This window comes from Rossellomorea oryzaecorticis, assembly GCF_045897515.1.
GTDB classification, from domain to species: Bacteria; Bacillota; Bacilli; order Bacillales; family Bacillaceae_B; genus Rossellomorea; species Rossellomorea enclensis.
Genome location: NZ_JBJOSA010000002.1, coordinates 346,029 through 430,391, shown reverse-complemented (window position 1 = coordinate 430,391; position 84,363 = coordinate 346,029). Strand labels below are relative to the sequence as shown.

Here is an 84,363-nt window from a genome sequence, read left to right as displayed (position 1 = left end):
GTCATCAGCTAACCGCTACTACTACCTTCACGGCTCGGGACTTCAACCCTATAGAGTGTGTGCATGCCTGGCACACCAAAAAAACGAACCCCGATGCCGGGATTCGTTTCCGTTTGTTTTTAAAAATTGAATATTAACCGTTTAAGTCGTTCACCAGGCTTGAGCTTACCAACCCGGCTTTATCAAGGATTGCTTTGATTTGGTTTTCAGCTTGGATCATTTTTTCATCTGCTTCTGTAAGGTCTGCTTCACCTTCTGCTTTAAGGGCTTCAGCTTTCATCTTGTAAGACTCTGCCAATGTAGACTTGAACTCTTCAATGTCTTTTTTATAGTCATCAAGCCCTGATGGAATCTCCGTATTCTCTACGGCTTTAGCAGATTCTTCTGCAGATGCCGCCGCTGCATCTTCTAATTTTGCAAGCTCGTCACCTGTTGGAGGTTCTTCTCCGCCAACTGCTGCTTCATAACCGTTCAAATCAATATCAGTACCATTTATTGTGGTTGTTAAATTAAGATAAAAATCCATTAACTCCCCAGCTGCGTCAGTATTCTCGCTGCTTGTATCTGCAGATTCCTCTTTCTTGCCTTCTTCGGACCCAGCATCTGAGCACCCAACTAATAATAAAGATAAACCTAAACCTAAGAACCATAATTTTTTCATAGTTCAAATCCCCTTTCTGTCTCTCTTGCATGAATTGTGCGGGAGATCAAGCGTAGAAATCGCTTACTTCTTCCATTTTTTAGCCGGCAAAATGTATCTTATCATGTGGATAATCAGTTGGTAAAGAAATAGTTTCTACTTTCGCTAAAGTTCTAATTTTAAAAATAGTTGGAATAAACAGCCGATTTATACCTGGCTTTTTGTTCTTCTGTACTTTTCCATGTACGTGGGTATATTGATTGAACCGAAGGCGGGAACATGATATAACTAATTAAGTATACTACGGGGCTGATTGTAGAGCTGGTGCTTGCCTAGGTCTTCAAAACCTCCTGGGAGGCGCGTGCCGTCTCCGCTGGGTTCGATTCCCAGGCAGTCCCGCCATTCTCCATTTCTTCTGCTCCATTAAAAAAGAAGCTTCAGGATCCCCCTAAAACTTCTTCATCTCTTATGTATGTATTTGCTCCCTCTTTTTCCTTCCTTGCTGCTGTACCGCTTCAAAGATAATCGAAAACGTCGTGCCCTCTCCCTGTTCACTCTGTACATTAATATCTGCTGAATGATCTCTCAAGATTCGCAGACAGATGGTCAGCCCAAGACCGGTTCCTTTTGTTTTAGTGGTAAAGAACGGTTCTCCAAGCTTATCCAGTACTTGTTTTTTCATTCCGACTCCTTCGTCTTTAAAGCTGATTTCGACTTTATTATAATCATTCATGCCTGCATGGATTCTTATACTTCCTCCGTGGGGCATAGCCTCAATTGCATTTTTTACGAGATTGATAAAAACCTGTTTAAGCTGGTTTTCGTCTCCCCTGATGAATAATTCTTCCTGCTTAAAAGCAGTTTGAATTTCAATATTGTAAAGAATCGCATTCGTATTCAGAAGTTTTGCCACGTGATCCAGTGTTTCTACGATATTGATACGTTTATATGTCACGGATTGTGGTTTTGCCAAGATTAACAATTCACTGAGTACAAGCTCGATTCTCTTAATTTCAGAGAATACGATCTCCAGGTATTCCTTGGTCTTGATGTCAGCATCATCTCTTAACAATTGTAGAAAGCCATTAATGGAGGTCAACGGATTTCTCACTTCATGTGCAATACCCGCTGCCAGCTGACCTGCTACCGAGAGTTTCTGTGATTCAATCGCAAGTGTTTCGTTCATTTCGAGTAATTCTTCTTCATTATGTACTCGTTCGGTAATATCAGATATCGTTCCGACTGTACCCGCGAGCTTTCCATCATCATCGTAATTCAGCTTAATATTCACTTCACCCCACCGATATCGTCCATCCCTCATCTGAAAAGAAAAATCGATTTTCGTCTTCTCCTTTTTCTCACTTATACTCCTTCTGAGCACACGCAGAAATTCATGCCGTTCATTAAGTGAAATGAAGTGCATTGCATTCTTATGCAGGCTTTCTTTCAGGCTGTAACCCGTGAAGTCTTCCCAGGATTGATTCAAAAATTGAAATTCCCCCTTGGAGTTGGTGTGGAATACAACCTCTGTAATATTCTGCAGCACCAGTTGGAGCTCTTCATTCAGCCTTTTTATTTTTTCTTCACTCTTGCTGAGTGCCGAAACTGTTTCATTGCTATCATCGTAGTTTTTTCCAGTATAGTAGCCAATGAACAAGATGAGAGTGGTGAAAAGCAGATCAATTTGCATGTTGAAGGAGTAGTGAAGAACAAAATAGTAAATGAAATCCCAGATAATGATCAATAGAGCACCTGCGGCAATAAACAAGATTCTGCCCTTATATTTCGTCATGTGACTTCCCCGTCCTTCCAAAACAGCTAGAAATAGATGATTATCGAAAAAGAATGAATTTTCACGATATTTGTTATTTATTAGTATATCATTTCTTATTAAGAACAGTATAGATATCTTTTATATTTATTATGATATTCTTGTCACATCGATTGACGTTGTCTATAATGAAAGACGATACATATTCGTTTATCGAAATACTTAGAGGTGATAGCATGCAGCTAGACGGATGGTTTTTATATTTTATCCTTTTTTGGGTTGTTTTCTTAATGGCTTCCTTTGCCATCGGCGGCTTCTTTATGTTTCGGAAATTCCTGAAAAGGTTTCCGAAAGAAGATGGGAAATCAGATATGGACTGGGAAGAGTATTATGTAAATGAAACGCTTCATCTTTGGCATGATCCTGAGAAGAAAATGCTGAATGAATTGGTCACTCCCGTTCCAGAGTTATTCAGGGATGTGGCAAAGCAAAAAATTGCCGGGAAAATCGGTGAGTTGGCATTAAAAGAGAAAGCCCCTTCCATTTCTGAGGAATTGGTGATAAGAGGGTATATTATGGCTACCCCTAAGCGCGACCATAAATTTCTCCGTAAAAAGCTGGATGATATGAAGATCGATGCGGCTCCATATGAGCATTTATTCTAAAAGAGAAATGGGTTAAAAAAATGGGATCGATCCTGGTAATTCCAATTATTCTATACATTATCTTTACAGCAGCTGCTGTGTTCCTGTTCATGAAATGGAAAAAGACCAAAAAAAGGTAGACGATTCACATCGTTTACCTTTTTTGATTACGATTGGATCAATCTATGGGATCTTCTGCCTTTCCGTATTTGATTACATCATAAATGGCTTGTCCATCACTTGGCTTCCCTTCACCGTTACGATATGGAAAAAGGGAAAAAAAGATAAAATAGACCGAAAAATAAACAAATTGATAGAAAAAGATATGAACCGGAAATACTCCTTGATAGATAAGAAAATTCATTAGTAAAATCACAATCAGATTAAACAGGCTGCCGGATAAATAAATCAAAACATGTGACCATACTGTATTATATTTTAGTTCGGTGTATTGACACCATCCCTCCATGAAATACATCCTGTTGACTTCAAGGGGTCCTATATTGAATAATGTCTTTCCAGTTCCAATCGCAAATTTTATCTTTGCTCCAAAAATTCTGGCCACCAGTACATGCCCTGCTTCGTGAACAATTGTCACAAGTGGCAGCGTTAAGAAAAATGCCAGAAAAAACGTCCAGATATCATGGAGAGTGAACAACGTGAAAACCCCTTTATAGTATATTTGTTTCTCTCCGTGTTTCCCCTGACAAGTAATCGTTACTCTTTTTTTTATGATTTGTAAGAAAACCGTAACAAGCATCTTATCTTTTGAACCTTTTAAGGTTACTTCTTTAAATAAAAACAAAAAAAAAGCGGAATAATTGTTTATCAATTGTCCCGCTTTTTTGCTCATTCTGTTTATATGGAATTTGTGGTAAGGTCGCTGTTTTCTTGATGAAGTCTGCGATACTGAATATACATGGTGATTCTCCAAGGTACGATCATACCAAATGCAAGGATCCAGAACATCCCGCTAAGGGCACCATAATCGATCGTGGCACTCAGTATGGATTTAGCAACTATCCTGACTATCAAAAGCCCAATAAGGATAAATGCAAATGCTTTAGATCGTTTTAAATAAATGTCATGATCCCTTACTTCGAATTTAGACGTTTTTATGAGTAATATGGAAAACAACATTCCCACAGTAAGTGCTTCCAACAGCTCGCCGAGCGTCACCCGAAAGAAAGGGAATAAAAACATCAGCGCACCGGTACTCATAAAGATTGGCGGTAAAATGATTTTCTTACCGCTTACCGGCTTTTTCTGTGCCTTCATTCGGATAAACAAAACAAAAAATCCCATACATATTGCTACGATGGATGAAGCAATCATCATAAACGATCATCCTTTAACTCTCTACTTATTTTCATTACTATTATAGCCTATTTCACATGAAAACGAAAACAGGCAAAAAAAATGAGGCTGCAGGCAGCCCCTTCATTTAAGAACCCAGTACTCTCTTAATTGCATCGACAACCCGAACTTCATCAAATGGTTTCACGATAAAATCCTTTGCACCGCTTTCAATCGCCTCTACTACGATTCTCTGCTGTCCCATGGCCGAGCACATTATCACTTTAGCTGTCGGATAATCAGATAGAATGGTCTTCACAGCTTCTATGCCATCCATCACAGGCATCGTAATATCCATCGTAACGAGATCAGGCTGAAGCTCACCATATTTCCTTACGGCTTCTTCCCCATTTTCCGCTTCACCTACTACAGTGTGTCCGCTGGATGTCAGCATGTTGCCAAGTGTCAATCTCATAAATTTTGCATCATCCACTACAAGTATTGTTGCCACAGGTGTTCCTCCTTGTAAAAGCTATTGCTGCATCCACTTCATCATACTTTAGTCCTATTTATATTCTTACTATAACATTAATTGTAAGATTTTTTCAATTTATAATATTCTCTCATGCATTCCTAGAACCCTTGGAATCCCCCGAAGATAGAAGTGAAATAGGAAAGGATGACGGTCATCCAATCAAAGAACAGCATGATTCCGACAACAATCATAATGTATCCGCCGATTTTGACGATTTTTGCACTGTTTTTCCTGATCCACTGCATTTTCCCGATAAAGAACGACAGTATAAAGAAAGGAATGGCAAACCCAAGGACATAGGCGGTCATATACAATACACCCGAACCCGGATTCGTGGCTGCAAGTGCAAGTACTGAAGCGAGGATCGGTCCGGTACAGGGTGTCCATCCTGCAGCAAATGCCATCCCGATCAAGACTGAACCTATGAATCCAGATGGTTTGTTCTTAAATTCAATACGGCGCTCCTTCATCAGCATTTCCGGAGTGAAAATCCCTATTACCACTAATCCGAATATAACGATAAAGATCGCTCCAAGCTGACGGATTAAATCCTTATAGTCAAGAAAGAACTCTCCGATAAACGAAGTACCGAACCCAATGGCAATGAAAATGGCTGAGAAGCCCAAGAGAAAGAATAAAGTATGTAAAAGGCTCCTTCTTTGCAGCATAGCGTTATCCGATTTTAACTCACTTACACTCATCCCCGTTATATAGGACAAGAATGCCGGATATAAAGGAAGGCAGCATGGAGAAATAAAACTTAAAAAACCCGCTCCAAAAGCAAGAAATAGATTAATATCTGCCATAATTTCAACTCCTGTATAGTGTTTATTATTATCTATTCTATCAAACATTTGAACAAACTATGAGAACCTATTCTGTGAACGATTTGTGACCATTCATTTACAATACGATTTGGTTCATTCCAATCTTGTGTCAAAGCTTTTAAAAAAGTATTTTTGTTTTGAAAAACGCCCACATTTTCGTTATACTAATAAAAAGTTACAGTTATTACTAGTTTTGTATTCCTTCTGTAAGGAACTACAAAAGAAAGGAAACAGCCGTGTCTAAACAAGAGCTTCTGGACCGCATTGAAAAAAAACGCGCTCAACTGATTGATATCGTTGCGAAAAATGGATTAACCTCTCCACAAGCCATTCAATACAGTCAAGAATTGGACTTATTATTAAACAGTTATAATTCGGACTACATAAAAAATTTCACGTCCCAAGTAAGCTGATACTCGAATGAACTACATAATGAAAGCAGACCTTTGTCCGGTCTGCTTTCTGTTGATACTCCCTCTTTTCACCCAGTATCATACACCTTTTGATACTACATCCTCCATGCCTTCGACAAGTCCATTCTGCAATAAGAACATCTTATGATAAATACCTTTTTTTGCAAGTAATTCCTGATGTGTCCCCTCTTCCGCAATCTCACCCTTGTGCAATACCAGAATAAGCTCTGCATCCTGAATGGTTGATAACCTGTGAGCGATTGCAATGGTGGTCCTGCCTTTTCTCATCTTAGCTAAAGCAGTCTGGATCGCTTCTTCTGTCTCAGTATCGATATTCGCTGTTGCTTCATCCAAGATGAGGATTTTTGGTTTAGCTGCAATCGTCCGGGCGAAAGCGATCAGCTGACGCTGCCCCGACGACAAAGTTGCTCCCCTTTCAACCACTTTGCTGGAATAACCATCTTCCAGCTTTTCTATAAACATGTCCGCTTGAACAAACCTTGCCGCCTCCATGATTTCTTCATCACTCATTGTATCGTTATGAAGTTTAATATTATCTTTAATCGTTCCGTAAAATAGAAATGGATCCTGAAGTACAAGCCCCATCTTGGACCTTAGCTCATTCAAGGGGAAGGATTTAAGGGATTTCCCATCAATTAAAATCTCCCCTGCCGAGTAATCATAGAAGCGCATCAAAAGGTTGATAATCGAACTCTTACCGCTTCCGGTATGCCCTACCAGTGCTACAGTCCCCCCCGGCCTGGCCGTAAATGAGATATTTCTCAGAACATCCTTTTGACCATCGTAGGAAAAAGTAACATCCTTAAATGTAATTTCCCCTTTTTGAATCTGTTGATTTTCTTCTTTACAGTCCGTTTGACCCGGCGATACTTCCTTTTCATCCAATAATGTAAATACCCTTGATGAAGCAACGATTGCCTGCTGAAACATCGAGAGGCGCATCATGATCTGATTGACAGGTTCAAAAAAACGGTCCAGATAATTAACAAAAGCATACAGTACACCTATCTCTACCGGTTCACTGAAAGATGTAATGCCAAAGAAACTCAGAACGACAATCAATGCGGCTGCATAAACAAGGTCAATTGCCGGCCTCAACAGCAGTCCGTCCACTTTAATATTTTTCATTCCGGCCATGTAATGCTTCTCATTGATTTCTCCAAATTCTTTTTGCAGTCTTTGCTCCTGCCTGAACACTTGAATGATTGACATTCCCTGCAGTGATTCACTCAATTTTGCATTCAATTGACTAAGTCGTTCCCTCATATCCTGATAAAATACCGAGCTGTACTTACGATAAAGAACCATGATATAAAGAATGAGAGGGACGATGAACAAACAAAAAAGCGCCAGCTTCGGATCAAGGAGAAACATCGCGATAAATATACCCGACAGCAAAAAGGCTCCCTGTATAAAGGATACCATTACGCTTACAAACATATCCTTGATTGCTTCAGTGTCATTTGTCACCCGTGAGACGATGCTGCCCGCAGGGGTCTGATCAAAATATTTCATTCCAAGGCTCTGCACCTTTGAAAAGACATCCACCCTGAGCTGCTGAATGATATTTAATGCAATCTCCTGGAACTTCAATAATTGAAAATAAGAAATCAACACATTTCCGATTTGAATAAGTAGATAGGCTGACCCCAACGCAGCAAGCGGCCCATAAGGAAAATCCCTGGGCGTCAAGTAATCATCAATGAAGACTTTTATGATGATCGGTCCGAGTACATCTCCGATCGTCGTTAATAATAACAGTAAAAAAGCAACGATGATTTTCTTTTTATGGGGTTTTGCATATCCCATTAATCGCAAAAATACTTTTCGCTGTCCGGCTTTCGTCATGGTTGGATCTTTTTCCATTCCCTTCACCCCCCGTGCTCCACTAGTTCTTCTAACTGCTGTCTGATATACATTTCCCTATACTTTCCTTTATTGGCCATCAGCTCTGCATGTGTGCCCCGTTCAACGATCTTTCCTTCATCAAGGACAACAATGAGATCAGCATGCTGGATTGCACTCAGCCTGTGAGCTGTAATAATGGTCGTCTTTCCATTTCTATTTTTTCTGAGTGAAGATAAAATGGCTTCTTCCGTTTTCGCATCCACTGCAGACAGCGAATCGTCAAGAAGCAGTACTTCCGGATCCATCAAGAGTGCCCTGGCGATTGAAATCCTCTGTTTCTGACCTCCCGACAAGGATACACCCCTTTCCCCCACTATTGTCTCATACCCAAATGTGAAGTCTTTGATATCATCATGGATATGGGCAAGCCTTGCAGCCTCTTCCACCCGGCAGCGGTCAATCTGTGGGTTCGCAAAGGCGATATTGTCAAAAATGGTTGTTGAAAACAAAAAATGATCTTGAGGTACGTATCCGAATGCTTCACGCAAAGCCGAGAGTTTATATTCCTTAATTGAATGGCCTGCCATCAAAATTTCTCCTTCATACCCTTCAAATTCCCTTAAGAGCAGACGGAGCAGAGTAGTTTTACCCGAACCGGTTTTTCCGACTATCCCAACCGTACTGCCTTTTTCAATCATTATGTGGATGTTTTTCAACGAACTTTTTTCTTCAGCAGGGTAGTTGAACATATTCACTCTGTACTCAATATCCCCTGCAGGAATGGCAGGAATGGCGTCTTCTTCCTCTTTGATTTCTACCTCTTCACTTAATAAGCTGGCTACACGATCATAGGAAGCCCTGCCCCGTTCAACGATATTAAAGAGCCAGCCGAATGCAAGCATCGGCCATATCAATAACCCAAGATAGGTAGTGAAGGAGATCAATTGCCCTATTGTTAATTCTCCATTCACAACCAGACGGGAACCAAAAATGATGGATAATAAGAAGGATAGGCCCACAATGATGGAAATGGTTGGATCGAACAGTGAGTCCACTCTTGCCACCGCCATATTTTTTTCCACAACATCACTTGATTCTTTTTTGAATGATTCAATATCCTCTTTTTCCTGGCCAAAAGTCTTCACAACCTTTATTCCTGAAACACTCTCCTGGGTTTTGTCATTAAGGCTGGAAAAGGCCTCTTGCGCTTTATGGAAACGTTTATGAAGAAGCGTACCGTAATAATTTGTCAACAGCGCCATAAAAGGCATAGGAATAAGTGCAATCAATGTGAGCTTCCAGCTAATCGTAAAAGCCATGGCGATTATGACAAATCCCCCCGTTGCAAGGGAGTCAACCAGAGTCAGAACACCGGAACCTGCCGTCTGCTGAATGGCCTGTAAATCATTGGTCGCATGAGCCATTAGATCACCGACTCTCTTTTTTTGATAAAATGACGGTGACATTTTAGTAAAATGACGATACAGCCGATTTCTGAGCAGTCTGGATAACTTGGTAGCCGAACCAAAAATCATGATGCGCCATACGTATCGCAGTCCATACATGGAGATTGCCGAACCCATGAGGATAACCATCCATTTTATCAATTGGTCCGCAGTCAGATTATTGTTTTTCACATTATCCACGACAATTCCCACGATTTTTGGGGGAATCAGCTGAAGCAAGGCAACAAATAAGAGGATAACAATCCCCGTTAAGTAAGACTTCCTTTCTTGAATAAAGAACCATTTTAAATCCAAAAAGACCCTCATACGAAATCCTCCGAAGTAAAAGTAAATGACTCTTTATTTTACCAAATTTACTAATATTGAGAAATCTTTTTTTCATTTCCAACACAAAACCATGGGGGAGACAAGACTTTATAGCCAAGGTCTAAATCTTTACATTTTAGTGGAGACTTTATACAACGCTAATGATTTCCGCGCAAGACTTCGCTTTCCGCGGGCAGCCCGTGAGCCTCCTTGGCAAGCCTGCGGGAAGAAAAGCGGAAGGGCTTTGAAGAGAGGCGGGTGGCATAAGACGAATCGACCACGAAGGCGTTCTTTGCCTTCTTGGGCGGTTTGACTTATGACATGTGCCTCTAAGCCCTGGAGCTAGACAAGTCTCACATAAGCTACTCTTCCCGCAGGAGTCTTCCTCTTGCACTCCAATCAAACGCTGTAAATAGCTAAACTCCTAAAAGTACAATTAAAAACTCGAACAAATTTGCCTAGTCACAGGCAAATTTGTTCGAGTTTTACTTAGAATAAATCAATATTGTCTCAACTTCGTTCTCTATTAATCAAAATATCATTCATGAATTTCTACAAAAGGTTCTTGGTCTACTTCTTTTACAATGGTTGCTTTCAGCCCTTTCGGCGTTTTCACGTATAAATACACGGGCATATGAGGGAAGTAGTCGACAATCTCCGGTCCGATTGCCTGGGCAAACCCAATAAGTTCGGTATCTTTGACCATACCGGTATGAACATCGATGACCAGTTGGTTCACATTTTCTTTTTTGTATAACGCTTTACCTACAAATTCAATATCCTGATGGGAGAAGTATTGTGCAACATAATCCTCAAGATCCCTGATCCGGTTATAGAGGTCGCGGTCCTTTTCTTCCCCTTCCTTGCTTGGAAAGTAATAATACTTTTCTTTTATGTCTTCCCACTTTTTTATCCCGTTTTCATTATCATCAACGAATGTACTGGTGAAATAATTACCCGGCACCACACTGTTCAAGGGCTGCAGTTTATAAAGTGAAATGAAGATCGGTACATTTTTCAATTCTTTCGTGGAACGTATTCTGCTCACTACCTTTTTGGCAGCTTCTTTACCGTATTTCTCCAAGGTTTTGTCATCAATGACACTTTCATCAAAATGCATCAGCCCCTTGGAATCTTTTACACGTATGTAGTCTATCTTATTCATTGCGAATCCGAGAGAGATTCCCTGGATTTTCCCTTTTGAATCAACATAGTTCTGCTCATGTATATAAGCAAGGTACATTGGGTCTTTCTTCTCTCTTTCGATTCTTTCTTCCCAGCCCATTCCTTCTGTAATTTTTATGGACGGATTCAAACCCTCTTTGTTATCTTTCGATTCTCTTCCTAACCAAGAGTTGATTTTTGTCAGATACTGTCCCTCTTGGTATACATAGTCATCGGGTGAAAAGTGGTCGGTTGATAATGACATTAGGCCCGTCTCAATTTCATCCATATCACTCCGGTTATTAATCATCATCGTTATCAAACCACGGTTGACTGATTTTTTCTGCTTATCGACCTTATAGGTTAAATATTCCCGTGCATCACTTGCAGCACTGTCTTGTATTTCGAGCGTATCTTCATCAATCACTTCTTGTGGATCTTTATTACATCCGGCTAAAAAGACGAAAAGTGAAAGAGAAGCAATCATCCATTTTTTCATTTGACTCCCTCCGCACCTTATTCTATCATAATTTTATTTTTATACTGAATAAAATGTTGAAGTTTTTCTCTTAAATAGAAAAAGCACTCAGCTCGGTGAGTGCTCTGTTCTATTACTTCATATTTTTGTTCATTGCATTCATCATTTGATTGATTTTCTTTTGTGATGGTTTCTGTCCCATCTGCATCATCATCATGCGAAGCATTTGTTCATTAATAGGCGGGTTTTTCTTTAGGTAGCTCATCATGTATTTGCGAGCAATGAAAAATCCTAGTGCAATTCCTGCAAGTAATGCTATAACTGCCACTAGAACAACTAGCCAAGTTGACATGTTCTTACTTCCTCCTTCATGTTGTCCTTATAAAAGTGTACTAAACCAAAGAACATTATACAATATTTCTGTCATAATTTCTTATTAATATATAAATTTTCTTTGTTTTATAGGCTTCAGCCAGCCGTATCTCTCGTTATCCAGGTCGATGGCAAGCAGATGCCCCATGTTCCTTCTTAGGATTTCGAAAAATAAATACTCGCAGTCATTGGGGCCCCATGCCTCTATCGAAATGCTTCTTTCATTCATCGACAGATTTGCGCCTGAATCTTCTCCCTCGATGATTGCAGTAGTATCAATCCACTTCGCTCCCTCAACCTTAACCAGTTCATGCTGCAGGATTCTTTGTGTAGGAAGGTAAGGAATGGGTTTAGTGATGAATTCCACTTGCTTGGATATGATTTGATTCAGATCACCTGAGCTTCTTTCCCAATCAGAGAAAAGTCCAAAAAACATTCTTTCACGTCCATAGTAGTGGTTGGCAAACGATTTTTCAATCCAATAGATTTGATAATTTCTCACCTTATGATCCCCCCTACATTTCCTTCTATTAAGTATAAAGGAAGATAGAAGAGCACAATGTCATAAATTGTTGAGAATTTGCTCTAGTTTTGTCGAAGTGGAGTTCCATGAAGAAAAGTAAAAAAGGCTGACTCCCGTAAAAGGAGTCAGCCAGTGTGAGCCTCAAACCTTATTGAAGTAAAGCTTTGATTCTTGAAACCACATTATCAGTGGTAAAACCATATTCCTCAAGAACTTTTTCACCAGGAGCTGAAGCACCGTATCCATTGATGGCCAGGATATCTCCGTCCGGACCAGTATAACGGTCCCATCCAAGAGGTGAACCCATTTCAATGGCAAGACGTTTCGTTACTCCCTTAGGCAGGATTGAATCCTTATATTCTTTAGACTGCTTTTCGAAACGGTCCCATGATGGCATACTTACAACAGAAACACTGATACCATCTTTCTCTAAGGCATTTTGTGCTTCTACTGCCAGGCTCACTTCAGAACCTGTAGCAAGCAGCAATGCATCCGGCTGCTCTTTACCAGCAGGTGAAACTACGTATGCACCTTTAGCCACTCCATTATAAGCCTTGTCTGCAGTTCCCTTTAAAGTAGGGAGATTTTGACGTGATAATACAAGCATCGTCGGCTGCTCAGTATTTTCCATGGAAAGCTTCCATGCAGCCGCTACTTCGTTACCGTCAGCAGGTCGGATTACACATAAGTTAGGCATTGCACGCAGGGACGCAAGTTGTTCAACAGGCTCATGAGTCGGGCCGTCTTCCCCTACTGCAATACTGTCATGAGTGAATACATAAGTCACAGGAAGACCCATAAGCGCTGCAAGACGGATAGCAGGTCTTAAATAATCGCTGAATACGAAGAATGTTCCACCGAATACTTTAAGCCCGCCATGTAAAGCCATCCCGTTCATTGCTGCACCCATACCGAATTCACGGACACCGAACCAGATGTTCTTCCCCTCGTAGGACTCAGGAGTGAAATCTGAAGCTCCCTTGATCATCGTTTTATTCGAACCGGCTAAATCAGCAGATCCACCGATGAAGGAAGGAAGATTTTTCGCAATGGCATTCAATACTTCACCAGAAGAGGCACGGCTGGCAAGTGACTTGCCTTCTTCATATACAGGAATTTCACTGTCCCAGCCCTCAGGAAGCTCACCTTTGATAGCAGCTTCCAATTGAACTGCTAATTCAGGATATTCTTCTTTATATTTTATAAATTGACTTGCCCATTCTTCTTCCTTCTGAGAGCCAGTTTGCTGAATCTTCTCTTCAAAACGGCTGTACACTTCATCCGGAACATGGAAATCCTGGTCAAATGTCCACTTGTAAGCTTCTTTCGTAAGCTTCATTTCCTCTTCACCAAGAGGTGCACCGTGAACATCCGACTTTCCTGATTTATTTGGAGCACCGTAACCGATGACTGTTTTCACTTCAATCATTGTAGGACGTGAAGTATCGGCTTTAGCCTCTTCGATCGCCTTGGAGATCTCGTCGAGATCATTTCCATCTTCAACCCTGATATACTGCCAGCCATATGATTCAAAACGGCCTTTCACACTTTCAGAGAATGATTTATCCAACTCACCATCAAGTGAGATATCGTTGGAATCGTATAAAACGACCAGGCGGCCAAGTTTAAGGTGAGCGGCCAATGAAGCTGCCTCGGAAGATACACCCTCCATCAAGTCACCATCACCACAGATCGAGTATGTATAATGGTCCACTAAGTTATAGTTGTCTTTGTTGTATGTTGCAGCTAAATGTCGTTCTGCCAGTGCCATACCTACTGACATTGCAATCCCCTGACCAAGTGGTCCGGTTGTCGCTTCTACCCCTGGAGTGTGGCCGTACTCAGGGTGTCCCGGAGTTTTGCTTCCCCATTGACGGAATCCTTTAAGATCATCCATGGAAACATCATATCCAGATAAGTGAAGCATGCTGTATAAAAGCATTGAACCGTGTCCAGCAGAAAGAACAAAGCGGTCCCTGTTAAACCATTCAGGGTTTTTAGGGTTATGGTTCATAAAGCGTGTCCATAGTGCATACGCCATTGGAGCTGCACCCATAGGCATACCCGGGTGACCCGAATTTGCTTTTTCGATTGCATCGATTGATAAAGTTCGAATTGTATTAATTGCTAATTGATCTGTATTATCAAACATTGGTCAGACATCCTTCCTTTTCATACTTGCTTATTATTAATATTAATCTTCTTGGGTAGTTTATACAACTAACTTGAATGATAACATGACTTTGTTTTGTTGGAAAATAAAAACCTTTGATGTTTGGGATTTTTGTTGAGTTGTCAGCGTTTTCTGACGAATGATGACTCTCATTACCGCTTTTGATTTCCGTACAAGACTACGCTTTCCGCGGGTAGCAGGTGAGCCTCCTGATATGAACGAAACCGTCAATAAATTGACCTACACAGATTTTGGTTATGTTTTTAGGCAACCTTAATTAGAGAAGCTCTTTTTGACTTCTCAACTTATTTGTTTCCCTTCATCACCGCTAATGATTTCCGTGCAAAACTCCGCTTTCCGCGGGCGGTTGGTGAGCCTCCTCGGCTTTGCCTGCGGGGTCTCACCTAACACGCTTTCCCGCAGGAGTCTACGTTTTGCACTCCAATCAATCGCTGGAACCGGCATTTAATATGGATAAGTTTACTCATTTCCATCCTGAATAAATGGATTGAAACTTATTATAGGTCGGCTTGATCCTCCTTTTTGTTTGATGGAATAGAAGGTAAGAATACGGCACGAAGGCAAAAATCTCTACTGCGGTTAGCACTCTGATATTAGTGGGTTTTCACATTTTATCTTTCCGTATAAAGGCCTGGTCCACTAACTCGGCGCGTGAGTTAATCTATTTAGAATTATCACATAGGAGGCACGTGGATTTTCCTTTCCGGTTTTACTCTCTGCCTTCGAGCCCTATTCTCAGGCTCCTATTTTATTTTATTTTTCATTTCAAAATAATATCGCAAATAACCACTCAATCATTAAGCATTTGGAGCACTTTCAACTTCCTGCATTATAGCCCAAATAAAACCGGCTAACTCTCTCGCTACCGCCGTAATAGCTTTACCAGGGTTTTTGCCTCGTGCAAGTAGACGGTAATACTTTTGATGGAGACGATTTTGAGCTTTCCAGGAAATTGCTTGTATCGTAGGTGATTGACCATGTATCCGTTTTTTGAGTTCTCCTTTTACGGCAGGTTAAAAACGATAGCTCCAAGCAGCTTCCACCAACATATGTCGTACATGACGGTTACCTGTTTTGGTGATGTTTCCCTGCTTTCTGCTTTCTCCACTCGAATATTCACACGGTATCAATCCAACATAAGCCATGAATTGTCGAGGGGTGGAGAAACGTTTGAAAGAACCAATCTCCGCTACAACACTAGTCGCAGTGATAAGAGCGACGCCTCTTAATGCTTGTAAAGCTTGAATTTTTGGGGCTTGTACACCTTCGGTGGATTGTAGTCTAATTTCTTTTTCCAATCTAAGAAGGCGTTGTTTTATTTCTTTTAACTGATGATAATATTCTTGATAGACAATTCTTAAATGGGAGTTTTCAAATTTAAGTGTATCCAACCAATTAAAATATTTTACCGTCCATTTGTTTACTCCAGAAGGCGGCTTAATGTTATTTCGTAGAAGAAACTTACTTAAACGATGCTTGATTCTCAGCTCATCTTCTTTGGCATCTTCCCGACATCTGACAAGATCCCGCAACGCTTCATCTTCTTCAGTTGGGACATAAATCGAAGTCAATTCACCGGCACGATATAACTGTGCCAGTCGAAGGGAATCTCTACGATCTGTTTTTATGCGCTCTCCTGGTCTCTGAGGTATTAAAGATGGGGCAATCACTTCACAATGAATTCCTAAGGCCAAAAATAGTCTATATAACGGATAACCTGTAGGTCCTGCTTCGTAACAAACTCGAAGATTTTCTGGACTGCCCAGCTTCTTCATTAATTTCTTAACAGCACCAGAAGTATGAGGAATCATTCCCCAGTATCTTGGTTCCTGCCGACCTTCTTCCGCAATAGCGACGGCAATTTTTTCTTTTGATACGTCTAAACCTACATATTTTATGGTATCCTTCATAATAACTAGCTCCTTCCGTAATGTAGCTCTGATTTGGTATGTGGTTTTCCTAAAAACATTTTTACCAAATTAACCTACGATGTTACGTGTAAGGAGCTAGTTTCGTTCATGATAACTCGTCACTTCGTTCCTGCGGGGTCTCACATTAGCTACTCTTTCCGCAGGAGTCTCCGTCTTGTACTCCAATCAACCGCGGGAACAAGCTAAAAACTGTGAGTATAAATAAAAAACAAACTAACCTAAATCCCGAGGGAAAAGATTAGTTTGAATATTTACTTAGACAACTCACATTTGTTATAATCCTTGTTTCAGATTAATGCATTTTGCGTTTGTTTTGGATGTCTTTAATTTTTTTTGGGGTGACTTCATTGCCGTCGGTGTCGAAAATGCGTGTGTTCTCGATGGTGCCTTTCATTGACTGACGGAATGTTTCAAGATATTCTTTTCTTAATTTTGTTTGTTCTTTCGCTTCACTGTCAGTCAGTCCGCTCTCTTTTGACTTCTTGGCAAGTTCATTTATCCTGTTCATCTTTTTCTTAGATAGCATCTATGAAAACTCCTTTACAGCTTTTATCCAGTACATTGCTTCAATAAATATACCGATATGTTACTAGATAAGAGCTTCATTGACAAGGGTTATGTTTCCTTGACGGAGTCCATATACTCTTTATATCTCCTATGTACCGTGGCCTTTGATATATTATATCCGAACCCTCTCAGGGTAGCTGCAATTTCTGCAAATGTCAGTTCATTACTTCTTAATCGCACAATTTCCTCCACGGGAACTTCTATTCTTTCCCTTCCCTCCAGATTTCCTCTGTTTTTCAAATTTTTCTGGGGGCGGAAACCATTTTCAACCGCTCTTCTCATCCCTCTTTTTATTTTCAGATTATGAAGCTTCCTTTGATATTCTTCCACCATGCTTACTATGTTGATGACCATCGAGTCTGACTCTGATAAATGCAGTTCGCCGCTGTGAGTCTGACTGATAATCTTGATATCTTCTTTCAGTATGCAATGTATCAGGGCTATTTTAGCATTCCCCCTGCCAATTCTCGTTTCATCCTGGATCAGAACTGCATCAATCGAACCATCCTTTATCAAGTCCAGAAGGGTAAGTACACCCGGTCGATCCAGTTCAAACCCACTGGCCTGATCCTTTATCACTGCCTCCACATCAAAGTGATGTTCTTCTGCAAGCTTTAACAATTCTGCTTCCTGTCTTTCCAGTGAAGTCTCCTGCGTATCTTTTTTTGTGCTCACTCTGCAGTAAATTGCTGCTTTCATATAGACATTCACCCTCTACTTATTATTCATCGCAAGCTGTATATCGGATTGGGTGGAATATGAAGATGCTTCGACCGGCAAAATCAATGACATCCCAGGCTCTATCGCGAAGGAGATTAAATCATTTTCATGTCCCACCCATTCGATGAACTCTTCCCTCGTCATATTGTATTCCCCTTCAAACTTCTCAGCAATCGTCCAGAGAGTATCCCCCTTATTGACGGTGACCGTCTCATATGAAGGATCGCTCCCCCCCGATACCACTAAGTAACCCGCTGATAAAAAAGATAATACAAAAAGAATGATTATATAAGAAAAACGATTCCAAATTTGTGTTAACATATAAATGACCTCCATACGAATGTTTGTTCTGTTTGTTTGTAACTAGATTGTAATACGAACATCCGTTTGGTGTCAACCGAAAAATTCGAACTTATGTTTGTATCAGTTGGAAAGACATGCTATAATGGGAACATAAGATCGATAATAGAGGTGCGTGTACATGACTAAATTGTCTAAACGACAGCAAGACATACTTCAATACATTAAAGTATCTGTTAAAGAAAAAGGTTATCCGCCATCAGTCCGGGAAATAGGTGAAGCTGTCGGTTTGGCTTCAAGTTCAACGGTCCACGGTCATCTTGCAAGGCTCGAGAGCAAAGGGCTTATCCGGCGTGATCCCACCAAGCCAAGGGCAATAGAGATACTTGATCTGGAAGAAGATACAATTCCACGCCAGAAAGTTGTAAACGTGCCCTTGATCGGTAAGGTAACTGCCGGACAGCCGATTACGGCTGTCGAAAACGTTGAGGAATTCTTTCCTCTTCCCGAACGTCTGGCTCCTTCAGATGAGCAGGTTTTCATGCTCGAAATCATGGGGGACAGTATGATAGAAGCCGGAATTCTCGACGGGGACTTCGTCATTGTAAGACAACAGCAGACGGCCAACAACGGAGATATCGTCGTCGCCATGACGGAAGAAGACGAAGCGACAGTAAAACGCTTCTTCAAAGAAAAGGATTATGTCAGACTCCAGCCGGAAAACTCGACAATGGGTCCAATCATATTACGAAATGTTTCTATCCTCGGTAAAGTTATTGGTGTTTATCGCCAGGTTCATTAATTATCAAAAAAAAACGCTGGAATCAGCGTTTTTTTGTTTTGTCCGCCATACGCAAAAAAAAGCCAGCGCTGAAGAATGCGCTGGCTTTAATGCTATAAAAGTCCATCTTAGTACATTTGGATATACTGTTCTCTTTCCCAAGGGTGAACTTGAGTACGGAACATATCCCATTCGATCTCCTTCGCTTCCACAAAGTGTTCGAAGATGTGCCCCCCAAGGGATTTGATGATTACTTCGTCTTTTTTCAGTTCTTCCAATGCTGCATATAAAGTAGCAGGTAGATCAATGATACCCGCTTCTTCACGTTCCTTTTTATCCATTACATAGATATTGCGGTCAATCGGAGCCGGTGCATCAAGATTATTTTTGATTCCATCCAGACCAGCCGCAAGAAGGACAGACATAGCCAGATATGGGTTAGCTGCCGGATCGACACTTCTGACTTCAACACGTGTACTGATTCCGCGGGAAGCCGGGATACGGATTAAAGGACTTCTATTTTGAGCAGACCACGCTACGTAACATGGAGCTTCGTATCCAGGAACCAATCGTTTATAGGAGTTTACCGTCGGATTCGTGATCGCCGTAAATGCAGTGGCATGCTTGATTGTACCTGCAAGGAATTGACGAGCTGTCTCACTTAATTGAAGGTCTCCTTTTTCATCAAAGAATGCATTTTTGCCATCCTTAAATAACGACATATTACAGTGCATCCCGGAACCATTCACACCGAATAAAGGTTTCGGCATAAACGTTGCATGAAGTCCGTGTTTACGTGCAATTGTTTTTACAACCAATTTAAATGTCTGGATATCATCACAAGCTTTAAGGGCACTTGCATATTTAAAGTCGATTTCATGCTGCCCAGGCGCTACCTCATGGTGGGAAGCTTCGATTTCAAAGCCCATTTCTTCTAACTCAAGTGCGATATCACGGCGGCAGTTTTCACCCAGGTCTGTAGGTGCAAGGTCGAAATAACCGCCATTATCATTCAGCTCAAGTGTAGGTTCACCATTTACATCCAGCTTGAAAAGGAAGAATTCCGGTTCAGGCCCAAGATTGAAATCAGAGAATCCAAGCTCTTCCATTTCTTTCAATACTCGCTTCAGGTTGTTACGCGGATCACCTTCGAAAGGTGTCCCATCCGGATTGTAAATATCACAGATCAAACGTGCAACTTTCCCTTTTTCTGCAGTCCATGGGAATACAAGCCATGTGTCCAGGTCAGGGAATAGATACATATCTGATTCTTCGATTCGTACGAAGCCTTCAATTGAAGATCCGTCAAACATCATTTTATTATCCAATGCTTTCTCAAGCTGACTGAAAGGGATCTCAACATTTTTGATTGTCCCTAAAATGTCTGTGAATTGCAGACGGATGAATTTAACACCCTCCTCATTCGCTAATCTGATCACATCGTCACGAGTATACTTTGCCATTTGTTGTAATTCCTCCTCAGATTCATTTAAGGTTATTTATTAATGAAAAAAGCGGGACATATCTCCCTGACGCAAGGAAGCCCGGTTAAATTTCCCTGAATGCATCAATTCATTCCGGAGTAATTTACGAAGCTGTTCGTCAGATAGATCCTGCCTTGCTTTTCCTTCCTCCTGCTTGCTTGTTTCAGATACTACTTTCTTTTCGTCCACGGCATTAACCGAGAAAATTTTCTTGATTCCCGCCATGTTCACCCCTTGATCTAACAAATCCTTAACTTCCAACAGTTTATCAATGTCATTCAAGGAAAAGAGTCTGCGATTCCCCTCTGTTCGCGCGGGGGTTATCAACCCGTGCTCTTCGTAGTATCGGATTTGACGAGCCGTTAAGTCCGTGAGCTGCATGACAATACTGATAGGAAACAATGCCATCGTTCGACGAATTTCACTTCCACTCATCTGCGATACCCTCCTTTTCTTTTCCTTCATGGTATCATTATATGTAATGTTAAGTATTCTGTCAATCAAATGTTAGAAAAACTTACATGAAGTTTCAAAAGGAAAGGATAGTCGATTTTAGACTATCCAATTACCTTTCTATTATCCCTTTTTAACGTTTAGTAAACCTTTTTCAATTAAATGATTCAGTGCCGTGCATACTGCAATTTTGACATGAGAATATGTCAGGCCACCCTGTACAAAAGCTGTATAAGGAGGTCTGATCGGGCCATCTGCAGATAATTCAATACTTGAACCCTGGATAAAAGTACCTGCCGCCATGATGACATCATCCTCATAGCCGGGCATGTAATTTGGGTACGGCGTAAAATGAGAATTAATTGGAGAAGCAAATTGAATGGCCTGACAAAAAGCGATCATCTTTTCCTTATCATTAAATTGCACTGATTGAATTAGATCTGTTCGCTTTTCAAGAGGACCAGGGTTTGTATTCATTCCCATCTCGGTCAGCATGGCAGAAGTGAATACAGCTCCTTTCAAAGATTGCGCCACTACGTGGGGAGCAAGGAAGAAGCCCTGGTACATCTCCTGTAAGCTATAAAGTGAGGCACCCGCTTCTGCCCCTATCCCCGGAGAGGTCATTCTATAGGAACAGCTATCAACCAGTTCCTTTTTCCCTACTATGTAACCGCCTGTCTTGGCAAGGCCTCCGCCCGGATTCTTGATAAGTGAACCAGCCATCAGATCAGCTCCGGCATGGCAAGGTTCTATATCCTCAACGAATTCACCGTAGCAATTATCTACAAATACAACAATATGAGGATTGATTTCCTTAACAAAAGCAATCATATCCCGGATTTCTTCTATAGTAAAAGAAGGCCGGTTTGCATATCCTTTCGACCGCTGGATACCGATCATTTTTGTTTTAGGGGAGATGGCCTTTTGGACGTTTGTAAAATCCACCTTGCCGGTTTCATCCAGATCAACACATTTATATGAAATGTTGAAATCTTTGAGCGATCCGTTCCCTTCGCCTCTTATCCCTACGATTTCTTCCAGGGTATCATATGGTCTACCAGTGATATACACAAGTTCATCACCGGGTCTTAATATACCGAATAAAGCGATTGAGATCGCATGGGTGCCTGAGATGATCTGCGGCCTGACCAACCCTGCTTCACCGCCAAATACATCTGCATATATTTTTTCGAGTGTGTCCCTGCCTGCATCGTCATAACCGTATCCTGTGGACGGGATGAAGTGGGAGTCACTGACTTTGTGGTTTTGAAAAGATTGAAGAACTTTAAACTGGTTCTTCTCTGATCTTTCATCGATTTCCCTATGAGTTGATTGAATTAAGTTTTCTACTTTATTAACGACAGGTTTTAAAATCTGCCCATGATTGAGTTGTTCTAACATTACTTGCTTCCCTTCTGCTTTTGAAATTTCTTGATGCTTCCGCTTATCTGATGGTCTTTCAAATGATATCCTTCCGCTTCATACAATTGGGTATCATCATCGAAGTACAGATTCAATAAAATGGTATCATTCTTGAGCTGGGAAAGAACCTTCCCTTCATTTGAAGGTACCTGTACTTGATATTTATCCATTTGTTTTTTTACCATATCCTCTATCCTCAATAAAAGCTGCCTTCGTTCTTCGCTGTCAATCGCACTGATCAAAATCTGATCTGCCCCGCTAACAGGCACAAACTCCGGATGGATGATATCACGCTTGTTGTACACGGTCAGCATCGGCATCCCATCCATCCCCAGCTCTTCAAGCAGTGACTGAACGGTTTCTTCATGCTGATGATAATCTGGATTAGAACTATCCACAACATGTAATAGAAGATCCGCTTCTTTTACTTCTTCAAGGGTAGAGCGAAAGGCTGCTATCAGAGAGGTGGGAAGATCTTGTATAAAGCCGACAGTATCAGTCAGTAAAGTGAAGTAACCACTCGGCAGAGCCATTTTCCGTGTCATCGGATCCAATGTGGCAAACAGTTGATTTTCTTCGTATGATTCTGCGGTGGAAAGCCGGTTGAATAATGTAGATTTCCCTGCGTTCGTGTAACCCACCAGGGCTGCCTGGAAGGTATTATTTTTCTTCCGTCTTTCACGATACCTTTCTCGATGCTCCACGATAGTCTGAAGCTGCTTCTTAATATCATCGATTCTGCGATGAATATGCCTTCTGTCGCTTTCAAGCTTTGTTTCTCCCGGTCCCCTGGTCCCGATTCCGCCGCCAAGCCTTGAAAGTGAAGTGCCTTTTCCGATCAAACGGGGAAGCAGATACTGAAGCTGGGCAAGTTCCACCTGAAGTTTTCCTTCCCGGGATCTTGCACGCTGAGCAAAAATATCCAAGATTAACTGTGTTCTGTCGATTACCCTGGCGTCAAGTATTTTTGAGAGATTCCTTACCTGACTTGGCGAAAGCTCATCGTTAAAGATAATGATGTCTGGGTCGAATTGTTCTTCCAACGCCTTTAACTCGTCGACCTTCCCTTTCCCTATGTATGTACCGGGATCGATCCGGTCCCGTTTTTGAGACAGCACCGCCATTACTTCACCCTGTGCTGTCTTTGCCAATTCTTCAAGTTCCTTCATACTATATTGAAAACGGAGATCATCTTCATCCAGCTGACAACCGGTCAATAGGATTTTTTCTTTCACATCTCGTTGCAATAAGCGCCCTTCTTTCTTCTGAATTAGTTGTATAAATTCCATCTTATCAAAAGTGATATACAAACTCTATTTTTAAAGTAACCAAAAATGATTGCAAATGTATTTTTTCGTGTTAAAATCAGTATGTTTGAATAAACGAACTCTTATTAATTACATAGGATGACAGACCTGGCAAGGAGGGGATAACATGACCTGGGAAGTACTAAGCATCATCGGCACGGTTGCATTTGCAGTATCCGGGGCGATCATTGCAATGGAAGAAGAATATGATATATTGGGAGTTTACATTTTAGGCATCGTCACTGCCTTTGGCGGAGGGGCCATCAGGAACCTGCTTATCGGGGTTCCTGTTTCGGCCTTATGGGAACAGGGAATGTTGTTTCAAATTGCTCTCTTGGCCATTACTGCCGTTTTTATTTTCCCTAATAATCTATTAAAACATTGGCGCCGGTGGGGGAACTTCTTTGACGCAGTAGGTCTTTCTGCCTTTGCGATACAGGGAGCCCTGTACGCATATGAGATGAATCATCCTCTTTCAGCCGTCATCGTGGCAGCCGTATTGACCGGAAGCGGCGGGGGGATCATCCGTGATCTGTTAGCCGGAAGAAAGCCCCTAGTACTGCGCTCTGAAATTTATGCTGTCTGGGCAGTCATGTGCGGTGTGGCAGTTGGTCTGGGTATTACAAGTTCTCCGTTTGAACTCTATACTTTATTTATCCTGACCACCTCCCTGCGTGTCCTGTCATACTTGTACAAATGGCGGCTGCCCAATAGAAGCCTCAGGGCACATGGTTGAAACCACAAAAAACCAGCATTCTCATAGAATGCTGGTTTTACTGTTCATCCGTCATAATGATTCGATATTCCCTTTTGAAAAGATTAGGTCATTACTTCTGATGGTAATTAAATCATTCTTGCTGTAACAATTCTCAAGCAGCAGTCTCATCGCTTGCGTCCTGATTGATTTTTCCAGTATATTCCTCACGTATCTCCCATTGGAAAATGCCATGGGCGATAAAGAATTTTTAGCAGAGTGTAAGTGATCCCTGATTTTTCTCTCAGCATCTGAACTCAATACATATTGTTTTTCGTCCAGCATTCTTTTTCCTATTTCCATCAGTTGATCCACCGAATAATCCGGAAAATGAAAGACCAGAGGAAATCTGGATTGAAGACCGGGATTCAACGTTAGAAAATGATCCATTTCCTTTGAATAACCCGCAAGTATCAATATAAACTCATGCTGTTTATCTTCCATATGTTTGACCAGGGTATCGATTGCTTCTTTACCAAAGTCTTTTTCCCCGCCCCTGCCGAGCGAATACGCTTCATCGATGAATAATATTCCTCCAAGGGATTTTTTGATTAAATCCCTCGTCTTTTGGGCGGTATGTCCAATGTACTCACCGACCAGATCCGCTCTTTCCGCTTCGATCAGATGGCCCTTCGACAAAACATTCATCTTTAAAAATAATTTCCCGATAATTCTTGCAACAGTGGTCTTCCCGGTGCCAGGATTACCTTTGAACATCATATGAAGAGCTTGTTTTCCAGCTTTTAACCCCATGGCTTCCCGTTTTTTATTTACATAAATCCATGCATAAATTTCTTTGACCATCTTCTTCATTTCTTCCATCCCGACAAGAGCCCCTAACTCTTCTTCAATCTCCTTTAGAGCCACATGCTCTTGAGGGAGTGGTTGTGATTGAGGCAGGCTATCGGGCTTCAGGGTATCCCTCACCGAATTGCGTTTTTGGGAATTCAGGACAATACTGATTTGCCCGTTATTTTTCATTCTCATTGGTTGCTGTTCCACTTATTTCACCTCACCATTCTGCAGACAGTTAATACATAGAGGCCTTTTTGGGAGACAAATGCCTATAAAGAATAAATGAAAAAAACGCAGAATCCTGTCATATCAAGCGCTTTCCCGAGAAATATACAGAATCATTGACGTTCAGACTGTTGAAATGCATCCCGGCTTCATCCTTATTAGATTTCAAGTTAAGGATTCAAATTGATTCTCATATCATTCTATTCAACCTTTTCATTTTTCATTATCAAAAGTATCAAGAATATGGGTGAGCATATAAAAAAGCTGCCTGAAAATAAATCTGGCAGCTTTGTCAATTTCAATTCATTAGTACTGGAACTAAACGATTAATTGCTCTCTTCAAAATTTATTTGCACATTCCGCTGAGGAGCGAATGTAGAAATTGCATGCTTATAAACCAACTGCTGTTTCCCTTCACATTCAAACAGGACGGTGAAATTATCAAATCCCTTTACATGGCCGCGGATTTGGAAGCCATTCAATAGGAATACCGTACATAGTGAATTATCTTTACGCAACTGGTTGAGAAATTGATCTTGAATATTAATGGATTGTTTCATGTTTAGTCCTCCTCCTCTATCTCTACTTACTAATTCGACTTTAGTTCAAGCTTTCCTGCAATAAATTCAGAAATCCCGCTGATTATTTTATCGTGGTCCTCTTCTGGTGTCATATCAAACCAGGTTACATCCATTTTATTACGGAACCAGGTCAGCTGTCTCTTTGCATATCTGCGGGAATTCTGTTTCAGGGTCTCAATCGCCCGGTCAAAGCTTATTCTCCCCTCCAGGTACTCATAGATTTCTTTATAACCGATGGCCTGTACAGATTGGACATTATGAACGCCTTGATTATACAGCGTTTTAACTTCTTCGATGAGACCTTCTTCCACCATGATATCCACCCTCTTATTTATGCGGTCATAGAGCTTATCCCTATCCATGGTAAGACCAAGCAGAGCTGTTTCATACAGGGGATCATCTATCTGACTTGATTGATAATCGGTCATCGTTTCACCTGTACAGTGAAAAATCTCCAGCGCCCGGATCACCCTCCTTGTGTTATTTGGGTGAATATTTTTTGCTGCTGAGGGATCAATACGCTGCAGTTCGTCATAAAGGGGACCGATTCCTTCATCCTTCACCCTCTCTTCGAGTGTACACCTATATTCAGCATCTCCAGGTGAATCGGTAAATTGATAATCATAAATGACGGATTGAATATACAATCCCGTCCCGCCAACAATCATCGGTATTTTCCCGCGCGAGTGAATTTCTGAAATTTTTTCCCTTACCAGCTGTTGAAACTCGGCAGCAGAAAACGATTCCTTCGGGTCTTTAATATCAATTAAATGATGAGGCACCCCTTCCATTTCTTCAATGGTGATTTTCGCTGTGCCTATGTCCATTCCTTTATAAATCTGCATGGAATCCCCGCTGATGATCTCTGCGTTAAATGACTTGGCCAGATGGATACTGGTTTTGGTTTTTCCGACAGCTGTCGGACCGATCAGCACAATCAGCTTTTCTTTTGTAGTATGAGCCATACTTTCACTGCTTTCTATGTAATTCTCCTTTACATATTATCGTACCATAATAGTTTATAAAATCACATCTTGATAGTATACCCCATTTCGGTTTTTTTACACAGTTTTTGAAGGCAGATTTAAAAAACGCCTTATATCCTCACTGCATCCAAGGAAGATATAAGACGCTGGTTATCATTCAGCTTTCAATACTAATTTATTCATGCCTTCCATCTCATCATTTAAATGAGTCGAGTGGTACTCTCCTTTTACCCATGCTTCGATTTGATTGTCATACCATTCACTCTTGAAGTGACCTGCCTGGCCTGGACCGACAATATGGTATCCTTCATTCATATCGGCAGCATCAATTACAAACCTCCATGAACCGCCATGGTTGACAATTCCTTCATTATTATAGCTGGCTGCCTGAACAGTCACCCTGCTCCCCCCTACAGGAATGGGATCTTTTCTGTTGAAAAACCATTTTAACAACGGCGACGCACTTGAAACGGGATGCTCAAAGTACACTTTGTGGTATTCGCCCCACTTCCAATCATTCATGGAAGTCCCATAAGATTCCTCTAATTCTTTTAAGGCTTTTTTCAAAGTACCATTTAAATATGCTTTATATCCCCCAAAAGGTTCAAACCAATTCGATTCTTCCCCTTTATGCGCATTACGGAGCATTTCATCCACAATACCCTGCCGCCCTTCAAAAAGGTCCATCATGGTGTCCGGAATCTCTTTCTTGAACATAACTTTCGATAAGGTATCCATCCAGGAGTGAAACAATAAAGGTGCCGCACGTGATTTATCATCTTCGTAGTCCCACTCCTCAAGCAGTTTGACAGCTTCCTTTTGTTCTGCTGTCAACTCCAGTCCTTTTAGATCTTCTAAAAGAAAGGGCAGAAATTCGGCAGCATGTAGATTGACCTTGTCCATCTGAAGAGTTTTCATATCACCAATTGTCAAGTTATCCTGCTGCTCAAGATATTGAGCGATTCTCATATACCTGTACGGCTGGGCCCAGTGGTTGCTGATATGATAAGGATAACTATCATCGATCACTTTATTATTTGCTGTGGCGATGAATCCGCTGGCAGGGTTTACAGTCACAGGCAGTTCGTCAAAAGGAATGAACCCCTGCCATTCGTATTCCGGGTCCCATCCCGGAACAGGAAGAAGTCCGTCTCCTTTATTCCGTACAGGTATCTTTCCATTTGCTTTATATGCGATTGTTCCGTCATTAGATGCAAATACAAAATTTTGGGTCGGCGTATGAAAATCCTCCAGGGCAGTCTCGAATTCTTCCCAATTACCTGCTTTATTCATATTCAGGATTGCTTGCAGCTCAAGGCTCGGATCTAAGGCTGTCCACCTGAGTGAAAGTACCTGACCATCATTATCTGATTGAGAGGCAAATTCGGAAATGACTGGTCCATGTCTTGTAATGGTGACTTGATAAGGAATATCTTCCCCACCCTTGACAGCAATCGGTTCCTTAATGATAGTCGCTTCTTCCCAATTATTATCGTAAAGAAATAATGATGGGTCCTTACGGTTCCTTTTCTCCACATACAAATCCTGGACATCCGGGCCGGTGTTTGTCACACCCCAGGCGATTTCTTCGTTATGACCGAGGATAATACCCGGAATACCCGCAAATATAACTCCGCTCACATTCAAATCCGGTGCATTTAAATGCATTTGATACCAAATCGAAGGTGTGCCCAGCGACAAATGGGGATCATCCGCAAGAAGCGGTTTTCCGTTTGCCGTTTTCTCCCCGCTCACGACCCAGTTATTGCTGCCGTTATATTCAGGGGGTATTACCGAAGATGCAAAAGAGGCTTCAATGTCTAAACCAGAATCACCTACTGATGCAAGAATCTCAGGGGCATCTTCAGGATATGAGGGGAACAGATCGTATGCCTTTTCCTCGGGAAGATTCTTCATTGCCCAGTATCTGAAGGCCTGGCCCTGCCAGTGCCCCCCCAGATCAAATGCCATATACTTTCCAATGGTCAATGAATCAACTGGTGTCCACTCTTCCGGTTTGTATCCCAAAAGGGTGAATTCTACAGGCAGTCTTCCTTTCTCCTTTGCTTGATCCATGTATGCATTGACCCCTTCTGCATACCATTCAAGTATCTGCTTGGTTTCATCAGGATAAGCTGTATACGAGACTTCTGCAGCCCTTCTCAGGCCGAGCGTCCGGAAAAACTTATCCCTTTCTACGGTTTTTTCCCCGATGACTTCACTTAACCGGCCGGATGCCTGTCTTCTGCTTAAGTCCATCTGGAATAGACGATCCTGGGCCTGAACATATCCTTGGGCAATGAATAAGTCCTTTTCCGATTTCGCCGATAGATGCGGAACGCCCTGATCATCCCTCGTCACTTCCACATCATGAGACAATCCATTCAAAGAGATCGTTCCGGAAATCACGGGTAATGACCTTTCTACATAAAAATCCGCCGCGATTAGCCCCCCGACGAGCAGGAACCCAAGCACTCCAAGCGACCACAGTAAAACGATTGTCCGTTTCTTTCTCTTTATCTTCAACGGTTGTAGATCGGTTCCTCCATTCATCTGAATCCCCCTGTAATTTATTATTGAAAATTCCGAAAAATACTTCTTTATTAGTATTAGATGATTTGGTTAAATAATCCTTCTTCATTTCAATAAATGGAAGAATAAGAGAGAGAAAGCGCTCAAGTCCTGCTCATAAACAATACGATGCCGCTTACAAGAAAGAATATGGAGCAGCCATAGAAAATATAGCTTATGGCAAAATAATTCAACAACAATCCCGTTCCCATGACGGCGAGACTGGAACATAAAGAAGTCCAGAAATGATAGTTTCCTATCATCTTACCTCTTCTTCCCTTATAAGGCATTTCGCTGAGTACGAGCTTTTCGCTGGTCTTTTGTATTGCACCCAGGATGCCGAGGAACACTTGAATGAAATAGACTATCTCAATAGTGTTGACAGATGGTATGAGAAGGAAGATAAAACTCATTCCGACAGCATAAAAGATCAGGAGATTCACCCCGCCTGATCGATCAGCCCACTTCCCTATCAGGCGCTGGCTGAGCGCCGCACTCAGTGTGAATAACCCATACGCAAAGCCAAATGAAGAAAACGAACGGCCGATATTCTGAATGAAGAGCAAATAAAAAGGAAACGAAACACTGGCGGCAGTCAAAGCAAAACTTTGCGAAAAAATGAACCACTTCATAAGCCGTACTCCTCATAAAATTGATTGATGAATCTTTCGTCGGGATCAAGTCTTCTTTTCTCTTTAAAAAACATTTCACTTGCAGGATAGGCCTCTTTTAACTGTTCTTTTGTCGGATACTCGAAATAAGGCAGATAATAACTGCCTCTGTGATCCAGCGTAATGTCGATCATCCCCCTGACCGTTTCACCAGTTGCTGATATATCTTCTTCATCCATCCCCTGATTGATGAGAAGTACCAGTGCAAACATATCTTCTTTCGCAAAAGACATCAGTGCATCATTGTTTCGACCCACGTACCTGACTGTAATGTTGATCAAGTTCAAATCCCGGTCCTCAAGATACACCCTCAAATCATCTATATACGCTTCATACTCATCTACAGGCACAAAATATTCCTGTAAGATATCGGTGTCGTTTTTCGCCTCATATTCCAGAAACTCAGATTCTGAGCGCATGACATTGTTCCTCGTCACGGTATTACCGCTCCTGTGCAGGAAAAATGACTTCTGCATTTTCCAGAACGCATTTTTTCCCCAATCGAAATCACGAGATAATCCGAGAAGGAACTTTGTTAAAAATGTGAACCTTTCTTCTTTAAGTTTACTGTGAGAACTGTAATCTTCACGGGTCTCACTAAGCATATAATCTGTAACATACATTTCCTTCAAAAATGAATCCGGGGCGGTCGATATCCTGGCAAGATGCATCTTTACCCCCTCATCTGCCAATACATGATTATTGAAGTATCCTGTATACTCTTTGAAAGACATTTCTTTTGTTCTTGTCTTGTACAATTCATCTTCTGCCAATTGAAGTTCCACATCCAGTATGACACCGAACAAGCCGTATCCTCCGATCACCAGGGGGAAATATTCGCTGTTTTCTGTTCTTGACACCTTTACCACTGTACCGTCAGGCTTCAATAACCTGAACCAGTTCACGGTTTCAATCAACGACCCGTGGCGTATATCCCTGCCGTGGACATTAACGGACAGAGAACCTCCTATAGTGAATATATTTTGTGACTGCATGACTTTTACCGCCAGTCCATAGGGGTTAACAGCCCGCTGAACATCATCCCATGTTGCTCCGCTTTGAACATGAATGGTCATTCTTTCAGGGTCGACATGAAGAATTTTATTATAATCAGTCATATCCAATACAACTCCATCAGGGTAGTAAGTATGTCCACCCTGGCTGTGGCGCTTGCCGGCGATCGACAGCTTCAAATCCTGTTCATTCGCATCCATGACGGTATCAATCAAACTATTTTCTTCCTGCCCTTTCACTACTTGTTTGATTTTAGTCGGCATCAACCGTCCTACGTCTGTCATGATATTGTCTTCATTTTTCTCAGTTGTGAGATAGATAAATAATGAAGAGTATGCGAGTAAGAGAACAAGAACGATTAGTATGCTCTTTTTCGTTACTGTTTTAACAATCATTTACATCTCCCCCAATTCAATCCTTTTAGTGTAATTTTACACTAAAGATGAAATATTTCAATTGATCTTTTGAAATTTGTTTTAAACGAGCATTAGGTTAACATAATAATATTCTTGTAATCTTATATAAATAAAAAAGAAGCCTGGGTATGCCAGACTTCTTTTTTATTGGTTACATTATCCGTTTAAACATTTTTTCCATCTCATAGGTAGAGTAATGGATGATGATCGGACGGCCGTGCGGACAAGTGAAAGGGTCGTTGGTCCTTCTCAATTCATCCAGCAGTGCAAGGATCTCGTCATTCCTTAAATGGTGGTTTGCCTTGATGGATCCCTTGCAGCTCATCATGATTGCTGCTTCCTCGCGTAGCTTTCGTATGTCCACACGGTTCATTTTAAGAACTTGTTGGATCATATCTTCTATCGTTTCCTTTTCTTCACCTGGGGGAAACCATTGAGGATGCGAACGGACAATGAAACTGTTCTGTCCGAACTCTTCCAGAAAAACCCCGACTTCTTCAAGTGCAGACCGGTTTTCATTAATTTTGATATATTCATCCATCGAATATTCCAGTGTCAGCGGCACCAGCAGTTCTTGCAGCTCTTTCGCAACCTGTCCCACTTTTTCTTTGAAGAATTCATATTTGATGCGTTCCTGTGCAGCGTGCTGATCAATGATGTACAGCCCTTGGTCATTTTGAGCAAAAAGGTATGTTCCGTGCATTTGCCCCACCGGATAAAGCGGAGGCACCCTGAGTGCTTCTGTTTCTTTGTCCGGGTCTTCAGCTATTACTCTATGATCAATCGCAGCATCTTCAGCTTGCTCAACGGGCATTTCTTCTTCATGATAACTATCGTCTGATGGAGTTTCAGCCTGAAAAGGCCTTCTCTCTTCCGCTGCCATTTGCGGAAACTCTCTGGCCGCATTCTCCCTGGCCTTCTCTTTGGGAAGTGCTTCTTCGGGCATTGTCGTCCATGAGCCTGGACTTATATTTGTTGGAGCAGGGCTGTGATCCAGGCTCATGTACGTTTGCTCAGACTTAGGTTTGACAGGTCTTGCTGCAGATGTTCCTGAAGGAATAAGCTCTTTTTGTTTAAAGACTGCCTTGATACCCTCGGTCACAAGTGAATTCAATTCATTTTCTTTACTTATACGAACTTCCATTTTGGAAGGGTGAACATTCACATCAATGAGGACAGGATCCATATCAATGTTCAATAATACAATTGGATGCCTTCCTATCGGCAGGAGGGTATGGTATCCCTCCCCTATCGCTTTAGCAAGCGCATAATTTTTTATGAATCTTCCATTGATCATCGTCGATATATAATTCCTCGATGCCCGGGTGATCTCAGGAAGGGAAACATATCCGCTGACCCGGAAATCCAGCGTACTCACTTCGATGGGAACCATTTTCTTTGCAATACCTATACCATAGATAGCAGCGAGGACTTGACGGACATCACCGCTTCCATTTGTATGAAGGAGCGGCTTCCCATTATGCAGGAGCCTGATTGATACTTCCGGATGAGCAAGTGCGATTCGATTCACCACATCACTGATGTTTCCGAGCTCTGTATGGATGGTCTTCAAGTACTTTAAACGGGCGGGAGTGTTATAGAAAATTTGTGAAACCGTTATATCCGTTCCTTTTCTTGAAGAAGTCTTTTCGAGCTTTTTGATCACACCGCCATGAAGTTCGATAAATGTGCCTGGTCCCTCGCCTGTACTTGTGCTCATGGTAAAGTACGAAACAGACGCGATACTCGGCAGTGCCTCCCCCCTGAATCCCAGGGTACGGATCCTGAAAAGATCATTCTCATCTTTAATCTTACTTGTTGCATGCCTCCTGAAAGCCGTCTTAACATCTTCCTCTTCGATACCGTCCCCATTATCGATGATGCGGATCGAATTAAGGCCCGCTTCTTCTATGTGAATTTCGATCACATCACCGTTGGCATCGATACTATTTTCCAAGAGCTCTTTTACGACTGAAGCTGGCCTTTCAACAACCTCGCCCGCTGCTATTTTGTTGGAAAGCGAGTCATCAAGCTGAAAGATCTTTGCCACGATTACACCGCCTTTATTTTTTTAGCTTTTTTTGTATTCCGTATAAAGTATTCATCGCATCAAGTGGTGTCATTTCAAGGATATCGAGTTTCTTCAATTCATCCAGCAGTTTCTTTTCCTTTGATGTGGGTGTTGACTCTTTGGCTGCAGTTTCCTCTGTCTGGAAAAAGGAAAGCTGTGCGAGTTCCTCATTGAGCTCATCATTTGTCTTCTCTTTCGTCTTCTCTTTCGTACCTGCAGCTTCTGCCTTCGACCGGGATACTGAAGACTCATTTTCCTCTCTTTCAAGATGCGTTAATATTTCGTTCGCCCGCCGGATCAGCTCCTGAGGTAGATCTGCCAGTTCAGCCACATGAATACCGTAACTCTTATCTGCAGCCCCTTCTTTGATCTTGTGAAGAAAGACAAGTTTTCCATTTTGCTCCATTGCGCTGACATGTACATTTTTGACCTTGATTAATTCTTCTTCAAGAGTTGTCAGTTCATGATAATGGGTGGAGAACAGGGTTTTTGCCCCGATATTTTCATGGATGTATTCAATGATCGCCTGGGCGAGGGCCATTCCGTCATATGTGGATGTACCCCGTCCGATTTCATCGAAAAGGATCAAGCTCTGCTGTGTCGCATTGACGATTGCATTCTTCGCCTCGAGCATTTCGACCATGAATGTACTCTGTCCGGAAATCAAGTCATCAGCCGCTCCTATACGTGTAAATACTTGATCGAACACAGGGAGGTCCGCCCTGCTTGCAGGTACATAACAACCGATCTGGGCCAGGATGGACGTAAGTGCTATCTGCCTCATATAGGTACTCTTACCGGACATATTTGGCCCTGTAATAAGGAGCATTTCCCGTTCTGCATCCATGAAACAGTCATTTGGCACATACTCCTGGGCACCCATTACCTTCTCAACCACTGGATGGCGTCCATCATGCAGGATGATCCGGCGTTCCTCATTGAATGCTGGCTTCGTATAATGCCTTTTTTCGCTTACAGTAGCAAAACATTGAAGTACGTCCAGCTCACTCACGAGCCTTGCCAACTTTTGGAGACGCGGAATGAACTCTTTTACAGTTTCCCTGATTCCGATGAAAAGTTCATACTCCAATTCAACAGATTTTTCATTAGCCTGAAGAATGATGGATTCTTTCTCCTTTAATTCAGGGGTGATGAAACGCTCAGCATTCGTCAACGTTTGTTTTCTTTCGTATCTGCCTTCTTCCAGATGATGAAGATTCGCTTTGGTTACTTCGATATAATAACCGAATACCCGGTTGAATCCGACCTTCAATGAGCGTATTCCGGTACGCTCCCGTTCTTTCCGTTCAAGCTCTGCAATCCAGCTCTTCCCGTTCTTGCTTGCATCACGGTACTGATCCAGTTCTTCATGGTAGCCGTCCCTTAAGAGGCTGCCTTCTTTAATGGAAAGAGGCGGATTTTCGACCAATGCCTGCTCCAGTAAATCTGTCAGATCCTCACAAGGATCCAGGTCCGACACGAGTGCATCAGTAGCTTCATTGCCCATTGTCTCCACCAGATGTTTTAAAACAGGGACTTGCTGCAGCGATTTTTTCAGTTGAATCAGATCACGTGCATTTACATTACCGAAGGCTACCCTTCCCGCCAATCGTTCTAAATCGTACACTTCTTTAAGTCGTTCCCTTAAATCCTGCCTTTCGAAAAATCTCTCCAAGAGGACTTCCACTACTGTCTGACGTTTCTGTATTTCTTTCACTTGAATAAGCGGACGGTCGATCCATTGTTTAAGGAGGCGTGCCCCCATTGCCGTCATGGTTTCATCCAGCAGCCATAGGAGTGACCCTTTTTTCCCTTTGGAGCGGATCGTCTCTGTCAATTCGAGATTCCTTTTAGAATAATAATCCATTTTCATATATTGGTAGATATGATACGTCTCTGCTTCTTGCAAGTGATCGAGACTTCTTTTCTGGGTTCGGAATAGATATTGAAACAGCCTCGCTGTACTTACCTTCAATTTTTCCTGGTCGAGAGCTTCTACAAGATGTGAGAATGAAGGATCCAGACTTGTCTCATTTTCATATGAAAGTGTAAGGTCACTTCTCTCGTTGATTCTTCTTTGGGTTTCTTTATCTACATCCGGGGGAAGCACCACTTCTTTTGCCCCGATTGTCGCCAGTTCATTCAGTAAGTTTTGAAGGCCGCCTGTTACAAGGGTGACTTTGGATTCACCAGTGGTAAGGTCACTGTATGCGAGCCCGAACGTTTCATCGTCAAACGGAGTCACGGATGCAATATAATTGTTTTCTTTATCATTCAAACCCTTCCCGTCCATTACAGTTCCAGGAGTGATCAGCTGAACAACTTCCCTCTTAACGACCCCCTTTGCCTGCTTCGGGTCTTCAGTCTGTTCACAAATGGCCACTTTGAATCCTTTGTCGATCAGCTGTTCTATGTAATTGGAAGCGGAGTGATAAGGGACCCCGCACATAGGGATTCTTTCCTCTCCCCCTCCATCACGGCTTGTTAATGTTATTTCAAGTTCCTGTGAGGCCGTAATTGCATCATCAAAGAACATTTCATAAAAATCACCTAAACGAAAAAATAAAAAGGCATCCTGATAATCTGCCTTTACTTGTAAATATTGCCTGATCATCGGCGTATATTGAGTCATGGTTCGAATCAAACCTTTCATGCTAATTCTACTAATTTCGACTCCTCATTATATCATATCGACTCAAAAAGAAGCACATAGAAGAAAATAGTAAAACGCAGGCAAAAAAACGCCGCTCATGAAAGGAGCAGCGTTTTGCAATTATGAATCACCTTGTTTAGCCACTTTAGGTGATTCATTGTTAGAAGAATCCTTGTTCTTTTTCTTTCCGGCGGTATAGAAAAATTTATACGCAATATAAATGATGAGCACGGCGGCCCCTCCAATAAAGATATAGTTCTGAACATTGCTCATCAATGCCTGTACCGACTTCAAATTTCCATTTTTCCCTACAATGAGCATGATGAAGGTGACTGGGAAAATCCCGATGAATGTAAGCATACCAAACTTTATCTTATTTACTTTACTGATCCCGGATGCATATGAGATATAGTTCCCGATTCCAAGAGGGCGCGAGAGGGCGATGCTCCATATCCCGTATTTCCTGAACCACTTTTGAGCTTTTTCAACTTTTCTTGTATTTTTGCTGTTTGTCTTTTCCTTGATCGTATGTTTAATCTTAAACCCGATTCCATATGGGATATAGCTGAACACCGTATAAATCACGCTGCTAATAACAGCCAGGCCGATCAGCTTCCCCCAGGACGGGTCAAGAAGGTATCCATATGTGAGTGTGACAAGCACTCCAGGAAAAGGTAAAGATGATGCTTCTATTGCATTTCCTGCAAATAGCCCCCACATCCCTATTTCTTTAATAACATTTATTATGAACTCCAGCATGAGTTTTTACCCTCCACAATTTGTTTAAAGCACCTTTTCCCTCTTTATGAATGAAAAAAACTCAGCTGCATCATTTTTTACATACATTTTCCGCAGTATTTTCCAAGGGTTAATGATCACTCCAGCAGTGCAGCCAGTACCTTGGCATCAAGTGTCCACTGATCTTCAGGACTGTTTCTGCGAATGATCATTTCACCCTTTTTCACATTTTGTTCCTGTTCTCCCGTGATCCATTTCAACCTTGCATGTACAACCAGGCCAAAGATCGGGTGTATGTCTTCTGATGGCAGCAATGATAAATCCGAAATGTCTATGTGTTTAACGTGATGGATCATTTTTTTTGCAATACCCCTCTCTCCGCCTGAAAGAATCAATGCAAGTAAATCTTCGTCATGTTGATTGATTGCCACCTCCAGGATGTGGAGGCTTTCATATGGATCCATATGGTATACATACCTTTTCAGTTCTCCCCCGGCCCTTAAAATCATCAATTTATGTGCGAAATCAGGTGTAGGGGTTTTATGGGTGGTACTGCCATAAAAATGTACACAAAAGTGTCCGGGAAATCCATTCTTAAGTGCTCCTGCACCATGAGGCATTCCATTCATAGAGCCTGGTATTAAACGATCATCATACTGAACCAGTATCGCTCTTCTGTCCCAGCTCCATGCCCCTCCATAAATTTTTTTCATTACTTTTGTATCTTTATTTGTAAGCGGCTGTACATCCGCATGTTTGCTTCCTGCACGCCTCTGCACTTGAAAACTCAGACCGGTTTGGACGTCAATGATCGTAAAATAAGATTTATTCGGGATCAATTCTTTTACTGTTTCCCACGGAAGAATTTCGACTGAAAAAGAAGGACGCGGCGCATCTATCGTTTGTTCATCTCCCCCAACCGTCTCGGCTTCAACTCTGCCGCTAAGTAACAAAAGCAAAAGAATAATGATGAAGATTTTCATTTGAATATGCATCAAAAACCATACCTTTTTTTAAATAGTTTCTGATTGAACGGAAAATGAATAAGCTGAAATTATTGGTAACTGTAAACTCGTTCATGAGTTACATGAAAGTTCATTTCATACCTATACTATTTTAAGAAGGGAATGATGAACGATGCAGTTATTATCAAAACTAACTCTTATTAGTCTTCTTGCATTACCCGGCCTGAAAGCTGGACATGCGGATCAAATAGAAATCTTCTTCCAGGATAGCCATCTTTCCTCTTATTCAAAAACAGATCTTACCTATAATGTGATTGATGAGCCACTATTAAACCCGGCCATAACTGAAAACCTCATGGAAGACATTCAAAAGAAAGTGTCGGTCCCTCCTCAAGATGCGTACCTTGATGAGCACAACCATATAGTCGAACATGAAAATGGCTATACGTTGCACCGGAGGAAATTCCAGAAACAGCTTATAGAAGCTTTATTCTCTAAAGGTACAGCTTCCATCGATGTTCCATTACAAGTCATCTATCCCCGTGTGGACAGCGAGTTACTATCTTCAATCCGAGACAAGAAAATAGGACAATATGTCACTTATTTCAATCAACGCAATGTTGAACGCTCCCATAATATCAGCCTTGCTGTCAAAGAGGTCGACAATACGGTTGTTTTTCCTGGTGAAACATTCTCATTTAATAAAGTGGTCGGTAAAAGAACCAGGGAGAAAGGATATAAAAAGGCTCCAGTCATTGTGAGAGGGGAACTTTCCGAAGATATCGGCGGGGGGATTTGTCAGGTCTCTTCGACTCTGTTCAATGCAGTGGACCTTGCGGGGGTAGAAATTATGGAACGGTATCATCACAGTAAAAGAGTCCCATATGTACCCAAGGGAAGGGATGCAACTGTAAGTTGGTACGGCCCGGATTTCATTTTTCGGAACATCTATAACCAGCCCCTTTTGATTCGAGCAAAAATATATGGCGGCCAGTTGATTGTCTCGATATATTCTTCCGAATCCATCCTTGTCAAAAAAAGAGATGTGCCCCCTGCATCCAATGATTTACCACAAGAAATACGGCAACGCTAATAGAGGCATCTCACCGGAGCGGGATGCCTTCTATTTCAGTAATCAATTGTATTCAAGAAACTCAATCCGATTTCCAAAGGGATCGGATACAAAGAATCGGCACCTGCCGTTTATAGGTGTATCTTCTTTGATTTCAATTCCTTTTTCAATCAAAGAACTGCGGAATTCTTCTAATCCTTCTACAAGCAATCCGGGATGAGCTTTAGTCGCCGGTACAAAAGCCTGCTGTACGCCAATATGAACTTCCTGGGAACCAAATTGAAACCAGCAGCCCCCTCTCCCCTGGAGGTTTTCCGGCTTGGGGATTTCCTTTAATCCTATCATTTCGCCATAGAACCTTCTTGCTTCTTTTTCACAGTCTTCAGGTGCGGCCAATTGAATGTGATCAATTCCTTTAAATGTTACAGTCATTCGTCCCTCTCCTATCCTTTGTGCGATAAATTAATTTTACCATTATTTTTTAATAAAGGTGAATAATGAAATAAATCAACGGGTTACTTGAGAGGAGCAAACTTTCAAAAGATAGATTTAAATATATAAGTGGACTCTCAACACCGCTAATGATTTCCGTGCAAGACTACGCTTTCCGCGGGTAGCCCGTGAGCCTCCTCGGCAAGCCTGCGGGAAGAAAAGCGGAGGGGCATTGAAAAGAGGCGGTTGGCATAAGGCGAATCGGCCACGAAGGCGTACTTTGCCTTCTTGGCCGATTTGACTTATAACATGTGCCTCTAAGCCCCGCAGCTAGACAAGTCTCACATAAGCTACTCTTCCCGCAGGAGTCTTCGTCTTGCACTCCAATCAACCGCTGAAGAGAGCTAAATCTAAATGAACATTTAAACAAATTAAAGCCCGAACTAATTTTCCTCTTAATACGAAAATTATCGGACCTTGCATAGACTAAAACCTTTTAATCCCAGCCTCAGTTATTAAACGCTTTGGTTACCGCGTCAATAAAAAATCAAGAGAAAGCCCAAGAAGTTATTAGCTAAAACTTAACACTTAACTGTTTCTTCGTCAGTCAGGTTTTTAAGCATATTAACTACCACTAATTCCAAAAGTTATTTATATAGTAGTGGAATGTGCACCCCCATAAGATTCATCAACCAAAACGTTTATAACACCTTAATAACAATAAAAAACACACAGTGATTCCATTGTGAAATACAGTGCGTTTTTGATTTGATATTCACTTGTTTGTTCTTCCGAAGTTAACCAGTTATGAATCAACGAGCAGCTTCTATGATTGAAGCTGCTCATCTTTCATTACGCTTGTTTTATTCCTTCAATGACAGTTGAGAGTAAAAGTTCAAGATCCTCGACATCGATCGTAAGCGGAGGGGAAAGTGTCAAGACATTGTTGTATCCGGCGACAGTGGCTCCGTTTTTTCCGATGATGACGCCGTTTTGCTTGCAATAGGAAATGACTTTATTCACTACATCCACTTCCAATGGTTTTTTCGATTGCCTATCCTTTACCATTTCTATTCCTATTAGTAGTCCTTTCCCTCTTACGTCACCGACCAATGGATGATCCTGCAGTTGGTTTTTCAATGTATTGATCGCTGTTTCACCGAGTTCAGCCGACCTTGCGAAGAGATCTTCATTCTCCATGATTTCAATGTTCTTGACAGCCAGTGCACAAGCTGCCGGATTCCCTCCAAACGTATTGATATGCCGGAAGTAATCATATTCTTCAGAGCCTTTGAAAGCCTCATAGATCTCACGTTTCACTGCTGTTGCTGATAACGGCAGGTACGCAGATGTAATTCCTTTTGCCATTGTGATGATGTCCGGTTTCACATCATAATTCATGAAACCGAATGGCTTGCCTGTTCGCCCGAAACCACATATCACCTCATCGACGATCAACAGGGCACCATGATTCTCGCACACTTCCTTGGCTGCTTTCATATATCCCTCTTGCGGTACCAAAATTCCTCCGCCGGTGATGATTGGTTCCATAATGACAGCGGCCACCGTTTCACTGAGCTCCCAGGTCATTGCTTGATCGATGGCCTTGACCCCGGGCAGTTCATGAGGGGATTTCCCATTCGCGTCATCCCGGTAGGAGTCCGGAGGGGCAACATGGATGAAGCCGGGAGCAAGTGGTTCGTACTTGTATTTCCTTTGCGCCTGCCCCGTTGCAGCCAGTGCTCCCATTGAGTTTCCATGATAAGCGCGATATCTGGAAACAATCTTATAACGTTCCCCTTCACCTTTTTGCTGATGATATTGACGGGCGATTTTAAATGCCGTCTCATTTGCTTCAGAACCGCTGTTTGAGAAAAAGATGACATAATCATCCCCCAGAAGCCCGTTCAGTTTTTCAGCAAGCTGAATCGCCGGCTGATGACTCTGTGTCAACGGGAAGTAAGCCATTTTTTTAAGCTGTTCATATGCAGCTTCAGCAAGCTCCTGTCTCCCATAACCGACGTTCACGCACCATAAACCGGCCATACCGTCCAAATATTTCTTCCCCTCATGATCGGTCACCCATGATCCGTTGGATTCCGTTACTACCATCGTCCCAGCGGGATTATACGGCTTCATCGAATGCCAGACAAATTGTTCATCCTGTTTTAGCCACGTATCCTGACCAGTTTTCACCATGTGCAATCCCTCCTTACTCTTTTTTAGAAATCGAACCTTGAGGTGATCATTTTCTTCCTAGTATAGAAATTTACTCCGTCTTTCCCGTTAACATGCATGTCTCCGTAGAAAGAATCCTTCCATCCCGAAAATGGGAAGAAAGCCATTGTGGCAGGTACTCCGACATTGATCCCCAACATCCCTGCATCCGCTTCTTCTCTGAACTGCCTGACTGCTTTCGCATCCTTTGTATATAGAGTAGCCCCATTCCCAAAACGGGATTTACGTATATATTCTAGTCCCTCATCTAAGTCTTTTGCACGCAGCAGGCTCAAAACAGGTGCAAACATCTCTTCTCTTGCGATCGTCATATCAGGTGTGACATAATCAAATATCGTCGCTCCCAAAAAGTTCCCTTCGTTGAATTCATCCATTTCCTTTCTTCCGTCCCGGATCAAGGAAGCACCTTCCTCGAGGCCTTTTTCAATATATTTGAGGGTACGGTCAAGGTGTTCGTTTCTGATTACCGGGGTCAGCAGCACTTCATCTTCCATTCCGCTGCCGATAAAAAGTTCATCCGCTTTCTTTTTTAATGCATTGACAAACGGCTCATTATCCCCGACTACGACTACTGCACTGCACGCCATGCACCGCTGGCCGGCACTTCCGAATGCCGAACTGATGATGTGGTCAGCTGCCTTGTCCATATCCGCATCCGGCATGACCACATGATGATTCTTGGCACCTGAAAGAGCCTGGACACGCTTCCCGTTTGAAGCTGATTTTTCATACACATACTTTGCAACTGGCTGGGATCCCACAAAAGAGATGGCTGCAATATCTTTGTGTTCAATCAGTCCGTTAACCACGTCATGTGCCCCGTGCACCACGTTAAGGACTCCCTGGGGTATGCCGGCTTCTGTGAATAGTTCAGCAAGCCGGTTGGCAAGAAGCGGTGTTCTCTCGGATGGCTTAAGAACAAATGTATTCCCGCAGGCAACGGCGAGAGGGAACATCCAGAGCGGAACCATCATCGGAAAATTGAAAGGTGTAATCCCTCCAACCACCCCTAGAGGGTAGCGGAACATTTCGGAATCAATCCCTTCTGCAATTCCGCTGAGGGTCTCCCCCATCATCAGTGTCGGTGCCCCGCAGGCAAATTCCACACACTCAAGTCCCCTTTGAACCTCTCCATACGCTTCCTTAAAAGCTTTTCCATTCTCTTGTACGACAAGTTTTGCAAGCTCTTCATGATTGTCAGATAAGAGAGTATGATATTTATAAAGGATCCTTGCCCTCTTTGGAACAGGAGTTTTCTTCCAGGTTTTCAATGCTTCCTTGGCTGATTGGACTGCCCGGTCTACATCTTCTTTGGTAGAGATAGGGACTCTGGCCAGCTCTTCATTAGTAGCAGGATTTAATACTTGCATGGTTTGTGAACTGAGTGAATCCACCCAGCTCCCGCCAATGTAATTTTTTAATACAGCTGCTTCATTTTTTATAACCGACAATTTTAACTCCTCCTTGTACCCAATTGAGTTGGGCTGATTTTCTCCTGGAAGTAAGTAAGCGTCATGAAGTATTTACATTCATTATGAGAGTTGTGGTAAGGGCTTTCATTAGACATAATGTAAAGCAACTGTGCAGGTGCATTTGACATTTCGTTTTTTTATAATCAGCAGAGTTATTTATTTGACAGCCGATTGCTTCATTCCGTTCTTCACCGGGTTCAGATAATCATGGGCTGCAAGCAAAAACTCTATAGCCAGCCTTTTCTCGGGGTTCATGTAGTCTTCACCTAACAATTCCTCAATTTTCTTGAGGCGATGATAAAGTGTTTGCCTGACAATATACAATTTTTTTGCTGTTTCCTGCTTGGAACCTTGGCAGCCTAGAAATACTTTCAGTGTCAGCATAAGACTGCCATCATGTTTTTCATCATACGTAATCAGTGGTTTCAGATATTCTTCTATCATCCCGTTGAGATTCACATTATTGTTCACGATGGAAATCAACCGGTATAGATGTAAATCATCGAAGAAATAGTATCGTTGATCATCCATGACCTTCGCACGCAGCAACATGCTTTCCACAGCAGATTTATAACTCAAATGGATATTCATCATCTCATTTTGGTAATTACCTATAGAAACGGCCGAATCTATATCTCTCCTATTAAAATTGGATTCATGTATCTTATCCAGGGCCCTTTTTATCCGATATTTCCAGTCTGTTTGTTTCCTTGTATCAAGCAGGATGAATAGAAGGTCATTTCCATCTTTTTCAGGTAATGCATGGAATCCCTGCTGTTCAAAGATACTTCTTGCCACCAGATTAAAGTATGTAACATCTTGCGTTTCCTGCTGAGTCATATCTCCAAACACACATACGACCCCTCCGTGAAAATTCATTCTTAAGCTCCTTAAATAAGCCGACAATCTTTCACTCGTCTGCTCCCCTTTGAGCCAGGACATGATCCACTTGGATTCTTCAATACGCTTTTTTTCATTAAAGTAAAGTTCCCTCATTAAAAACTGTGCAAGCGCTGTAGCCGTCCTGTCCAGGAGCAGCATTTCATATTCACTGAATGGATGGTCACCCCTGAATAGGAACAGCTCTGCATACTCCTGATCAAAGAGAAGGACCTTTGCTGATACGAAATCATTACTTGTATCCTTTAAATGTTCAATGTATCTGTTCTTTATATTCACTTCTTCAGAACGCCGCATAGAAGGATAGAAATGCGGCTCTTGTTCTTTTATCTGAAAAATGACTGGTACGTCCAATTCTTTTTGCAGAACATTCAAAATTTCTCCGGAATGATTCACTGTAAGTAACTTTCTGTTAAGCACTTGGGCAAAATCATCTAATTTCTTCATTATTTCATATTGCTGATTGATAAGGATTGAATGAATATCTTGTGTAATTCTGACAAATGGGACCTCTTTTTCAAAGACAATTATCGGAAAGTCACATTCATCAGCTATTCGGGTGATCGAGTGGGGTATGGTTGAAATGTTTGTATCCAGTTCGATACAAAGGGCAGCAGTTTCGCTTTGGATGAGCTGATTGAGTAAGCTGATGAACGCAGCTTCTTCCTTCAAAGCCAGTCCTGTAGTAAGAATCATTTCATTGCCGTTCAGCAGATTCTTAATGGCGGTGACTTCCACTACATGGACCCACTTCACTTGCCGATGCAAACCTTTGTGTCCTGCAATTACACGTGAATGTGCGAAGGAAGGTCTTGTTAGGATCGATTCAACTGAAAGGTAGTAAAGACTTGTCATCTGTTTCTCCTTCTCTTCAAGTATTGTGGATTCAAGATCAAAAGATAAAAAGGATTGGCTGAACCAACCCTTTACTCATTTCCTGGGATCAAAATGTGAACCTCTGAGTGGCAGATCCGCTCCCATTCATCAACCGGCTTATCGGTTGAAGTCAAAAAAGATAACATCCATTCCACCTGGTCTTCCGGCGTGTGCATGATTGCAGGAAGTTTCATCAGACCATCATTGTCTGCTTCATGTTCAGGCAGGTTCTCCATTCAAATCCCCCTTTCGAAATTATGATTGAATTAATAGATTGGAAAAGTACTTCCTGGCATTCGCTGTCTTGATATGAAGTGTCGCACTTCGCTTATTCTCTTTATGTTTAAATACGACAAATGCCCCGCTCAGATTTTCGGTCACTTTTTCTATCCTGAACCCTTTTTGTAATAGAAAGTCTATTTTATCCCGTTCATTTAAGAATTCCTGGTATTCCGACATAGGCGAACCCCCCAGCTATATTATTATTCGTCATCCTGCTTCTTCAACGGACTTGTCACTCTCACTATCAATCTCCCAATCTCTCCCTGCAGAGATGCCTAAATACTTATCATCATCCGGGTCAAGCAGTTCAGCCTGTTCGTACTTTTTGAACCACCAATACTTTGCCAGGACATAGTAGAAGATTGCCCCTGCACCAAAACCAACCAGAAATGAAAAGCTTGGAACAAAATAAGAGGCGACTGCTCCGATAATCCAGGCAATAAAGCCAGCCAGGTTTACCCCGTTCATATATTTATATTGACCATGATCTTCATATAAAGCAGGGACATTCACCCGTCGCTTCCTGATTAAATAATAGTCAGCGACAAGTATCCCCACAATCGCTGATAAAATCCCCCCTATGAAAAGCAGGACCGGAATGATGACTCCAAATAGATTCCAAGGCTGTACTAGCGTACCGACAACTCCCGCAGTAAACACACCTGCCCAGAATGGAAACTTAGGTCCTCCTACGTTTGAAAAAATGGTCGCAGCAGGAACAACATTTGCAGCAATATTAGTTGACCATTGTGCCAGCACAATCATAAGCAGCAGGATGCCCAGAACCAATCCGCCGGCTGCTTCCTGAAGGGCTATGACAGGGTCATAATTCAGGACTGCGATATATGATACAGCTCCAATCAATACCATGAATGTCTGCGTAATCGGCAAAGTGATCAGATTTCCAATCAATGGATTCTTATTTCGCTTAAACCAGTTTTTCTCATTTCGAGGTGCTTTCATAAACCTTGAAATCGAGGGAATATCCGCTGCCAAAGTCGCCCAGAAACCCATATTGCTGAAAATGACTACAAGAAATGCAGTAACAGCTGCTCCTCCTGTTACAGGACTCTCCACCCATCCCCAGATATCCCTCCCTTGCACTGCTGCTGTATCTGATAAAGAAGAATACATCCATACAGAAATCAGAATGATGACCGGAGCTGCAAGATCTGCAAACCTTTCGACCGCTTTGATTCCAAGTGCGGTATTGACGAGCTGCAATAATGCAAAAATAAGGAAACATACAAACCAGTTATCGAATCCGTATAGGAGATTCAAAATGCCATTCATCGCGGTTGCACCGAAATAGGTATTGATCCCAAACCACATGGATGCAGCAACACCTCTGACTAATGAAGGAATATGAGTGCCAATCGTTCCAAAAGGAGCCCGCATGTATACAGGAAATGACAATCCATGTTCAACACCTATGTCCCCTGTAAGGGTGATGAACAGCCCAATGGCCAGAGAGCCGATCAAAGTAGCCAGCAGGACAAGGGGGAGGGGTAAAGACATGACTCCTGCGCCCCCGATGGCAAAGGTTGCGAGCACTACGACCATGCCGACCCACATGAATGAATAGCCCAGTCCCGTGATTTTTCTTTCATTTTCTTTTACCGGCAGTAGATCAGGTGACTTTAAATAGCTTGTTTTCAAATTGAACACTCCTTTTTGTTTGCTTCAAATGGCAAAACCAAACGCATTAAGAGAGGCATGGGACACGGGAGGAATTTCTCCTCCCCTTCTCATGCAGGAGCTGTTCTGCGATTAAGCAAAATTCAATAGTAGAGTGCTGCTAGGATTTAGAAGGCTGCAAGTTTTCTCTCTCTTCCCTTGAAAGCTGAGTACCGTATCTGGCTCTCTTGATATACTTTCCTTTCCCCAATTTGCCCACAAACTCTTTATCTTTGATGACGAATTCACCTCTGGATAGAACAGAGACAGCTTCACCTTTGACCTTCATCCCTTCAAACGGGTTATAGTCTGCTGCCATATGGTGGTTCTCAGCAGAAATGACACGCTCCGCATCCGGATCGAAAATCACCACATCAGCATCTGATCCTGCAGCAATGGTTCCTTTCTGCGGATAAAGTCCAAATAGCTTCGCACTCCTCGTGGACATGATATCTACGAACTGATTTAATGTGATTCTCCCTTTTTCCACTCCTTCCGAAAATAAGATGGATACACGGTCCTCGATGATTGGCCCGCCATTTGGTATTTTCGTAAAATCCCCGAGTCCCAATTCTTTTTGGCCTTTGAAGTCGAAAGAACATTGATCTGACCCCAGAGTCTGGAGCTCGCCGCTTTTCAGGGCGTTCCATAATACTTCCTGGTTCCACTTTTCACGGAGCGGAGGAGACCATACATACTTCGCACCTTCGAAATTAGGACGTTCCAAGTAAGATTGATCGAGCACCAGATATTGAGGGCAGGTTTCTCCCCATACGTTCAACCCCTTGCTTCTGGCTTCGGCGATTTGCTTTACCGCTTCCGAACAGGATACATGTACTACATACAGTTGTGAATCAGCAAGCCCTGTCAGCTTGGCTGCTCTCCCCGTAGCTTCCCCTTCCAGCTCAGGCGGCCTTGTCAAAGCATGATAAATTGGGTCTGTTTTTCCTTCTGCAAGTGCTTTTTCAGTTAAATACTCGATGACGTCCCCGTTTTCCGCATGCACCATTACAAGGGCACCAAGTTCTTTTGCCGCCACGAGTGTACGGAACAATGTCTCATCATCAGCCTGGAACACATTTTTATATGCCATGAACACTTTAAAGGAAGTAATTCCCTCATTTTCAATCACCTGCGGAAGCTGGCTTAATACTTCCTCATTGATTTCTCCGATCATCAAGTGAAAGCTGTAATCAATCACTGCCTTATCTTTTGACTTTGCGTGCCAGGTGTCGATCGCATTTTGAAGCGGCTTTCCTTTATCAGTCAGACAGAAATCAATGAGGGTCGTCGTCCCGCCGAAGGCAGCAGCAATCGTTCCTGTTTCAAAATCATCTTTAGAGACGGTTCCGCCGAACGGCATTTCCAAATGGGTATGCGGGTCAATTCCACCGGGGAAGATATACTTCCCTTCTGCATCAATGATTTCTGCCTCATTCTCATCGAAATCTTTTCCTATACTAATGATTTTTTCTCCTTTTATAAGGACATCTGCCTTATACATATCTGCTGCTGTGACGATTGTTCCGTTTTTAATGATTTTTTTCATCATTCACCCTCCCGATTATTTCACTGCATTCGTTTCACACTGCGTTAACTTCCCGACGGCAGCCTGGCGTTCATTCCATGTCATCGGCATATGTCCGCTCGGTACTTCGATCATATCGATCGCTCCATCAACCGGACAGACGATCGAGCATAAATTACATCCGACACAATCTTCTTCGCGTACTTTTAAATAACTGTTTCCATGAGGATCTTTAAGCATGTCGATGCATTGATGCGAGGTATCTTCGCAGGCGATATGGCATTTATTGCAATTGATGCATACATCATTGTTGATTTTTGCCACGATGCTGTAGTTAAGGTCTAAATTCCCCCAATCAGAATATTTCGGAACTGATTTCCCTACCAGCTCCTGAACGGATGCTATACCTTTTTCGTCAAGATAATTATTCAATCCATCAAGCATGTCCTCAACTATTCTGAAACCATGATGCATGGCTGCAGTACAAACCTGCACTCCCGTCGCTCCCATCAGCATATATTCAACGGCGTCCTGCCAATTTGAAACGCCTCCCATTCCTGAAATGGGTACATTAATGCGGGGATTCCGAGCGCATTCTGCCACCATATTCAGGGCAATCGGCTTGACAGCAGGACCGCAGTAGCCACCGTGAGCGCCTTTTCCGGCAACATGAGGAATGGTATTCCAGCTGTCAAGGTCGACCCCGGCCAGGCTGTTGATCGTATTGATCATGCTCACAGCATCAGCGCCGCCTTTCACCGCTGATTCTGCCGTAACGGTTATATCTGTGATATTCGGAGTCAATTTAACAATGACAGGCGTTTTGGCAACCTCTTTTACCCAATACGTCTGTTTTTCGACCAGCTCTGGCACCTGTCCTGACGCAGCGCCCATTCCTCTCTCAGCCATTCCGTGCGGACAGCCGAAGTTAAGCTCTAATCCGTCTACCCCGATGTCCTCCACTTTTTTTACGATTTCATGCCATTTCTCCTGCTTTGGCTCGACCATAAGGGAAGCGATGATGGCATGATTCGGAAAACGCTTTTTTGTTTCGTATATTTCCTTTAGATTCACTTCCAACGGCCGGTCCGTAATGAGCTCGATGTTGTTGAAGCCCGCAACACGCTGACCGTTAAAACCTACTGCGGCAAACCTTGACGAGACGTTGATGATCGGTTCCCCGAGCGTTTTCCATACTGCCCCTCCCCATCCGGCTTCAAACGCCCGCTGCACCTGATAGCCCGAGTTTGTCGGTGGTGCCGAGGCCAGCCAAAAAGGATTGGGTGATTTAATCCCTGCTAAGTCAATACTTAAATTTGCCATGTGTTTCCCCCCTGTAACAAATCTTAATTCACCTGAAGAGACGTCAGTTTACTGTGCAGATGATAAGCAGCCCGCTTTCCTTGTTCCGCGGCTGTAACGACCATCGCTTCCCCTATGCCTTTACCGAATATCACATCTCCACAGGCAAGCACCTTCGGATTGGACGTTTGAAGTGTCTCTTTATCGACTTTCACAACGCCGTCCTTATGCTCTAATTTAAATTGTTGGATTAAGGAATTATGCCTTGTCTGCCCGATCGCCTTAATGACAGCATCTACCGGCAATGTGAACTCCGACCCTTCTACCTGGACAGGACGCCGTCGTCCATCTTCTCCCGGCTCACCAAGTTTCATTTTCAAGCATTCGATTCCGATGACCCTGCCTTCTTCGTTTCCGATTATTCTCTTAGGGGCCGTCAGCCAGCGGAATTCAACCCCGTCCTGTTTGGCAAACTCATACTCGAAATCATAAGCAGTCATCTCTTCAAGCGTACGGCGGTACAGAATTTTTACATTTTCCGCTCCGAGCCGGACTGAGCATGTCGCGCCGTCTATAGCTGTATTTCCTGCCCCTATGACAACAACTTTCTTCCCTACATACTCTTTTGAAATCTCACCGCTTTTTGTTGATTTCACAAATTCGATCGCATCGTACACCCCATCAAGGTGTTCCCCTTCAATACCAAGCGGCGGAACATGGGACATGCCTGCCGCGAGGATGACATAGTCATGACTGTCGAGTATTTCTTCTGCAGAAATATCTTTCCCGACCTTTGTATTTGTCCGTATTTCCACATTTAACTTTCGGACTTGATCTACTTCCCAGAACGAGATGCTTTGAGGCAGCCGGAAAGAAACAATGCCATAAGTATTCAATCCCCCGGCTTCTTCCGCAGCTTCGTAGATCGTCACTCCATAACCAAAGCGCGCCAATTCCCTTGCTGCCGAAAGACCTGCCGGGCCCCCGCCGACAATTCCGACCTTCTTGCCGTTCGGCTCCCCAGCTTCAAATAAGACAGCTTCATTATGCCGGGCCCAGTCGGTGGCGTACCGCTGCAGATCACCGATCATGATCGGTTTTGTGGAGTGATTGAGAACACATGAGCCTTCGCATAATTCTTCAGTCGGGCACACCCTTGAACAACTTGCTCCGACTGGATTCGAACTCATGATCGTTCTTGCAGAACCTTTCAGGTTCCCCGATGCTATCTTCTTTATGAAAGAAGGAATATCAATTCCGGTGGGACATGCTTGTATACAAGGTGCATCATAGCAGTACAAACATCGATTCGCTTCTTCCAAGGCATCCCTTTTGGATAAACCTTCATGGGCCTCCTGGAAATTCTCTTCAAGATTCAACAGTGATAATGCTTTGGACAAAATAGTTTCCCCCTATTCACCCTGTAATGAATTCACTGAACAAATAAATGCAGGCCGACAAAGAATACATGCTAAGAGCGTGTCGATGTCAGCCTTATTTTCAAAAGAAGCAGCAGTACTTAAGGCAGCAATGCTGTCATTTCGTTGTATGTCTCAGGTCTTCTGTCCCGGTAAAACTGCCAGGTATCCCTTACCTCCCGGATCATTTTCTTGTCCATTTCCCCGATTATCACTTCGTCCTTATCCCTGCTCCCGATTGAGACAAATCCTCCGCGGGGATCTACCAGATAGGACTGTCCATAAAATTCACCCATATTCCATGGCCCCTCATAACCTACACGGTTGATTGCCCCAAGATAATAACCGTTCGCAACCGCATGTGCGGGCTGCTCCAGCTTCCATAAATATTCAGAAAGCCCCGCCACTGTCGCAGACGGATTAAAAACGACTTCGGCTCCCTTTAACCCTAATAATCTGGCACCTTCAGGGAAGTGGCGGTCATAACAGATGTAAACACCCACTTTGGCATAAGCCGTATCAAATACCGGATAGCCAAGATTTCCCGGCTTAAAATAGTATTTCTCCCAGAAGCCATACCCTTCACTGCCGACTGCAACGTGCGGGATATGCTGTTTCCGGTATTTGCCCAGATATGATCCGTCTGCATCGATCACGGCAGCTGTATTGTAATAGGTAGCTATACCTTCTCTTTCATAGATTGGCAGGACGATGACGACATTCAGTTCCTTTGCAAGATCCTGAAAGCGTTTCGTAGTAGGGCCATTTGGAATTTCCTCTGCAGAATCATACCATTTGGGATTTTGTTCCGAGCAAAAATACGGTCCGTAGAAAATCTCCTGCAGACAAATGATTTGAGCACCTTTTTTTGCTGCGTCCCTTACCAACTGAATGTGTTTTTTAATTGATTCTTCTTTATGGACCTCTACCGGTTCGCTTCCGTCCACATCATGAGAAGCTTGAATAAGACCAATTTTCACTTTGTCTGACATCCCTATTCCTCCTAGACTGATAGATTAAATAAAATAGTAAGCGCTTACAGGTTTGTTGATTATAGAAGCACGCTTACTGATTTTCACGGATTTAGTAATGTCTGAATATTTTGTCTTTTCAACTCATTTTAACTTGTACAAAAAGTAATTGCACTATACACTATGTAAAATCAGCTCCTTTGACTATTGGTCATTATGTATATTCTAAAAATAGAATAAACTATTTATAGGAGTTGATATAACGTTAGCATAAGCGTTCTGCGAATTTTGTAAAATAATCAGGGTTTCTCTTTGGAAAACTTCGTTAATTATCGACAAAATATTCAGAAATTATTAGAAACAAAAATGAGACTGGGACAGATTTAAATGCTACCCTATAAAGACTGACAATATTAGTATAGGTTCTTTATTCCGCTAATGATTTCCCTGCAAAACTTCGCTTTCCGCGGGCGGTTGGTGAGCCTCCTCTTAATTTACAATGGGGAACTGTCCAGCTGCAGGGCTTGGAGGCACATGACATAAGTCATATTCTTAGGCTTCTATTTTTTTTCGTATCTTATATCTTAAACCACAAGTTAATAAATCTCGGGCTCACATCAATATTCTTCCCTCAGGAGTCTTCGCCTTGCATTCCAATCAACCTCTGGAAAGAGCTGAGACTAGTAAATATCATATGTGAACATCATAAAAAACCGAACGAGTTGCATCCCAGGCAAATTCGTTCGGTTTTTAATTATACTAAAATACTTTTGTTCCAGCCTCAATAAGTTATGAGTTTACTGATTTTAAGTTTAACGACTTCTGTCCGATTGGACGATATTTCAGGAGCTGGCGGATGAACCAGATGAGGACGGCTGTCCAGATGACGGCTCCTATGATCATGGATTCTTTGTAAGGAAGGTGGAAACCTTCCGGTGCGTAAAAGATATATGAGCTTACCACAGCTGTCATGAACAGAGCCGGGAGACTGCAGATCCAATGAAACTTCTGATTTTGAAGCAGATAAACAGCTGCCGTCCATAACATGACAGTCGCCACTACTTGGTTCGACCAGCCGACATATCTCCAAAGGAATGTATAATCAATCTGAGTCAGCAGGAAAGTGGGAAGTGCTACAGGGATAACGAGCAGCCCCGGCAGCCATTTCCCTTTCAATTCTTCCTTTCTCCAATCAAATAATAGATCTGCAAGCATCATTCTCGAGGAACGCAGTGCAGTATCTCCGGTTGTGATCGGGAGGATGATGACACCCAGTACCGCAAGAATGCCGCCCAATGTTCCAAGAGTCGTTTTGCTGATTTCATTTACAACTCCTGCAGGGCCCCCTGCAGCAAGTGCTTCCTGAAGTCCTCCCGTCCCATTGAAGAAAGCCATCCCGGCAGCAGCCCAGATTAATGCGATGATCCCCTCTGCAACCATTGCTCCATAGAATACTTTTCGCCCTTCGCTTTCCTTCTTAAGCGTCCTTGCCAGGATCGGACTTTGTGTGGAGTGAAAACCTGAAATCGCACCGCACGAAACAGTTACCATCAACAATGGCCATAATGGAAGCTCCTGAGGATGCAAGTTGGCAAATGTAAGGTTGGGAACGGGGTGTTCAAAGAAGAACAATCCTATCCCGATTGCCAAGGCCATGAATACCAGGACTGCACCGAAAATCGGGTAAATCTTTCCGATAATTTTGTTGATTGGCAGCACTGTGGCAAGAATGAAATATGTAAAAATGATTATTAATGATGCCATGAATGATAAAGGTGTCACTTCGGCCATCAATTGAGCAGGCCCTGAAGTAAATGCTGCTGCAACCAATATCATCAAGATGATTGAAAGAATATTCATTACTGACCGAACATGTCTCCCCAAGTATCTGCCTACTAATGAAGGAAATTGAGCTCCATTATGACGCAGTGACAACATGCCGGAGAAATAATCATGGACTGCTCCTGCAAAAAGTGTACCGATAACGATCCAAATGAATGCAACCGGTCCATACAAAGCACCGAGTATGGCACCAAAAATCGGACCAAGCCCCGCGATATTCAGTAATTGGACCAGGCTTGCCTTCCACCAGCTCATCGGCATGTAATCAAATCCGTCTTTACTTGCATAGGCAGGTGTGACATTCCCGTCATCAATACCGAAAATCTTTTCTACCACCTTTGAATAAATAAAATAACCAGCTACTAAAATACAGACTGATGCAAGAAATGTCAGCATCTAGATGTCCTCCCCTCGATGAAATTAAGATTCATTGTAATACGTCAGACGACAAATAACAACAGAATTTTCTAAAAAGATTATTTTTTCAGATAATATATACTAATTAAGTGTTCTTAAATTTCCCTATGCACCAATGATGTAAGGGATTACATTGATCGGAAAAATTTTTTCGATTTTACCCCTATAAAAACTTGGATCCTGGGTGCTTTTTCACAATAAAAAAAGAAGCCGGCTGGCTTCATGGGTAAACGGGCTAAATTAAATTTGATTTGAGTAGCTCTCACATGCGTTTATGAAACCGCTGTTCCCTCTATCATGTGCGATTTCATAAGGTGATTTCTGACTGACTGCATTCCTGCTCTCTGGGTCACCCTTGAATTTCAGAAGCAGCAAGACTAAGTCTTCATCCCCGTCAAAAGCTGCGATATGCATAGGAGAATAACCAGCTGAGTCAATGCTGTTGATATCTGCGCCTTCGAGCAGCAGGAACTCTATCATTTCATTAGGGGCTTTCCCAGCTATTGCTGCGTGCAGGGCACTATTGGAAGGAATATATGAAACTTTTGAATTTGAAGCAGAATTAATATCGGCCCCGTAATTCATTAATAGCCGGACAATCTCCAGCTGTCCATAGTGTGCTGCAACCCCGAGTGCAATCAACCCGTTTTCGTCCTCTGCATTACATAGATTAGTATCTGCTTGTAATGACTTTTCTACAACTTCAGCGTTACCTTCTTGTATGGCTGTGAAGAAACCTTTTACAGTAACAGGCGTCATCATGCTCACCTCAATCTTTATATTATTATGAATATTCTATCAATATAATCATAAAAAAGATAGGGACTTTATCAGTGGTCCCTATCTTTTCCATTTACTATTGATCAAGTTTTAATTTTGCGAGAGCATCGGCGAGGGCCGTGTTCACCGGTTCATCTTTTTGCTGCGTCTTTAAGTATTGATTCACATCCCGCTTACTTGCCTTATTGTGCTTCTCTTTCTTTCTCCGCTCATTGAAGGTTGAAAGTTTTTCTTTATGGCCGCATACGCACACGAACAGCTGGCCGTCTCCTTCTCCGCGAAGTTCTAAACGTTTATGACAATTCGGGCAACGGGCATTTGTTTTCTTGCTGATATTTTTACGATGACCGCATTCCCGGTCCTGGCAAACCAATTTCTTTCCGTTTTTATTTTTAATCTCAAGCATGAGGTTTCCGCAATCAGGACATTTTGTTCCGGTCAGGTTATCATGTGAGAATTTTTTATTGGAATTTTTAATTTCATGAACGGACTTTTTCGTATATGTTTTTATTTCTTCAATAAATTCTCGTTTTTTCATGGACCCTTTCGCGATTTTATCCAGTTTCAGCTCCCACTCGGCTGTGAGGGAAGGTGAACGCAGCTCTTCAGGCGCCAGGTCCAGTAATTGCTTTCCTTTGGAAGTAAGGTGGATTTCTTTCCCTCTTTGTTCCATCGATCTTGAGTTAAAGAGCTTATCAATGATGTCGGCGCGGGTTGCAACCGTTCCAAGGCCGCCTGTCTCCCCTATCGTTTCCAAAAGCTCCTTGTTGCTTTCTTTCATGAATCCTGTTGGATTTTCCATCGCGGCAAGCAGCGTCCCCTCATTAAAACGGCCAGGAGGAGTGGTCTGCCCTTCCGTTTCGCTTATAGAAAGCAGTCTGAGTTCAGTCCCTTTTTCCATTTTCCCCAGTAACTGATCTTCATCCGTTTCAAATCCATATACATCTTTCCAGCCTTTTTCTTTTACCCTTTTGCCTTTTGTATGGAAATGCACCTTGCCGACAGTCATTTCAACTCTCGTCTGTTCATATTGATATGGAGGCAGGAATATCGCGAGAAAACGTTTCACGATCAAGTCATAAATTTTTGATTCCCTGTCAGAAAGCTTTCCAAAGAAAGCCGTCTCCTCAGTGGGGATGATCGCATGGTGATCACTTACTTTCCGGTCATCTACATATGCGTTAGACAGCTTCATGGAGCTTTGCAGAGCTTTATTTACAGCAGGGCGGTAAGGCTGGACGTTGACTGCCTTCAGACGGTCCTTTAGTGTATCCGTAATATCAGATGACAGATGCTTACTGTCGGTACGCGGATAGGTTACGAGTTTATGCTGTTCATAAAGCTTTTGCATGATCGACAGTGTTTCTTTGGCACCGAACCCATAGATCTTATAGGCATCTTTTTGTAATTCCGTCAAGTCATAGAGCGACGGTGCATATTGTTTTTTCAACGTCGTTTTCACTGAATGGACAGTGCCGCTTTTCACATTTTTCAGTGACGTCAGGATACTATTGATTTCATCTTGGGAGAACGTTTTTGTATCCCCTTTTGAGTTAGTCCATAGAAAGGTGCCTTTATCCGTAACCGCTTTAATGCCGTAATACGTCTTAGGATTGAACTTCTTGATTTCCTCTTCCCTCTGTTCGATTATACTCAATGTGGGGGTCTGCACCCGCCCGCAGGAAAGCTGAGCATTATACTTGGTCGTCAATGCCCTTGTTGCGTTCATGCCTACATACCAGTCTGCTTCTGACCTTGCCTGGGCAGCCTGATATAAATTTTCATAACCTTTTGCGTCCTTGAGCTTATTGAATCCTTCTTTAATCGCTTTATCCGTCACGGAAGAGATCCAAAGCCGTTTAAGAGGTTTTTGCACTCTCGCTTTTTCGATGATCCAGCGTGCAACGAGTTCCCCTTCCCGTCCCGCATCCGTGGCAATGACAATTTCACCGACATCCTGACGGTTCATCTGCGATTTTACTGCATTGAACTGCTTTCCGGTTTTCTTGATCACCACAAGTTTCAATGCTGCAGGCATCATAGGCAGATCTTCCAGATTCCATGATTTGTATTTGTCATCATAAGTCTCTGGATCTGCGAGTGTGACAAGATGCCCCAGTGCCCAGGTCACGATATATTTATTTCCTTCAATAAATCCATTACCCTTTTTCGTGCAATTCAGCACCCTTGCAATATCTCTGCCCACAGAAGGTTTTTCTGCAAGCACTAATGTCTTTTTCATAATAAAATCCTTTCAACAAAAAACTTTGAGTATCTTTCTATAGTAACATAAAAAGTCTACGGTTTTGGTTCCCCTTTACTCTCATAATATATTATACTTAGAAAATGGATTTTTAAAGAAGGAGCTGCAACAGTGCATAAACAATTAAAGAAATTCCTCCCTAAGGAAACGATCGGGATTGTTTTCATTTTAATAATCAGTATGATTTCAAAAGTATTAGGCTCGTGGTTTCCACTGGCCGGAAGCCTTTTATTCGCCATTATCATCGGAATGATTCTGCGGAATGCAATCAATCTTCCAAGCTCGTGGGACCCCGGCATACAATTCACGTTAAAGAAGCTGTTAAAAGTGGCCATTGTATTCCTTGGAGTGGGGTTGAGCCTCTTGGAAATTATGAAAATCGGACAATCGGCATTATGGATCATTTTTATTTCAGTCACCGTTGGCATCAGTGTCACCTATGCAGTGGGCAGGTTACTGGGCATCAACACCAGGCTGAGTCTATTGATCGGGATAGGAACGAGCATCTGCGGAGCCACTGCTATTTCTGCTGTAAAGGGAATCATCGGGGCAAAAGAGAATGAAACAGCATACGCATTGTCCACTATCGTTTTCTTCAATATAATTGCATTCATTTTTTATCCGATTATCGGACATCTGCTGGGATTATCCCAGCAAGCATTCGGGATATGGGCTGGGACTGCCGTTCATGATACATCCTCCGCCGTAGCTGTCGGTTACAGTTATGGTGATATTTCGGGTGAGGTTGCCACTACTGTGAAACTGGCCCGTACCCTCTTTTTGATCCCTGTCATGTTTCTCCTCCCATTTATGTTAAGGGACGAGGCTTCTGCTGGTGCAGTATCATTAAAGAAAGCTTTTCCGTGGTTCATCTTCCTTTTTCTCGGAGTATCGATACTTCATACCATTGGAGTCATACCAGTATTTGTAGAAGAAACCCTTAATTCACTTTCGAAGTTCATGATCATCATGGTGATGGCTGCGGTCGGACTTGGGGTCAGGCTGAAAGATTTATCTCAGCTTGGTTTTAAACCATTGCTGACTGGATTGATTGCCTCTGTTACCTGTGCTGTGATCAGTCTTTTTTTTATTTTTTAAATCACCAGATTGGCAGCTTGCAAACAGCTGCCTTTTAGTTTTATAAAGCTCTTTTCGCATACTTTGTTGCTTTACACGCAAGAAAATACCGGAACTTGGGTATTTTCGAGTTGTACGCCTGTTTTTTGTTTAAGCTTGAGTTCGAAAAGAGCACGTTCACAAGCTGCATCCCAACTACTGACCAATGTACGAAAAGCAACAAACTTTTAGAAAACAGCCTTTTAAAAAAATAAAAAAGAGCATCCATGAGACGCTCTTGTAAGATATTCATCATTATTCCTTCATGTATGGTTAAAAGTTTGGAAATGAGCCATCTCTTTATTGAGTATTGCAGAAGAAAAACTAGGAAGAGGCCGTCTTCCTAGCACATGCTATTCTTCTACTCCCTCTAAGAAGTCTGGGTCTAGCTCTTCGAATTCTTCATCATCTAGATCGCAATCCCAGTCATCATCATCGCAGCCTTCAGGATTAACAAGCACACAGACCTTGGTTTCCCCGATAACTTCTACCAGGATCTCCCGTTCAACATGAACAATGATTTTATTACCGTTTGGTGAAATCACCGCTTCGCAGCAATTCGGCTGTTGAAGTACGCGCGCACAAACTTCGATATCATCGAGGACATCCGGATCACGGTATTTGAGTTTGATTTCATCACAGTAATCGACTCTTTCAGTTACTACGGATGTTTTCGTATTGTCACTGTGAGAGTACCATACGTTTACTTCAAATGAACCGTGTATTTCCACCTTCTTGCCTACTTTGTGTGCTTCATACTTGTGATTGATGATCCAGCAGCCTAAAATGCTCGATGGATTATGCGGCGGGCTAATCGTATGATGGGATTGTGTGAATTTACGTCCCTTCGCTACGACCGCTTTTGTAATAATCTCTCTATATTCTGCCATTCGAGCGAACCTCCTCATTCATTTTCAATTCATCTTATGCGACTGTCTAGGTGTTTGTGCGAGAAAATTTTATTGCATAATGGGATTGTTGCGAGATAATGTATTGTATGCGAATACCTATTGAATGTTCCCTAAAAGGTATAGGGGCAATAATAATGTCGCCTATGTTACTTAAACCAACTTTTTAACACCGCTACTGATTTCAGTGCAAGACTTAGCTTTCGGCGGGTAGCCCGTGAGCCTCCTCGTCACATTCTCGCGACAGATCCTGTCCAGCTCCGGCGGGTAGCCCGTGAGCCTCCTCGTCACATTCTCGCGACAGATCCTGTCCAGCTCCGGCGGCTAGCCCCTCGAGGTCATAAGCTAAATGGACCAAAAAGGCAAAAAACGCCTTTCCGGCCCATTCATCTTATGCTTGTCGGGGCTGAGCAAGCCGCCTCCGCTTTTCTTTTGTCTAGCTGCATGGGTTAGAGGCACATGTCATAAGCCAAACCGACCAAGAAGGCAATGAGGGCTTTCCAGGTCCATTTGCCTTAAGCCACACGCCTCTAAGCCCTTCCGCTTTAATGTCGGGAGGTTTCGTCCTGCACTCCAATTTACCGCTAGAAAGTCCTTTTTATTAAGAAAGACCAATGCCATGAAGAGAATTCTCTTCATGGCATTGTTCTTGTTTAATATACAATTATATTTCCTTAATGTTTATGAGCAGCTTCCGGGAGTTGAATTTTTAACCTGGGAGCCGGTTTCACCGCGGAGAATGTCTCCGCCTGTTGATTCGATAATGTGATCCGTTACGTTGTTGGAAATAACGGAAGCCACGATTTGAAGCAGATCATTGACGTCTGTCTGCGATTCCTTGAATTGCTGCACGACTGGAATCTCATCGATTTCTTTTTCAAGGTTTTCGATTTTTGCTTCCACCATTTTCAATGCTTCTATTTTACCGTAGTGTTGGAAGTTTACAGCTTGCTTTTGCAGACTTTTGATGCTTGCGATCATTTCACGAACTTTTTGATTTTCATGGATCTGTGATTCAGCACGCTTGAAGAAATCCACTTCTTCTGTTTCAGCGATCATTTCCGCCAGCTCTTCTGCTCTTTTCATGATATCGTCTTTTGTGTATTTTGCCATCTTACTTCACCTCTGCCGCTTCTTGAAATTCTGAACCTATCTGGCCAACCTCTACCATTTCACCATCTAATGACCAGGACTTTGTATCTGTGATTTTAACTTTTACAATCTTTCCGATTGCTGTTTTCGGTGCTTTAAAGTTCACCAGCTTGTTTCTTCTTGTATATCCTGCTAGTATATCGGGGTTTTTCTTGCTTTCCCCATCAACCAGGACTTCAACCGTTGTACCCTCATATTTCTTCAGTGCTTTTGCCGAATATTCCTGGACGACTGCATTCAGTCTTCTTAACCTGTCTTTCTTGACATCCATCGGTACATTGTCTTTCATCTTGGCTGCCGGCGTACCTTCACGAGGAGAGTAAATATATGTGTAAGCCGCTTCGAATTCCACTTCCCTGTAAAGTGAAAGTGTTTCTTCAAATTGCTCTTCCGTTTCATTCGGGTAACCGACAATGATGTCTGTTGTCAATGCAACATCAGGCATGGCCAATTTAATTTTCCTGACCAGTTCAAGGAACTGCTCACGATTGTACTTACGTGCCATAATTTTCAGGACAGGTGTCGAGCCTGATTGAACCGGCAAGTGTATATGTTCCACCAGGTTCCCTTTCTTAGCAAGGATTTCAATCAAATGATCATCAAAATCCCTCGGGTGGCTGGTTGTGAAACGGATGCGCGGGATATCGATCTTACGCAGTTCATCCATCAAGTCACCCAGTCCATAATGATCAAGGTCTTCGATATCTTTACCGTACGCATTTACATTCTGACCAAGAAGTGTGATCTCCTGGTAACCCTGTGCTGCCAGGTGCCGAACTTCGGCAATGATTTCTTCTGGACGTCTGCTCCGTTCTTTTCCGCGCGTATAAGGAACGATACAGTATGTACAGAATTTATCGCACCCGTACATAATGTTCACCCACGCTTTGATGTTGCCGCGGCGGACCTTGGGAAGGTTTTCGATAACATCCCCTTCTTTGGACCAGACCTCTACGACCATGGCTTTAGACATGTATGCATCTGATAAGATCTGTGGAAGACGGTGGATATTGTGGGTCCCGAAAATCATATCCACTTGTTGATATGTCTTCAAAATTTTATTTACTACCGCTTCTTCTTGGGACATACAGCCGCAAACCCCGATCAAAAGGTCAGGCTTTTCCCGCTTTAAGTGCTTTAAATGTCCGAGTTCCCCGAACACCTTGTTCTCAGCATTCTCCCGGATTGCACATGTATTCAAAAGGATGACATCTGCATCTTCTGTCGTGTATGTCGCTTCATAGCCGAGGGCCATGAAAATCCCTGCCATGACTTCTGTGTCATGTTCATTCATCTGGCAGCCATAAGTACGGATGTAGAACTTCTTGCCTTCGCCCAATCCTCTATACTGATCATCAATGGCAAAATCATTATGATATTTCACTTCTTCTTTTCCGCGTTTTTTCGCATCTTTCAATGATGGCGGAATGTAGACACTTTGGAAGTACTTACTGTAATCCTTTTCGGATTTTTGGTCCGTTGGAATATCTGACTTCGCCTGCTGCCCGTGTTTGCGTTGCTCTTCGTTCATGAAAAACTCCCCTTTCTAACTCTATAACAAACGAAAATAGACCGGTTTCTTCTATTATAAAATCCGTATTAGTAAAGCATACAAATATACTTTCACATTATAACAGTATAAAGGTTTTTAGGGGCTTTCACAATAGAGAGCACCAACTGTCGAAATTTGTTCTCAACTAATTTTCCGAATCAAAATTGCAGGAGCAGCAAGCCGGGCCTCTGGTGAGACCCAATTTTAAAAATGGGCTCCAGTTTAGGAACTGCAAGCAAATTAAACGCATAACGTAAAGTAAGACAAATACCCAAGGAGGAGATTGAAATAGAAGAAAGAGTAACGCCTCCCATGTACAACATCGAGAAACAGGAAACCCTATACCTTCAATCTGAAATTCAACAATTAAAAAAGACCCTTCAAAGGGTAAAGGAAAGCTATTCATATGCGGAGGCCAAACATTATAAAGATATTCTCAACGACAAGGAAGAAGAAATTAAGGAACTATACTCTCAAATAAATACACATAAAACGACAGAACATGAACTGATCCGTGATCGAAGCAGATTTCAAGAAGCCAAAGAAAGATTGGAAGAAGAGATCCTGGAGCTGCACATGCTTCTGCGCAAAAAAGAAGCCATAATCGATGAGCAGGGAGAAGCACTGAATAAATTGGGTAAAGAGCTCCTTCAATATGAATTGAGTCAAAAAAACCTTTCAGCATCCTTGACCAGGGTTGAAGATCTCAATCATAAGCTGTCTTCACATAACGAACAGCTTTTGAATGATAATAAAAACCTAGTAAGCAAATCCGATGCGATGAAAGCACAAATTAAGAGCCAAAAAGATCACATAAAGGATCTGAATAAAGCATTAAGCCATTCGGAGGAAACAAAAAAAGAAATCCTGTTTAATTTGATCTCGCAAACTGAGGAACTGGAGAAGCTTACAGCCGAACGCAGTCATACACTTGCTGCATTAGAATCATCCAAAGAACAGCTTATATCCGCAGAGAAACAAAATATGCAATTTGTCAAGGAAATCTTCCAGCAATATGAGAAGACGATTGAAGAAAATGAATGGTGGCTCTCATCCCAATTTGCCGACATCGATAAACGGGCAAATGAGCAGGAAGAAAAAATGGAACAACTCGAAACCGTTCATGCTTCTCGTATGTTAAAACAGAACAAAATGATAAATTCGAAATTCAAGGATGTTGAAGAGACATTCAGTCACTTTTTAGGAGAAATCGATTCCCTCAGAGAAACCAATGAAAAGCTGACCCGTCATCTATTCGAAATGAAGCGTATGATTGATAAACAAAAAAGAAGCCAGTCTCAAATCATCCATAATATCCCAGTTGAGTATGCTTATGAACATGAAAACACGCAATCAAAAAATAATTAAAAAAAGGACGTATTGAATGGCTCCATTCTCAATACGTCCTTTTTCATTAAAAGGTAATCATGATTTTATTATTCGAACTTATTTGCAGATTCTCTTCTTCAAAATAGACAAATCCCAGGATGATTGATGTTTCCTGCTCACCTAAGTTATCAACCGTGAACTGAATTCCCTCGATGCCTGTTGTTTCCCCTGGATGAAGCTCCATACCCTGAATAGGTTCTATCCAGTATTCTCCGGTGGAATATGCTTTCTCCAGCCAATCTTTTCCGCTGTACTTCCACCCTTCCGCTCCCATTTCCCCCTGAACGGAAAAAATTTCACTCATCTCGGGCGGCAGAATCTGTCCCCCTATTTCAATTTTTTCAGGCGGATCAACCCTGAAGCAAATCTTTGGATTATTTAGGACAGCGTTTCCTGTGTTTTTGATGATGAAATCTGCTTTGATGGTGTATTTTTCTGTTTTGCGGTTGGGGATGAGGTTGTAGTCGAAGAATACTTCTGCTTTCGATTCCCTTGAAGTAATTTTGTTTCTTTTCCTTAGTTTAGCCTGTTCGTATTCATCCTGGCTGATAATTTTCACATCTTTATCTGTCTTTTTGCTTTTCGGCTCTTGAATTGTCAAGGGGATGAGACTGTTTTTCAGAGATACTAGTTTATGAAGGTTCAAATCAAAGATATTTGCTTTTCTGCTTTGTATAAAAGATTTTAACACACAGTTAGTCAGTAAATATTCCAATTGTGTCATCAGTTCATCACTGTGTTTTTTATACTCGACGATGCATTTAAGATGCGGGCAGCGATAGTTGTTTGAAATCAATTTATATCCTCTGAAATCGATGGACTTCCTGTATAAATGGAGTATTTTCGAAAAATCGATTGAGTTAAGTCTGCTGTTTAACCCGATATAAAGAGATGACTTTCCCGTTTCTTTACTTGCAAGTGAAACTTCCATGTATAAATCATCATCATTGAATTCCGTGACTTGTTCAGCTGCAGCCAGTTGAATCCCATAAGGGGCCAAAAACGATTTTAATTTTTCTTCCAATTCAGATGCTTTTACCTGCTTATCACTTTTGACAGACAACCATACTTTTTTCCCTTTTAAATAACTCCAAATCTCAATGCTCTGATTGTTTTCGTATAAATTGAACTGCAGATCATTCTCTGCACATAACAATTGAAGTGACGGGATTGATTCGTGGGGGACCTCTCCCCATTCTTCACCATTAAGAATTAATTTCAAATTCAAGCGAATCACCCTTTTTTTATAAAATTTACATCTTTCCATTTGTATGATTCTACCTTCGTATTTATGAAAATCTAGGCCTTTGTTTATTTTTTAAAAGTGCCCTCTCCGAATATTCTTACTCACATAAAATAATAGAGAGTAAATTTATCAACAATAAAGAAAGGAGAAACGCTTTTATGATTACTCCACATGGAGGCACTCTCATTGACTCGGTGGCAGAAGGAGAGGAAAGAACAAAGTTATTGGACAAAGCACAGTCCTTTTTTCCTATTAATCTTGATTCATGGAGCATTTCTGACCTTGTACTGATTTCCATCGGTGCTTTCAGTCCACTTAAAGGGTTCATGAATCAGAAAGATTATTTGCAGGTGTTGAAAGAGATGCGGCTGAGCAGCGGGGAAATATGGAGTCTGCCTATTACCTTATCTGTTTCAAAGGATATAAAAGATCAGTTATCCATTGGACAAGCAATCTCATTAAAAGGAGAAAACGATGTCATCTATGGGGTCATGGAAATTGAGGAAATCTATGAATACAGTAAAAAAGCAGAAGCATTATTTGTGTATAAAACAACCGACCCCAATCACCCGGGTGTTAAAAAAGTATTTGAAAAAGAGGACTATTATTTGGCAGGACCAGTGACATTGCTAAACAAGCCTGAAGATATTTTCACCAGTGATTTTCAAACCCCTCAGCAATTAAGAAAGACCTTTCAATCACTGGGATGGAAGACAATCGCAGCGTTTCAAACACGAAACCCTATTCACCGCGCTCATGAATACCTTCAGAAAACTGCACTTGAAAACGTAGACGGCCTGCTTATCCACCCCCTTGTCGGAAATACAAAAGCGGACGATGTACCTGCAGATATCAGGATGAAAAGTTATAAAGTCCTGATGGAGAATTACTATCCATCTGAAAGGGTCCTTTTATCTGTTTTCCCGGCTGCCATGAGATATGCAGGTCCACGGGAAGCCGTTTTTCACAGCATAGTTAGGAAAAACTTCGGGTGCACCCACTTCATAGTAGGCAGGGACCATGCCGGAGTCGGTAATTACTATGGAACCTATGATGCACAAAAAATCTTTGATCAATTTTTAAAAGAAGATCTTGAGATAGAGATACTGAAGTTTGAACATGCTTTCTTTTGTATTAAGTGTTCTTCTATGGCTACTTCTAAAACTTGTCCACACGGAAAGGATATGCACATTCATCTGAGTGGTACAAAGGTTCGATCCATGTTAAAAGATGGTCAAGTACCTCCGAAAGAATTCTCAAGACCGGAAGTGATCGAAGTGATGATGAAGGAAATGAAAAAAGGCAATTCATAAGGGTAAACAGAGGGAGTTATCAACATGTTTGAATTTTATTTTACAGGTGCTGTTCTGTTATTAATGATGTCCTTGTTGACACTGGAAATCGCAAAACCAGAAATCATCATCCCTTCGACTCTTATGGTATTCGTAATGTCCGGAATCATTTCAGTTAAGGAAGCGGTTAGTGGATTCTCAAATGAAGGAATGCTTACAATTGGCCTACTGTTTATCATAGCTGGAACAATCCAAAAAAGCGGTATTGTCGATAAGCTTTTCCAAAGCCTGTTAAAGCGTTCATTCTCTACTAAAAAAGCATTGATTCGGCTCCTCCCCCCTATATCCCTTCTGTCAGCGTTTATCAACAATACACCGATTGTCATTGCTTTTACTCCAATCATTAAAAAATGGTGTGAAGATCATAACCTGTCACCTTCCAAATTCCTTATTCCTTTATCTTATGCAACTATTCTGGGAGGGATGATTACCCTTATCGGCACATCCACCAACCTAGTCGTACATGGACTTCTTCTCGAGAATGGCCAAAAAGGATTTGCGTTTTTTGAGCTTGCCAAGGTCGGAATCCCCATCACAGTAATTGGCTTGTTTTATCTAATTTTTTTAGCGCCCTACCTATTGCCGGACAGTATGCCAAAATCCTTGAAGGAAGTGAACTCCCTTAGAGAATTTACAGGCGAAGCGATGATCACTAAAGATTTTCCACATCTCCAAAAAACAATCAGGGAAGCCAAATTGAGGAATTTAAAAGGTCTTTTCCTTGTAAGCATCATAAGAAACGGTGAACCAATTGCCCCGGTATCAAATAGTTCTACCCTTTTGGAAGGCGATCGTTTGATTTTTACAGGAGACATTACAACTTTCGCGGATCTTCAGCAAAATAGAGGGTTGGAACTCCAGAGTTCCATAGGAGAAGATTTTCCGAAGAAACATAAGCTAGTGGAAGTTGTAATTTCGCATCATTCTCCCCTCCTTCATAAAAAAATCAAGGAAACCAATTTCCGGAGCAGGTATGATGCAGCGGTCATTGCCGTTCACAGACAGAATCATCGGTTGAAAACGAAAATAGGCGATACTATTTTAAAGCCTGGGGATATTTTATTATTGGTAGCCGGACAGGACTTCAGCAAAAGAACAGATTCAAATGACTTCTATTTTACATCTGAACACTCAAGAATCATATATTCACTAAATGACGGACGAACAGGCTTGTATGCCGTAATACTGCTGGGATTGATGATTTCACTGGTCACATTAGGCATTTTTCCAATGGTGTCTGCAATGGCTGTTACAGCTGTCATCCTTACACTCTTTAAAATGGTCAACCCCAAGGAAATAAAAGACTTCATTCAATGGGACGTACTGCTTATCATTGCATGTTCGTTTGGGATCGGTTATGCATTGACCAATTCGGGAGTAGCATCCTTCATAGCTGATCTTCTTATCAAATCCACCGCTCCAATCGGTGTGTTAGCGATCATTATATGTGTGTACCTGCTTACGAATATTTTTACAGAGATGATGACGAACAGTGCCGCCGCTGTCTTGATGTTCCCCATTGTGATGGAAGTTGCAACAACTATGAGTGTTTCTCCTTCAGCATTGGCGGTTGCTGTAGCAATTGCTGCCTCGGCAAGCTTTGCAACCCCGATCGGATACCAGACTAACCTTATCGTTTATGGCCCCGGTGGTTACAGATTCATTGACTTCTTAAAAGCGGGGCTCCCCTTAAGCTTTCTGACAATGATTACTACTTCAATACTCATCTATTTCTTCTGGATGTAAACGAGTAAGGAGGTGAAATGGTGAGTGAAAAAAATATCGTCTGGCATGAAGGAAAAGTGACTAAACTGCACAGACAAAATATGAATCGGCATAAGAGTGCGATCCTTTGGTTCACCGGATTATCCGGTTCCGGCAAATCAACCCTATCAGTAGAACTTGAAAAATCATTATACGAAATGGGGATTAAAACGTTTCGGCTTGATGGTGATAATATTCGTCACGGCTTGAACAGTGACCTGGGTTTTGCAGAGAAAGACCGAAACGAAAATATCAGGAGGATCGGAGAAGTATCAAAATTGATGGTAGAAGCTGGACTAATGACGCTGACAGCCTTTATTTCCCCCTACAAAAAGGACAGGGAGTTCGTCAGATCCTTGATGGAAGAGGGAGAATTCATTGAAATATACGTTCATGCCAGTGTTGAAGAATGTGAAAACAGGGACCCAAAAGGTCTTTATAAAAAAGCAAGGGCTGGTAAGATTAATGGGTTTACGGGGATAGATTCTCCTTATGAAATGCCTGTTGAACCTGAACTGATCATTAATACAGAAGTAATGACAATCAATGAATCTGTCCTGAAAATCATTAGCTATCTAAAAGAGCATCACTATATGTAATGTAAATGTAGATTCCTCGTATTTGAGGATTCTACATTTATTTACTTTTATTAAATTCATTTGAAGAGGTGAAAAAATGCTGGATAAAGTGAAAGAAATAGCTGTATTGGCCGGGAAACAAATAATGACTGTTTACAAGAAGGATTTCCAGATAGATTACAAGGATGATGAATCACCATTGACAACCGCAGATCACCTTTCGCATGAGCTGATTCAAAATGAACTGAATAAGAGGTGGCCTCATATACCTGTTCTTAGTGAAGAAGGTTCAGCAATACCTATACAAGAGAGGGCTTCCTGGGAGTTGTTCTGGCTGATCGATCCGTTGGATGGAACAAAGGAATTCATTAAAAGGAATGATGAATTTACTGTAAACATCGCCCTGATACGAAACGGAAAACCTGTTCTTGGTGTCATTTATGCCCCCGCATTGGATCTGCTTTATTTCGGAAAAGAAAAAGATGGGGCATATAAACAGTCGGCAGCAAGTAAATGCATCAGTGATCCGGTACGGCTATATGCTGATCGGTTGGGAAGTCAAAAAAAAGTGGTTGTCAGCCGCTCCCATATGTCTAAAGATACAAGAGCTTATCTAAAAGAGCTGGAAAAGAAAGAAGGAGATCTGCAATTTATTTCAATTGGAAGTTCTTTGAAATTTTGTCTTGTTGCTGAAGGTTCTGCCCACTATTATCCCCGACTTGCTCCAACGATGGAATGGGATACCGGGGCCGGACAGTGCATAGCAGAGGAAGCAGGCTGCCTGGTTTTTCAATATCAGACTTCAGCCCCTCTCATTTATAATAAAGAAGTACTTACAAACCCGTGGTTCATATGCTCAATCTAGATATGCGGATTGCAGAAAAGGTGGCAGCATCACGCTGTAAAGCATTTTTGCATATGCTGGAAGGAGCACTCTATGCATACAAAAGGGGCGAAGACCATGGTAAAACACCAGCCAAAAGTATCGGTGATATTCCCGATACGCAATGAAGGCAAGAATGTAAAGATGACGCTTGATTCATTGTTTTCCGTTCAGACCAACCTTGATCTGGAAGCAATCTTGGTGGATGACGGCTCAACTGATGGTTGTTGTGATTTTCTTTCCACTTATCAGAATAAACTAAGAGTCAAATATATCAGTACACAAGGGCTGGGACCCGCAAAAGCCAGGAACGTTGGTGCCTCAAGATCAAAGCATCCTTATTTGGCTTTCTGTGATGCTCACATGACGTTTGAAGACTTCTGGCTCGACCGACTGGTGTTTTTTTTGACCTCCGGTTATTCGGATGCTGTCTGTCCTGCGATCGGATCTATAGATGACCCAAAAGTTATCGGTTACGGTCAATCTTTAACACCTTCCTTAAAGATAAAATGGAACCAGAAACGTAAAGCCTTATTTGAAACTGCCATCCTCCCAGGCGCATGTATCGTAACTTCAAGGAAGGCATTCGAAGATATCGGAGGCTTTGAAGATGGCTTTTCATCCTGGGGGTTCGAAGATGTAGAGTTGTCTATAAAATTTTGGTTGTTCGGATACAGATGCCACTGCGAACCTAACGTAACGGTCCTTCATCTTTTCAGGGCCGCCCACCCATATAAGGTGAATTATGAAGGCATATACTATAATCTCATCAGAATGGCTTATCTTCATTTTGACGAAGCCAGAATAAGAAAAGCCAAATCCCTTGTCATTCACGGATCACATTCTAAAATCGAAAAAAAAGTACTCGCTGATGGAGTACTTGAAAAAAGGGCGCGTTACAGTCGAAGGCGGCAGCGGCAGGTCGATGACTTATTCAGGAAATTCAGTATCTATTTCTAATTTGACGAGACATCTCAATGCAAATTCTATTTTGTATGGAGATGTTTTTAGTTTCCATTTAAATACTGGATGATGTCCTTTATACTAGTTTCGAAGGGGATAGTCTGACGCCAGCCAAGGTTTTGTATGTTCGTAATATCCAGACGCGTTGTTTGGATTCTGCTGAATTGATCAGCAGTAATAGTAACATTTGATCCGATAATCGTCTTGATTGTCTTTGCTGCTTCCAGCAGTGTTTTGTACTTACCAGAAGCAATTACATATGTTTGATCCTTGACTCCATCAACTAATATCATTTCATAAGCACTCACTACATCTCTGACATCTATAAAATCCCTTCTGTCCAATAAATTTATAAAATGAAAGGACTCGTTATCTTCCAGGCATTTCTTTGCAAACATGGAGCATATTCCGTTAGAAGGTCCAGGTCCAATCATGTTTGAGGATTTTGCAATCCTGACATCCAATCCATATAAATCTTTCCAGCAAACAGCCGTCAAGGACTGCATATACTTTGAAAGCCCATACGGGTGCTGAGGGACAGAATCGCTGCATGGATTGTATTCCAAAATAGAACCGGCTACAAGTATGACAGCCTTTCGATTATGCCTCCTCAATGCTTCAAGAAGATTTAATGTTCCAATCACATTTGTGGTAATCGTATTTAAGGGAAAGTCCCATGAAATACCTGTGTGATTCTGGGCGGCCAAATGAAGAATCATATCCGGTTGAAAGTCTTGTATAACTCTTTCCACTTCTTCGGCTATAGTCAAATCAACCTTGAGCTGGCTTACCCCGCTTATAGAAGCTGCCGGCCTGCGCACAATGCCGATCACTTCATATCCTTTCTCAAGGAAATGCCTGCACGAATGCATTCCGGCAAATCCGGCAGCTCCTGTTATCAGGATTTTCTTCAAGGCTTATTCATCCAATCGCTCAGTTCCTGAAGCATCTCGCGGTAGCTTTTAACAGGGTAATAGTAATCTTTCCTGGTGTGGATGAGGGTCCGGTCATGAACAGGTTCTTTTACTCCAACGATATTCACATTTTTTTTGCCGAAGATTTCTTTGAAGAGGAGTAGCAGATGGTATTTAGATATCTTCTCTTTGGAGCATAATTGGTATAGCCCTGATACATCTTCAGCGATCATCTGGTCGATCGCTTTTGCAAGTTCCAATGTGGTGACCCCGTTCCAGAAGACGTTTTCATACCCTTTTATCTCACCTTCTTGTTTAGTAAACCAGTGAAGGAGACCGATGCCATTTTGTTTAAGTTCAGGTCCTATAATGGAAGTCCTCACTGTCAAATGAGGGGCACTCACTACTTCGCCCAGTGATTTGGTTTTCGAATATGCATTCGTCCCATCCTTCTCATCGTTCTCTGTATAGCTTCCTCTCTCTCCCGAAAATACACAATCCGTACTTATATGAATCAGCTTACCACCGTAAATGTCCAGCGTTTCTGCCAATACGTGAGGAAGCAGGCTGTTCACCACAATAGCTTCATGTATATTTTTTTCTGCATTCTCGTTTAAGATTCCTACAGCATTTATCAAAACTTGTGGCCGTTCTGAAAGCACCAGCTCCTTTACCTTATCAAGGTCGGTAACATCAAGCCCAATCCCATCTTCAGCAGGTTTCCTCAGAGTATACTTTACGTGGTGGTTCCTTTCCATCAAATGATTGACAAGAACATGACCGGCCATGCCATGCCCTCCTAAAATAAGAATCTTCAATCCAGAAACCCTCCTTCTTCCAACATGCTTCTGATTTCGTGGTAATCTATGATGTTATCGCTGGAAGAATAGGTGTCAAGGTCCACCTTTGGGTGATCTTTATAATACTCTGCGAGGCCTTGGATAGGGATAGTGGGAAGAATGACGAAGTATTCATTATCATAAACGATGGTGTTATGACTCTCGAATTCTGTCAATAGTAGCTCGTGAAGTTTTTCTCCCGGACGTATGCCCGCTTCCTCTACAATCACTTCTTTATCTGGAGAATAGACATCTATCAGGACTTGGGCAAGGTCGAGAATTTTACAGGTCGGCATTTTCATAACGAATATCTCACCGCCATGACTCTCATATGTTGCTTTAAATAATAATTTGATGGCATCCTTTATTGTTAAAAAGAATCTCGTCATTTTCTTATCAGTTATTCCGATCTTCCCTTTATTCATTATTCCATGCTTGAATACATGAATAACGCTTCCGTTTGTCCCAAGTACATTCCCCCCGCGGACACAAACAAATTTTGTTTTATCGGTCAGTACGTTGGCATTGATAATAAGCTTTTCACCCATCGCCTTTGTAAACCCATAAAAATTGGATGGGTTAGCCGCCTTATCAGTGGAAATATTTATCACCTTTTCAACTTCATTCTCAATGGCAGCTTCAATGACATTCTGCGTGCCGTTCACATTCGTTTTTAATGCTTCCAGTGGCTGGAACTCACAAACCGGAACATGTTTTAACGCAGCGAGATGAAATACATAATGGACATTTTCACAAGCTTCCATCACCGCTTCTTTATCCCTCACATCTCCAATAACAAATGTGAGCCTGGGATCATTCTCAAATTTTTGTTTCATCAGCACCTGGCTGGTTTCATTTCTAGAGTAAATACGAATTTCTTTTGGTTTTTTTTCAAGCAGCTGAGATACCAGTTCGTTTCCCCATGAACCTGTCCCGCCTGTAACTAGAATCGTTTTGTTAGTAAACAATTTCAGAACCCCCTAAGAGAATATTAATCACTTTATCTGATACATTTTTATCAAGATATTCAGCCGGACACACCCAGTCGGCCGGTTTGGAACACATGACTTTTACTCCTGTTTGAATTGCCTTGACATCCAGGCCGGATATCAAATTGCTGCCGCAATCGATGGTTTCCGGCCTCTCGGTCGTCTTTCTGACTGTGACGGCAGGAACATGGAATATACAGCATTCCTCCTGAACTGTTCCACTGTCTGTTAAAACACAGCGGGCATTTTTTTCAAGTGCAATAAAATCAAAGAAACCAAATGGTTCATGCAATTCGATTAATGGATTTAGTTTAATGGAGCCTGAAATCCTGGATCTTGTACGGGGATGGGTGCTGAAGATTATTCTTTTATTGTATTGTAGGGCTATATTGTTCAATGCGGTCATAATATGTGTAAGATGAGAAGGGTTGTCTACGTTTTCTGCCCTGTGGATCGTTGCAAGAAAGTAATCTTTTTCAACGAGATTAAGTTTGCCCAATATTGAACTGGCTTCTATTTGCTGTTCATAATTCAATAAAACTTCATAAATCGGATTGCCCGTAATAATAATTTTACTGGGTGTCATTCCTTCTTTTAGAAGATTGTTTTTGCTGTATGGTGTGTAAACGAGATTGAAGGAAGACACGGCATCAATTATTTTTCTATTCTTTTCTTCGGGAACATTCAAGTCGAAACACCTGTTTCCTGCCTCCATATGAACGACTGGTATCATCAGTCTTTCTGCAAGCACTGCACTCAAGCCGCTATTAGTATCACCAAGGACCAACACTTTGTCAGGTTTCTCTTTTATCAGAATCTTTTCAAGTTCTCGAAAAAGCGAAGATAATTGTTCTCCCAGGGACTGCTGATTGTTTGAAAGGATATAATCCGGTTCTCTAATGCCAAGTTCTTTGAAAAAAACGCCATTCAATGAATGCGTGAAGTTTTGCCCCGTATGGACAATGACATGCTTATCAGCAAGCTGGTCGAGTTTTTTCATAATTATACTTAACCTGATTATCTCAGGCCTGGTTCCAAGTACGGTAACGATTTTCATGATCACCTCTCCTTTTCTTCCGGGTCCTATTAACTGGCATAAAGAATTGAATTCCTGCCCCAGAGGGATGAACCCTATTAATTAATGCGTTGTTTGAATGCAGTTAACTTATTCTTTTCACTATTTGAAAGCAATGAAATCCGTTGATTCATCCACGCATCAGCTGTACGGTAAAGCTCAAAATCGAGAGCATTGTTTATTTTTATCTGTTTAATAATGGCATCGGGTACTTCTTTTCTTGCAAGACGTTTTTTAGTTATGTTTTCTTTGGTATAGTGAATGTTTCGCCAACCATATTCCTTTTGAAGAAAGTAAAGTGATTCATCAAATCTCTCCGTGATACCGACCATCTTAAAGTCCTTTACATTTTTAATCGCAGCCTTCAGATCGGGGGAATCCATATTTCCGCAAATCAACTTCGTTTGAAGATTGCTTGCTTTCGGATCATCTCTGACAAATTGCTCTAAACTCATTCCATTAACAGATTCATCCCCTTTGAATTCCAGTAAAAAATAGTAAGAAGATATCACTCTTTCTACCGGATTTCGTACCATTGTAAAATAATTGTGAGGAGTTGAAAAAAATTGATGAACACCATACTTATAGTGCCCGGCAACTGCTTTAATTTTTTTCTTTTCGATTGTATTCAATGTCCCGATACGCCTTGCCTTCCCATTCAAAGTGTTATGATCGAAAAGTTCTCCATTTATAAACTGTCTTTGAAAAATACGATTTAAAGTTGTTCCGCCAGTTTTCGGTATATGAAGGAAAATGGTCATAGATGCTTCTCCATTCATGTTCTTTTCACCTCGCTTCCTTTGCATCCTGCACATGCAGGATCAATGTTTTTTCAAGTAATTGTAATGTGAAAAATCATCATGAAAGATGTGATTGCAAAGTTGAATGGTTTCATGGTCAAATAATTCCTTATATTCAGGAAGTGAACCGTTTACAAATTGAGAGGGAGTAATAATTGTATCCGGGGTAAAATCAGCTTGCTGCCTCATTTTTTTGGTATATGAATGGGGAGTGGATAAGACGTTAGCTGGTGTTTGCTTCAAATTGTATTTTACTTGTAATCGATTGATTTCTTTATTGAAATTTTCCAATTTAATAATTTTCGGTGACAGATAGTCTTCTTCCGGACAATACTGCTTCGAAATGTGTCCGTCAACAAGCGTATAGTCTGCACCTCGTCCGTCCAAATAATAGAGGAACTGCTTGAATGAAATTCCTTTATATGAGGTTAGCGGATAGAACATCGATGTAATTCTTTGTTTGTCTTTTTCCATCGGAAGATTGGGTATTCCTTTTGAATAACAATAATTTGCGATTGTGAAATAACTGCTAACTGCCCTTTTGTAGGGATTTCTGACTAATTTATATATTTTTGCACCACCAGACTCGATTTCTTTGTACGATTTATATTTTTTGGTGAACATTCCTTTATAGACGTGGACGGAAGGATTTATCTTCATTGCTTTTTCCAAATGTCCGATTTGATAAAAGAACCATTTTGTCAAGACCGTACATCCTGCTTTTGGAGACCACAAGAAAGCGACTGGAAGGCTTTTATCGAATAATGGACTCCTGTGATGTTTTTTTAATTTTTCTATTGCGTACCTCTTCATTTTAATTTACTCACCTCCTTACAATATTCCTGGAGCTATTTTGACCCCTTCTTTTTCATGAGGGAACTGGTATATAGCTCAAGTGTGTTTTTTCTAGTTTTATTTAGGTTCCACTTATTTCTTGCATGATTCAGAGAAAGGTGACTCATTTGATCTCTCAGGGACTTATCATTTAACAAAAGGTTTATTTTGTTATATAAAGCATGGCTGTTTCCCTTATCTACAACAAATCCACCTTTGCCGTTTTCAACCATTTCAGGGAGGCCGCCTGCATTACTGACAATGACCGGAACCCCAAGCAGCTGCGCTTCTATTACTGCGAAAGGCTGGTTTTCTTGTAAACTTGGAAGCACGAGCATTTCGGCCCGCTGCAGGATATTTTTTAAATTCTTCGTAGTACCCCAAAAGATCACCTTTTCCCCCAATTCAAAATTCCTCACCATATTTTTTAGATGATTTTCCATTTCTCCTTCACCAAAGATCCAGCATTCCCAAGAATCATCGTCCTTCTCTAACAGGGACAAGGCGTGAATCAGATGTTCCAGCCCTTTGAGGTAAACCAGGCGGCTCACAGAGAGGATGATGCGTTTATTCGTTCTCATACTCTTATCTTTTATTGGACCGAAGCCGGCAATATCCATTCCGTAGTTAAAGGTGACTATTTTAGATGGATTTATGCGGAAATCATTTTCAATTATTTTTCTCATCCACATACTCGAAGTATGGATATAGTCACTGGCCACATATCCAATCTGTTCAATTTTTTTATAATAATTAACCAGAAACGTGTTCCAAATCTGATTATCGTCCAATCTCGCATTTGTTGATTTCATCTGATGGAATATAGCTCCCGAGAGATAACCGTGAACGCTGGTGACAAGAGGGGTGTGTGGAGGCTTGACTCTGCTTAATGCCGTCGCTGCTATAACATCCTGAGCATGAATGATATCATAATATTCCAGGTCTAATTTCGTAATGGCCTGCTCAAACAGGTAACGATTCATCTCTGCATGATATACCCCTGCATTCTTTTCCAATCCCGGGCAGTTCCTCAACAAATGGTCGCTGATTGATTTGCGATCATGTATAAAATCGATTACCTTACCTGTCCCCAAAAGTTCGACTTGAGAATTATGCTTCGTACAGCTGAGGATATCTACATGATGTCCATAAGCATTCAGGCTTTGTTTCAGATTAGAAACAAAAGTCCAAATCCCGCCACCAGGCAGGGGAAAAACGGTTGCTAACAATATTTTCAAAACTTCTCCCCCCTATTTAAAAACGTCTCAAGCAAATCTTTTACTCTTGGATCTGGTATAAGAAGTTGAGCCTTCTTCCTTTTCCGATTTTGAGGAAGCGGGGCTTCTTTTATCGGGATTGAAACCCTATTATTCATATTTGAGAAATAATTTTTTCTCGGCAGCATTTTTCACCCTCCCTTTACAGGAACTTTAATTTATGGAGTAAATAGCATTCATTCCTGCATCTTCCAGGTTTTTTTCCCACAACAATATATTTTTCTTAATATTGAAGCACGCCAATCTGGTTGGCAGAACACCAAAGTCTCCTTTATATTCGATATTCCCATCCTGGTTCCGTTTACTAGACGGTCTTATTCTCGTAAACCCCACGAGAATAATGTCTTCAGATAATGGTTTTATTCCCCTGCACCAGCCAATTTTCTCTTTGTGTGCACTAATTTGGACCAGGTCAACGATTCGCTCTACTTTCAGCGTATTACGGTTTACAATAACGACTCTTCCGTCAACCTGTGTAAAATAAATATGGTTTTTATACGCTATTCCATCATGGACAAGCTGCCTCCCAATATCTATATGTTTTTCTGGGGATGTAAGACAGACAGCATCCTTCTGTAAACATCTTGTCACCCAAATATCATTTTCTATTTCAAACACATAATTGGGATGGGAATGATGAGGCTTTGTCGTTGCCACTTTCCGATAATCAACTTCAGGATCAAACCGGTGCCACGGCGCCCTCCCCAATACATTCCACAATCTTTCAACACGGCCCGATACATTCAATTCCACCACCATATCCAATCCTGTATTTGCTACCAGTAAATTTCCATTTTTCATTGGACTGACATGGTGTATATCATTCATGAATGGGAGAGACATATACTGAATGGGGGTGAAATTCGAAACATCATAGACCAAGACTTCTGTTGTGGTTCCCACATATAGTCTATTTCCTTTTAATGTTGCGGCAGTGAATGAAATGGATGCCTCGTGATCTGCACAAACATCTTTAGGGGATGTGTATTCAATGACTTTTTGGGAGGTTTTAGTTTGAAGATTGAACTTTAATATTACACCTTTTTTAAACTGTTCCCAATCCTTCATTACATCCGCTTTTTGCTCTGCACCTACTAAAAATAATTCTTTCATGATAGTTTCACCTCAGTAACTTCATTTTCTATACCGCCTGTAATATGACCTCAGTTTGAATATTTCCTCCTTCATTTTTCGTTGATTGTTAGATGTACCCGTTTTTGGGTGAGACCTATACAATGTTAAAACCCTGTCTAAATAGTGGAGCCTGTAGTTTCTAACGACCATCCTAAGCCACATATCATAGTCTTGGGTAAACTTTAACGCAGGATTAAAATACCCTATTTCCTCAAACACCGACCTTTTCACAAGAACAGTCGATCCATTTATTGGATTGCGGTCAAACATTTCCCCGTATATTTGTTGATCATTCATGAACTTAAAGTTCACATTTTTCAATAAAACGTTATTATTTTGATCGATGACATTATAATCAGTAAACGAAAGGTCTGCTCCGTGCTTGATTAAGTCTCTCATTTGAGAATCTAATTTATCCGGAAGCATCATATCGTCTGAACTTAACCATGCTATATAGTCAGCTTTGGAATGGTCGATTCCCCAATTCACCGCCGTGGCCGTCCCTCCGTTCGTTTTCTTTAAATATGTTAGCCTTTGCATGAATGGGAGGACTTTTTCGGTATGTTTCGTTGAACCATCATCTACTACTATAATTTCGTAATTATTATACGTTTGCTCAAGAACACTTCTAATAGACTGGTCTATAAATTCACAATTATAAAATGGAATGATGATTGATACTTTAGGATTCAATTTTCCACCTGCCTTATGCCAGATTCCTCTGTAATTCACTCTTCATATAATATGTACAGCATGTTCACTTTGACATCATAAATAGTCAATTTAAGGGATTCATCCAATTAATAGTGGTTAAGCCCGCTACAAATCTTATAGACAATCATATATAAATAGTATGAAACATCATTGGAGGGTTGAATTTGAAAATATTATTTGTGTTTTATGTGCCTAGCGGCGGTGTAGAAACACTTAATAGAGAACGGGCGGCTGCATTAAGACCTGCTGGGATCGCGTGCGAGTTTCTTTACTATAGTAAAAGGAGGAACCTGCTCAATCATGAGGATACAAATGTTTATATAACCAATCAGGATTATGAAATACAGCAGATCTTGAAAAATGGGAGATATGATGCCATCATCATTACCTCAGACTATTCTGGAATGGAGAGATTCAGGAGATTAGGCTTTAAAGGGAAGATTATCCTTGAAATACAGGGCCTTGGACCCAAAAGTACAGCAAGGGCTGAATTAAAAAAAGCGATTCCCTATGTGAACCAATATTGTAATGGTCTTCTTTATCCAAAGACTTCTCATATAGGGGCATTATTTAATGAGTTTTTCCCTTCAAAGCCTGCTTTTGCATTTAACAATTGTTTTAATCATAATGCATTCAGTTATAAACCACTCCCTCAGAAAAACAAACCCATCATCGCATGGATCGGGAGGTTGGAAGATAATAAGAATTGGAGAGAATTTCTAAAAATAGGAAGTGGCCTGCTTAAGAGAAACTTGAATATTGAATTATATATGTTCGAGGATCCCAGTTTATCGACCGAAAAAGAAAGAAAAGATTTTAATAATATGAAACATACGTTGAATTTGGATCGTCATTTAGTTTTATTGCAAGATGTTCCACACAGCCAGATGCAGCATTATTTTTCTAGAATAGGAGACTCAGGAGGTTTCCTATGTTCTACTTCCAAAGTAGAGGGTGCCCCGTACTCACTTCTTGAGGCGATGAGTTGTAGATGCCCCATCCTGACTACAGATTCTGATGGAGTTAGAAGCTCCATCATTCACAATCATACCGGTATGTATTACTCGATAGGCAATATTGATGAAGCCCTCCGTCAAGCCGATCTATTAATGAATAATGTCCAGCTTAGGAAACAGATCATCGATAACGCGCTCATTCATTTAAAGACTCAGTTCAGTCATGAGCAATATCGTAAGCATTTCTGCTCCATGCTTCAGACATTAGGAGTGTCATAAGTAACTTCTTCAGCAACTCTGGGTCACTGTTCCAGCAAAAAGTTTATATGTGCATAAACTGTTAAAAAGAAAAGGTGATTCTATCGTGAAAGCATTTGTAACAGGAGGAGCGGGTTTTATAGGTTCACATTTAACAGATTCTTTACTTGATATGGGCACAGAAGTTCATATCATAGATAATTTAAGCAGCGGTAAAAAAGAATACGTTAATCCTGCAGCGGTTTTTCATGAGTTAGATATTTCAGATCCTTCCATCGTTGAGCTCATAGATCTTCATAAACCGGATTATATCTATCATTTAGCCGCCCAGGCAGATGTGAACCGATCTACTGAGTGTCCCTATCAAGATATGAAAACAAATCTTATTGGAACAATCAATCTATTGGACGGGTGCCGAAAAGCTCCGATAAAAAAGTTTATTTTTTCTTCAACCTCAGCTGTATACGGAAATGGCCCCGATAAAAAGTTGACTGAACAATCCCCACTGAACCCGGCTTCCTTCTACGGTTTATCTAAAGTTTCAGCAGAAAAGTATATACAACTGTATGGCGATTTCTTTTCTGTACCATTTTCAATCCTGCGATATGGTAATGTTTACGGACCGAGGCAAACAGCAAAAGGAGAAGGAGGAGTCATTGCAATCTTTTTGGAAAAGTTGAAGCAAAGTGAGCGTTTAAAAGTAAACGGCGACGGTGATCAAACCAGGGATTTCATATATGTACAGGACATTGTGGATGCTAATATTGCAGCAAGTATGCACCACTCTAATGACATCTTTCATATCAGTACAGGTTCCTCTGCCTCAATCAATAAGCTGATTGAATTATTAAACGAGCTGCACCCTTCTCCAATTGATTATTTTCATTCAGAAAATCGGATCGGGGATATCAAACACAGCTGTCTTGATAATTCAAAGGCAGTGAATTCATTAAATTGGTCGCCTTCTTTTTCACTCAAAGAAGGAATCCTGCAGACTTATCGTTCGTTTCTTAAAAAGTGAATTCTTCAAAAATAACCAAGGCCCCTCTTCTGCGAGGGGCCTTTCAGTCATATGTTATTTTCGATCATTCTTTTCGAAAATTTTCTTATATTTGTTCTTGATTGCGGCGGACTCGATATGAATGGATTTTCCATGAGTATAGGAACCCATTTTTTTATGCACCCTGTATAACGTGAGTATTTCATCTAAATAATGAATATTCGTATACTGACTCAGCCTGCACCACATTTCATAATCTTGGGTATATTTAAGCTTTTCATCAAACCAGCCTGCTCTTTTAATTAATTCTATCTTGGCCATCACCGTACATCCATTGATCGGACAGCCTTCTAAAAGGATTTTCTGGAATGTTTTACGATTAAGCTTTCTTGATCTGATCTCGTTTATTATATTGTTATCTTCATCAATCGTTTTAAACGCTGTATAAGATGCATGTGCATTTATTGACTGCATAAAATGAAGTTGTCTTTCAATCTTATTACCGACGAACATATCATCTGAACTCAGCCAAGCAAAATATGATCCTGTTGCGTGTTTAACACCCAGATTTAAAGCTGAGGCAGTTCCCCCATTCGTCTTTCGAATATATGTGATTTCATTTTTAAACGGCGCCACTTTATGAGCATATTGAGTTGAACCATCGTCGACTACAATGACTTCAATGTTTTTATAAGATTGCTTCAATGCACTTTTAATCGCAGCGTCAACATACCGACAATTATAAAATGGAATAATGATTGACACTCTCTCCATCTTTGTCCCCCTCCCCTTGTTCAAAATTTTGAAGATTAACTTAAAAGGGTGCCTGATCAGGCACCCTTTTAGTAATAGACAATATCAATGGGCAGGACAGCTCCATTTTTTATTTTGAAGCATCGGAGTTCTTCAGAACGTTTGCTGATGGCTGCGATAAAGTAATACACATCAGGATAAAATGAAGAACGGATGTCCTCTTTGGATGGAACCGCCTGACCAAATGGGTGCGTGTGAAATATTCCCATAAAACGCTGATTTTTTTGCTTCATCTTTTTTTCGACCTGGTCTTGTTCATTTACATCCATGGCAAATGAATATGGCGAGGGTTCTATATTGACCATAGGCCAGAAAGTCATACATTTGTTAAACCTGCCCGATATGAGTCCACATGTCTCATTAGGCAAAAGTCTGCGGCCATTCCTTATCATTTCCTCATACATCTTTTCAGGAAGAAGGACTTGATTTTTATGCGTTGCATCCGCAGCCTTTAAACTTGAATTTCGTCCTTTGCGCTTCCATTTTCTTTCTTTGTTCTTTTTTGATTCCAATGGGTGCACTTTTACTCTGTCTATAAATTTTGTTAAGATCTCTATACTGCATTTGCTCCCCTCCTTTCACTAACGAATATATTTCGTTGGATTGAACATTGTTTTCCTTGAAGATTCTGTTGGAATCGGGATATTCCCCTTTCCATATTTATCAAATTCCGGATTTGACTCAGGAATTAACGGCTTCGTTGAAGCCGGACTCTGTTTCATTTTGCTATAGAGATCATTTTTTTTGTTCGTTTGTGCCTGAAGCTCATAACGCAGTCTTTTTAATTCTTTCTCCAGCTCTTCTTCCCGCCTGCTTGCATTCTCCTTAGTATCGGTATATGTTTCATCTATTAATGAAAGTTTGGCTTCAAGCTCTGATTCCCTTCGTTTATACTCGTCCAGCCGGGATCTTAAAGCATCCAGTTCTTCTTCGTAAAATTCTTCAAGTTTCTTCAAGTCTTCATGCATTTTGTTCATTTTTTCATAGTAATGATTTTCAGAGTCGGACGAGACTGCCTGATATGCCATCACTTTATTTACTTCACTGAATTTTGTTGAATACTCAACAAGCTGCTCCTCGATTTTATTCAGTTTTTTCATGACCTCCGGATGATATACTTCCTCTGGTTTCCCCCATAAGAATCTCCACACCTTTTTGTACCACCTTTCTTTTTTTTCACATTGTTTTTTTAATGAGTCCAGGAGTTCCAAATCTTTTTCAATCATCAAGATGAAAAATCTCAAGTCTCCTTCCCCTTTAGGTCTCCCTGCCATTTTGGTAGCAGTGCTGTCAATGAATAAATCAAGCATTTTCTTGGTCAATTGATCCGCCCTGTTTTTATTTTCAGTGAGATTTCTTTCGTAAATAATCCTTATTTCAGGTATATTTTCTTTGAACGGTGGAAGCGTTTCTTCTTCAACCGGGTTTACCGCTGGCTCAGCTCTTGTTTCTTCACCAGGTCCCTTGATGGCTTCTACCTCGATCTTATTATGAAGAAATCGATTGATTTCTCCTATTCGCTGCATATTTTGGTTTCTTTCCATTAACAGATAGTCTATCTGAGCCAGCAATACTTCAATCGTTTCATGATTTCCTGTAATCTCCGTTCTGTAGATTCCTTGTTTTGTTTTCTGTTTAGAGATTTCTTCTGAAGCATTTTTCATTCTTTTTGAATAAGAATGATAAAGGGATTCAATTTCACTGGATAATAGATAAAAATCGTCAAGCAAGCTTTTATAATCGGTTATATGTTCAGGTTCGTTCGATTCGTGGTTCATTTTTCATTCACCTCCACATTCTTCATTTGTACTATCTTATGTACAGTTTGTTTACATGTTAAAAAAAAGGAGAGAGTTTCCTCTCCCCTCATTTAATTAGTCATCCAGACCGCCCAGCAGGTCAGCAAACGTTTCACACTCACCGAATTCTACTAATGCTTCTACTACTCCGCTGTCAAAGACTACAGCATTAGCTGTATTTCTCAAGATCAAGCGGAACCCTTCAGCGATAGGTCCAAGTAATCCAGTGAAGATTTGAAGCTCATAAAACATTTGTTCTGGAGCTCCGTCGAAGTAGCGGATACCTTCACCCACTGCAGTCAATGCATCTTCTCCGCAAGTGACCCTGTCAATTGAAGATGGGTTGAAAGAGAAACTGAAGTCAGGCTGGAATCCTGTAGCTGTCGGAGCAGGAGTAGGACCAACTTCTGTATCAGTGAATGAGTAAGACCATGTGCTGTCTGCAAGCGAACATTCTTGACAGATTTCTGCTCTCAATGTGGAAAGACCTGTAACTACGTCTGCATCTCCGCCTGTTCCGAATGTAGCATCGGTGTCTTCATTTCTCGCAAGAGCGGTTGCTTGACACTCACAGTTGTCAACCGGGAATAATCCAGGGCATTGACGAGGGAACTCAAGCAGGCTTAAGTCACACTGTAACTTCTCTTGAGGAAGCGGAATGTTATTCGGACGCGGGAAGCAGAAT

General features: G+C 41.6%; 77 protein-coding genes and 1 tRNA gene (1 of these 78 cut by a window edge). 15 read left to right on the top strand and 63 right to left on the bottom strand.

What is annotated here, in order from left to right; genetic code table 11:
* Window positions 1–133: 133 nt before the first annotated feature.
* Window positions 134–661, bottom strand: coding sequence for a hypothetical protein (locus tag ACKA06_RS04235; RefSeq protein WP_032088685.1), 528 nt, complete (start codon window positions 659–661; stop codon window positions 134–136).
* Between the two features lie 284 nt (window positions 662–945).
* Here ACKA06_RS04235 and ACKA06_RS04230 point away from each other — a divergent pair.
* A tRNA-Sec gene (locus ACKA06_RS04230) sits at window positions 946–1,042 on the top strand.
* Between the two features lie 64 nt (window positions 1,043–1,106).
* Here ACKA06_RS04230 and ACKA06_RS04225 read toward each other — a convergent pair.
* Window positions 1,107–2,432 carry an ATP-binding protein gene (locus ACKA06_RS04225; RefSeq protein ID WP_411159037.1) on the bottom strand — a complete coding sequence of 442 codons (1,326 nt, stop codon included), beginning with the start codon at window positions 2,430–2,432 and terminating at the stop codon, window positions 1,107–1,109.
* 215 nt (window positions 2,433–2,647) lie between these two features.
* Here ACKA06_RS04225 and ACKA06_RS04220 point away from each other — a divergent pair, with 215 nt between their 5' ends.
* The gene (locus tag ACKA06_RS04220) at window positions 2,648–3,076 is read left to right on the top strand and encodes a DUF2621 domain-containing protein (protein ID WP_032088686.1); all 429 of its coding nucleotides are present in this window, start codon (window positions 2,648–2,650) and stop codon (window positions 3,074–3,076) included.
* A 157-nt stretch (window positions 3,077–3,233) separates the two neighbouring features.
* Here ACKA06_RS04220 and ACKA06_RS04215 read toward each other — a convergent pair whose 3' ends face one another.
* The 4 genes from ACKA06_RS04215 to ACKA06_RS04200 all read right to left on the bottom strand — a co-directional run bounded on the left by ACKA06_RS04215 (window position 3,234) and on the right by ACKA06_RS04200 (window position 5,692).
* Window positions 3,234–3,908: a site-2 protease family protein gene (locus ACKA06_RS04215; protein ID WP_411159036.1), complete on the bottom strand. Its 675-nt coding sequence runs from the start codon at window positions 3,906–3,908 to the stop codon at window positions 3,234–3,236.
* Between the two features lie 5 nt (window positions 3,909–3,913).
* Window positions 3,914–4,393 carry a CcdC family protein gene (locus ACKA06_RS04210; protein ID WP_214874057.1) on the bottom strand — a complete coding sequence of 160 codons (480 nt, stop codon included), beginning with the start codon at window positions 4,391–4,393 and terminating at the stop codon, window positions 3,914–3,916.
* Between the two features lie 106 nt (window positions 4,394–4,499).
* The gene (locus ACKA06_RS04205) at window positions 4,500–4,862 is read right to left on the bottom strand and encodes a response regulator (RefSeq protein WP_032088689.1); all 363 of its coding nucleotides are present in this window, start codon (window positions 4,860–4,862) and stop codon (window positions 4,500–4,502) included.
* A gap of 122 nt (window positions 4,863–4,984) precedes the next feature.
* Complete coding sequence (locus tag ACKA06_RS04200) at window positions 4,985–5,692, bottom strand: cytochrome c biogenesis CcdA family protein (RefSeq protein ID WP_032088690.1); 708 nt, start codon at window positions 5,690–5,692, stop codon at window positions 4,985–4,987.
* Window positions 5,693–5,949: 257 nt separating this feature from the next.
* Between ACKA06_RS04200 and ACKA06_RS04195 the strand changes: the two genes are divergently transcribed.
* Window positions 5,950–6,126: an aspartyl-phosphate phosphatase Spo0E family protein gene (locus tag ACKA06_RS04195; protein WP_074439992.1), complete on the top strand. Its 177-nt coding sequence runs from the start codon at window positions 5,950–5,952 to the stop codon at window positions 6,124–6,126.
* A gap of 78 nt (window positions 6,127–6,204) precedes the next feature.
* Here ACKA06_RS04195 and ACKA06_RS04190 read toward each other — a convergent pair whose 3' ends face one another.
* From ACKA06_RS04190 to yneA, 10 genes are all read right to left on the bottom strand, one after another.
* A complete protein-coding gene (locus ACKA06_RS04190) occupies window positions 6,205–8,013 on the bottom strand; it encodes an ABC transporter ATP-binding protein (protein WP_198257696.1) in 1,809 nt (602 codons plus the stop codon).
* Window positions 8,014–8,018: 5 nt separating this feature from the next.
* On the bottom strand, window positions 8,019–9,767 hold the full coding sequence (locus ACKA06_RS04185) for an ABC transporter transmembrane domain-containing protein (RefSeq protein WP_198257697.1): 1,749 nt from the start codon (window positions 9,765–9,767) through the stop codon (window positions 8,019–8,021).
* 538 nt (window positions 9,768–10,305) lie between these two features.
* Window positions 10,306–11,430, bottom strand: coding sequence for a CamS family sex pheromone protein (locus ACKA06_RS04180; protein ID WP_032088693.1), 1,125 nt, complete (start codon window positions 11,428–11,430; stop codon window positions 10,306–10,308).
* A gap of 112 nt (window positions 11,431–11,542) precedes the next feature.
* Window positions 11,543–11,761: a YneF family protein gene (locus tag ACKA06_RS04175; RefSeq protein ID WP_032088694.1), complete on the bottom strand. Its 219-nt coding sequence runs from the start codon at window positions 11,759–11,761 to the stop codon at window positions 11,543–11,545.
* A gap of 84 nt (window positions 11,762–11,845) precedes the next feature.
* Window positions 11,846–12,283 carry a sporulation inhibitor of replication protein SirA gene (gene sirA / locus ACKA06_RS04170; RefSeq protein ID WP_198257698.1) on the bottom strand — a complete coding sequence of 146 codons (438 nt, stop codon included), beginning with the start codon at window positions 12,281–12,283 and terminating at the stop codon, window positions 11,846–11,848.
* 169 nt (window positions 12,284–12,452) lie between these two features.
* Window positions 12,453–14,456 (bottom strand): transketolase, encoded by a 2,004-nt coding sequence (tkt, locus tag ACKA06_RS04165; protein ID WP_032088696.1) that lies wholly within the window; start codon window positions 14,454–14,456, stop codon window positions 12,453–12,455.
* Between the two features lie 1,055 nt (window positions 14,457–15,511).
* Window positions 15,512–16,408, bottom strand: coding sequence for an IS110 family RNA-guided transposase (locus tag ACKA06_RS04160; protein WP_411159035.1), 897 nt, complete (start codon window positions 16,406–16,408; stop codon window positions 15,512–15,514).
* Between the two features lie 313 nt (window positions 16,409–16,721).
* The gene (locus tag ACKA06_RS04155; RefSeq protein ID WP_032088697.1) at window positions 16,722–16,955 is read right to left on the bottom strand and encodes a DUF896 domain-containing protein; all 234 of its coding nucleotides are present in this window, start codon (window positions 16,953–16,955) and stop codon (window positions 16,722–16,724) included.
* A gap of 89 nt (window positions 16,956–17,044) precedes the next feature.
* Window positions 17,045–17,695, bottom strand: coding sequence for a YneB family resolvase-like protein (locus ACKA06_RS04150; protein WP_058298471.1), 651 nt, complete (start codon window positions 17,693–17,695; stop codon window positions 17,045–17,047).
* Between the two features lie 15 nt (window positions 17,696–17,710).
* Window positions 17,711–18,037 carry a cell division suppressor protein YneA gene (gene yneA / locus ACKA06_RS04145; RefSeq protein WP_197670811.1) on the bottom strand — a complete coding sequence of 109 codons (327 nt, stop codon included), beginning with the start codon at window positions 18,035–18,037 and terminating at the stop codon, window positions 17,711–17,713.
* A gap of 160 nt (window positions 18,038–18,197) precedes the next feature.
* On the opposite strand from yneA, the gene lexA reads away from it, so the two are divergent.
* Window positions 18,198–18,818, top strand: coding sequence for a transcriptional repressor LexA (gene lexA, locus ACKA06_RS04140; RefSeq protein WP_032088700.1), 621 nt, complete (start codon window positions 18,198–18,200; stop codon window positions 18,816–18,818).
* A gap of 107 nt (window positions 18,819–18,925) precedes the next feature.
* On the opposite strand, the gene glnA is transcribed toward lexA, so the two are convergent.
* The 4 genes from glnA to hflX form a co-directional block, all read right to left on the bottom strand.
* Window positions 18,926–20,260, bottom strand: a complete 1,335-nt coding sequence (gene glnA / locus ACKA06_RS04135; protein ID WP_032088701.1) for a type I glutamate--ammonia ligase — start codon at window positions 20,258–20,260, stop codon at window positions 18,926–18,928.
* Between the two features lie 39 nt (window positions 20,261–20,299).
* A complete protein-coding gene (locus ACKA06_RS04130) occupies window positions 20,300–20,716 on the bottom strand; it encodes a MerR family transcriptional regulator (RefSeq protein ID WP_032088702.1) in 417 nt (138 codons plus the stop codon).
* A 141-nt stretch (window positions 20,717–20,857) separates the two neighbouring features.
* Complete coding sequence (locus tag ACKA06_RS04125) at window positions 20,858–22,135, bottom strand: methionine gamma-lyase family protein (RefSeq protein ID WP_032088703.1); 1,278 nt, start codon at window positions 22,133–22,135, stop codon at window positions 20,858–20,860.
* On the bottom strand, window positions 22,135–23,445 hold the full coding sequence (gene hflX, locus ACKA06_RS04120; protein WP_214874200.1) for a GTPase HflX: 1,311 nt from the start codon (window positions 23,443–23,445) through the stop codon (window positions 22,135–22,137). Before hflX ends, ACKA06_RS04125 begins: the two co-directional genes overlap by 1 nt.
* A 145-nt stretch (window positions 23,446–23,590) precedes the next feature.
* Here hflX and ACKA06_RS04115 point away from each other — a divergent pair, with 145 nt between their 5' ends.
* A complete protein-coding gene (locus ACKA06_RS04115) occupies window positions 23,591–24,199 on the top strand; it encodes a trimeric intracellular cation channel family protein (RefSeq protein ID WP_032088705.1) in 609 nt (202 codons plus the stop codon).
* 51 nt (window positions 24,200–24,250) lie between these two features.
* On the opposite strand, the gene spoVK is transcribed toward ACKA06_RS04115, so the two are convergent.
* The 10 genes from spoVK to ACKA06_RS04065 form a co-directional block, all read right to left on the bottom strand.
* On the bottom strand, window positions 24,251–25,204 hold the full coding sequence (spoVK, locus tag ACKA06_RS04110) for a stage V sporulation protein K (RefSeq protein ID WP_032088706.1): 954 nt from the start codon (window positions 25,202–25,204) through the stop codon (window positions 24,251–24,253).
* A 359-nt stretch (window positions 25,205–25,563) separates the two neighbouring features.
* A complete protein-coding gene (gene hfq, locus ACKA06_RS04105; protein ID WP_032088707.1) occupies window positions 25,564–25,797 on the bottom strand; it encodes an RNA chaperone Hfq in 234 nt (77 codons plus the stop codon).
* 29 nt (window positions 25,798–25,826) lie between these two features.
* Window positions 25,827–26,783 (bottom strand): tRNA (adenosine(37)-N6)-dimethylallyltransferase MiaA, encoded by a 957-nt coding sequence (miaA, locus tag ACKA06_RS04100; RefSeq protein WP_058298468.1) that lies wholly within the window; start codon window positions 26,781–26,783, stop codon window positions 25,827–25,829.
* A 174-nt stretch (window positions 26,784–26,957) separates the two neighbouring features.
* Window positions 26,958–29,357, bottom strand: a complete 2,400-nt coding sequence (locus ACKA06_RS04095) for a penicillin acylase family protein (RefSeq protein ID WP_411159034.1) — start codon at window positions 29,355–29,357, stop codon at window positions 26,958–26,960.
* A 122-nt stretch (window positions 29,358–29,479) separates the two neighbouring features.
* Window positions 29,480–30,007 (bottom strand): MFS transporter, encoded by a 528-nt coding sequence (locus ACKA06_RS04090; protein WP_411159033.1) that lies wholly within the window; start codon window positions 30,005–30,007, stop codon window positions 29,480–29,482.
* Window positions 30,004–31,455 (bottom strand): FAD-binding oxidoreductase, encoded by a 1,452-nt coding sequence (locus ACKA06_RS04085; RefSeq protein ID WP_411159032.1) that lies wholly within the window; start codon window positions 31,453–31,455, stop codon window positions 30,004–30,006. The genes ACKA06_RS04090 and ACKA06_RS04085 overlap by 4 nt, the downstream gene beginning before the upstream one ends.
* A gap of 172 nt (window positions 31,456–31,627) precedes the next feature.
* Window positions 31,628–33,526, bottom strand: a complete 1,899-nt coding sequence (mutL, locus tag ACKA06_RS04080) for a DNA mismatch repair endonuclease MutL (protein ID WP_064565816.1) — start codon at window positions 33,524–33,526, stop codon at window positions 31,628–31,630.
* Between the two features lie 13 nt (window positions 33,527–33,539).
* Window positions 33,540–36,179 (bottom strand): DNA mismatch repair protein MutS, encoded by a 2,640-nt coding sequence (gene mutS / locus ACKA06_RS04075; protein ID WP_064565940.1) that lies wholly within the window; start codon window positions 36,177–36,179, stop codon window positions 33,540–33,542.
* Between the two features lie 141 nt (window positions 36,180–36,320).
* Window positions 36,321–36,959 carry a DedA family protein gene (locus ACKA06_RS04070; protein WP_064565818.1) on the bottom strand — a complete coding sequence of 213 codons (639 nt, stop codon included), beginning with the start codon at window positions 36,957–36,959 and terminating at the stop codon, window positions 36,321–36,323.
* Window positions 36,960–37,075: 116 nt separating this feature from the next.
* The gene (locus ACKA06_RS04065; protein WP_411159031.1) at window positions 37,076–37,936 is read right to left on the bottom strand and encodes a hypothetical protein; all 861 of its coding nucleotides are present in this window, start codon (window positions 37,934–37,936) and stop codon (window positions 37,076–37,078) included.
* A gap of 139 nt (window positions 37,937–38,075) precedes the next feature.
* Here ACKA06_RS04065 and ACKA06_RS04060 point away from each other — a divergent pair, with 139 nt between their 5' ends.
* The gene (locus tag ACKA06_RS04060) at window positions 38,076–38,996 is read left to right on the top strand and encodes a VanW family protein (protein WP_032088713.1); all 921 of its coding nucleotides are present in this window, start codon (window positions 38,076–38,078) and stop codon (window positions 38,994–38,996) included.
* Window positions 38,997–39,038: 42 nt separating this feature from the next.
* On the opposite strand, the gene ACKA06_RS04055 is transcribed toward ACKA06_RS04060, so the two are convergent.
* The 14 genes from ACKA06_RS04055 to ACKA06_RS03990 form a co-directional block, all read right to left on the bottom strand.
* The gene (locus tag ACKA06_RS04055) at window positions 39,039–39,407 is read right to left on the bottom strand and encodes a VOC family protein (protein WP_058298463.1); all 369 of its coding nucleotides are present in this window, start codon (window positions 39,405–39,407) and stop codon (window positions 39,039–39,041) included.
* A gap of 852 nt (window positions 39,408–40,259) precedes the next feature.
* Window positions 40,260–41,606 (bottom strand): aspartate aminotransferase family protein, encoded by a 1,347-nt coding sequence (locus ACKA06_RS04050; RefSeq protein ID WP_411159030.1) that lies wholly within the window; start codon window positions 41,604–41,606, stop codon window positions 40,260–40,262.
* A 23-nt stretch (window positions 41,607–41,629) separates the two neighbouring features.
* Window positions 41,630–43,096 carry a CoA-acylating methylmalonate-semialdehyde dehydrogenase gene (locus ACKA06_RS04045; protein WP_411159029.1) on the bottom strand — a complete coding sequence of 489 codons (1,467 nt, stop codon included), beginning with the start codon at window positions 43,094–43,096 and terminating at the stop codon, window positions 41,630–41,632.
* Between the two features lie 177 nt (window positions 43,097–43,273).
* Window positions 43,274–44,872 carry a PucR family transcriptional regulator gene (locus ACKA06_RS04040; RefSeq protein WP_411159028.1) on the bottom strand — a complete coding sequence of 533 codons (1,599 nt, stop codon included), beginning with the start codon at window positions 44,870–44,872 and terminating at the stop codon, window positions 43,274–43,276.
* Between the two features lie 71 nt (window positions 44,873–44,943).
* The gene (locus ACKA06_RS04035; protein ID WP_411159027.1) at window positions 44,944–45,129 is read right to left on the bottom strand and encodes a hypothetical protein; all 186 of its coding nucleotides are present in this window, start codon (window positions 45,127–45,129) and stop codon (window positions 44,944–44,946) included.
* 19 nt (window positions 45,130–45,148) lie between these two features.
* Window positions 45,149–45,352 carry a hypothetical protein gene (locus ACKA06_RS04030; protein ID WP_032088719.1) on the bottom strand — a complete coding sequence of 68 codons (204 nt, stop codon included), beginning with the start codon at window positions 45,350–45,352 and terminating at the stop codon, window positions 45,149–45,151.
* Between the two features lie 30 nt (window positions 45,353–45,382).
* The gene (locus ACKA06_RS04025; RefSeq protein WP_032088720.1) at window positions 45,383–46,834 is read right to left on the bottom strand and encodes an NCS1 family transporter; all 1,452 of its coding nucleotides are present in this window, start codon (window positions 46,832–46,834) and stop codon (window positions 45,383–45,385) included.
* 139 nt (window positions 46,835–46,973) lie between these two features.
* Window positions 46,974–48,401, bottom strand: a complete 1,428-nt coding sequence (gene hydA / locus ACKA06_RS04020) for a dihydropyrimidinase (protein WP_197670795.1) — start codon at window positions 48,399–48,401, stop codon at window positions 46,974–46,976.
* 15 nt (window positions 48,402–48,416) lie between these two features.
* A complete protein-coding gene (gene preA / locus ACKA06_RS04015; RefSeq protein WP_197670794.1) occupies window positions 48,417–49,703 on the bottom strand; it encodes an NAD-dependent dihydropyrimidine dehydrogenase subunit PreA in 1,287 nt (428 codons plus the stop codon).
* Between the two features lie 23 nt (window positions 49,704–49,726).
* Window positions 49,727–51,082 (bottom strand): NAD(P)-dependent oxidoreductase, encoded by a 1,356-nt coding sequence (locus ACKA06_RS04010; RefSeq protein WP_411159026.1) that lies wholly within the window; start codon window positions 51,080–51,082, stop codon window positions 49,727–49,729.
* Between the two features lie 119 nt (window positions 51,083–51,201).
* The gene (locus ACKA06_RS04005) at window positions 51,202–52,092 is read right to left on the bottom strand and encodes a nitrilase-related carbon-nitrogen hydrolase (RefSeq protein WP_064565825.1); all 891 of its coding nucleotides are present in this window, start codon (window positions 52,090–52,092) and stop codon (window positions 51,202–51,204) included.
* A 768-nt stretch (window positions 52,093–52,860) separates the two neighbouring features.
* Window positions 52,861–54,309, bottom strand: a complete 1,449-nt coding sequence (locus ACKA06_RS04000) for a carbon starvation CstA family protein (RefSeq protein ID WP_411159025.1) — start codon at window positions 54,307–54,309, stop codon at window positions 52,861–52,863.
* A gap of 261 nt (window positions 54,310–54,570) precedes the next feature.
* The gene (locus ACKA06_RS03995; protein ID WP_058298455.1) at window positions 54,571–55,089 is read right to left on the bottom strand and encodes an ankyrin repeat domain-containing protein; all 519 of its coding nucleotides are present in this window, start codon (window positions 55,087–55,089) and stop codon (window positions 54,571–54,573) included.
* 97 nt (window positions 55,090–55,186) lie between these two features.
* Window positions 55,187–57,352: a DNA topoisomerase III gene (locus ACKA06_RS03990; RefSeq protein WP_411159024.1), complete on the bottom strand. Its 2,166-nt coding sequence runs from the start codon at window positions 57,350–57,352 to the stop codon at window positions 55,187–55,189.
* Between the two features lie 132 nt (window positions 57,353–57,484).
* On the opposite strand from ACKA06_RS03990, the gene ACKA06_RS03985 reads away from it, so the two are divergent.
* A complete protein-coding gene (locus ACKA06_RS03985; RefSeq protein WP_411159023.1) occupies window positions 57,485–58,471 on the top strand; it encodes a YeiH family protein in 987 nt (328 codons plus the stop codon).
* Window positions 58,472–58,842: 371 nt separating this feature from the next.
* On the opposite strand, the gene ACKA06_RS03980 is transcribed toward ACKA06_RS03985, so the two are convergent.
* The 3 genes from ACKA06_RS03980 to miaB all read right to left on the bottom strand — a co-directional run bounded on the left by ACKA06_RS03980 (window position 58,843) and on the right by miaB (window position 62,080).
* Window positions 58,843–59,379 (bottom strand): outer spore coat protein CotE, encoded by a 537-nt coding sequence (locus tag ACKA06_RS03980; RefSeq protein ID WP_032088754.1) that lies wholly within the window; start codon window positions 59,377–59,379, stop codon window positions 58,843–58,845.
* 699 nt (window positions 59,380–60,078) lie between these two features.
* Window positions 60,079–60,510, bottom strand: a complete 432-nt coding sequence (locus ACKA06_RS03975; protein WP_032088755.1) for a RicAFT regulatory complex protein RicA family protein — start codon at window positions 60,508–60,510, stop codon at window positions 60,079–60,081.
* A gap of 1 nt (window position 60,511) precedes the next feature.
* Complete coding sequence (gene miaB / locus ACKA06_RS03970; protein ID WP_197670789.1) at window positions 60,512–62,080, bottom strand: tRNA (N6-isopentenyl adenosine(37)-C2)-methylthiotransferase MiaB; 1,569 nt, start codon at window positions 62,078–62,080, stop codon at window positions 60,512–60,514.
* 333 nt (window positions 62,081–62,413) lie between these two features.
* On the opposite strand from miaB, the gene ACKA06_RS03965 reads away from it, so the two are divergent.
* Window positions 62,414–63,469: a coiled-coil domain-containing protein gene (locus tag ACKA06_RS03965; RefSeq protein ID WP_411159022.1), complete on the top strand. Its 1,056-nt coding sequence runs from the start codon at window positions 62,414–62,416 to the stop codon at window positions 63,467–63,469.
* 46 nt (window positions 63,470–63,515) lie between these two features.
* On the opposite strand, the gene ACKA06_RS03960 is transcribed toward ACKA06_RS03965, so the two are convergent.
* Window positions 63,516–64,718, bottom strand: coding sequence for a hypothetical protein (locus ACKA06_RS03960; protein WP_198257720.1), 1,203 nt, complete (start codon window positions 64,716–64,718; stop codon window positions 63,516–63,518).
* Window positions 64,719–64,864: 146 nt separating this feature from the next.
* Here ACKA06_RS03960 and sat point away from each other — a divergent pair, with 146 nt between their 5' ends.
* The 5 genes from sat to ACKA06_RS03935 all read left to right on the top strand — a co-directional run bounded on the left by sat (window position 64,865) and on the right by ACKA06_RS03935 (window position 70,273).
* Entirely contained in the window at window positions 64,865–66,049 is a 1,185-nt protein-coding gene (gene sat / locus ACKA06_RS03955; protein ID WP_411159040.1) for a sulfate adenylyltransferase, read from the top strand.
* Between the two features lie 24 nt (window positions 66,050–66,073).
* On the top strand, window positions 66,074–67,834 hold the full coding sequence (locus ACKA06_RS03950) for an SLC13 family permease (RefSeq protein WP_411159021.1): 1,761 nt from the start codon (window positions 66,074–66,076) through the stop codon (window positions 67,832–67,834).
* 20 nt (window positions 67,835–67,854) lie between these two features.
* A complete protein-coding gene (cysC, locus tag ACKA06_RS03945; RefSeq protein WP_318293678.1) occupies window positions 67,855–68,451 on the top strand; it encodes an adenylyl-sulfate kinase in 597 nt (198 codons plus the stop codon).
* A gap of 76 nt (window positions 68,452–68,527) precedes the next feature.
* Complete coding sequence (gene cysQ / locus ACKA06_RS03940) at window positions 68,528–69,295, top strand: 3'(2'),5'-bisphosphate nucleotidase CysQ (protein ID WP_198257724.1); 768 nt, start codon at window positions 68,528–68,530, stop codon at window positions 69,293–69,295.
* A gap of 96 nt (window positions 69,296–69,391) precedes the next feature.
* The gene (locus ACKA06_RS03935; protein WP_071618268.1) at window positions 69,392–70,273 is read left to right on the top strand and encodes a glycosyltransferase family 2 protein; all 882 of its coding nucleotides are present in this window, start codon (window positions 69,392–69,394) and stop codon (window positions 70,271–70,273) included.
* Between the two features lie 47 nt (window positions 70,274–70,320).
* Here the strand turns inward: ACKA06_RS03935 and ACKA06_RS03930 are convergent, their stop codons facing one another.
* The 10 genes from ACKA06_RS03930 to ACKA06_RS03885 form a co-directional block, all read right to left on the bottom strand.
* Window positions 70,321–71,190 carry an NAD-dependent epimerase/dehydratase family protein gene (locus ACKA06_RS03930; protein ID WP_198257725.1) on the bottom strand — a complete coding sequence of 290 codons (870 nt, stop codon included), beginning with the start codon at window positions 71,188–71,190 and terminating at the stop codon, window positions 70,321–70,323.
* Window positions 71,187–72,008 (bottom strand): dTDP-4-dehydrorhamnose reductase family protein, encoded by an 822-nt coding sequence (locus tag ACKA06_RS03925; protein WP_411159020.1) that lies wholly within the window; start codon window positions 72,006–72,008, stop codon window positions 71,187–71,189. Before ACKA06_RS03925 ends, ACKA06_RS03930 begins: the two co-directional genes overlap by 4 nt.
* Window positions 72,005–72,997: a polysaccharide biosynthesis protein gene (locus ACKA06_RS03920; protein ID WP_198257727.1), complete on the bottom strand. Its 993-nt coding sequence runs from the start codon at window positions 72,995–72,997 to the stop codon at window positions 72,005–72,007. Before ACKA06_RS03920 ends, ACKA06_RS03925 begins: the two co-directional genes overlap by 4 nt.
* Window positions 72,987–74,075 carry a non-hydrolyzing UDP-N-acetylglucosamine 2-epimerase gene (gene wecB / locus ACKA06_RS03915; RefSeq protein ID WP_214874035.1) on the bottom strand — a complete coding sequence of 363 codons (1,089 nt, stop codon included), beginning with the start codon at window positions 74,073–74,075 and terminating at the stop codon, window positions 72,987–72,989. Before wecB ends, ACKA06_RS03920 begins: the two co-directional genes overlap by 11 nt.
* Window positions 74,076–74,152: 77 nt before the next feature.
* Window positions 74,153–74,872 carry a sulfotransferase family 2 domain-containing protein gene (locus ACKA06_RS03910; RefSeq protein ID WP_198257729.1) on the bottom strand — a complete coding sequence of 240 codons (720 nt, stop codon included), beginning with the start codon at window positions 74,870–74,872 and terminating at the stop codon, window positions 74,153–74,155.
* 42 nt (window positions 74,873–74,914) lie between these two features.
* Complete coding sequence (locus tag ACKA06_RS03905) at window positions 74,915–75,706, bottom strand: sulfotransferase family 2 domain-containing protein (protein WP_198257730.1); 792 nt, start codon at window positions 75,704–75,706, stop codon at window positions 74,915–74,917.
* Window positions 75,707–75,741: 35 nt separating this feature from the next.
* Window positions 75,742–76,965: a glycosyltransferase family 4 protein gene (locus ACKA06_RS03900; protein ID WP_411159019.1), complete on the bottom strand. Its 1,224-nt coding sequence runs from the start codon at window positions 76,963–76,965 to the stop codon at window positions 75,742–75,744.
* Window positions 76,962–77,132 (bottom strand): hypothetical protein, encoded by a 171-nt coding sequence (locus ACKA06_RS03895; RefSeq protein WP_198257732.1) that lies wholly within the window; start codon window positions 77,130–77,132, stop codon window positions 76,962–76,964. The genes ACKA06_RS03900 and ACKA06_RS03895 overlap by 4 nt, the downstream gene beginning before the upstream one ends.
* 25 nt (window positions 77,133–77,157) lie before the next feature.
* A complete protein-coding gene (locus ACKA06_RS03890) occupies window positions 77,158–78,117 on the bottom strand; it encodes a YncE family protein (RefSeq protein WP_198257733.1) in 960 nt (319 codons plus the stop codon).
* 21 nt (window positions 78,118–78,138) lie between these two features.
* On the bottom strand, window positions 78,139–78,831 hold the full coding sequence (locus ACKA06_RS03885) for a glycosyltransferase (RefSeq protein ID WP_198257734.1): 693 nt from the start codon (window positions 78,829–78,831) through the stop codon (window positions 78,139–78,141).
* Window positions 78,832–79,016: 185 nt separating this feature from the next.
* Here ACKA06_RS03885 and ACKA06_RS03880 point away from each other — a divergent pair, with 185 nt between their 5' ends.
* Both ACKA06_RS03880 and ACKA06_RS03875 read left to right on the top strand, forming a co-directional pair.
* Window positions 79,017–80,087 (top strand): glycosyltransferase family 4 protein, encoded by a 1,071-nt coding sequence (locus ACKA06_RS03880; RefSeq protein ID WP_198257735.1) that lies wholly within the window; start codon window positions 79,017–79,019, stop codon window positions 80,085–80,087.
* Between the two features lie 85 nt (window positions 80,088–80,172).
* The gene (locus ACKA06_RS03875) at window positions 80,173–81,087 is read left to right on the top strand and encodes an NAD-dependent epimerase/dehydratase family protein (protein ID WP_198257736.1); all 915 of its coding nucleotides are present in this window, start codon (window positions 80,173–80,175) and stop codon (window positions 81,085–81,087) included.
* 54 nt (window positions 81,088–81,141) lie between these two features.
* On the opposite strand, the gene ACKA06_RS03870 is transcribed toward ACKA06_RS03875, so the two are convergent.
* The 5 genes from ACKA06_RS03870 to ACKA06_RS03850 all read right to left on the bottom strand — a co-directional run.
* The gene (locus ACKA06_RS03870; protein WP_198257737.1) at window positions 81,142–81,840 is read right to left on the bottom strand and encodes a glycosyltransferase; all 699 of its coding nucleotides are present in this window, start codon (window positions 81,838–81,840) and stop codon (window positions 81,142–81,144) included.
* A 68-nt stretch (window positions 81,841–81,908) separates the two neighbouring features.
* The gene (locus ACKA06_RS03865) at window positions 81,909–82,283 is read right to left on the bottom strand and encodes a M67 family metallopeptidase (protein WP_411159039.1); all 375 of its coding nucleotides are present in this window, start codon (window positions 82,281–82,283) and stop codon (window positions 81,909–81,911) included.
* A gap of 25 nt (window positions 82,284–82,308) precedes the next feature.
* Window positions 82,309–82,443 carry a hypothetical protein gene (locus ACKA06_RS03860; protein WP_268876304.1) on the bottom strand — a complete coding sequence of 45 codons (135 nt, stop codon included), beginning with the start codon at window positions 82,441–82,443 and terminating at the stop codon, window positions 82,309–82,311.
* Between the two features lie 17 nt (window positions 82,444–82,460).
* Window positions 82,461–83,657 carry a hypothetical protein gene (locus ACKA06_RS03855; protein ID WP_411159018.1) on the bottom strand — a complete coding sequence of 399 codons (1,197 nt, stop codon included), beginning with the start codon at window positions 83,655–83,657 and terminating at the stop codon, window positions 82,461–82,463.
* Between the two features lie 96 nt (window positions 83,658–83,753).
* A protein-coding gene (locus ACKA06_RS03850) for a BMQ_0737 family morphogenetic spore coat protein (RefSeq protein ID WP_198257740.1) crosses the window boundary here: on the bottom strand, window positions 83,754–84,363 show its 3' portion. The gene runs 578 nt beyond the window's last position; only the last 610 of its 1,188 coding nucleotides appear in the window; its start codon lies beyond the right edge, outside the window; its stop codon occupies window positions 83,754–83,756.

What these genes read in the sequence shown, in the direction of transcription:
- ACKA06_RS03980 (WP_032088754.1), bottom strand. Translation starts at nt 59,379, where the DNA reads ATGGCAGAATATAGAGAGATTATTACAAAAGCGGTCGTAGCGAAGGGA.
- glnA (WP_032088701.1), bottom strand. Translation starts at nt 20,260, where the DNA reads ATGGCAAAGTATACTCGTGACGATGTGATCAGATTAGCGAATGAGGAG.
- ACKA06_RS03965 (WP_411159022.1), top strand. Translation starts at nt 62,414, where the DNA reads ATGTACAACATCGAGAAACAGGAAACCCTATACCTTCAATCTGAAATT.
- ACKA06_RS04095 (WP_411159034.1), bottom strand. Translation starts at nt 29,357, where the DNA reads ATGAATGGAGGAACCGATCTACAACCGTTGAAGATAAAGAGAAAGAAA.
- ACKA06_RS04030 (WP_032088719.1), bottom strand. Translation starts at nt 45,352, where the DNA reads ATGTCGGAATACCAGGAATTCTTAAATGAACGGGATAAAATAGACTTT.
- ACKA06_RS04200 (WP_032088690.1), bottom strand. Translation starts at nt 5,692, where the DNA reads ATGGCAGATATTAATCTATTTCTTGCTTTTGGAGCGGGTTTTTTAAGT.
- cysQ (WP_198257724.1), top strand. Translation starts at nt 68,528, where the DNA reads ATGCTGGATAAAGTGAAAGAAATAGCTGTATTGGCCGGGAAACAAATA.
- ACKA06_RS04115 (WP_032088705.1), top strand. Translation starts at nt 23,591, where the DNA reads ATGACCTGGGAAGTACTAAGCATCATCGGCACGGTTGCATTTGCAGTA.
- ACKA06_RS04150 (WP_058298471.1), bottom strand. Translation starts at nt 17,695, where the DNA reads ATGAAAGCAGCAATTTACTGCAGAGTGAGCACAAAAAAAGATACGCAG.
- ACKA06_RS04055 (WP_058298463.1), bottom strand. Translation starts at nt 39,407, where the DNA reads ATGACTGTAACATTTAAAGGAATTGATCACATTCAATTGGCCGCACCT.
- ACKA06_RS04210 (WP_214874057.1), bottom strand. Translation starts at nt 4,393, where the DNA reads ATGATGATTGCTTCATCCATCGTAGCAATATGTATGGGATTTTTTGTT.
- ACKA06_RS03905 (WP_198257730.1), bottom strand. Translation starts at nt 75,706, where the DNA reads ATGAAGAGGTACGCAATAGAAAAATTAAAAAAACATCACAGGAGTCCA.
- lexA (WP_032088700.1), top strand. Translation starts at nt 18,198, where the DNA reads ATGACTAAATTGTCTAAACGACAGCAAGACATACTTCAATACATTAAA.
- ACKA06_RS03910 (WP_198257729.1), bottom strand. Translation starts at nt 74,872, where the DNA reads ATGAATGGAGAAGCATCTATGACCATTTTCCTTCATATACCGAAAACT.
- ACKA06_RS04040 (WP_411159028.1), bottom strand. Translation starts at nt 44,872, where the DNA reads ATGACAAGTCTTTACTACCTTTCAGTTGAATCGATCCTAACAAGACCT.
- ACKA06_RS04070 (WP_064565818.1), bottom strand. Translation starts at nt 36,959, where the DNA reads ATGCTGGAGTTCATAATAAATGTTATTAAAGAAATAGGGATGTGGGGG.
- ACKA06_RS04130 (WP_032088702.1), bottom strand. Translation starts at nt 20,716, where the DNA reads ATGAGTGGAAGTGAAATTCGTCGAACGATGGCATTGTTTCCTATCAGT.
- ACKA06_RS03890 (WP_198257733.1), bottom strand. Translation starts at nt 78,117, where the DNA reads ATGAAAGAATTATTTTTAGTAGGTGCAGAGCAAAAAGCGGATGTAATG.
- ACKA06_RS04225 (WP_411159037.1), bottom strand. Translation starts at nt 2,432, where the DNA reads ATGACGAAATATAAGGGCAGAATCTTGTTTATTGCCGCAGGTGCTCTA.
- miaA (WP_058298468.1), bottom strand. Translation starts at nt 26,783, where the DNA reads ATGGCTCATACTACAAAAGAAAAGCTGATTGTGCTGATCGGTCCGACA.
- ACKA06_RS03865 (WP_411159039.1), bottom strand. Translation starts at nt 82,283, where the DNA reads ATGTATGAGGAAATGATAAGGAATGGCCGCAGACTTTTGCCTAATGAG.
- hydA (WP_197670795.1), bottom strand. Translation starts at nt 48,401, where the DNA reads ATGAAAAAAATCATTAAAAACGGAACAATCGTCACAGCAGCAGATATG.
- spoVK (WP_032088706.1), bottom strand. Translation starts at nt 25,204, where the DNA reads ATGAGAATGAAAAATAACGGGCAAATCAGTATTGTCCTGAATTCCCAA.
- yneA (WP_197670811.1), bottom strand. Translation starts at nt 18,037, where the DNA reads ATGTTAACACAAATTTGGAATCGTTTTTCTTATATAATCATTCTTTTT.
- ACKA06_RS03995 (WP_058298455.1), bottom strand. Translation starts at nt 55,089, where the DNA reads ATGACGCCTGTTACTGTAAAAGGTTTCTTCACAGCCATACAAGAAGGT.
- ACKA06_RS04185 (WP_198257697.1), bottom strand. Translation starts at nt 9,767, where the DNA reads ATGAGGGTCTTTTTGGATTTAAAATGGTTCTTTATTCAAGAAAGGAAG.
- ACKA06_RS04060 (WP_032088713.1), top strand. Translation starts at nt 38,076, where the DNA reads ATGCAGTTATTATCAAAACTAACTCTTATTAGTCTTCTTGCATTACCC.
- ACKA06_RS04155 (WP_032088697.1), bottom strand. Translation starts at nt 16,955, where the DNA reads ATGCTATCTAAGAAAAAGATGAACAGGATAAATGAACTTGCCAAGAAG.
- ACKA06_RS04035 (WP_411159027.1), bottom strand. Translation starts at nt 45,129, where the DNA reads ATGGAGAACCTGCCTGAACATGAAGCAGACAATGATGGTCTGATGAAA.
- hfq (WP_032088707.1), bottom strand. Translation starts at nt 25,797, where the DNA reads ATGAAACAATCCATTAATATTCAAGATCAATTTCTCAACCAGTTGCGT.
- ACKA06_RS04050 (WP_411159030.1), bottom strand. Translation starts at nt 41,606, where the DNA reads ATGGTGAAAACTGGTCAGGATACGTGGCTAAAACAGGATGAACAATTT.
- ACKA06_RS03895 (WP_198257732.1), bottom strand. Translation starts at nt 77,132, where the DNA reads ATGCTGCCGAGAAAAAATTATTTCTCAAATATGAATAATAGGGTTTCA.
- ACKA06_RS03950 (WP_411159021.1), top strand. Translation starts at nt 66,074, where the DNA reads ATGTTTGAATTTTATTTTACAGGTGCTGTTCTGTTATTAATGATGTCC.
- ACKA06_RS03975 (WP_032088755.1), bottom strand. Translation starts at nt 60,510, where the DNA reads ATGGCAAAATACACAAAAGACGATATCATGAAAAGAGCAGAAGAGCTG.
- mutS (WP_064565940.1), bottom strand. Translation starts at nt 36,179, where the DNA reads ATGACTCAATATACGCCGATGATCAGGCAATATTTACAAGTAAAGGCA.
- ACKA06_RS04235 (WP_032088685.1), bottom strand. Translation starts at nt 661, where the DNA reads ATGAAAAAATTATGGTTCTTAGGTTTAGGTTTATCTTTATTATTAGTT.
- ACKA06_RS04000 (WP_411159025.1), bottom strand. Translation starts at nt 54,309, where the DNA reads ATGCTGACATTTCTTGCATCAGTCTGTATTTTAGTAGCTGGTTATTTT.
- ACKA06_RS04180 (WP_032088693.1), bottom strand. Translation starts at nt 11,430, where the DNA reads ATGAAAAAATGGATGATTGCTTCTCTTTCACTTTTCGTCTTTTTAGCC.
- ACKA06_RS03870 (WP_198257737.1), bottom strand. Translation starts at nt 81,840, where the DNA reads ATGGAGAGAGTGTCAATCATTATTCCATTTTATAATTGTCGGTATGTT.
- wecB (WP_214874035.1), bottom strand. Translation starts at nt 74,075, where the DNA reads ATGAAAATCGTTACCGTACTTGGAACCAGGCCTGAGATAATCAGGTTA.
- ACKA06_RS04005 (WP_064565825.1), bottom strand. Translation starts at nt 52,092, where the DNA reads ATGTCAGACAAAGTGAAAATTGGTCTTATTCAAGCTTCTCATGATGTG.
- ACKA06_RS04190 (WP_198257696.1), bottom strand. Translation starts at nt 8,013, where the DNA reads ATGGAAAAAGATCCAACCATGACGAAAGCCGGACAGCGAAAAGTATTT.
- ACKA06_RS04160 (WP_411159035.1), bottom strand. Translation starts at nt 16,408, where the DNA reads ATGAAGGATACCATAAAATATGTAGGTTTAGACGTATCAAAAGAAAAA.
- hflX (WP_214874200.1), bottom strand. Translation starts at nt 23,445, where the DNA reads ATGGAATTTATACAACTAATTCAGAAGAAAGAAGGGCGCTTATTGCAA.
- ACKA06_RS04220 (WP_032088686.1), top strand. Translation starts at nt 2,648, where the DNA reads ATGCAGCTAGACGGATGGTTTTTATATTTTATCCTTTTTTGGGTTGTT.
- ACKA06_RS04175 (WP_032088694.1), bottom strand. Translation starts at nt 11,761, where the DNA reads ATGTCAACTTGGCTAGTTGTTCTAGTGGCAGTTATAGCATTACTTGCA.
- ACKA06_RS04090 (WP_411159033.1), bottom strand. Translation starts at nt 30,007, where the DNA reads ATGAAGTGGTTCATTTTTTCGCAAAGTTTTGCTTTGACTGCCGCCAGT.
- ACKA06_RS04085 (WP_411159032.1), bottom strand. Translation starts at nt 31,455, where the DNA reads ATGATTGTTAAAACAGTAACGAAAAAGAGCATACTAATCGTTCTTGTT.
- ACKA06_RS04125 (WP_032088703.1), bottom strand. Translation starts at nt 22,135, where the DNA reads ATGTTAGAACAACTCAATCATGGGCAGATTTTAAAACCTGTCGTTAAT.
- ACKA06_RS03935 (WP_071618268.1), top strand. Translation starts at nt 69,392, where the DNA reads ATGGTAAAACACCAGCCAAAAGTATCGGTGATATTCCCGATACGCAAT.
- tkt (WP_032088696.1), bottom strand. Translation starts at nt 14,456, where the DNA reads ATGTTTGATAATACAGATCAATTAGCAATTAATACAATTCGAACTTTA.
- preA (WP_197670794.1), bottom strand. Translation starts at nt 49,703, where the DNA reads ATGGCAAATTTAAGTATTGACTTAGCAGGGATTAAATCACCCAATCCT.
- ACKA06_RS03990 (WP_411159024.1), bottom strand. Translation starts at nt 57,352, where the DNA reads ATGAAAAAGACATTAGTGCTTGCAGAAAAACCTTCTGTGGGCAGAGAT.
- ACKA06_RS03860 (WP_268876304.1), bottom strand. Translation starts at nt 82,443, where the DNA reads ATGCAGTATAGAGATCTTAACAAAATTTATAGACAGAGTAAAAGTGCA.
- miaB (WP_197670789.1), bottom strand. Translation starts at nt 62,080, where the DNA reads ATGAACGAAGAGCAACGCAAACACGGGCAGCAGGCGAAGTCAGATATT.
- ACKA06_RS03855 (WP_411159018.1), bottom strand. Translation starts at nt 83,657, where the DNA reads ATGAACCACGAATCGAACGAACCTGAACATATAACCGATTATAAAAGC.
- ACKA06_RS04215 (WP_411159036.1), bottom strand. Translation starts at nt 3,908, where the DNA reads ATGAGCAAAAAAGCGGGACAATTGATAAACAATTATTCCGCTTTTTTT.